Genomic DNA, 109,936 nt, shown 5'->3' with positions numbered 1-109,936 from the left:
GCGGGGTCACGCCCGCTCGGCGGCGTCCTCCCCGTCCTCGGCCAGGTCGTCCTCGTCGAAGACGGCGCTGACGTCGAACCGGCACACGACCAGTTCGGGATCTGCCTGGTCGAACGGAACACTGAGCCATTCACCCGGTTCGGGCAGTTCGTCCGCTGCCGACACCCACAGCGTGGAGTCGCCCTCCTCAAGGCCGAATTCCTTGTGCCGGGAGGCGATTTCGTCCGGTTCGTACTCGCCGAAGAGCACGCCGAGCGCCGCGTGCACGCTCGCACCGACGACCGGTGCGTTCGCGGACCGGCTCTCCTCGTCCGGATCGACATCGGCGATGCGCTGCGCCTGGGCGAGCAGCCGCTGCGGCTCGATCACGGCGTAGTCGCGCCGGATCAGCACACTGAGGGCGTTCGGCTCCTCGGGGCCCGTGTACGGCGGCAGTGAGTCGTCGGCACCCGGGATCTCGAAGGGTGTCACCTCGTCGTAACGGTCGTAGAGCCGCTCGTCGTACGCCTCCGCCGCCGCGGCGAGCGCGTTGAAGGCGTCGAAGACGGCCGTGTCGTCCTCTCCCGTGCGGTTCTCGACCGCCTCGAGGTGGCGGTCCAGTGCGGCTTTGACCGCCTCCGCGGCGGCACGTACCTCGGCAGCGGTGGGCTGCGCAGCATCAGACATAGTGCAGACGCTATCCGTACCGGGCCGCTGCCCGCACAATAGATGCGATGCCGGAATACGAATTTGTCGACGTGTACGTGCCGCGCGGGGTCTCCCGCAACGAAGCGACCCGTCTGCTGACCGACCATGCCGAGTACGGACACTGGGAGTTGGACCGACTGACGCTGCACCGGGACGGGAGCCGCCGCGTGCGGTTGCGCCGGCGCATCATCCGCCAGGTGCGCGCCACCTGGTGAACCGGCGGCCGGGCTCACAGGACGAGCCCGGCCGAAGGACGAGGAGAAGCGAAGAAGGAGCGGGCCCGTTCTGTGCGGGACCCGCTCCTTCCCTGTGACCACCGAAGCGGAACCGATCAGGCCGCGGCCCGGGAGCGACGGTAGAGAAGCGCACCGGCGAGCAGCAGCCCGACGCCGGCCGGCGCGAGCACGTCGACCGCGTCGACGCCGGTCACGGCGAGCTGGGTACCGGGGATGTTCCGCTCGCCCCCCTGACTCTTCGGGGGCTCCGGAGTCTGCGGAGTGCCGGGCTCGCCCGGGGTCTCCGGCTGCTCGGGATTCCCCGGGTGCCCGGGCGTCGAAACGTTCGCGCATTCGTTGCCGAGCGACGGGTTGAGAAGTCCACCGATCGTGACGCTGTTCCCGCACGCGTTGACGGGGACGTCGATCGGCACCTGGACGTTGTTGCCGGAGCCCACGCCGGGAGAGTTGCTCGTTTTACCGCCGGCGTGACTGCCCGCCCCGGAGTGCCCGTCGGACACATTGGCGCATTTGTTTCCCATGGAGGGATTCAGAAGTCCGACGACGTCCACGGTGTTTCCGCAGAGGTTCACCGGAGCGTGCACCGGAGCCTGAACCGAATTCCCGGACAGTACGCCCGGCGAATTCGACGCGCCGCCCTCGGCTCCCGAGTCCGCGTGCGCATAACCTCCGCCGAGCGCGAGTACGCCACCCGCGGCTGCCACGGAGATCAGACCTTTGCGCGTGACCTGTCGCATGTGTTGATGCCCTGCCTTCCAGCTTTCAGGAATGCCCCGGTGTATGCCCGGGGTGGAAGACCGGGCGGCTCCGGAGTGCATGGCACGCACTCCGGAGCCGCCCGGAAGTAACCCGGACCCTCGCGGGTCGAGTCAGAACGTCACACGTTGGCGCACTTGTTGCCGAAGGCGGGGTTCAGCAGAGCGATCACGTTGACCGTGTTGCCGCACACGTTCACCGGCACGTGGATGGGCGCCTGGACGACGTTGCCCGAGAGCACGCCGGGGGACTTGACGGCAGCACCATGGGCGCCGGAGTCAGCCATGGCCACACCCGCACCCGCGAGCACCAGACCGCCAGTGGCAGCCGCAGCAGCGACGACCTTCTTGATCATTATTCCTCCTTGTTGGCAAATACGGCCCCAGCCGCGGACCGCATCACCTGTAACGAGGAGGGAGCACGGTGGCTACTGACTGAAACCCCCATTCACTCTTTCCAGTCAACCGTGCACACGCTGACGATTAGTGGGAGCGTCCTTCAATCGGCCCGGTCCCCGGCATTCAGCACTGGTCGAGGAATCGGTCGAGCACGCGGACCCCGAACTTCAGACCGTCGACGGGAACCCGCTCGTCGACCCCGTGGAACATGCCCGCGAAGTCCAGCTCCGGCGGCAGCTTCAGCGGCGCGAAGCCGAAGCAGCGGATACCGAGATCGTCGAAGGACTTGGCGTCGGTGCCGCCCGAGAGCATGTAGGGCACGGCGCGCGCGATCGGGTCCTCGGCCCTGAGCGCCACCTGCATGGCGTCCACCAGGGCGCCGTCGAAGCTGGTCTCCAGGGCCTTGTCGCCGTGGACGTCCTCGCGCTTGACCCGCGGGCCGAGCAGCCGGTCGAGATCGGCCAGGAACTCGTCCTCGTAGCCGGGCAGGAAGCGCCCGTCCACGTGCGCGGTCGCCTGGCCGGGGATGACGTTCACCTTGTAGCCCGCGCCGAGCATGGTCGGGGCGGCGGAGTTGCGCAGCGTGGCGCCGACCATCTTCGCGATGCCGCCGAGCTTGGCGAGTGTGGCGTCCATGTCCTCGGGGTCGAGCGGGGTGCCCAGCGCGTCGGACAGCTCGTCGAGGAAGGACCGCACGGTCTTGGTGACCCTGACCGGCCACTGGTGGCGGCCCAGCCGGCCGACGGCCTCGCACAGCTCGGTGATGGCGTTGTCGTTGTTCGTCATCGAGCCGTGGCCGGCCGTGCCCTCGACCGTCAGGCGCATCCAGTGCATGCCCTTCTGGGCTGTCTCCACCAGATACAGCCGCAGGTTCTCGTTGACGGTGAACGAGAAGCCGCCGACCTCGCCGATCGCCTCGGTGACGCCCTCGAAAAGGTCCGGATGGTTGTCGACCAGATGGCGCGCGCCGTAGGTACCGCCCGCCTCCTCGTCCGCGAGGAAGGCGAGCACGACGTCCCGCGGCGGCTTGCGGCCGCTGCGCAGCCGGTCACGAACGACCGCCAGCGTCATCGCGTCCATGTCCTTCATGTCCACCGCGCCTCGGCCCCAGACGCAGCCGTCCGCGATCTCGCCGGAGAAGGGGTGGTGGGTCCAGTCGTCGGCGTTCGCCGGTACCACGTCGGTGTGGCCGTGGATGAGCAGCGCCGGGCGGGACGGGTCCTCGCCCTCGATCCGGGCGACGGTGGACGCCCTGCCCTTGTGCGACTCGATGATCTGCGGCTCCAGGCCCACCTCGGCGAGCTTCTCGGCGACGTACTCGGCGGCGGCGCGTTCGCCGGGGCCGGAGTGGTCGCCGTAGTTGCTGGTGTCGATCCGGATCAGCTCACGACAGAGGTCGACAACCTCGTCCTCGCCCGAGACGCTCCGGGCCGTGTTCGACTCGCTCACGCTGATTCCTCCCACTGTCGCTGCTGGTGGTCCACCTTCATCCTCCCGCCATCGTGCCTCGTTGCCCAAGGGCGGCCCTCGGCCGTCACAGCCCGTTCACGGCCCTCGGGGGTGTGATCGGGGGGTGCCGAATGTTTGCTATGGTTTTCCACGTCGGAACGGCCCAGGGCCGCGAGACAGACACCTTGTCCGGGTGGCGGAATGGCAGACGCGCTAGCTTGAGGTGCTAGTGCCCTTTATCGGGCGTGGGGGTTCAAGTCCCCCCTCGGACACCAAACAAGATCCCCACGGCTTCCGTGGGGATCTTTGTGTTTCCCGACTCTTCGTACCGAGGGTGGCACTGATGGGAATCGTTCTGGTGGCGGGCGCCATCGTCTCCGAGGTGATCGGCACTCTGGCGCTGCGGGCCTCGCACGGGCTGAGCCGGCTCGGTCCGAGCGTGCTGGTCGTCGTCGGCTACGCCACGGCGTTCGTCCTGCTCGCGCAGGCGCTCAAGACCCTGAACGTGGGCCCGGTGTACGCGGTCTGGTCAGGGGTGGGCACCGTGGGGGCGTTCATCGGCGGGGTACTGCTCTTCGACGAGCCGATGAAGCCCGCGACGGTGATCGGCGTCGCCCTGGTGATCATCGGGGTGGCCGTGATGTACCTCGGCGGCGGGATGGAGCACTGAGCTGCGGCGGGGCTCGTCGTGGAGCCGGGACATGAGCAGGCGCCGCAGGACGGCACCGGAGGCACCACTCCCCCAGCGCGACGGCATCGACCCCGTTCGGCTGAGGCTGCCCGCGGACCCGGACGGCGAGTGGGCGACGGTCCGTGATCATCTGCTGGCGCGCTACGGCAACGCGATCGGCGCCGAGCAGGTGGACGCGATGGTCCGCGACGGGCGCTTCGTCACCGCCGACGGCCCGGTCACCGCGGACGAGCCGTTCTCGGAGGGCCGTCATGTCTGGTTCCACCGGGACTTCCCGCCGGAGGAGCGGGTGCCCTTCGAGATCGGGATCGTGCACCGCGACGATCACCTCGTGGTGGCCGACAAGCCGCACTTCCTCGCCACGATGCCGCGCGGGAGCCACGTCACGGAGACGGCACTGGCCCGGTTGCGGCGCGATCTCGAGCTGCCGCGACTGCAGCCTGCCCACCGCCTCGACCGGCTGACGGCCGGCCTGGTGCTGTTCGTCGTACGGCCCGGCGATCGGGGCGCCTACCAGACGATGTTCAGAGACCGGCGGGTGCACAAGGAGTACGAGGCCCTGGCCTGCCACGATCCGGGCGTCCGGCTGCCGCGGACGGTGCGCAGCCGGATCGTGAAGGAACGCGGGGTGCTCGCCGCCCGGGAGGAGCCGGGCGAGCCGAACAGCGAGAGCCGCATCGAGCTGGTCGAGGAGCGCGAGGGGCTCGGCCGGTACCGGCTGCTGCCGCGTACCGGCCGGACCCATCAGCTGCGTGTGCACATGAACGCGCTGGGGCTGCCGATCCTGGACGACCCGTTGTATCCGGTGGTGCTCCCGGAGGGGCCGGAGGACTTCTCGCGGCCGCTGCAACTGCTGGCGCGGACGCTGGAGTTCATCGACCCCGTCACCCGGGAGCCGCGGCGGTTCGAGAGCGGGCTGGAGCTCGCTCAGTGGCCGCGGTCGATCCACTCCTGAAGGTGCGGAGCCTCGGCGGCGATCGTCGTCGACTCGCCGTGGCCGGTGCGCACGACCGTTTCGGGCGGCAGGACGAGCAACCGTTCCCGGATCGATCCGATGATCGTCGGGAAGTGCGAGAACGACCGGCCGGTGGCGCCGGGGCCGCCCTGGAAGAGGGTGTCTCCGGTGAACACGGTGGTGAGGGAGGGAGCGTGGAGGCAGACGGCACCCGGGGCGTGCCCCGGTGTGTGCAGCACGGTCAGTTCGGTGCCGGCGACGGTGAGCGTCTGTGCGTCGGTGAGTTCGCCGTCGGGTGCGCGTTCGGGATGCGTCTGCTTCCACAGCGGCAGGTCGTCGGGGTGCAGCAGGATCGGTGCACCGGTGGCGGCGGCGAGGGCCGGGGCGGCATCGATGTGGTCGTTGTGCGCGTGGGTGCAGACGATGGCGCGCAGTGCCCGGCTGGCCAGGGCTGCCTCGATCGCGGCGGCGTCGTGGGCGGCGTCGATGACGATCGCCTCGTGGTCGTCGCCGACGATCCAGACGTTGTTGTCGACGTCCCAAGTGCCGCCGTCGAGGGAGAACGTGCCGGAGGTGACCAGGTGGTCGATGCGGACGGCCATCAGAAGACCACCACCGAACGGAGCACGTCGCCCTCGTGCATGCGGGCGAAGGCCTTCTCGACGTCACCGAGTCCGATGGTCTCGGTGACGAACGCGCCGAGGTCGATGCGGCCCTGTTGGTGCAGCCCGATGAGCATCGGGAAGTCGCGGGACGGCAGGCAGTCGCCGTACCAGGACGACTTGAGTGCGCCGCCGCGGCCGAAGACGTCCAGCAGGGGCAGTTCGAGCTTCATGTCGGGGGTGGGCACGCCGACGAGCACGACCGTGCCGGCCAGGTCGCGGGCGTAGAAGGCCTGTGCGTACGTCTCCGGACGGCCGACGGCCTCGATGACGACGTCCGCGCCGAAGCCGCCGGTGAGCTCGCGGATGGCCTCGACCGGGTCGGTGGAGCGGGAGTTGACGGTGTGGGTGGCGCCCATCTTCCGCGCCGTGGCCAGCTTGCGGTCGTCGATGTCGACGGCGATGATCGTCGCCGCGCCGGCCAGCCGTGCGCCGACGACGGCTGCGTCGCCGACTCCGCCGCAGCCGATGACGGCGACGCTGTCGCCGCGGCCGACCGCCCCGGTGTTGACGGCGGCGCCGATGCCGGCCATGACTCCGCAGCCGAGCAGGCCGGCGACGGCCGGGGAGACGGCCGGGTCGACCTTGGTGCACTGGCCCGCGGCGACGAGCGTCTTCTCGGCGAAGGCACCGATACCGAGGGCCGGTGCGAGCTCCGTGCCGTCGGTCAGGGTCATCTTCTGGCTCGCGTTGTGGGTGTCGAAGCAGTACCAGGGCCTGCCGCGCAGACAGGCCCGACAACTGCCGCACACCGCACGCCAGTTGAGGATCACGAAGTCGCCGGGCGCGACGTCGGTGACGCCGTCGCCGACCGATTCGACGACACCGGCGGCCTCGTGGCCGAGCAGGAAGGGGAACTCGTCGTTGATCCCGCCCTGCTTGTAGTGCAGATCGGTGTGGCAGACCCCGCAGGCCTGCACCTTCACCACGGCCTCTCCAGGCCCCGGGTCGGGGATCACGATCGTCTCGACCCGTACCGGCTCGTTCTTCCCGGGTGCGATCACACCGTGCACCTGCTGCGGCATTCCGGAACCTGCCCTTCGTCGATGTGGCGTCATTCCACTATGACTGTCACGGCGGCGCGCCGCGATGGCTCGATCGGCATGCCGCGCGCCGTTCTCGGCGGGTGGTTTCGGTCAGATGGCCCGCATACGGCAACTGGGGGCGAACGGGGCGGGTCCTCTCGGGTGCAGGAGGGTTCCACGCACGAAGAGCTGTACGGGGGGAGAGAACCTTGACCGAGATCATCGAGCGCATCGCGGACGGGACCGGGGCGGCACGGGGGCGGTGCCCGGGGCCCGACGGCGGACTGACGCCGTACACCGACCCGTTGACCGTTCCGCCGGTGCTGCGGCCCGAGGTGGCCGATGTGCGGCACGAGATCGAGATCGCGCTGCGTCCCACCTGGGTGCGGATGCACTCGCAGTTGCCGCCGACGCTGATGTGGGGCTACGACGGCCGGGTACCGGGCCCGACCATCGAGGTGCGGCGCGGGCAGCGGATCCGGATCGCCTGGACCAACCGTGTGCCGCGGGGCAGCGAGTACCCGGTGACCGCGGTGGAGGTCGGTCCGGTGCCGGCCGGGCAGCCGCTGCCGCACAACCGGCCGGGACGCGAGGGAGTGAAGCCCGACGAGAACGTGGCCGCGCTGCCCGCCTGGTCGGTCACGCATCTGCACGGTGCGCAGACCGGCGGCGGCAACGACGGCTGGGCGGACAACGCGGTCGCCTTCGGCGACGCGCAGCTGTCGGAGTATCCGAACGACCACCATGCCGTGCAGTGGTGGTACCACGACCACGCCATGAACATCACGCGGTGGAACGTGTACGCCGGTCTGGTGGGCACCTATCTCGTCCGCGACGACGAGGAGGACGCGCTGGGTCTTCCGTCCGGGAAGCGGGAGCTCCCGCTGATCCTCGCCGACCGCAATCTCGACACCGACGAGGACGGACGCCTCAACGGCAGGCTGCTGCACAAGACGTCCGTGCTGATTCCGAGTCACCCGGAGACGGGCAAGCCTGTGTCGCTGCCGTTCCTGGGACCGTATTCCACGGTGAACGGCACGATCTGGCCGCACCTGGACGTGGACGACGCCTGGTACCGCTTCCGGCTGGTGAATGCGTCCAACGCACGGATCTACAACCTCGTGCTCGTCGACGAGGACGACAATCCGGTGCCCGGTGCGGTGCGGCAGATCGGCAGCGACGGCGGGCTGCTGCCGCGGCCGGTGCCGGTGGATTTCGAGGAACCGCTGACCGTGGCCCCGGCCGAGCGCTTCGACCTGCTCATCGACTTCCGCGCGCTGGCGGGGCGGCGGGTGCGGCTGGTGAACAAGGGGCGCAACACCCCGGCGGGTGTGCCGGACCTCGCGGACAGCGTGCCGTATCCGCAGGTGATGGAGTTCCGGGTGCGCGAGACGTGCGAGCCGGACCCGTTCGTGCTGCCCGAGGTGCTGTCGGGTTCGTTCCGGCGCTACGACCACGATCTGGTCGACCACGGTCACCGGCTGATCGTGCTGACACCGCCGCAGACGGTGGGCGGCGGCGGTCATCCGGAGATCTGGGAGATGGCGGAGCTGAAGGACGTCGATGTCTCCCTGCCCGCGGAGGGCGTGATCCAGGTACAGGGTGCGGACGGCAAGCTGCGGACCTACCGGCGCACATCGCGGACGTTCAACGACGGGCTCGGCTTCACCATCGGCGAAGGCGCGTACGAGCAGTGGTCGTTCCTCAACCTGGGCGCGCCCGTCCACCCGATGCACATCCATCTCGCGGACTTCCAGGTGATGAGCCGCGAGGCGTACCGGGTCGAGGGCTTCGATCCCGAACTCGGCGGGACGCGGACTCCGGTCGTCCTCGACCCGGAGCGCACGATCCCGGTGCCGCCGAACGAGCGGGGCTGGAAGGACGTATTCCGGGTGACCGCGGCGGAGCTGGTGAAGGTGATGGGCCGGTTCGACGGGGCACACGGCCGGTTCATGTACCACTGCCATCTGCTCGAGCACGAGGACATGGGGATGATGCGGCCGTTCGTGGTGATGCCGCCGGAGGCGCTGAAGTTCGACCACGGCGGCGGCCACGGCGGGCACCACGGCTGATACGGCGGAGACCGGGATACGGCAGGGCCCCCGCGGGACGAGTCCCGCGGGGGCCCTGCCGTGTGCGTACGACGGCCGGGAGGTCAGGCGTCCTGACGCTCGTCCGAGATGCTCTTGACCCGTCCGCGGACCAGGTACCAGCCGCCGACCAGCGCGGCCGCGATCAGCGGCAGGCAGTTGACGGTGGTGCGGCTGATGCCGCCGTCCATCCACATGAGGACGAGGACGGACGCCAGGAAGAGGATGGTGATGATCTGCGTGTACGGCGCCCAGGGAAGCTGGTAGCCGGGGCGGGTGACCCGGCCGTCCTGGGAGCGGTGCCAGAAGAGCAGCGAGCAGACCATGATCATCGACCAGGTGCCGATGATGCCGATGGAGGCGAAGTTCAGCACCAGCTCGAACGCCTCGCCGGGCATGACGTAGTTGAGCACGACGCCGAGGACACCGAACGCGGCGGTGAGGAGGATGCCGCCGTAGGGCACGCCGCCCCGGTTCATCACGCCGGTGAACTTGGGCGCGGAGCCGGACATCGACATGGAGCGCAGGATGCGGCCGGTGGAGTAGAGGCCGGAGTTCAGGCTGGACAGGGCGGCGGTGAGGACGACGAGGTTCATCACGCCGGCCGCGCCGGGGATGCCGAGCTTGTCGAAGACGGTGACGAACGGGCTCTGGTCGCCGGAGTAGGCGGTGTACGGCAGCAGCAGCGCGAGCAGCACGACCGAACCGACGTAGAAGAGGCCGACCCGCCACATGATCGAGTTGATCGCCTTCGGCATGATCTTCTCGGGGTTCTCGGTCTCGCCGGCGGCGACGCCGCACAGCTCGACGGAGGCGTAGGCGAAGACGACGCCCTGGATCAGCAGCAGCATCGGCATCACACCACTCGGGAAGATGCCGCCGTTGTCCCCGATGGTCGCGAGACCCGGAGTGTGGCCGCCGATGTCGTGCGAGGTCACGATGAGGAAGATGCCGATGAGCATGAAGACGACCAGCGCGGCGACCTTGATGATCGCGAACCAGAACTCCATCTCACCGAAGTACTTCACCGAGATGAGGTTGGCGGTGAGGACCACGGCGAGGGCGATCAGTGCCAGCACCCACTGCGGGATGTCACTGAACATGGCCCAGAAGTGCGCGTAGGTGGCTGCCGCGGTGATGTCGGCGATGGCGGTCGTCGACCAGTTGAGGAAGTACAGCCAGCCCGCCGTGTAGGCACCCTTCTCGCCCATGAACTCACGCGCGTAGGAGACGAAGGCGCCGGAGGAGGGGCGGTAGAGGACCAGCTCACCGAGCGCGCGGACGACGAAGAAGGCGAAGACGCCGCAGACCGCGTAGGCGATGAAGAGGGAGGGGCCCGCGTTGGCCATGCGGCCACCGGCTCCGAGGAAGAGTCCCGTACCGATGGCGCCGCCGATGGCGATCATGTTGATGTGCCGCGACTTGAGGTCCTTGCGGTACCCGGCGTCTCCGGCGTCGACGTGGGAGGCGCCGGTCGCTGCGGCGACAGGCGTATCGGCCGCAGCCATGGTGCGGTCACTCATAGAGATGTTCGCCTTCGTGAGGGGGTGTGCGGTACCCGGCCGTACTGCCGGTGGCGTTGTCGGCCGCGTGGGGGGGGTGATCACCGCGGCTCAGCCTCGGGGCGCGTCGGCCCAAAGGTCATAGTCGGGGTGCCCCTGGGATTTTGGCAGTGGCCAACCTCACTCAGATACAGATCTGAGGTATTTCAGAGGTTTCGACAAGGTGAAGCAAGGATGGCAGGCGCCTCAGGGGGCGAGGACGTCCAGCTCTTCGAGGGCGCCGGCAGCGATCTCCCTCGTAAGTTGCTCGGCACGGGCGGCGTCGCCTTCGCGAACGGCTTCGGCGAGCTGCACATGCAGTGTCACGGCCGCCGGATCGGGGTCGTCGAACATCACGTGGTGGTGGGTCCGGCCGGCCAGGACCTCGGCGACGACATCGCCGAGCCGGGCGAACATCTCGTTGCCGGAGGCGTTGAGAACGACGCGATGGAAGGCGATGTCGTGCTTGAGGTAGCCCTCCAGCTGGTGGCCGCGCGAGGTGGCGACCATGCCGAGCGCTTCCTCGGTGAGGGCGGCGCACTGCTCGGGGGTGGCGTTCACCGCGGCGAGCGAGGCCGCGACCGGTTCGATCGCGGATCGCAGCACGGTCAGCGAGCGCAGCTGGCGGGGACGGTCGGAACCGGCGAGGCGCCAGCGGATGACGCGGGGGTCGTAGACGTTCCACTCCTCGGCGGGGCGCACGGTCACACCGACTCGGCGCCGTGATTCCACGAGGTGCATGGACTCCAGGACCCTGACCACTTCACGGACGACGGTGCGCGACACGTCGAAACGCTGGGCGACCTCGTCGGTACGCAGCACACTCCCCTGCAGATACTCGCCCGCGGTGATCGCAAGACCGAGGGTGTCGAGCACATGCGTGTGGAGCCCTCGGCCTTCTGTGGTCATGGGCAAAGCCTACGGGGCGTGGATCACCTCACCCGGCAGGGAACAAAAGTATGACGTTTATGTCTCGCACTCTTGAATACGTCATACCTAATGGGTTTCAGTAGCGCGACGGACCGATGTCGGATGTCGACGAAGACAGCGAGGCACGTAATGAGCACCCCCCACGTCGTTGTGGTGATGGGCGTGGCAGGGACCGGCAAGACCACGATCGGCCCCCTGCTCGCCGACACACTGGGCGTCCCGTACGCCGAGGGCGACGACTTCCACCCCCCGGCCAACATCGCCAAGATGTCGGCAGGCACTCCGCTGGACGACGAGGACCGCTCCCCCTGGCTGGATGCCATCGGCGAGTGGGCCCACCAGCGGGCGGGCCTCGGCGGGGTGGTGTCCAGCTCGGCGCTCAAGCGCGTGTACCGCGACAGGCTGCGGGCAGCCGCGCCCGGAGCCGTCTTCCTGCACCTCACCGGTGACCGTGCGCTCATCGAGCGGCGGATGTCGGAGCGCACGGGCCACTTCATGCCCACCGCGCTGCTCGACTCGCAGTTCGCCACGCTCCAGCCGCTGGGGGACGACGAGGCAGGCGTCGCCGTCGATGTGTCCGGATCCCCCGAGGAGATCACCGAACGGGCCGTCGCCGCACTGCGCCGGCTCGAAGGCTGACCCGGTCCCTCTCTCCCCTCCCCCTGACAAGGAATCACCGTGACCAGTTTCAGCGTCGAGACGCTGGCAGCGGACGTCGTCGAGCCGATCACCTCGGCGGGCGACGCCCAGCTGGGCATCGCCGTCCTCGCCGGCATCGCCGTCATCGTCCTGCTCATCACCCGGTTCAAGATGCACGCGTTCCTGGCCCTGACCATCGGGTCGCTCGCGCTCGGCGCGTTCGCCGGTGCACCGCTCGACAAGGCCATCGTCTCGTTCACCACCGGTCTCGGCACCACCGTCGCGGGCGTGGGTGTGCTCATCGCGCTCGGCGCGATCCTCGGCAAGCTGCTCGCCGACTCCGGCGGCGCCGACCAGATCGTCGACACGATCCTCGCCAAGGCGGGCGGGCGCGCGATGCCGTGGGCGATGGTGCTGATCGCCTCGATCATCGGTCTTCCGCTGTTCTTCGAGGTCGGCATCGTCCTGCTGATCCCCGTAGTGCTGATGGTCGCCAAGCGCGGCAACTACTCGCTGATGCGGATCGGCATCCCGGCGCTGGCCGGTCTGTCCGTGATGCACGGGCTCATCCCGCCGCACCCCGGACCGCTGGTCGCGATCGACGCCATCGGCGCCAACCTGGGTGTCACCCTCGCCCTCGGCCTGGTCGTCGCGATACCGACGGTGATCATCGCAGGGCCGGTGTTCTCGAAGTACGCCGCGCGCTGGGTGGACATCCCCGCGCCCGAGAAGATGATCCCTCAGCGCGCCTCCGACGACCTGGAGAAGCGCCCGAGCTTCGCGGCCACCGTCGCCACCGTCATGCTGCCCGTCGTCCTGATGATGGCGAAGGCCCTCGTCGACATCGTCGTGGACAACCCCGAGCACGGCGTCCAGCGGGTCGCGGACGTCATCGGCTCGCCGCTGATCGCCCTGCTCGCCGCAGTGATCGTCGGCATGTTCACGCTCGGCCGCGCCGCCGGATTCACCAAGGAACGTCTCTCCTCGACCGTCGAGAAGTCGCTCGTCCCCATCGCGGGAATCCTGCTGATCGTCGGTGCGGGCGGCGGCTTCAAGCAGACGCTGATCGACATCGGTGTCGGCCAGATGATCCTGGACCTCTCCGAGAACTGGGCCATCCCGACGCTGCTGCTCGCCTGGCTGATCGCGGTGGCGATCCGGCTCGCGACCGGCTCCGCGACCGTCGCCACCATTTCTGCGGCCGGTCTCGTCGCACCCCTCGCCGCCGACATGTCGACCTCGCACGCGGCACTGCTGGTACTCGCGATCGGTGCGGGTTCGCTGTTCTTCAGCCACGTGAACGACGCCGGCTTCTGGCTGGTGAAGGAGTACTTCGGCATGACCGTCGGACAGACGATCAAGACCTGGTCGGTGATGGAGACCATCATCTCGGTCGTCGGCATCGCCATGGTGCTGCTGTTGTCACTCGTCCTCTAGCCACTTCGGATGGTGGTCCCTCGACCACCGGCGCTCGACCGACCCGGTACGCATACCCCTGCGTGCCTCCGGGTCGGCGAGCGCCATTCCGATATGGCCGACGATCACGATGCCGACCGCCAGCGACAGCCAGTCGTGCACGAACGTCGCGCTCGTGCGCCACACCAGCGGGGCAAGGTCGGTGAACCACATCAGCAGTCCTGTGCCGAGCATCACGAGCACGGCGCCGGCGATCCAGGCGGCGTAGATCTTCTGTCCCGCGTTGAACTTCCCCGCCGGTCGGGACGAGAGCCGACGGTCCCGGCGGCGTACGGCACGCAGCCACTCCCGGTCGTGCGGGGCGAAGCGGTTGAGCCTGCGCAGGTCCGCGCGGAAGGCACGGGAGAAGAGGCCGAGCAGGAACGGTGCGGGGAGCAGGAGCCCCGACCACTGGTGGACGGTGACCACCAGGTAGCGGCGGCCGACCAGTTCGGCGATCTGGGGGACGTACAGGGCCGCGGCCGTCACGATGCACAGCAGCATCAGCGCGGCGGTGGTGCGGTGCACCCAGCGCTCGGCGCGGCTGAACCTCCGTACACGCGGGGGCTTCTCAGACGGTGGGCGCGTCGTCGCGGCCGTTGGACCGGCCGACCCAGGCGTCGACGTCATAGCCTCGCTCCTCCCAGTACCCGGGGTCGACCTCGGAGGTCAGGGAGATCCCGGAGAGCCACTTGGCCGACTTGTAGAAGTACATCGGTGCGACATAGAGGCGGACCGGGCCGCCGTGGGAGTGACTGACGGGCTTGTCCTGCATCCGCAGGGCGACCAGCACATCGTCGCGTCGGGCCTGGGAGAGGGTCAGGCTCTCGCTGTATGTGCCGTCGAAGCAGGTGAAGCGGATGGCCCGGGCCTCGGGCCGGACACCCGCCGCGTCCAGCAGCCGTGACAGCGTCACCCCCTCGAAGGGGGTGACGGGCACACGCCACCCGGTCACGCACTGCACATCACGCACGATCCGGGTCTGGGGCATGGCACGCAGATCGGCGAGGGTGTACGTGGCCGGCCGCTCGACCAGTCCGTCGACGGTGAGGCGGTAGTTCTGCGCGTTCCTGCGCGGGACGGACGTGGCCACCGAGTAGTAGCGGAAGCCACCGCCATTGGGCAGCAGCCCGGTGAGCCCGGTCGGGTCCTTGTCCGCCGCCGATCCCAGGAACGACTCGAGCCCGCGCTGCAGATAGGGCGCGGCGGCGACCCCGGCGGCGCCGGCACCGAGCATCCCGAGCACCAGACGCCGCCCGACGGGCGTGCCCTGCGCGTCCCCGGCGTCCCGTTCGTCTCTGGTCACGCTTCGATTCGAGCACTTGCGGCGGGCGGAATCCAGGGGGATCGGCATCACGTCAGACTTCCGTCACACTCCGCGCCGGGCGGGAACGCCGTGTGCCGGAACACGGGATGTCGGCACCCCGGGTGCCAGAATGCGGGGCCATGGACAACCGTGAACCCCTGAAGCCGTATCTGCTGGCCTATCCCGGCCCGTTGCGCGACCGACTGGTGACCGCTGTGCTGTCCGGCGAGAAGGTGTCGACGACGGGGCTGCTCGCCGAGTACGAGGTGGAGCAGGAGGAACTGCCGCCGGTCGGCGAACGCTCGGCACTGATCGACTCGGCCGGCCGCGAGGTCGCGGTGCTGGAGCTGACCGAGGTACGGGTGCTCCCGCTCGGCGAGGTCGATCTGCAGCACGCACGGGACGAGGGCGAGGGCCATACGACAGTGGCGGAGTGGCGGGCTGCGCACGAACGCTTCTGGCACGGGGCGGAGGTGCGGGAGGCGCTCGGCGACCCGGGGTTCGTGGTGGACGACGCGACCATGGTCGTGGCGGAACGGTTCCGCGTCGTGGAGCGGCTGTAGGGCTCTGCCCCTGTCAGCGGCATCCGCCCCGGTGCTCGGACGGGGGTCGGTGCTTGGATGGGGGTCATGAACCCTGCGGACGAGATCCTCGACATCGTCGACGAACACGACCAGGTCGTCGGCCGCGCCCCCCGCGCGGAGGCGTACGCCCGCGGTCTGCGGCACCGCTGCGTATTCGTGCTCGTCCGGGACGGTGAGGGTCGCGTCTTCGTGCACCGGCGCACCGCGACCAAGCTGGTGTTCCCCTCCCTGCACGACATGTTCGTCGGCGGCGTCGTCGGCGCGGGCGAGAGCTACGACGACGCGGCACTGCGCGAGGCCGAGGAAGAGCTGGGGGTGAGCGGACTGCCGCAGCCCGTACCGGTGTTCGCGTTCCTCTACGAGGGCTCCGGCAGCCCCGCCCGAACCTGGTGGTCCCATGTCTACGAGGTGCGTTGCACGCTGCCGGTCCGCCCGCAGGTGGAGGAGGTCGCCTGGCACGGCTTCCTCACCGATGCCGAACTGGACACCCGTCTGCGTGAGTGGGAGTGGGTGCCGGACGGTCTCGACGCGTACGAGCGGCTCAAGGCGCACCGCCCGGGCTGACGGGTGCGGCCGGGGCCGCCGGCAACGGCGCAGGTAGGGTGCCCAGCGTGAGCGAATTCGTGCAGAGTCTGCGAATGTGGCTCGCCCCCCGGCGGATCCGTGACGAGGGCGAGACCCCCGACTACCGGTTCTCGCTCGCCAACGAGCGGACCTTCCTGGCGTGGATCCGTACGGCGCTCGCGCTGATCGGCGGCGGGTTCGCCGTCGACCAGTTCCTGCCGGATCTGCGCTGGGGCGTACGGGCCGGTCTCGCGATCGCATTGATCGCGACGGGCGCCGCGTGCGCCGTGCGAGCCGTGAACCACTGGGTGCGGTGCGAGCGGGCGATGCGCCGGGGCGAGGACCTTCCGGTTTCGCGTTTCCCGGCGCTGCTGGCACTCGTGGTGGCGGTCGTGTCCGTCGCGATGGTGGTGGTGGTCGTCACGTGGGACGGCTGACGCCGACGCCCGACCGGGACCCCGGGCTGCAGCCGGAACGCACCCGGCTGGCCTGGCGGCGGACCACGCTAACCTGGGTCGTGGTGGCGATACTCGCGGCGCGGCAGGTCGTCGGCGGGCGGATCACCTGGGCGGCAGCGCCGGCGATGGGGCTGAGCGTGCTCGCGCTGCTGGGGTTCCTCACCGTCGCCAACCGGCGTATCCGCGCGATGGGTTCCCCCCGTCCGGCTCCTCTTCCGCTGCGGGGCGCGCTGGCCGCCGTGGCGTGCACGCTGGCGCTGGCCGCGTTCGCCGTCGCGATCGTGGTGTGAGGCGGACCGGTTTCAGCGGGCGCGGCGGCCGGCGCGCAGCGCGAGGGCGAGATTTCGCTGGTCCCGCCCGGCGAAGCCCCGTTCGCGGGCCATGAGACGGACGATTTCCTCGCGCACCTCGCGGCTGCGGCCCGCGGCCACGAGTGCCGTGGCCATGGTCAGCGCGTGCGCCAGGTCCTTGTGCGGGACGGGCCTTGCCGCCTCCTCGTCGAACCACTGCGAGAACGTGAACGACGGCGCCACCTTGGGCTGGTGGTCACCGAGCACCGAGTACAGCCGGCGGTCCAGCGACACGTTGACCACGTTGCGGGCGGGCAGTGTCGTCACCCAGGTGTTGTCCGGATCCTGCTGCCAGCGCCAGTGGTTGGGGCTGGTCCTGCCTCGCGAGGTGACGCCGATGTAGCGCAGTCCGCGCCGGATGACGGGCCACGGTTCGCGGCTCTCCTCGGCCCAGGCCGCGAGGTGGCTGTGGATCGTCCCGAAGGTGCGGCCCGACGAGACGATGTCGACAAGGGCGACGGGCCGGTCGCGTCGGGCCAGGGCGTACGGTTCGAGTCCGGCCGCCGCGAGGTGGTCGCGGAGGCGGGACCGCTCGGCCTGCCCCCACCGGTGGTGGCCCAGGCACGAGACGGGCAGCCGGATGAGCCGGCCCTCCCAGGGAGCGTGTTCCAGTGCGCCGGTGAGCAGGTCGTACATGGAGTCGAGCGAGCGGCCGACGAAGCAGAGATCGCCGCCTTCGGCACGGGCGAGCACCTTCGCCGTGCAGGCGGTGAGTTCGCTCATGAACCAGGTACTGGGACGGACGTCGTCGGTGCCCTCCGCCCGCGTACCGAGGTTGTCGGCGCGGCCTGTCTCGTATGCGGAGAGCCTCCAGCGGTGCCGCTGGGGCGGGGTGGGCCGGGGGCGTCGCGTCATGGCGTCCAGTGCAGCAGCAACATGCCCGGTCAGTCACCGGGATTTCGGAGCGGCGCGGCCCGGTGCGCGGACTCGCGGCGTACGGGCCACTAACCTGGAATGCGCCATATCGGCACATTCCCCGCAAAAGGTGATCACCATGACCATTGCCCACCAGGAACACCCCGCGCACGCGCACACCCACGGCCCGACCTGCGGACACACCCGGATCACGCATGGCGATCATGTCGACTACGCGCACGACGGACATCTCCACCGCGAACACTCCGGGCACTGGGACGAGTGCGAGCCGGGCGAGCACATCTCGCACAGCGGGCACGCCCATGAGCACGGCCCCGAATGCGGCCACCCCGCCGTGGCGCACGGCGACCACGTCGACTACGTGCACGACGGCCACCGCCACGCGCAGCACGACAGGCACTGGGACGACCACTGACGCATCCCGGCCGATCGTCCCGGCCGACCCGCCGTCCCCACCGGCACGGACAACTGGCAGGCTCGGAGCGCCACTTCGACCTTCCGGACCGACCAGGGGAGCCGCGTTGCCCGCCACCGAGCCGTACACCGTCCAGCTTGCGCCAGGGGTCCACGCCTATGTCCAGCCCGACGGCGGCTGGTGTCTGAACAACGCCGGGTTCGTCAGCGACGGGGACGCGACCCTGCTCGTGGACACCACCGCGACCGAGCGGCGGGCGCTGGCGCTGCGCGAGGCACTACTCGCGACCGGGGCGCCGCTGCCCCGCACCGTCGTCAACACCCACCACCACGGCGACCACACCTACGGAAACGCGGTGTTCCAGCCCGAGGCCGTGGTGATCGGGCACGAGGCGTGCCGGTCCGAGGTGCTGGCGGCGGGACGCCAGTTGCACCTGATCTGGCCGCAGACCGACTTCGGCGACATCCGGATCACGGCGCCGGCCGTGACGTACCGCGACCGGATGACGGTGCACATCGGTGACACCGAGGTGCGGCTCGTGCATCCGGGCGGTGTCGCCCACACCTCGGGCGACACCGTGGTGCATCTGCCTGCCCAGAAGGTCGTCTTCACCGGCGACCTGGTCTTCCAGGGCGGCACGCCGTTCATCCCCATGGGGTCGCTGAGCGGCTCCCTGCGGGCACTCGAGGTGCTGCGTTCGCTCGGCGCGGAGACCGTCGTCCCGGGCCATGGGCCGATCACGGATCCGTCGGCGTACGACGCGACCGAACGCTATCTGCGGTTCGTGGCCGCCGTGGCGGAGGAGGGGCACGGCAAGGGCCTCAGCCCCCTGGAGGCGGCACGCGGGGCCGATCTCGGCGCCTTCGCGGAGCTGCGGGAGAGCGAGCGTCTGGTGGCGAATCTGCACCGGGCGTATGCGGAGCTGGACGGGCGGCCGGAGGGCTCGCCGCTCGATCCGGTGCTCGTGTTCGGGGACATGGCCGCGATGAACGGCGGCGTTCCGGTGGCCTGCCACGCCTGACCTCGCGGACCCCCGGCACCCCCTCCGACCTGGGCAAACGATGCCCGGCGCCCGCGCGGACGCGGGGCGCCGGGCATCGTCGGCGGTGTGATCCACGCATCGGTTCCGTGAGCGCACTGGACGACATACCGACTGGTCGGTCATCATGAACGCGTTCCCCAGGACTCCAGGATCAGTACCGCCCCCGGAGGTGCGCACCATGAGCTCAGTCCCTCCCCCGCAGCCATCGGCGCGGGAGGTCCCATCACAGGGCCTCGACCCCGATCAGCTGCGCGGGTACCTCGACCGCGAGCACCCGGGGCTGGTGAGCGGACCGCTCAGCGCACGGCTGATCCAGGGCGGCCGCTCCAACCTCACCTACGCGGTGACGGACGGCACCAGCCGCTGGGTCGTCCGCCGGCCGCCGCTCGGCCATGTGCTGGCGACCGCCCACGACATGAAGCGTGAGCACCGGGTGATCAGCGCCCTCGCCCCGACCACGGTGCCGGTGCCCCGGCCGGTGGTTCTGTGCGAGGACGAGTCGGTCATCGGATCGCCGTTCTATGTCATGGAGTTCGTGGACGGCACCCCGTACCGCACTGCCGAACAGCTCGCGCCGCTCGGCCCGGAGCGCACCCGCGCCGCGGTGCTGGCGCTCGTCGACACCCTGGTCGACCTGCACGCCGTCGACCCCGAGTCGGTCGGCCTCGGTGACTTCGGCCGGCCCGAGGGCTTCCTCGACCGGCAGCTGCGCCGCTGGGGCAAGCAGCTGGACGCCTCCCGCAACCGCGAACTGGCGGGCATCGACGAGCTGCACGCCGCGCTCGGCCGCGAACTGCCCGCCTCGCCCGCCGCCACCGTCATCCACGGCGACTACCGCCTCGACAATGTGCTGATCGGCGCCGATGACCGGATCAACGCCGTACTGGACTGGGAGATGTCCACCCTCGGCGACCCGCTCACCGACCTCGGGCTGCTGGTGATGTACAGCCAGAAGCTGGAGCTGCCCGGCTCCCCCATCAGCACCACCGCCGGGGCCCCCGGCCACCCGGACGCGGCCGAGCTGATCGCGCGGTACGCGGAGCGCTCCGGACGGGACACCTCCGCGATCTCCTGGTACACGGCGTTCGCCTGGTTCAAGCTCGCCGTGATCCTCGAGGGCATCCACTACCGCTACACCCTCGGACAGACCGTCGGCGCGGGCTTCGACCGCATCGGCGATCTCGTCCCCGTCTTCATCGAGCACGGTCTCACCACCCTCCAGGAAGGCTGAGCACCCCATGGACTTCGCATTCGACGCCCGTACCGAGGAACTGCGCGCCAAGCTGCTCGCCTTCATGGACGAGCACGTCTACCCCGCCGAGAAGATCGAGCACGAGCAGCGCGCGCAGCTCGCCTCGCCGTGGGACACCCCGGCGGTCATCGAGGAGTTGAAGGCCGAGGCCCGCAGGCAGGGCCTGTGGAACCTCTTCCTCCCCGACTCCGAGTACGGCGCCGGTCTGACGAACCTGCAGTACGCCCCGCTCGCCGAGATCACCGGCCGGAGCCCGCACCTGGCCCCCACCGCTCTGAACTGCGCGGCCCCGGACACGGGGAACATGGAGGTGCTGACGCAGTTCGGCAACGACGAGCAGAAGAAGCAGTGGCTGGAGCCGCTGCTGGCAGGCGAGATCCGTTCGGCGTTCGCCATGACGGAGCCGGAGGTCGCCTCCTCGGACGCGACGAACATCCAGACCCGGATCGACCGCGACGGTGACGACTACGTCATCAACGGCCGCAAGTGGTACATCTCCGGTGCGATGAACCCCAAGTGCGAGATCTTCATCGTGATGGGCAAGACCGACCCCGACGGCGACGACATCCGCCGCCAACAGTCGATGATCCTCGTCCCGCGCGACACCCCGGGCGTCGAGGTCCGCCGCGCCATGCAGGTCTACGGCTACGAGGACCACTCCCACGGCGGCCACGCCGAGGTGGTGTTCACCGACGCCCGCGTGCCGGCCGCGAACCTGATCGGCGAGGAGGGCAGCGGCTTCGCCATCGCCCAGGCGCGCCTGGGCCCGGGCCGCATCCACCACTGCATGCGCCTGATCGGCATGGCCGAGCGCGCGATCGAGCTGATGTGCCGCAGGGCGGTGTCCCGCGAGGCGTTCGGCAAGGCGATCGCCCAGCAGGGCGTCGTGCAGAACTGGATCGCGGACGCGCGGGTCACCGTGGAGCAGCTGCGGCTGCTGGTGCTGAAGACCGCGTGGCTGATGGACACGGTCGGCAACCGGGGCGCGCACACCGAGATCCAGGCCATCAAGATCGCGACCCCGCGTGCGGTCGTGGAGATCCTCGACAAGGCGGTCCAGGTCCACGGCGCGGGCGGCGTGAGCCAGGACTTCCCGCTGGCGGAACTGTGGGCGGGGGCACGGACGCTGAAGCTGGCGGACGGGCCGGACGAGGTGCACCAGAGGTCGCTGGCGCGGCGGGAGCTGAAGAAGTACCTCTGACGGGGGCGGCGGGGTGTTTCCCCACCCCGCCCTTCCCAAAACCGCGGCAGGCCGCGGGCCTGGCACCGCGCTTCGCGCGGTGCCAGGGCAATGCCGGACGGGCTGGGTTTCGCCGAGCGAAACCGGCCCGTCCGGCATGTGGCGTGTGCGTCAGGGCCGGAGGTGCTCGAGGGTGAATTCGGGCAGGGCGTAGGGGCCGGCCTGGGGCGCCGCCGGATCGGCCGGGAGATCGGCTCCGGCAATGTCCTCGGCGTGGACTTCGGCGTCGTCGACAGGGGTGCAGCCCCATATCGCCGGGTCGGGAAGTTCCCAGAAGCGGCGGGAGTTGGCGGAGACGGCGTACACCGCTTCGCGCCGAAGCGCCTTTCGCACCACGGACCCGATGTTTCCCGCCGCGCCTGTCAGCGTCGCCCCACCCGGACCCACCGCGCCTCCCCCGAGCGACAACCCCCGCATCCTCGCCGCCGGAGATCCACCGATCAACGCATTTCGGGGGCGGAGCGCGCGGCCTACGGGCGCAGTGCTCGCAGCAGCAGGTCCGCCAAATGGTCGGCCACCTGCTGCTTCGTCATCGGTCCGTCCGGGCGGTACCACGTCGACAGGTGGTGGACCGAGCCGAAGTGGTAGTCCACGACCAGGTCCGCGGGGGTGGCGGTGGAGAACACGCCGTTCTTCTGGCCCTCCTCCACCAGCGCCCGGAAGCGCTCGTGGTAGCGGCGCCGTTCCGCGCGGACCTGCTTGTGCTTCTCGGGGCTCAGATGGTGCATCGAGCGGAAGAAGATCGCCGCGTCGTCGAGGTTGTCGATCGTGGTCACCACGACGTCGGCCGCCGCGCCGCGCAGGCGGTCGGCCACCGGCTCGTCGGCGTCCGCGTAAGCGTCGAGGCGCTCCTGCTGCAGCCGCAGCATGCGGGAGTAGACCTCTTGGAGCAGGTCCTCCTTGGAGCCGAAGTAGTGGTACAGCGCGCCCTTGGTGACTCCGGCCGCCTCCACGATCTCCTGGACCGATGTGCGGTCGTAACCGCGCTCGGCGAACAGCCGGGTGGCGGCGGCCAGCAGCCTCTGCGGTACGGGGGTTCCCTCCCCGTCCGTCGTCCCAGCCATTGCGGCCACCCGCCTTTCGTCCTGAAATTGTCTGTTGCTATGCCGGGGAACGCAGTTCCCGTCTGAGGATCTTCCCACTTGTGGTCTTCGGCAGCTCCGGCAGGACCACTACTTCCCTGGGGTATTTGTAGGCGGCCAGCCGCTGCTCACAGTAGGCGGAGAGCTCGCCGGGACCCACCGAGGCGCCGGGGCGGAGGCTGACGTACGCCTTGACCGTCTCTCCGCGGTACGCGTCGGGGACACCGACCACCGCCGCCTCCCGGACGGCCGGATGTGTGTAGAGGACGTCCTCGACCTCACGCGGCCACACCTTGAACCCGGAGGCGTTGATCATGTCCTTCTTGCGGTCGACGACATAGAGCCAGCCCTCGGCGTCCATGAAGCCGATGTCGCCGGTGCGCAATTCGCCGTCGGGGAACGTCTCGGCGCTCGCCTCGGGCAGCCGCCAGTAGCCGGGCACGACCTGCGGTCCGCGGACGACGATCTCGCCCTGCTCGCCGAGGGGCACGTCGTCGCCCTTTTCGTCGATGATGCGCACGATCGTGTCGGGGCCGGGGACTCCGACGGAGAGGGTCCCGGAGGCCGGGTCGACGGGCGCCTCCTTCTCCGGGGGCACGGAGGCGCAGGGCGCGGTGCACTCGGTGAGGCCGTAGCCGTTGCGGATGTACGGTCCGAAGCCGGTCCGGAACTTCTCCACGAGCGCGGGCGGCACAGGTGCTCCGCCCGACGAGATCACGTCGAAGGAGTCGAAGTGCTCGCGGGTCGCCGTCGGATGCGCGGCGAGGGCCATGAACGCGGTCGAGGGCCCGACGGTGTAGGAGGGCCGGTGCTCGGCGAAGGCGTCCAGCACGACGCCCGCCTCGAAGCGGTAGGCGAGGGCGAGGGTGCCCGCGTTGGCGATGCAGGCGGCCAGCTGGCAGACCATCCCCGTGATGTGGAACAGCGGTGCGAGCGCGAAATAGCATGCGCCCTCGGGGACGGGGTGACCGGTGCGCTGGCGTTCGGCGTTGTAGGTGATGCCGCCGTGCAGGTTCATCGCACCCTTGGGGGTGCCGCTGGTGCCGGAGGTGTAGCTGATCAACGCCACGTCGGCGGCGGTGGGTTCGCGGTCACCGGGGGCGGGCAGCCCCCGTCGGGCCACGGCGAGGAGGTCGTCCGTGTCACCAGCCGGCGGGATCCGGTCGAAGCCGAGGACACGCGCGTCGCCCCGGGTCTGCAGATCGAGCTCGCAGGCGGTGACGGCGACACGTATGGGAGACGCCGCGGCGCAGTCGCGCAGATACGCCTCCCAGGCCCGGTCCGAACAGATCAGCGCCGAGACCTCGGCATCGGTGAGGACGTGCGCGACCTCGCCGGACTTGTACATCGGGTTGAGCGGGACGACCGTGGCACCGGCCTTCCACGCGCCGAGCAGGGCGATCACGAAGTGCGGGCTGTTCTGCAGCATGATCGCGACACGGTCGCCGCGCGCGACACCGCGTGCGGCGAGGTGTCCGGCCACGGAGTCGGAGAGCTCGTCGGTCTCGCGGTAGCTCAACCGGCCGTCGAAATAGGCGAGTGCGGTGTGCTCGGGCGCACGGGCGACGGCGGCGCGGAAGGAGTGGACCACGGTCGCGGGCGGACTCACCGGCCCCCGCTGGGCGTCGGTGAGCTGCCCGAGCCAGGGCCGCGCGGCGTACGGAGACATCATCGCCGCACCTCCTCCCACTTCTGCTGGATGTGGTTCATGCCTGCCAGCCACTTGTCGGGCTGCGTGGCGCGCACCGCGTAGTAGTCCGCGACCTCCGCGTGCGGGAGGACGAGGAAGCGGTCGGCCTCCATGGCGTCGAAGAGTGCGTCGGCGACGTCCTCGGGCTCGATCGCGGTGGGCTTGAGGACGATGTCGCCGGCCGATCCGGAGGAGGTGAGCATGTCGGTGCGCACGCCCTGCGGGCAGATGGCATGGACCTTGAGGCCGCGGTGGCGGTAGGTGAGGGAGAGCCACTCGGCATAGGCGAGCGCACCGTGCTTGGTGACGCTGTACGGGGCGGCGCCGATCATGGTGAGCAGTCCGGCGGCGGACACGGTCGACACGAAGCGGCCGCTGCCGCGCTCCAGCCAGTCGGGCAGCAGGGCGCGGCTCGCCCGTACGTGCGCCATGACGTTGACGTCCCAGGCCGAGGCCCAGACGTCCTCGTCGGCGAAGGCGCTGCCGGGGGAACCGAGTCCGGCGTTGGCGCAGTAGATGTCGACGACGCCGCCCAGGGCCTCGCGGGCCTCGTCGACGATCTGCGAGGCGTCGCCGGGCACGGCAGTGGCGCCGATCTCGTCGGCGACGGTCTTGGCCTTGCCGGGGTCGATGTCGTTGACGACGACGCGTGCGCCTTCGGCGGCGAACCGCCGTGCCAGTGCGGCGCCGATTCCGCCGCCCGCGCCCGTGACAACAACCCCTGCGCCCTGCACCGTACTCATCAAGCTCCGCCTTTCCGCACGTCCCGGCTGTGCGGGCAGACTAACCGGTCGGTATGTCCCGGGGGAAGAGGGCGGCACAACGGGCACGCGGGGGTCATTCCCGGGCGGCGTCAGGAGCGCTAGCCTCCGTGGCCATGACAGACAGCGATCACGGAGGTAGCCCGATGAGCCTGTCCAGACGGGGTTTGCTGGCCGCCGGCACAGCGGTGGGGGCGCTGGCCGCCGCGTCGGTGCCCGCGGTCGCGCACACCGGCCACGGCAGGGTGCGCACCGGTTTCGAGCGGCTGGCCGCCGACGGGTACGCCGCCCTGGCCGGCGAGCGGGTCGGGGTGGTCACCAATCCGACCGGCATCACCCGCGACGTACGGCACATCGTCGATGTGATGCATGCCGACGACCGGGTGAACCTGGTCGCGGTCTTCGGCCCGGAGCACGGCTTCCGCGGCACCGCACAGGCCGGCGGCTCGGAGGGCCGCTACGACGATCCGGCGACCGGGCTGCCCGTGTACGACACGTATCTCAAGAGCGGCCAGCCGCTGGCGGACATCTTCACCACGTCGGGCGTGGACACGGTCGTCTTCGACATCCAGGACGCGGGTGCCCGCTTCTACACGTACATCTGGACGCTCTTCGACTGCATGCAGGCCGCCGCGCTCGCCGGCAAGCGGTTCGTCGTACTGGACCGGCCGAACCCGGTGACGGGCCGGGCGGCGCTCGGGCCGGTGCTGGACAAGGCGTTCGCGACCTTCGTCGGGCGCGAGCCGATCTCCCAGGCGCACGGGATGACGGTCGCCGAGCTGGCGCTGCTGTTCAACGGCGAGTTCCTGAGCAGTCCGGTCGAGCTGGAGACCGTGACGATGACGGGCTGGCGCCGCTCGGACTTCTTCGACAGCACCGGTCTGCCGTGGGTGCCGCCGAGCCCCAACATGCCCACCCCGGAGACCGCACTCGTCTACTCGGGCACCTGCCTGTTCGAGGGCACCAACCTCTCGGAGGGCCGTGGCACCACCCGGCCGTTCGAGCTGCTCGGGGCGGAGGGTATCGACCGCGGCTGGGCAGCTGCGGCGAACGCGGAGAACCTGAAGGGCGTCCGCTTCCGGGAGGCGTACTTCGCGCCGACGTTCTCCAAGTTCCAGGGCAAGACGGTCGGCGGCGTCCAGCTCCACGTCCACGACCGGGAGTCGTTCGACCCGGTCCGCACCGGGATCGCCCTGCTGGTGACGGCGAAGCGGAGCTGGAGCGGTTTCGCCTGGCGATCCGACAACTGGATCGACAAGCTCACCGGCTCGACGAGGGTGCGCACACTCATCGACGCGGGCGCGGACACGGACGACGTGGTCGGCGCGTGGCGGGACGACCTGGCCGCGTTCCGGGCGGTGCGGAAGAGGTATCTGCGCTACTGAGCCTTCCGGGGTGGGGCAGGCACCACCCCGGAAGGGGGGCGGGCAGGATGGCCGCCTGCACCGTCGGGCCGCGAGAGTCGGTCCATGGCTCAGTTCAGAGATCACCTGTTACGCAGGATGCTGCTGTTCGTGCTCGCGCTCGCCTCCCTCGCGGTCACGGCGCCGGCACGGGCACAGCAGCACCATGACGACCCGGTCCGCGCGATGGCGCGGGCTGCCGAACCGCTGTCCGATCTGCGGCCGCTGGAGCGGATGGTCGGCTCCGCGACGATCGTCGGTGTGGGCGAGGCGACGCACAACTCGGCGGAGTTCTTCACCGCCAAGCACCGGCTGTTCCGCCACCTCGTCGAGCACAAGGGCTTCACCACCTACGCCCTGGAGGCGCCGTGGAGCACCGGGCTGCGGCTCAACGACTATGTGCTGCACGGCAAGGGCGATCCGCGCACGATCATGCGGGAGGAGTTCCAGGAGTCGTACCTCATCTGGAACACCCGCGAGTACCTGGACCTCGTGCGCTGGATGCGGCAGTACAACCTCCGTCATCCGCACCGCCCCGTCCAGTTCATGGGCAACGACCTCGCGTACGCGGGGCCGCGGCTCTTCGACGAGGTGACCGCCTATGTCGCCGAGCACCATCCGCGGCTGCTGCCCGAGTTCGAACGGCTCTACCGTGCCTCCCGGCCGGTCGGCAGTGTGCACGAGGCCATCAAGAGGTACCTGAACCGGCCGCTGCCCGAGCGGAAAACGATGGCCGAAGACGTACAGCGTGCGCTGGCACTGCTGGAGAGCCTGCGGCCGGGACCGGACCGTGAGCGGCACGCCTGGGTGGTCCAGCACGCCCGCGCCATCGCCCAGACCGGCACCGAGTTCTCGTACGACCTCTACGACCCGGCGCAGGTCGGGGCGGCCATGCGCTACCGGGACGAGGTCATGGCCGCCAACACCGTGTGGTGGCAGCGGCAGACCGGGCACCGGATACTGCTCTCCGCCCACAACGGCCACATCCGTCTCGAGACGAACAACCCCGAGCAGTACCCGAAGGTCCAGGGCACCTTCCTGCGGGAGACCATCGGCGACGACTACGTCAGCGTCGGCTTCGCCTTCGGCCGGGGCTCGTTCAACGCGCTGGACCTGAGCGATCCGGCGGAACCGCTGCGCACCTTCTCGGTGGGCGCGCCCGAGCCCGGCCGCAGCGAGCACACGCTGGAGCGGGTGGCGCAGCATGACTACTACCTGGACATGAGAACCGCTCCGCAGGCCGCCCGGCGATGGCTGGGAGTCACCCGTCCGACGCTGGACATCGGCACCGCCTGGCCCGCCCCTCCCGAACCGCTGCGGCTGGTCACCTCGTACGACGTCCTCATCCACCTGCACCGGGTCACCGCCGCCGAACGCCTCTGATCCCTGACGGGCTATGGCTGTTTCCCCCCTTGCGCAGCATGCTGGGCAGCAGGGGACGCAAGGGGGGAAGGGGCGGGACATGAGCGGGGCAGGGGTGCAGCCGTACCGCGAGATCACCTTCGACGCGGACGGCGATGTGCTGGGGCCGTACGACGCACTCGTGGAACGCGACATCACCGATCTGGTGCTGTTCGCGCACGGGTGGAACAACTCCCCCGGCACGGCGCGGCGGCTGTACGCGTCGTTCTTCGCGCCATTTCCGAAGCTGGTGGCGCAGACGCCTCAGGCACGGCTCGGGTACGGAGGTGTCGTGTGGCCGTCGATGCGGTTCACGGACGAGCCGATCCCCGACGTGGAACCGCCTTCGGCCGCCGCCCGGTTCGCCGGTCCGGGTCTGGACCCGGCGACCCGCGAGGTGCTCACGCAGCTCTTTCCCGGGCACCGTGGCACGGTGGGGCGGCTTGCGCTGTTCCTCGACGAGCAGCCCGAGTCCCGTGCCGCGTTCGCTGAATTCGGCATGCTGGCACGGCAGTTGGCGGACACACCGCCGGGCGGCCTGGAGGCGGGATTCGCCGAGGATCTGCCGCACGACGAGCAGAGCCCGCCCGCCGTGCTCTACGAGGACACGCTCACGCTGTGCCGGCGGCTCGCCACCGCACTGGACGCGGAGTCGGTGCCTGCCGCGGCCGTGTCCGCGTTCCCGGTCGGCGGTGGGCTGCGCCCTGCCTGGCGCGGCGCGAAGGAGCTGCTGCGGCAGACCACGTACTACGCGATGAAGCGGCGCGCCGGGACGGTCGGCGAGCGGGGGCTCGGCCCGTTGCTCGGGCGTCTGGCCCGCTCGGCGCCCGGCGTGCGGGTGCATCTGGTCGGCCACAGTCAGGGCGCGCGCCTGGTGGCGTTCGCGCTGCGCGGCCTGCCGGAGGGCGCGGACAACGTGAAGTCCGTGACGCTGCTCCAGGGCGCGTTCTCGCACTACGCCTTCGCGTGCGGGCTTCCGCACGCCCCGCACAGCGCGGGCGCGCTCGCGGCGCTGCAGGACCGGGTCGACGGGCCGGTCGTCGCCTGCTACTCGCGGCACGACAGCGCGCTCGGCGTCTTCTATCCGCTGGCGGCCGGCCTGGCCGGCGAGTCGGCGGGGGCGGCGGAGGACCGGCGGTGGTGGGCGATGGGCCACGACGGGATACGGGCCGTCGCGGACGCACCCCGGCTGACCCTGGAGGAGGCGCTGCGCGACGGGCTGCCGCACTCGGGGTGCGTGAGCGTGGACGCCGCGCAGGTGGTGCGGCGCGGCGGGCCTCCGGCGGGGGCGCACAGCGACATATGCCACGAGGAGCTGGCCCGGGTGGTGCTGGCAGCGGGCCGCGTGGGCCGGTAGGGGGGACCCCGGTCGCGGTGGCGGATCCTGCGCCGGACGGGCAGAATCCGGACGAATTGACGCACCTCCCTTTTGGATGGAGCCGAATCGGGCACTCCTACGTCCATTCTTCAACGCCGATGTACCAGCGACGGAGGTGTCGACCGATGGCCGGTTTCCGGAGTCTTGCGAGACAGGTGCGCGACGCGCGGTGTGATCTGGCGCTGCGGCGCTATTCCCTGCGCAAGTGCCTGGAGAGGTTCGCGCCCTATGGGCACCGGGCCACTTGGGACCATCTGTGCGCCAGGCACAGCATCGAACCCGAGGACAGGGCCCCTGATCCGGCGCGGCTGGTGGCCGCGCTGGACGAGTTGGAGGACGCACGGGCGGTCTGGCTCGCGTACGAGGAGAACTTCGCGGACCGCCGCAAACGGGAGAAGCACGAGGGGCTGCGGCGGCCCGGACACATCGACGACTGGCACCGCCGGACGTGGGGCGGGAACGGGGTCGCCCGCTGCGAGACCCCGGCCGCTCATCCGTCCGAGCCGTTGGGCGAGGTGCTGCGCCGGCTGATCGGCGCACTGGAGGGCGAAGCGGGGTCTGCGTGCCCGGTGTGCGGGGGAACGCACATCGTGTGGCGGCAGGAACTGGCGCACGAGCCATGGTTCGGCCCTGTGTGCACGGGCTGCGGGATCGTGGTACCGCAACCGGTGCTGACGCCGGAGGCCGTGGCGGAGGCGAAACGCGCGGGCCGCCGGGAACTTGCCTCGGTGGCATGAAACGGTACGGGTCCCGGGCCGGCGGCCCGGGACCCTGCGGGTGTCATGCGGCAGGTGCGCGCGCCCAGGTCTCCTCGGTGAAGCGGTCGTCGTAGGGAAGGGCGAGCAGGCCGACCTTGAAGAGCAGTAGCGGATCGGCTCCTAGTGACCTCAAGCGTGCCGGGGCGTGTTCGAGGATCCACGCCTGGAGTTCGTCGAGGGGCTCGTCGCGCGAGTGGTCGCACCACCACTCGATGACCTGCGGCCGGTCGTCGATGAGCTCGGCGATCCACCAGTCGACGAACAGTTCGAGGCAGGCGTCGGCGTGCCCGCCGAGCGGTTGCGCGGCCCAGCGCGCGAGGTACGGGGTCACCGTTCCCCCCGCGGCCACACATGCCTGAAAGGCGTTGATCACGTCCCAGGGAGCGTGATCCCCGGTGAGCCGGTCCTCCCACCACGCGTCGAGGAAGTCCGCCACGGCATCGGCCTGTTCGGATGGCCAGGCGCGCCAGCCGGAGCGACCCAGGCCGGCCAGGTCCCAGCCGCCGGGTGCGGGAAATCGTCCCGTGGCCAACTGCTCGGCGACCTGCGGAAGGAGTCGGCGCATGACCGCCGGATGGTCGTCGAAGTGGTTGGGCACCTCGCGGGCGAAGTACTGCACCACGTCGTCGGGCATCGCCGCGTCGGGAGTGCGAAGCAACTCCGTCTCCTCGGGTGCGTGGCAATGGCCGCACCCCTGCTCCCCGGCGCTGACCATGCCCGCGAAGACCGTACGTACGCGGTCCACTGCCGCGGTGAGTGCTGGGGAGGCCATAGGAGCCACTCCCTGTCCGGTACTCCGGTCGCGGCTTCCGCCCGCCGAAGATCGCGACGCTACCAGAGCGGAATCCCTTGGCCCACCCGTATTTCCCTGAGCCACAGTTGCCGGGATGAGACCCATGACGGAGGAGCCCTGACATGTCGACGCTGCGCGTCACCGCCGAACTGCTGACCGTGCACGAGCATCCGAACGCCGATGCGCTCGAACTGGCCCAGGTGGGCCTGTATCGCGCCGTCGTCGCCAAGGGTGCCTACCGCACCGGTGACGCCGCGCTCTACATCCCGGAGCAGGCCGTGCTCCCGGCGGACCTGATCGAGGAGCTGGGACTGACCGGCCGGCTCGCGGGCGGCGAGGCGAACAGGGTCAAGGCGGTGCGGCTGCGGGGCGAGTTGTCGCAGGGCATCGTGTGCCGGCCGGGCGCGCTCGCGGACGTGGACCTCGCGCAGGCCGCGGTGGACGGTACGGATTTCGCGGAGCGGCTCGCGATCACCAAGTGGGCGCCCCCGATCCCGCCGCGGATGAACGGGGACATCGAGAGGGCGCCGGATCTGCTGCCGTGGGTGGACATCGAGAACCTGCAGCGGTATCCGGAGATCTTCGAGCCCGGCGAGCCGGTGGTGATCACCGAGAAGCTGCACGGCTCGGCCTGCCTGGCGACGTACCACGTGACGGACGGCGGGCGGTTGCAGGTCTCGTCCAAGGGTTTCGGCGCCAAGGGTCTCGCGATCAAGGAGGACGTCGCCAATCTGTACTGGCGCGCGGTCATCGCCCATGACGTCGCGGCGGTCGCGGAGCGGCTCGCCGGGAAGCTGGGCGCGAGCCGGGTCGGCATATTCGGTGAGGTGTTCGGCGCGGGGGTGCAGGACCTGGGGTACGGAGCGAACGCCCGTGCCGACGACCATCTGGGCTTCGCGGTGTTCGACGTGTCGGCGGAGATCGACGGCCAGGTCCGGTGGCTGGACGCGGCGGAGCTCCTTGCTGGTGAACTGCCGCTGGTGCCACGGCTGTACGAGGGCCCGTTCGACACCGGCACGGTCCTGGAGCTGGCCACCGGCCGGGAGACCGTGTCGGGGCGCGAACTGCATCTGCGCGAGGGCGTCGTGGTCCGGACGGCGGCCGAGCGCTACAGCCCGGTGGTCGGCGGGCGGGCGATCGCCAAGGCGGTCAGCCCGGCGTATCTGACGCGCAAGGGCGGCACGGAGTTCGAGTAGCCGTCGCGGCGGACGTGTTGCGGGGGATTCCGGGGCTCGCGACGACGGGTCCGGTCCGGGAGGGACCGGACCCGTCGTCGTGCCGACCGGGCCCGTCGTCGCGCCCGGTCCGGGAGGGACCGGGCCCGTCGTCGTGCGGTCAGTCCCCGTCCTTCTTCGCCAGGCGCCGTTCGGGCAGCAGACGCGAGCCGGTGAGGCGGTCGCCGAAGGCGTCGTCCGGGTTGGAGAGCACACAGGTCTCCAGGGACAGGCAGCCGCAGCCGATGCAGTCGGTGAGATGGTCACGGAGCCTGCCGAGCTGCTTGATGCGTTCGTCGAGTTCCCCGCGCCAGGCCTCGGAGAGGCGGGCCCAGTCCTCGCGGTCGGGGGTGCGTTCCTCGGGCAGTTCGGCGAGGGCGTCGCGGATGGTGGCGAGGGGGATGCCGACGCGCTGCGCGGCCCGTACGAAGGCGACACGGCGCAGCGCGTCGCGGGTGTAGCGGCGCTGGTTCCCGCTCGTGCGGCGGCTGCTGATGAGGCCCTTGGACTCGTAGAAGTGCAGGGCGGAGACGGCGGCACCGCTCCGCGCGGAGAGCTGTCCGACCGTGAGCTCGTGGATCTTCTCGGGAATCTGTGGCACTCCTCGAAGCCTACTGGCCCTCCGTTGACAGGAACGCCCACCCCCGACCATGCTGAGCAAGCGCTTAGACATGATTCGCATGCTTGAGAGGCAGGGACCAGGGACATGGCAGAGCCGAGGATCTTCACCTCCCCCGAGGAGCTGCGCGCCGGGGTCGGCGAGCAGCTGGGACACAGCGACTGGCTGGAGGTCGACCAGAAGCGGATCGACCTCTTCGCCGATGCCACCGGTGACCACCAGTGGATCCACGTCGACGCCGAGCGCGCGGCGAGCGGCCCGTTCGGCACGACGATCGCCCACGGCTATCTGACGCTGTCCCTGCTGCCCGCCCTGGTGCCCCAGGTGCTGCGGGTCGAGGGCATGAAGATGGGCATCAACTACGGCGCCAACAAGGTGCGTTTCCCCGCTCCCGTGCCGGTGGGCTCCCGGCTGCGGGCCACCGCCGTCCTGCAGAACGTCGAGGAAGCGGGCGGCGGCGTACAGGTGACCGCCCTCGTCACGGTCGAGCGCGAGGGCGGCGACAAGCCGGTGTGCGTGGCGGAGTCGGTCTCCCGCTACTTCTTCTGAGCACCCACCATGCGCAGGACGAGGTCGGCGTAGAACGCGCCGACCTCGTCGGGCGTGCGGCGGCCCTGGGTGTTGAACCAGCGCGCCACATCGATGCAGAGCGACAGCACGGCGACGGTGGTGCCCGGCACGTCGGGCACCTCGAACTCGCCTGCCGCCACGCCCTCGTCGAGGATGCGGCGCACCACGGCATCGGTCTGCCGGCGCAGCTCGATGATCTCGGCACGGTGTGTCTCGCCGAGCGCGTCCAGTTCGTACTGCACGACCCGCGCGGTGGTGTGCCGGCCGGCGTGCCAGCGGACGAAGGACCGTACGGCGTCGGCCAGCCGTTCGGTGGGTGTGCCCTCGCCGTCGTACGCGGCCGTCAGGATCTCCAGGGCCTTGTCGTGGCCGATCCGGCTGATCCGGTGGAGCAGCTCTTCCTTGGTCTTGTAGTGGATGTAGAGCGCGGCCGGACTCATGCCGGCGCGACCCGCGATGTCACGTGTCGTGGTCGCGTGGTAGCCGCGCTCGGCGAATGCCTCGACCGCGGCGACGAGCAGCTTTCTGGCCGCATCCGGGGTGACCTCGTCCCACGGCTTCTCCTCGCCGGGCATCTCCCCGCCGACCGTCTGGTCCGCCGCACTCATCGCTCGCCCCTTCCCTGGCACAGGACGAACACCATACCCCGGCGGTGAGCGAGCGCTTAGATTCTCACAGTTTCTGGAACGGGTCGTGCTCGGCGAGGAGCTTCTCCAGCCGGGCCTGGTCGACCCGGCTGACGATCTGCCCGGCCTCCTGCCGGTCCCTGACCACCTTGGCCAGGGTGAAGGCGGAGGTCGTCAGATAGAGGACCGCGATGGCGAGAAATGCACGCACCCAGCGGTCGGCGTCCATGGTGAAGATTCCGACGGCGACCGCGCCGAGCGCGACGGCGAAGGAGGCGACGGCCTGGCCGTAGTACGCCGCGGTGTTCTGCTGCTTGACCGGTGTCTCACTCATGGGCACAGGTTCGCCGACCGGAGACCCGGGCCACATGGGCGCGGGTACTCATCCCCGTACTCAGAACGCGGAGACCCCCGTGAGCGCCCGGCCGATGATGAGCTTCTGGATCTGGCTGGTGCCCTCGTAGAGCGTCATCACCCGGGCGTCACGCAGCAGCTTGCCGACGGGGTACTCGTCGATGTAGCCGTAACCGCCGAAGACCTGGAGCGCGTTGTTCGCGGCGCGCACGGCGGCCTCCGACGCGAACAACTTCGCCTTGGAGGCGGCCGTGGCGAACTCCTCGCCCCGGTCGACCAGGTCGGCCACCCGCCAGGTGAGCAGCCGGGCGGCGTCCACATCCACCGCGATGTCGCTGATCAGTTCCTGGACGAGCTGGTAGTGGGCGATCGGCCTGCCGAACTGCTCGCGTTCGCCCGCATAGCCGACGGCCGCGTCCAGCGCGGCCTGCGCGATGCCGACACAGCCCGCCGCGACCGACATCCGGCCCTTGGCGAGCGCGGACATGGCGACGGAGAAGCCCTTGCCCTCGGAGCCGAGCATGGCGGAGACGGGGACGCGGACGTCCTCGAGGACCAGTTCGGCGGTGGCCTGGCCGCGCAGGCCGAGCTTGCCGTGGATGGTGCGCCGGGTGAGCCCGGGGGTGTCGGCGGGGACGAGGAAGGCCGAGACACCCTTGTGGCCGGGGGCGTCGTTGGTGCGGGCGAAGAGCAGCACCACGTCGGCCCAGGTGCCGTTGGTGATGAACATCTTCGAGCCGTTGATCACGTAGTCACCGCCGTCACGGACGGCCTTGGTGGCGAGGTTGCCGGCATCCGATCCGGTGCCCGGCTCGGTGAGGCCGAAGCATCCGACGGCATCGCCGGCGGTGAGCCGGGGCAGCCACTGCCGCTTCTGCTCCTCGGTGCCGTACGCGGCGATGGTCTTGGCGACCAGGCCGAGCGAGACGGAGACGATTCCGCGCACCGAGGAGTCGCCGCGGCCCAGTTCCTCGGTGACGAGGCAGTAGGCGAGGTGGTCGCCGCCGGAGCCGCCGTACTCCTCGTCGACGGTGAGCCCGAGGAAGCCCAGGGCGCCCAGCTTCTTCACGATGCCGCGGTCGACGCTCTCGGCGCGGTCCCACTCCACCACGTGCGGGGTGATCTCACGGGCGACGAAGTCCTCGGCGAGCTGCCGGACGGCCGCCTGTTCCTCGGTGAGCTCCAGGTTCATGCGCGGAAACCCCACTTTAACTATCACTGCTAGTTTCTTGGTCGCAGGCCCTACTATGTGCCGCATGGCCCGACCGCGCAAGCCCCTCCTCAGCCGAGACCGGATCGTCGAGACGGCGAGCGCGCTCGTGGACGCGGAAGGGCTGGACGCGGTCTCCACCCGGCGCCTCGCCGCCGAACTGGGCGTGAGCGGACCCTCGCTGTACAACCACTTCCGCAACAAGGACGAGATCCTCGACGCGGTCGCCGACGCGGTCAGCGCCCGGGTCGACCTGTCGATGTTCGACGAGGACGACCCCAGGGACTGGCGTACGGCGCTGCACGACTGGGCCGTCTCCTACCGCGCCGCCCTGACCGCCCACCCCAACACCGTCCCGGTCCTGGCCCGCGGCCCCGGACGCCGTCCGGCGGGCCTGAAGGTCGCCGACGCGGTCTTCGGCGCGATGGTGCGGGCGGGCTGGCCACCGGCCCAGGCCACTCATATCGGCGCGCTGATGCGGTACTTCATCACGGGCTCGGCCCTGGGCTCGTTCGCCCGCGGCTTCGTGGACGACGCCGCGGCATACGACCCCGCCGACTACCCTCACCTGGGCCAGGCCCACCTGCTGGCCGACCGGCAGGAGAAGGTCGACGAGGGGGCGTTCGAGACGGGTCTGCGGGCGCTGCTGGACGGGCTGACGGTGCAGTACGACGCGGGAGTACGAGGGAATTGGGCGGCACAGAGCTCATGACCACCGGGCGTCGGCGTTCTGGGACCGGACCTGGCGGAGGAAGAACGCTTCGGCGACCGCCGAACAGTGAGTGACGCATCCTGGGAGGCATGACCTCCTCCCGGGACCTCGCCGCGTTCGCCGCGCTGATCGCCGACGAGACCCGCGCGTGCTTCGCGCTCGCCCTGCTCGACGGGCGCGCCTGGACCGCCGGGGAGCTCGCCCGGCACGTGGGGGTCGCCGCCTCCACCGCAAGTGAGCACCTCGGCAAGCTGGTCGCGGGCGGAGTGCTGGCCGAGGAGCGGCAGGGGCGCCACCGGTACGTCCGCCTCGCCGACGACCGGGTGGCGCACCTCGTGGAGGAGCTGGCCGCGCATGCGGCTCCCGGCCCCGCTCCCCGGCCCCGCACCCTGCGCGAGTCGAGCGCCGCGCACGCCATGGCACGCGGCCGCACCTGCTACGACCATCTCGCCGGGCGCCTCGGCATCACGATCACACAGGCCATGACCGGGCGGGGACTGCTCACCCAGGACACCGGGTTCGCACTCACCGACAGCGGCGCCCGGTGGTTCGGGGACCTGGGCATCGACCTCGGCGTCACGGGCCGCCGGCCGCTCGTGCGGGGCTGCCTCGACTGGACCGAGCGCAGGCCGCACCTCGCCGGTGTCGCGGGCGCCCGGCTCTGCGGCCATGCCCTGGACGCCGGATGGTGCGTACGCATCGGCTCGGAGCGGGCGGTCAAGGTCACCGTCGAGGGTGAGCAGGCGCTGCGGTCGCTCCTCGGTATCGAGCCGGAGATATTGCGGTGAAGGCCGAAGGGTCCCGCGCGTACGGTCGCCGCATGACCAACCCGAACCGCACCGGCCACACACAATGGGCCGCCCTTGCCGCCGCGGCCGTCACCGTCGTTTTGTGGGCCTCGGCCTTCGTCTCCATCCGCAGCGCGGGCGAGGCCTACTCCCCCGGTGCCCTCGCCCTCGGCCGGCTGCTCGCGGGATCGCTCGCTCTGGGCTGCGTCCTGCTGATACGGCGCGAAGGGCTGCCGCCACGTGGCGCGTGGCCGGGGATCGCGGTCTCCGGCCTGCTGTGGTTCGGCGTGTACATGGTGGTGCTCAACTGGGGTGAGCAGCAGGTCGACGCAGGCACAGCGGCGTTGGTGGTGAACATCGGCCCGATCCTCATCGCACTGCTCGGTGCCCGCCTGTTGGGCGAGGGGCTGCCGCCGCGCCTGGTGGCGGGTATGGCGGTCTCGTTCGCAGGCGCGGTGGTCGTGGGTCTGTCCATGTCCGGCGAGGGCGGATCGTCGACGCTGGGCGTCCTGTTGTGCCTGCTGGCCGCGGTGGGTTACGCGGGCGGCGTGGTGGCCCAGAAGCCCGCGCTGGCGCACGCGAGCGCGCTCCAGGTGACGACGTTCGGCTGCCTCGTGGGGACGGTGGCGTGCCTGCCGTTCACCGGACAGCTGGTGGACGAGGTGTCCCGGGCCCCCGTCTCCGCGACGGTCAACATGGTGTACCTGGGCGTGTTCCCGACGGCCCTGGCCTTCACGACGTGGGCGTACGCCCTGGCGCGTACGACGGCGGGCCGGATGGGCGCGACGACGTACGCGGTCCCGGCGCTGGTGGTCCTGATGTCCTGGCTGGCACTGGACGAGGTGCCCGCACTGCTCACGCTGGCGGGCGGGGCGCTGTGCCTGGCGGGGGTGGCGGTCTCGCGTTCGCGTGCGCGGGTGACGGCACGCGAGGACGCCCCACTGGGCGGGCCGCGGGCGTGACCGCCGGCGGTAGTGCGTCGTGCGTCGGTCCGGTCGACGGGGCCGGGTCCGGCAACGCTTGTCGACGGCTACGGCCAGGACTTGGCGATCACACGGCTCGGAAATGTCGATGAGGAGCGACGAAAATCGGGTACGCGAAGCGGAGCCATCCTGCGACGCTGTGCGCGTGACTGCGACGACCCCCTATGACGCCGACCGTGCCCGATTCTCCCGCCAGGCGCTGGCCCGTCTGGTTCTCTGCGACCACGCGGTGGACGTCGCCGACAGTGCGCGCGGCATGGTGGCCACCGGAAACGACGCTGACGCCGGTGCCGGGGGTCGGGTGAGCCAAGCGGTCCAGCTCGTCGAACTCGCTGAACGCGCGCTGGCCTCGGCCGTGATCTACGAGCGGGAGCGGGGCAGCTCCTGGGCGGAGATCGCGCAGTACCTGGGAGTCGATTCCGCCGAAGCGGAAGAGCGCTTCGCCACGGCCCTCGAGGACTGGAGCACAGCCTTCGATGTGCCGTACCGGCTCGACGAGACAGGCCGCAAGCGCCTACCCCAGCTGCCCACGGCAGCGTACGACCCTGCATGGGCGTGCTCGCGGCTCGACCTGTGGGCACAACTCCAGCGCCTTGGCATCGACGACAAGCACGCCGTGAGCTCCGGTCTGGTCACGGCAACGGGAGAAGAGTCCTCCCCGAGCACCCCGTAGCCCCGACGCCCCGGTCCGCTGTCAGCGAACCGCCCGGGTGTTCGGCGTTCGCGGTGCTTGGGTGGCGGGATGGAGATCTTGGTTCTGGGCGGAACAGCATGGGTGGGCCGGGAGCTGTCGAAGCAGGCGGTCGCGCGGGGCCATCGGGTGACGTGCCTCGCGCGAGGCGAGAGCGGAGGGGTCGCGGACGGGGCGACGCTGGTGGCCGCCGACCGGCGCGACCCTTCGGCGTACGAACCGCTGCGCGACCGCGAATGGGATGCGGTCGTCGAGGTGTCCTGGCAGCCGGGCTTCGTGCGTGGGGCGCTCGACGCACTGGGCAGCAGGGCCAGGCACTGGACCTACGTGTCCTCCGTGAGCGCCTACGCGTCCCATGCCACTGCCGACGCGGACGAGTCGACGCCGCTTCTTGCGCCGACCGACCGGAGCGAGGTCGACCGGGAATTGTACGGCGAGGCGAAGGCCGCCTGCGAGCAGGCGTCGACGGCAGTCGTGGGCGACCGCCTCCTCGTCGCACGCGCCGGTCTCATCGGGGGTCCGGGTGATCACTCCGGACGCACCGGCTACTGGGTGGCCCGTGCCGCGCGTGATCCGCACGGGCCGATGCTGGTGCCCGACGCGCCGGCCATGCCGACACAGGCAGTCGACGTGCGGGACCTCACCGCCTGGCTGCTCGACGCCGCCGAGAAGGGGACCACCGGCACGTACGACGCCGTCGGACCGGTCGTTCCGCTCGGCGAGTGGATCGAGCTGTGCCGTTCCCTCGGCGGGCACACCGGTCCGGTGGTCCCCGCCGACTCGGCGTGGCTGCTCGCGAACGGCGTGGCCGAGTACATGGGGCCCGAGTCGCTGCCGATGTGGCTGGTCGAGCCGGGCTGGGAAGGCATGTCTGCCCGGAACGGGTCCGCGGCGCGCGCCGCGGGGCTCACTCACCGGCCCCGGGCGGAGCTGGTCGCCGACACGCTGCGCTGGGAGCGTGAGCAGGGTCTGGACCGCCCACGGCGTGGCGGCCTCAGTGCCCGGCGGGAGCGCGAACTGCTGGACGCTCTCGGCTGACGCCGTCGTCCACCGCCGGCATGGTGTGAGCCGCTGGAGGCTCTCGGCTGACGGCCGCCGCCCACCGGCACGGCGCCGCGCCCGAGGGTGCCGCGCCATGCCGTGCGATCCGGCCGGCCGCGGCACACGACGGCGGCGGTCCCGGCCGCGTCAGGCGTCCGGGACCGCCGGGACGTCACTCGGCGTGTGCCTCCGCGGGGACCGGAGCCGGTGCGGCAGCGGCCTTCGCGGCCCGGGACGCAAGGATCTTGATCGAGATCAGCGCGATGACGGCCAGGCCGATGATGTACGCGGAAACGGCCATCGACGTGCCCGTGGCCTCCAGCAGCAGGACCATCATGAACGGCGCCAGCCCGCCGCCGAACACCGCGGCGATCTGGTACCCGAGCGAGGCTCCCGTGTAGCGCATCTCGGCGGTGAACAACTCGGCGAAGAGCGCGGCCTGGGGCCCGTACATGATGCTCAGGAAGCAGCTGGTGACGAACGTGCCGACCGCCAGCCACACCAGTGACGCCGTGTCGATGAGCAGGAACATCGGGATCGCCCACACCAGAAGGCCGATCGCGCCCGCCGCGTAGATCCGCAGCCGCCCGATGCGGTCGGACAGGGCCGCGGCGGCCGGTATCAGCACCAGCTGGGTGAGGCTGATGCAGAGCGAGACGGCGAGCACCGCGCTGCGCTTCATGTCGAGTTCGCGGGTCGCGTAATCCAGCACGCCGGTGATGATGATGTAGAACGTCGCGGTGTTGACCGCGAACGAGCCGCCGGCGAGGAAGACGGTGCCGAGGTGGTTGCGCAGGATCGTGCGCAACGGCGACCGCGCGGCGCTGTCGCCCTTCTCCTGTTCGGCCAGGGCGCGTTCGGCCTCACGGAACTCGGGTGTCTCCTCGACCTTGGTGTGGATGTACCAGGCGAGGCCGAGGACGAGGAAGCCGACGAAGAACGGGACGCGCCAGCCCCAGGAGGCGAACGTCGACTCGCTGGTGACCGATCCGGCGACGAGGAACACCGTGTTGGCGGTGACCACGCCGATGGGGACGCCAAGCTGGACGAGGCTGCCGTACAGACCGCGCTTGCCCTCGGGGGCGTACTCGGTCGCCATCAGCATCGCACCGCCCCACTGGGCGCCGACGGCGATGCCCTGGAGGATGCGGAGCAGGACGAGCAGGACGGGGGCGGCGATGCCGATCGTCTCGTACGTGGGGAGCAGGCCGATACCGGCGGTCGCAACGCCCATGAGGGTCAGCGCGAGGACGAGCATCGGCTTGCGGCCGCGCTTGTCGCCGAGGTGACCGGCGATGACGCCGCCGACGGGCCGGGCGAGGAAGCCGACGGCGAAGGTCGCGAAGGCGGCGAGGACGCCGGCGGACGAGCTGCCCGCGGGGAAGTAGAGATCACCGAGGACGAGGGCGGCGGCGATTCCGAAGACGAAGTAGTCGTACCACTCGACGGCGGAGGCGAGCGCGGCGGCGGTCGCGACGCGACGGCGCCGTGGGTCGGTGGACGTGGGGTCGGACGACGTGGTGCCCGGGCTGTCCGGGTGCTGAGCAGCGGTGTCCATGAGGGTGCACACTCCGATGGGTGCGGGGGACGGAGTCCGGGGGGGGTGGCACTGGGGAGTTTCCGGGACCGTACCGACCGGTGGGTATGGGGTCAACGGGTTGAACGCGGGAACTTTCCAGCAGCCCCACTGCCCCGAGGAATCGGCTCTGAGCAGCACGGACACCCCGGCCGCAGGAGGCGGCCGGGGTATCGGGAGAGACCCGCTAGAAGACGATCAGCGCCCGGCCGCCCTTGCCCGCGAGCATGTTGTCGAAGGCCCCCTGGATACCGTCGAGCGCGATCCGCTCGGTGACGAGCGCGCTCATGTCCAGCCGGCCCGCGCGGATGTGCTCGGCCAGGACGGGGAGGTCCGAGGCCGGATCGGAGTTGCCGTAGACGCAGCCCGAGAGCGTGCGGCCCCAGTGGAAGATCTCCAGCGCGTTGAACGTGACCTGCTGGTCCTTGCCGCCGATGCCGACCACCGTGGTGCGGCCTCCGCGCCGGGTGGAGTCCCAGGCCGTACGGATCGTGACCGCGCGGCCCACGCACTCGATCGCCACGTCCGCGCCCCGCCCGCCCGTCAGCCGGCGGATCTCCTTCGCCGTGGTGTCGGAGGCGACGACGTACTCCGTCGCACCCGCGCCCCGGGCAAGGTCCTCCTTCGCCGGTGAGACGTCGACCGCGATGACGGGGCCCGCTCCGGCGATGCGGGCGGCCTGGAGGGCGGCCAGGCCCACCCCGCCGACCCCGAGGACCACGACCGACTCGCCCTCGCGCACACGGGCGGAGTGGTGGACGGCGCCGTAGCCGGTGAGGACGGCACAGCCGAGCAGCGCCGCGTCCGCCAGGGAGACGCCTTCGGGGGCGGGCAGTACGCAGTTCGCGGGGACCACGGTCTCCTCCGCGAACGCGGCGACATTCAGGCCGGGATGGAGTTCGGTGCCGTCTGCGGCAACGGCGTGGACGCGGCCGACGCCGGTCAGCGCTTCGGCGCACAGCCACACCTCGCCGATCGCGCAGGCGTGGCAGCTTCCGCAGGAGGGGGCCCAGTTGAGGACGACGCCGTCGCCCGGCGCGACATGGGTGACGCCTTCGCCGACGGACACGACGGTGCCCGCGCCCTCATGGCCGAGGACGGCGGGGGCGGGCACCCGCATGGTGCCGTTGGACAAGGACAGGTCGGAGTGGCACACCCCGGCGGCGGCGAGCCGGACGCGGACCTGTCCCGGTCCGGGGTCGGGCAGGGAGATCTCGGTGATCTCCAGGGGGGCGCCGACGGCGGGCAGTACGGCTGCACGGACCACGATGGTTCTTCTCCCGGCTCAGAACTGGAGGGACTTGGTCTGGAGGTACTCGGCGAGGCCGTGCGGACCGAGCTCGCGCCCGACGCCCGACTGCTTGTAGCCGCCGAACGGGGCCTGCGGGTTGAAGCGGCCGCCGTTGATGTCGACCTGGCCGGTGTCCATGCGGCGGGCGAAGGCGACGGCCTCCTCCTCGTCGCCCGCCCACACCGCGCCCGCCAGACCGTAGACGGTGCCGTTGGCGATGGCGAGGGCGTCGTCCTCGTCCTCGTACCGCAGGAGGGAGACGACGGGGCCGAAGATCTCCTCCTGCGCGATGGTCATGGCCGGGGTGACGTCGGCGAAGACCGTCGGGCTGACGTAGTAGCCGGTTGCCAGCGGGGCTTCGGGGCCGCCGGCCACGAGGCGGGCGCCTTCGGCGATGCCCGTTTCTATGTAGCCGCGGACGCGCTGCTGCTGCTTGGCGTTGACGAGCGGGCCGACCCGGTCGCCGGGGACGTATTTGGCGACGGCGGCAGCGGCGAGCTCGACGGCCTCGTCGTACCGGTCCGTGTGGACGAGCATCCGGGTCCACGCGCTGCAGGTCTGGCCGGAGTTGGACATGACGTTGGCGATGCCGACGTTCACGGCTTTGGCGAGGTCGGCGCTCGGCAGGATGACGTTGGCGGACTTGCCGCCGAGTTCGAGGGCGACGCGCTTGATCGCGGCGCCCGCGGTAGCGCCGATCTGCTTGCCGACGGCGGTGGAGCCGGTGAAGGACACCAGGTCGACGTCCTCGTGGGCGGCGAGCGCCTGGCCCGCGACCGGGCCGAGGCCGGTGACCAGGTTGAACACTCCAGCGGGGATGCCCGCGTCGTGCACGGCCTCGGCGAAGAGCCGGGCGGTGAGCGGGGTGTCCTCGGCGGGCTTGAGCACCACGGTGCAGCCGGCCGCGAGGGCGGGCGCGACCTTGGCGACGATCTGGTGCAGCGGGTAGTTCCAGGGGGTGATCGCGCCGACGACGCCGACGGGTTCCATGAGGACGGTGGAGTTCCCGATCCTCTCCTCGAAGGAGTACGAGGCGGCGATCTCGGCGTAGGAGCCCGCAACCAGCAGGGGCAGCCCGGCGTGCACGCTCTGCGCGAGTGCGGGCGGGGCGCCGAGCTCGGCGGTGACGGTCTCCGCGATCCGGTCCTGGCGGCGGGCGAGCTCGTCGCGCAGGGACGTGAGCAGTGCGGCGCGCTCGGCGGGCGGGGTGGCCGCCCAGGCCGGCAGCGCGGCGCGCGCGGCTCGCACGGCGGTGTCCACGTCCTCGGCGCTGCCCGCCGGGACATGGGCGATGACCTGCTCGTCCGCCGGGTTCACCACCGCGATCATGTCCGGTGCTGCGGCCGGCCGCCACTGGCCGCCGATGTACATGCCGTCGTGGGCCTTCATCGCACTCCTCCACGCTCGTTCACGTCTCGCGGGTAGCTTCCCGGACCCAAACTAGCGCTGTTAGTTTTCGGGCGCCAGAGCCGTCCGGGCGCGAGGAAGGCTACGTGGACGCGCCGGGGGTCATACGTCCGGGCCGCGGGCCGCGGGGCCCGGCAGCGCGATGGCGGTGCGGGCGTAACGGCCCGGCGGGACGCCGACGAGCCGCTTGAAGTGGCGGTTCAGATGCGGCTGGTCGTAGAAGCCGGCGGCTGCCGCGACCTCGGCGGGCGGAGTGCCGTCGAGCAGGAGCCGCCGGGCCCTCTCCACGCGGCGGGCCGTCAGGTACTGGTGCGGGGCGATGCCGAAGGCCGCGCTGAACGCGCGGACGAGATGGGTGGGGTGGGCGTGCAGCACCCCGGCGGCCTCGTCCAGGCCCAGCCCTTGGACGAGCCGGTCGTCGAGGAGGTCCCGCAGGTCACCGGCGAGCCCCTGGTGGGGCGGCGGGCCCGCGTCCGCCGCACGGGGGCGGAGGTGGCCGCGCAGCCGTTCGCCGATCAGGGCGAGCCGGCTCTCCGCCTCCAGCTCGTCGCCGGGCCGCGCGAGCACGGTGTGCAGCCGGCCGACGCGCCGGCGCAGCAGGGGGTCGGCCAGGTCGGGGGCGTCCACCGCCGGGCCGATCAGGCTCTCGTCCAGCTGGTCCAGGGCCAGGTAGAGGACGCGTTTGCGGAAACCGTGCGGAGTGGCGGGCGAGCCGTTGTGCGGCACCTGCGGCGGGAGCAGCGTCACCGTGTCGCGCGGGATGCCGTGCTCGTGGCGGTTCAGGTCGTACCGCACGGCGCCGTCGTCGACGATCAGCAGGGTCCAGACGTCATGGACGTGCATGGGGTACGCGTGCTCGGTGAAACGGGCGTGGAAGACCTCGACCACTCCCGGGAGCCGGGGGCGCCACGCCGAGACCTCCTGCGGTGCGCGCATGCAAGGACTGTACAAGACCGTGTCCAAGGGCCGTCGGCACGATGGGACGCATGACGACCGGACAGACCCCCATGCGTTTCGCCACGAAGATCGCCGTCCTGCTGCGTGAGGACCTGGAGCCCTGGCAGCGGCTCAACGTGACCGCGTTCCTGGTCAGCGGCCTGGGAGCGGAGTTCCCCGAGTTGGTCGGTGAGCCGTACGCGGACGCCGACGGGACCTCGTACCTGCCCATGTTCCGCCAGCCCGTCCTGGTCTTCGAGGGCACCAAGGAGGTGCTGACCGCCGCGCACGGCCGCGCCCTGTCGCGCTCGCTGCCGAGGGGTGTGTTCACCTCCGACCTCTTCGCCACCGGCAACGACCTCGACAATCGCGCGGCGGTAAGGGCGGTGCGGCGGGACCAGCTGGACCTGGTGGGTCTCGCGGTCCACGGACCGCGCAACGCGGTCGACAAGGTCCTGAAGGGCGCGCGGATGCACCCCTGAGCAGCCGTACGTTCCGCGCCCTCCGAGCCCCGGTACGTTCCGCGCTCCCGGTCCCCGGCAGGCGCGGGGCGCGCCGTCTACACGTCCAGGCCCGGGAGGTCCATGGGCGCCGGGCAGATCCTTCGGCCGAGGTGGTCGAAGACATAGAGGTGCGCGAGGTCGACCAGCAGCGGCACCTGCGCACCCGTCCGCAGCTGCACGTCCGGGCCGGTGCGTACGACCAGATCGCTCGGCCCGACCGCGGGCCGGTCCATGTCGGGTTCCGGCGCGTCGAGCACCGCCACCGGTCCCGCGACCTGTGCGACGGCTCGGTCCTTGAGCCGGGCCAGCACGCCGGGGCCGTTGTTCCGGCGCCGCCTGGCGGGCGTCTTCGGGCGCGGCGACTCCAGGTCGGCGACGACGGCGGGCCGCGAGCCGATGTTGAGGTGCACCAGGGCCTCGTGCCCCTGGTACTCCATGTGCTCGACGATCCCGGTCAGCGCCACCTCGCCGGAACGCAGTTGGCTGCGCGGCGCGATACGGGCGGCCTCCGAGCGGAGCCCCACGATGATCTGCCGGCCCTGCTGGATGCGGAGCAACTGGTGGTCGGGGCTGAGGGGTTCGGGCAGCGGCAGCCGCTGCCTGCCCAGATCGATCGACATCCGGCCGTCCAGCGGCGCGTGGACGACGGCCTCCAGCAGATTGATACGGGGCGTTCCGATGAATGCGGCGACGAAGACGTTCGCGGGCAGCGCGTAGGTCTCCCGCGGAGTGCTCACCTGCTGCAGGACGCCGCCGCGCATGACCGCGACCCGGTCGCCGAGCGACATCGCCTCGGCCTGGTCGTGCGTGACGTAGACGGTCGTGACGCCCAACTCGTAGGTGAGACGGGCGATTTCCGCGCGCAGGTGGTTGCGCAGTTTGGCATCCAGGTTGGACAGCGGCTCGTCCATCAGAAAGACGGACGGACGGCGGGAGATCGCCCGGCCCATGGCCACGCGCTGGCGCTCGCCGCCGGACAACTGGGCGGGGAACCGGTCGAGGACGTCCTCGATGCCGAGCATGCGCGCGGTGGCCTCCACCCGAGGGTTGCGGTCGGCGCGCGGGTTCTCCAGCTTCAGCGGGAAGCCGATGTTCTCCCGGTTCGTCATGCTCGGGTAGAGCGCGAAGTTCTGGAAGACCATGGCCATGTCGCGGTCGCGGGGCGGAATGTCGTTCGCGTACGCGCCGTCCAGCAGCAGTTCGCCCTCGGTGATGTCCTCCAGGCCCGCGATCATCCGCAGCACGGTCGACTTGCCGCAGCCGGACGGCCCCAACAGGACCAGGAACTCCCCCGGTTCGACGGAGAGGGAGAAGCGGTCGACGGCGGCGGAGCCCCGTCCGTATCTCTTGCTGACGTTGTGCAGAGCAATGGCGCGAGTCATAGGGGTCCCGCCCGGTGAGGAGGAGAGGCAGCTGCGACGCCAGAAGCTAATGCACTATGTCCGATCAGGGAACGACTTGCGCGAAGGTTGGGGTGGATGTGGTGACGTAGGAGTCGCCGTGCCCGCAGCGGTGGCCGGATTCCGCCCCGCCGGGCGGCGTCCGGCAACGGGCAGGGCAGGGCGGGCAGTCCGTACGGCGCCCCCTGCCGAGAGCACCAGCAGCGCGCCGAGCATCACGAACGGCGCCGCCACACCCGCGATCCCCGCGATCAGGCCCGCGCCCGCGGGTGCGGCGACCTGACCGAGGCGGTTGCCGGTCAGCCTCAGCGCGAGCGCGGTCGACCGCGCCTGCGCGGGCGCGGCCTGCACCACGGTCGTCATGGACAGCGGCTGGCCGACGCCGAGGCAGAAGCCCAGCACGACCAGCATCGCGGCGAGCGCCCACAGCGGCACGGGCAGGGCGATACCCCCGCACAGCAGGCCGCCGAGGAGACAGGTGACGGTGAGCAGGGACGTACGCCCCACGAGCCGGATCATCGGTGTCATCACCAGCCGACAGGCGATCGTCGCGGCGGCGCGCAGGCTGAGCAGGACACCGACGACGGCGGGCGCGATCCCGCGGTGTTCGCCGATCACGGGCAGATACGCGGTGAGGATGTCGGTCGCGGAGAGCACGGCGAGGCTGATGAAGATGCCCGCGGGCACGCCGCGGGTGCGCAGGATGCCGCGGACCGGGACCGTGCTGCGACCGCCGTGGGGCGCGGCCGGGGCCCGGTGCTCTATGCGCCACAGCGAGGTGAGGGACGCGGCGGCCAGGGCCGCGGAGACGAGCAGCGCCAGCCCGCTCGTACGGGCGACCGCGCCGTCGCCGATCACGGCACCCGCGGCAACAGGGCCGACGAGCTGGCCGAGCGAGGCGCCGATGGTGAAGTGCCCGAAATTGCGGTCCTGTTCGGCCGGTGCGGACTGCCGGGCGACGATCGACTGTGCGCCGATGACGAAACAGAGGTGGCCGAGCCCCATGACCCCGCTCCAGGCGGCGATGGCCACGAGGGAGTCCGCGGTGCCGCTGAGGGCGCAGCCGCCGGCGATGAGGACGACACCGGCGGGCAGCAGCGGTGCGCACCGGCCCCGGTCCGTCCTGCGCCCCAGCGGTACTGCGGCGAACAGGGGGAGCAGCGCGTAGACGCCGGCGATGACGCCGATGGCGCGCTCGTCCGCGCCCAGGGACAGGGCGCGGTAGGAGACGGCGGGCCGCGCCATCGACACCGCGCCCTGCGCGAAGGCGAACGCGATGACGAGGCGCAGCAGCCAGCCCCGGGACACGGTCATGTCAGATGATCCCGAAGAGGATTCCCGCGCCGAGGACGACCAGGGAGGTGAGCGCGGCCCACTTGACCGTGAACTTCGTGTGGTCGCCGAACTCGACCTTGGCCATACCGACGAGCACGTACACGGCGGGGACCAGCGGGCTGGACATGTGCAGGGCCTGGCCGACGAGGGAGGCGCGGGCGATCTCCAGCGGGGACACGCCGTGCGCGGCACCGGCCTCGGCGAGGACGGGCAGGACGCCGAAGTAGAAGCCGTCGTTCGACATGAAGTAGGTGAGCGGCAGGCTCAGCATGCCGGTGACGATCGCCATGTGCGGGCCCATGCCCTCGGGGATGGCGCCGACGAGCCAGTCGGCCATGTGCTCGACCATGCCGGTGCCGGTGAGGACGCCGGTGAAGACGGCGGCGGCGAAGACCATGCCGGAGACGTTGAGGACGTTGTCCGCGTGGGCGGCGATGCGTGCCTTCTGGTCCGTCATCCTGGGGAAGTTGACGGTGAGCGCGAGAGCGGCGCCGAGCAGGAAGAGCACGGGGATGGGCAGCAGCTCCATGATCATGGAGGCCAGCAGCACGAGGGTGAGACCGGCGTTGAACCAGTAGAGCCTGGGGCGCAGGGTGGCCCGGTTCGGGTCGAGTCCCTGGAGGACCGCGTCGCTCCCGTCCCCGGCGCCGCCTGCTGCGGGCGCGCTGTCGGACCCGGAGCCGGCGGGGGTCTGCACAGCGTCGCCGCCGCCCGTCTTCACCAGCACGGTCTCGGTCTGCGGCTCCAGCACCTCGTCGAGCGAGAGGTAGCCGAGACGCTTGCGCTCGCGGCGGCCGAGGACGTAGGCGAGCACGAGGACGAAGAGCAGTCCGACACCGAGTGCGGGAATCATCGGGACGAAGATGTCGCCGGCGTCCAGCTTGAGGGCGGTCGCCGCGCGGGCGGTCGGGCCGCCCCAGGGCAGGGTGTTCATCACGCCGTTCGCGGTGGCGGCGACACCCGTCATGACGACCAGGCTCATCCCCAGGCGCTTGTAGAGCGGGTACATCGCCGAGACCGTGATCATGAAGGTCGTGGAACCGTCGCCGTCGAGCGAGACGATCGCGGCGAGGACGGCCGTACCGACCACGATGCGCAGCGGATCCGCCTTGCAGAAGCGCAGGATGCCCCGCACGATCGGGTCGAACAGACCGACGTCGATCATCACGCCGAAGTAGACGATCGCGAACATCAGCATCGCCGCCGTGGGGGCGAGGTTGCCGACGCCTTCGAGGACGTAGTCCCCGAGGTGTGCGCCCTTCCCGACGATCACGCAGAAGAGGGCGGGGATGAGGACCAGCGCCGCTATCGGCGACATCTTCTTCATCATGATCAGGACCAGGAAGGTCGCGATCATGGCGAAGCCGAGGATTGTCAGCATGGAGGACACCTAACGTTCACCCTTGAACTCCACCGGGGGGCGGCGGTACCGGATGACGCTAGGTGTCTTGAAATGCCGTTAACAAGGTGTTGACACGTGAGCAATACGAGCAAAAGCCCTGGTCATCGAAGTGGCGCTGTCACGGGTGCCACCTCGACGGGGAATCCGTTGAGCACGGCGGTGCCCGAGAGAGGGTCCAGCCGGGAGCCGTCGAGCAGCTGATTGACGTTGACGCCCGGGCGGGCGGAGGCGACCGAGAGCCGGGTACCGGGACGGTCGTGGCCCCAGCCGTGCGGCAGGCTCACCACACCCCTGCGGACGTCGTCCGTGATCTCGACGGGCGCTTCCACGCGGCCGCCGTCGGCCGTGATCGCGACCGGATCGCCGTCCGCGAGACCGAGCCGGGCCGCGTCCTCCGGGTGCACATGGAGGGTGCAGCGGTTGGAACCGCCGTTCAGCGCGGGCACGTTGTGCAGCCAGCTGTTGTTGGAGCGCAGATGACGACGGCCGACGAGGACGAGTCCTTCGGGCCGTGCGCCGAGGGCGCTGCGCAGTCGCGGCAGATCGGCGGCGATCGCATCCGGCAGCAGCTCGATCCGGCCGCTGCGGGTCCGGAGGATCTGCGGTATGCGCGACTGGAGCGGGCCGAGGTCCACACCGTGGGGATTTTCGAGCAGCTTGTCGAGGGTGAGGTCGTACGGGCCGAGGCGCAGCATCATGTCGAGCCTGCGCTCGGGCCCGGTCGCGCCCGTGAGCGCGGCGGCGATCTCGCCCGCGTCCTGGCCGTGGACGGGCGAGTGCGGGTCGGCCACCGCCTTGGCGAGGGACCCTTGGATCACCATGTCGTCCACGGCGGACGGATCGGCGCCGTGCATCCCCGACACGGCGAGGATCAGCCGGGCATGGATCTCGCACTCGTCCATCAGGCCGTCGTCCAGCGGTACGGCTGCCGGCGTGTAGCGGGCCTGGTTGTGGACGGCGAGCGCGTTGAACGCGAAGTCGAAGTGCGCGCTGCGGGACGGCGGCGGCGGGGGCAGGACGACGTCGGCGTGGCGCGAGGTCTCGTTGAGATACGGGTCGATGCTGACCATCAGGTCGAGGCCGGCCAGTACCCGGTCGAGCCGGTCCCCGTCGGGGGCGGAGAGCACGGGGTTGGCGGCGATGGAGATCACGGCACGGATCCGGCCCTCGCCGGGTGTCTCGATCTCCTCGGCGAGCGCGGCGATCGGCAGTTCGCCCTTGGCCTCGGGGTGCCCGGCGACACGGCTGGCCCACCGCCCGAGGCTGAAGCCCTTGCCGGGTCCGGCCGGGCGGGGGGCCTTGTCGGTGGCGGCGAAGGGGAAGAGGGCACCGCCGGGCCGGTCGAGATTGCCGGTGAGGATGTTGAGGACGTCGACGAGCCAGCTGGCGAGCGTGCCGTGCTCGACGGTGCAGCTGCCGATGCGTCCGTAGACGGCGGCGGTCGGGGCGGCGGCGAGCTCGCGGGCGATCGTACGGATCTCGTCGGCGTCCATGTCGCAGTCCGCCGCCACGGCTTCAGGGGTGAAGTCCGCCATCGCCGTCTCGATGGCGTCGAGCTGCTCGACATGTTCGGCGAGCGCACCGAGGTCGGTCAGCTTCTCCTCGAACAGCACATGGGTGAGGGCCGCGAGCAGCAGCGCGTCGGTGCCCGGACGGATCGCCACATGCCGGTCGGCGAGCCGCGCGGTGCGGGTGCGGCGCGGGTCGACGACGGTGAGGGTGCCGCCGCGTCGGCGCAGCGCCTTGAGTTTGCCGGGGAAGTCGGGCGCGGTGCACAGGCTGCCGTTGGATTCCAGCGGGTTCGCGCCGAGGAGCAGCAGATGGTCGGTGCGGTCGAGGTCCGGTACGGGGATCGCGATCGCACTGCCGTAGAGCAGTCCGCTGGAGACGTGCTTGGGCATCTGGTCGAGGGTCGAGGCGGAGAAGATGCTGCGGGTGCGCAGGGTGGAGAGCAGCACGGGCGGGTAGAGGCCGCCGGCCATGGTGTGCACGTTCGGATTGCCGAGGACGACGCCCACCGCGTTGGAGCCGTGTTCCTCGATCAGCGGCCGGATGCGTGCGGCGACGAAGTCGAACGCCTCGTCCCAGGTGGCTTCCCGCAGTTCGCCGTTCTCCCGGATCAGCGGGGCGCGCAGCCGGTCGGGGTCGGCGTCGAGCTCACCGAAAGAGGCACCCTTGGGGCAGATGAAGCCTTCGCTGAAGACGTCGTCACGGTCGCCCCGTGCGCGGGTGACACGGGTGCCCTCGATGGTGAGGCTGAGTCCGCAGGTGGCCTCGCAGAGGGGACAGATCCGCAGTGCGGTGCGCTCACCTCGGGCGGCGGGCGGCGGAGTCGTCGTCGTACGAGCGTCGGATGCGGTGCGGGACACGGGTCCTCCCCGGGACGGGTGGCAGCGGTGACAGGCCGTCCAACCGAGCATACCGACCGGTATGCATGCGCGGGAAGGGCTTTCGCGACCGGACTCCGAGGGCACCACGTACCGCAGGGCTCAGGGCCGGACATCCCCGGACACGGCGGCGGGGGCGTCCAGGACCTCGGCCAGGTAGGCCCTCAGCAGCCGTCGCGTCTCCGCGACGATCCCCTGATCACCCGCCTCCCCGACCCGGAAGGCGAGTTGCAGCAGCGCGTCCGCCGCCTCGACCGCGACCAGGACCGCCCGGCGCAGCTCCGCGTCCGGCGTGCGCCCCAGGTGTTCGGCGAACACTCCGGCCAGCCGGTCCGCGACCGCGTCGTTGGCGCCGGAGGGAGGCGTACCCAGCGGGACCTGCGAGCCGAAGTCGATCAGCGCGAAGCCGGGGACCGCGCGTTTCATCGCCAGGTACTCGTCGAGCATCACATCGACGGCCCCCCGCCAGTCCCCGGTCGGCAACGAGGCGAGCCGACCGCCGATCCGCTCGGTGTAGCGGTCGAGATTGCGGTGTCCCAGCGCGTCCACCATCGCGCGCTTGTTGCCGAAGAAGCGGTAGACGGACCCGATCGGCACCCCCGCACGCACCGCCACCAGGCGCGTGGACAGCTCCTCGTAGCCGCATTCGTCGAGGAGTTCGGCGCAGGCGTCGAGGATCCGGGCGAGCCGGTCGGCGCTGCGCTGCTGCACGGGCGTACGGCGCAGAGGAGGCTGGGACACGCGCTCCATCATGCCGTTCCGTTGCCGTTGACGTGCCGGTCCTGCAATCCTACGGTTGTCCATAGGAATGAGAACGGGTTTCCCTCGGCACCAGGAGCGGGCAATGAGCGGCATCGAGCAGGCGCGGAAGATTGCGGAGGGACTGACAGACGGGTCCTTCCTCCCCGGCTTCGGCAACGAGCACAGCTCGGAGGCCGTGGCCGGTGCCCTTCCGCACGGGCGGAACTCCCCGCAGCGCGCCCCGCTCGGCCTCTACGCGGAACAGCTCAGCGGCGCCGCCTTCACCGAGCCGCGTGCCCACAACCGCCGCTCGTGGCTCTACCGCATCCGCCCCTCGGCCGCGCACCCCGCGTACACCCGCGTCGACAACGGCGGCATCCGCACCGCACCCTTCACCGAGACCGTCCCCGACCCGAACCGCCTGCGGTGGAATCCGCTGCCGGCGCCGGCGCCCGGCACCGACTGGCTGGCCGGTCTGTGGACGCTCGGCGGCAACGGCGACGTGACGCAGCGCACGGGCATGGCCGTGCACCTGTACCACGCCAACGCCTCCATGACCGACCGGGTGTTCGGCAACGCGGACGGCGAGCTGCTGATCGTGCCGGAGCTCGGCGGGCTGCTGCTGGTCACCGAACTCGGCCTGCTGCCGGTACGCCCCGGCGAGGTCGCGCTCATCCCGCGGGGCGTCCGCTTCCGCGTGGAACTCCTCGACGACGATGCCCGCGGTTACGTGTGCGAGAACTACGGGCAGCCCTTCCAGCTCCCCGACCTCGGCCCGATCGGCGCCAACGGCCTGGCGCACCCCCGGGACTTCCTGGCCCCGGTCGCCGCGTACGAGGACGTCGAGCGTCCCGTGGAAGTGGTCAACAAGTTCTGCGGCAACCTGTGGTCCGCGACGTACGACCACTCCCCGCTCGACGTCGTCGCCTGGCACGGCAACCATGTGCCGTACGTCTACGATCTGCGGCGTTTCAATGTGATCGGGACCATCTCGTACGACCACCCGGATCCGTCGATCTTCACCGTTCTGACGTCGCCGTCCGACACCCCCGGCCTTGCCGGTGTGGACTTCGTGGTCTTCGCGCCGCGCTGGCTGGTCGGCGAGGACACCTTCCGCCCGCCGTACTTCCACCGCAACGTGATGAGCGAGTACATGGGCCTGATCGAGGGCGCCTACGACGCCAAGGCCGAGGGCTTCGTGCCGGGCGGCGGCTCGCTGCACAACATGATGTCGGCGCACGGCCCGGACCGGGAGACGTTCGACCGGGCCAGCTCGGTCGAACTGAAGCCGCAGAAGGTCGACAACGGTCTGGCCTTCATGTTCGAGACCCGCTGGCCGGTGACCGCGACGGAGCAGGCGGCGAGCGCCGACCACCTGCAGAAGGGGTACGACGACGTGTGGCAGGGTCTTGAGCGCCACTTCAGGCCCTAGAAGAAATGCCGTGTACGGAGATGCCGTGACCTCCTTCGCCCCGGACTCGCTCGTCCTGAACCGCAAGCTGCCGCTGTGGTACCAGGTCTCGCAGTCGCTGCGCGCCTCGATACTGGGCCGTGCGCCCGAGGCGTCGCTGCGCCTGCCGACCGAGGAGCAGCTCGCCCAGCACTACGGGGTGAGCGTGCTGACCATGCGCCAGGCGCTCAAGGAGCTGGAGGAGGAGGGCCTCATCAGCCGGCACCGGCGGCGGGGCACCTTCATCGAGCCGGGGGCGCGGCGCAGTGCGCCCCGGCGACTGCTGGGCTCGATCGACGCGATCGTGGCCCAGCAGTCCGGCGAGCGCACCACGGTGCTCGGCCACGGCCCTCAGCCCGTGCCCGGTGACCTCGCGGAGTACTTCCCCGACGTGGACGAGATCGTGATGTACCGACGTCTGCGCTGCGACGGCGACAGCGGCGAACCCACCAACTGGGCGGAGAACGCACTGCGTCCGGACGTCGCGGCTCGCCTGCGCATCGCGGATCTCGAGCGGTGGCCGATGACGAAGGTGCTGCGGGACGTGCTCGGCATCAGGATCAGCCGCATCACCGACACGGTGGAGGCGCGGCTCGCTGACCCGCCGACGGCGGAGCTGCTGCGCGTGCCGCTGCTGAGCCCGATCCTGCACTACACGGGCGTGACGTACGACGAGGAGGGCCGGGTCGTCGATGTCGCCCGCATCCGTTACCGCGGGGACAGGTTCTCCTTCTCGGTGACCGTGGATGCCGCGGACTGAGCGGGCCCCCCGGTGCCGCGACTGCAGCGACCGCCCGTCGAGGAGCGGTGTCCGGTGCGTGCGACCGCAGGGCAGCCGGCGGTCCTTTGCAGCTGAGTCACCGGCGGTCCTTTGCAGCGCAGTCACCAGGGCTTTTGTCCAACGGGCATGGGGTGACTCGCGGCGAAGCCGGGGGGTGTGCGTGCCGGTCGCCGCGACAGGGCGAAGCTCGCCGGGAGGGGCACTAGCATGCGGACGGTGACTGCTCTCACCGAGGACGTGCCGCTGCTCGACGACCTCATGCCCTGGTCCGTGGCGCCGATTCGGCTGGGCCGGGGATGGGTCATGGCGCCGGACGCCGCCTCCCTGCGCGCCCGTTGGGACGCGCTCACGGGGGCCCGGGGCGCGGACCGCGACGAGCTGTTCCGGTCCACCCGGGCGCGGACGCCGCGCACCGCGGTCGCCCAGCTGCCGGGGCAGCGGAGCGGGACCGGGCGGATCGCACGCGAGGACGGCCGCTGCCCGGATCCGATACGGGTGCTGCACGGCCCGTTCGACGAGCAGTGGCTGATTCCGGACCACCGGCTGATCGACGCGGCGAGGCCTGAGTTGTGGCGGGTGCTGGACGAGCGTCAGCTGTTCGTCGTCGAGCAGGGGCACTCCCCCGGACGCCGTCCGGGCTCACCGCCGTCCACGGCGGACGGGCCGGCGCTCGTGGTCACCGCGCTGCTGCCGGACGGGCATTCGCCTACGGGGCGGCAGGGCCGGATCCGGCCTCTGTACCGCCGGCCGGGGGGCCGGGAGCCGAATGTCGCACCCGGTCTCCTCGACGCGCTCGGCCGACGGTACGGACACCCGGTGAGTGCGCGGGAGCTGGTCTGCTGGGCGACGGCCGCGGCCGTGTCCACGTCTGCCGGGGCCGCGGTGCCGCTGCCCGCCGACGCCGATGTCTGGACGGCGGGCGTCGACGTGGGCCGACGGGCCGTGGAGGTCCAGTTGCGTGGCGCGCACGGCGGGGGGCGGCCGAGACTGCCGGGCGGGCGCCGTCCCTATGTACGTGCGGCGCTTCCGGCGCGACCGGACTCGGTCGCGTACGAGGCGGACGAGGAGGCACTGATCGTCGGTTCCGTCGGTCGTATCTCGCCCGTGCCGCGGGAGGTATGGGAGTTCGCGGCGGGCGGCACCGGGGTGCTGGAGCTGTGGTTCGAGCGGCGCACCGGGGCCGGGGAACCGGGCTCGCTGGAGGCGGTGCGGCCTTCGGCCTGGCCTCAGGAGTGGACCTCCGAACTGCTGGAGCTGATCACGGTGCTGGCGCTGCTCGCCGAACTGCGCACGGAGTGCGGGCGGTTGCGGGAGGGCAACCGGTGGATCGGGGCGGCGGAGCTGAGGTCGGAGGGTGTGCTGCCGCCGCCCGCCTCGGCGCGGCGGCCGGCGTCGGTGCTGGACCACGCGGAGGAAGGGCCGGAGGGACAGTTCGCGCTGCTGTGACGCGGCCCGGCCGCTGCGTGCGCGTCGGCCGGAACCACCCCGTCAAGCGAACGAGTCGATCACCCGCGTCAGCGTCAGCTCGAACACCTCGTCCGGGTCGATCGGTTCCGGGCCCGACGCCAGCATCTCGGCCAGCCGCGGGTACTCGCCCGTCGCCACCCGGCTCATCAGGTAGGCGGCGCGCACCGCCTGTTCCTGCTCCTGCGTCCACGGCAGGCCGCGGCTGCGTTCCGCGATCGCGAACTCGTTGGCGACGGTGGTCATCACCGTGCCGTTGATCATGGCGATCAGCTGCATCTTCGCGCCGTGCGGCGCGTCCAGGCCCTCCAGGGCGCCCAGGCACCATTCGAGGTAGCGCAGGGCGTGGGGACTGAAGCCGTGCACCGTCGACATCACCCGGGGCAGCCAGGGATGGCGGTACATGATGGCCCGCGTCTGGCGGGCCATCGCGAGCATGTCCGCGCGCCAGTCGCCCGTCGGCTCGCCGAGGTCGTACTCGCCGCCGGCCGCGTCGACCATCAGCTCGTACAGATCCTCCTTGCGCGGCACGTAGTTGTAGAGCGACATCGTGCCGCAGCCCAGCTCCGCCGCGACCTTGCGCATGGAGACTGCGTCGATGCCCTCCGCGTCCGCGAGGCGCACGGCCACCGCGGCGATGTCCCCCCGGCTGTACGCCGGTTTCGGGCCGCGGCCCGTGCGCTCGGGACGCGCCCAGATCACTTCCGGTTCGGCCGCTCGGCCTGCCATTCCTCATCACCTCCCCACCATCCTAGTTACGTACAGCGTACGTAGTGGGCTATGGTGGCAGCATGACAACTACGTACGCTGTACTTAGTGAGGGCTTGAGGAAGCGGTTCGGCGAGGTGCACGCCCTGCGCGGGCTCGATCTCGCGGTCACGGAGGGCACCGTCTGCGGCATCCTGGGGCCGAACGGTGCGGGCAAGACCACGGCCGTACGGATCCTCACGACCCTGTGCGCACCGGACGCGGGCAGCGCGCGCGTGGCCGGGCACGATCTGCGGACCGAGCCGGCCGCCGTGCGCCGGAGCATCGGCGTCACCGGCCAGTACACCTCGGTCGACGGCGATCTGACCGGCGCCGAGAATCTGCGACTGTTCGCCCGGCTGCTGCGGGCCCCCCGCTCGCGAGCGGCGGAGCTGCTGGAGCGGTTCGCGCTCACCGACGCCGCGGACCGCCCTGCCCGCACCTACTCGGGCGGCATGCGCCGCCGCCTCGACCTCGCGGCGAGCCTCATCACCCCGCCGAGGGTGCTCTTCCTCGACGAGCCGACCACCGGGCTCGACCCGCACAGCCGAAACGGCATCTGGGAATCCGTGCGGGAGCTGGCCGGTGGGGGGACGACGGTCCTGCTCACCACGCAGTACCTGGAGGAGGCCGACCAACTCGCCGACGACATCGTGCTGATCGACGAAGGCCGCGCCGCCCACAGCGGCACACCCGCCGAACTCAAGGCCCGCCTCGGCAGCTACGCGGAGGTCGTCGTCCTCGACCCGGCAGCACTGCCCGGCGCCGCGGCAGTGCTCGACCAGCTGACCGGATCGCAGCCGGCACTCGACCCGGAGCGGCGGACCGCCGGGGCCGTCACCACCGACCCCACGCTCACCCTCCCCCGGCTCGTGCGCGAACTCGACGCGGCGGGCGTGGCCGTCGTCGATGCCGCACTGCGTCCGCCCACCCTGGACGAGGTGTTCCTGCGGTTGACCGACCGCACCGCCGCGCGAGGCCCGAAGGAGGTCGCCGCATGAGCACGGTCCTCTACGACGGCACCGCCGTCCTCGGCCGGCATCTGACCCGCATCCGCCATGCCCCGGCCATGTGGGTCATGACCCAGACCATGCCGATCGTGTTCCTGCTCTTCTTCGGCTACGTCTTCGGCAGCGCCATGGCCATGCCGGGCGAGGAGTACCGCGCCTTTCTCGTCCCCGGCATGCTCGTGGCAACCGCCGCCAACGGCATCATGACCGGGATGTTCACCGCCGCCCAGGACTCGCACCGGGGGGTCATGGACCGCTTCCGCGCCCTGCCCATGAGCCGCATCGCCGTGCCGCTCGGCCAGGCAGGGGCCGATCTGGTGACCACCGCGACGGGACTGGTTCCTCTCCTGCTCGTCGGCCTGGCGATGGGCTGGCGGGTGGAGGGCGGCGTGCTCGAAGCGGCGGGCGCGTTCGGACTGTTGCTGCTCTTCCGATTCGCCGCGACCTGGGTCGGCATCCTCCTCGGACTCGCCTCGCGCAGCGAGGAGGCGGCGGGTCAGCTGGGCAGCGCGACCTTCATGCTGCCCCTGCTGTCGAACGCATACCTGCCCACGGACGGCCTGCCTTCCTGGCTGCGCACTCTCGCCGAGTGGAATCCGATCTCGGCGGTGACCACGGCCGTACGCGATCTGTTCGGCAACGCCCCGCCTCCGGACGACGCGGCCTGGCCCGTGGCCCACCCCGTCGCGGGCGCGGTGTGCTGGGCCCTGGCCCTGCTGGCGGTGTGCGTCCCGCTCGCGGTGCGGCGGTACGCCCGTTCGTGACGCCGCCCCGAAGAGCCCGGGGGTGACAAAGGTGGCACATACACGATAGGTACGGCTGTCATGAGCCAACAGCCACTGCCTCTGGACGGGATCACGGTCGTCGCGGTCGAGCAGGCCGTCTCCGCGCCGTTCGCCACGCGTCAGCTCGCGGACCTCGGCGCCCGTGTGATCAAGGTCGAGCGGCCCGACGGGGGCGACTTCGCCCGGGACTACGACACCGCCGCCCGAGGGCTCGCCTCGCACTTCGTCTGGTGCAACCGCGGCAAGGAGTCCATCGCCGTCGACCTGAAGGACCCGCGCGGCCTCGACATCGTGCACCGGCTCGTCGCGGACGCCGATGTGTTCGTGCAGAACCTCGCGCAGGGCGCGGCGGCCCGGCTCGGGCTGGACGCGGCCGCGCTGTGCGCCCGTCACCCCCGGCTGATCGCCGTCGACATCTCCGGTTACGGATCCGAGGGGCCGTACGCGCACAAGCGGGCCTACGACATGCTCGTGCAGTGCGAGGCCGGCCTGGTGTCGGTGACGGGGACGGCCGCACAGCCGGTGAAGGCGGGCATTCCGGCGGCCGATGTCGCCGCGGCGATGTACGCCTTCTCGGGTGTGCTGGCCGCTCTGCTGCGGCGCGCCACGACGGGCCTCGGCGGGCCGGTCGAGATCTCCATGCTGGAGTCGCTCGCCGAGTGGATGGGGCATCCGCTGCACCACGGGATGCACGGGGGTGCGGCCCCGGCGCGCACAGGTCTCGCGCACGCCGTCATCGCGCCGTACGACGCCTACGACACCGCCGGCGGCAGCCAGGTGCTGCTGTCGGTGCAGAACGACCGGGAATGGCGACGGCTTGCCGAACAGGTCCTGGGGCGGCCCGAGTTGGCGCACGATCCCGGATTCGCCACCAATACGGCGCGCACCGCGAACCGGGAGCGCACGGACGCGGCGGTGGCCGAGGCGCTGGCGGGGATGACGGCCGAGGAGGCCGTCGGCAGACTGGAGGAAGCGGGCATCGCCTGCGCCCGGTTGAACACGGTGCAGGACGTCGCCGGGCATCCGCAGCTCGCCGCACGGGACCGCTGGCGCGAGATCGACACGCCGGCCGGGCCGCTGCGGGCACTGCTGCCCCCGATCACGCTGCCGGGCGGGGCCCCGGCGCGGATGGGGCCGATTCCCTCACTCGGCGAGCACACCGACGCGCTGCTGCGGGCCCTGGGGATGGGCGAGGAGGCAGCGGCGCTGCGCCGGGACGGCGTGGTCGCCTGAGCGGGATCGTACGGGTGGTGCGTCGTGCGGGTCGGGGTACGGAACGCCGGGGGCTGTCGTCAGTGGCGGCTGCCGAAGAGCGAGCGCCGCAGCCGTCGCAGCGGGGCGAACAACGAGACGCGCGCGCTCTTGCTCCCGCGGCTGCGCGTCCGGTCGCGCGAGGTCAGCTCGCGCATCAGCAAGGTCGCTTCGGCGGATTCGCCCTGCGGAACGACGGGACCGCCCAGCACCGAGAGGTGGCGGTCCAGACGCGAACTGGTCGCGCCGCTCCCGCAGGTGATGGCAGGCACACGCGCCCTGCTGCGAACTGTTATCTGATCCATGTCACTCCCCACCCGTACGAGACACCCGGCCCGGGCAGATTAACCCTATCGCCCCTTCGGGACACCCGTGTATCCCGCCTGCATGATTCACCACACTCGTACGGGGGTTGACCGTTACTCTCCGAATCCGTCTGATTCCAGGGTGAGTTGGGCGGACAACTCGCGCACAGGAGCCCGTCGGTGAATTGATGGCCGATCAACACGGTACGGAGCTCAGTGAGTTGAGCTAGATTGAAATGGTTTTCACCGTGTTGCGACTCTGGTTGCGGACAAGGGGCACGGCATGAGCGGAGTACCGGGAACCGGCCGGATGATTGCGGAGCGCTACCGCCTGATCGTGCCCATCGGCGAGGGCGGCACGGGCGTGGCGTGGCTGGCGCGCGACGAACTGCTGGAGCGTGACGTGGCGGTCAAGGAGGTCCGCGCGCCGGCCGGTCTCGACGCGGCGGCGACGCGCGGGCTGTACGGACGCCTCGAGCGGGCGGCACGGACCGCGGGCCGTGTCTCGCACCGCAATGTGGTCGCCGTCCATGACGTGGCCACCGACGACGGCCGCCCCTGGATCGTGATGGAGCTCGTGCGCGGGCTCGCGCTGTCGGACGTCCTGGAGGCGGAGGGGCCGCTGCCGCCGCGCAGGGCCGCGCACATCGGGGCCGAAACGCTCGCGGCCCTGCGTGCCGCGCACGCGGCGGGCGTGGCCCACCATGATGTGAAACCGGCCAATGTGCTCATCGCCAACGACGGCCGGGTGCTGGTCACCGGCTTCGGAATGACGGCAGCCCTGGGTTCCGCGGGGTCCCGCGCCCCGGAGTCGGCCCCTGCGCACGGGCCGGGCGCGGAGTCGGACCTGTGGTCGCTGGGCGCGCTGCTGTACGCCGCGGTCGAGGGCCACCCGCCCGGCCCCGGCGAGGAGCCGCGGCCGTCGGAGAGTTCGGGTGCGCTCGCCCCGGTGATCGAAGGTCTGCTGCGGCCGGACCCGGCGGACCGGATGCCCGCCTCGGAGGCCGAGCACCGGCTGCGGCTGGCGAGCGGGGGCGGCGGCCCTCGGACTGCGTCACAGGCTTCCCCGTCGCCGGCCGCCGCGCCCGTGGTCGGCGAGGGAGCATCCGGCGGCACGGCCCCGACCACGGCCACGGCCTCCCCCGCCGAACCGCGCCACGCCACGACCGTGCTCACCGTCGGCGTGACACTGCTGCTCTTCGCGGTGGTGGCGCTGGTGTGGGCGGTTCTCGGCGCCTGACATGCGCGAGCCCTGCCCGGTGGGGAACGCCGGGCAGGGCGGACGGGGCCTGATGGGGGGTCAGGCGTGGGTGGTGAAGACGGGCAGATAGCCGCCGGACTGGCCGGCCGCCGTCGGGTGGTAGGACTCGCCGATGTTGAGCCAGTTCACGCTGTGCAGCCAGGCGGAGCCCGAGCAGATCTCGTGCCCCGTGAAGGTGGAGACGACGCTCGCGAAGTCGTAGCCGTGGTCGGCCGCGCGCTTGGCGATCGCCGCGTTGAGGTAGTCGGAGGCACCGTTGATGGCGGAGCGCTCGTTCTCGCTCAGACCGGCGACGCAGCTCCCGTTGAGCTTGTAGAAGCGGGGATAGCCGAGCACGACGACCTGGGCGGCCGGAGCCTTGGCCCGGATCGCCGAGTAGACCGTGTCGAGCTGTCCGGGCAGGGTCGAGTCGACGTACGCCTTGGCCTGGTTGATGCGGTTGATGCAGGTGGACTCGGACTGCAGGACGCATGTGGTCATCACGTCGGCGAACCCGGCGTCGTTGCCGCCGACGGTGAGGGATACGAGGTCGGTCGCGGACCCGAGGGGCCCGAGTTGATTGGCCGTCACATCACCCGTACGAGCGCCCGAGCAAGCGGTGAACGCGAACGACGAGGGTGAATGGGCGGCGGCCCAGAGCTTGGGGAAGGCACGGGTGCTGCGCTTGCAGTTGCCGCTGGCGCTGTCGTAACTGCCCGCTCCCACACCGGAGGAGTAGGAGTCGCCGAGTGCCACGTAGTCGAGTGCCTGGGGGGTGACATCGGCCTGCGCCGTTCCCGCTCCGGTGAGAGCGAGGACGGCGCCGAGGAGGAGTGAGGATGAGAATGCCGCGACTCGGGACAGATTCATGGAACCTCCCTATAGCAGGATCTCTGCCTCAACTGTCGTAGCAGCGGACAGACTTCACCGGAAGTGTCCATGCCAAAGATGTTACTGACGGGTCATCCCCAGGAAAGCGATCAAGGCAAGCGAAACGGACGGTTCCTCATCTGACGCCCTATTCGGTACCAAAAAAGTGAAAACCGGTTTCGGATTCGTATTCTTGCCATACAGTCCTCTTCATCAATACCGTCGTGGATCCACCCGCACCGGTCCATCACGCACAGCGGCTCAGGGGAGGGCACGAGCGTCGCGAAGGACACGGACGGGGGCTGCGGCAGGGGGGTGCCGTGCCGGGGTGGGCGCTCGGGGTTCCGGCGTGAGTTCCGAGCCGTACGCCGCACGGACAGCAATGCCGACTCAACCACCATGCGCGGAGCGTCCTTCCGGCATGCGCGGATGAGTACAACCCCCCTTTCGAACCGGAAACTCGTCCGGGCCACCCGCACGCGGGGCGGCCCACCGGTGGAGAGAGGGAACGAAGGCTCATGAGCTCAGTCCTGCAACCGGCGGCCGTCCCGGAGCACGATCCGGTGAGCGAAGCCGCCCGTGTGTCCGTCGGTTACCGGCCCGTCTCCTCGCATCTGGCGATAGCCCCGCCCGTGAGCGTGGTGATCCCCGCGATGAACGAAGCGGAGAACCTGCCCTACGTCTTCAAGACACTGCCCGCATGGATCCACGAAGTGGTCCTGGTCGACGGCAACTCCACGGACGACACCGTCGCCGTCGCCCGCGAACTGTGGCCGGGGGTCAAGGTCGTCCAGCAACTCGGCAAGGGCAAGGGCGATGCCCTGATCAGCGGATTCGCCGCGTGCACCGGCGACATCATCGTCATGATCGACGCGGACGGCTCGGCGGACGGCCAGGAGATCGTCTCGTACGTCTCCGCCCTCGTCTCAGGAGCCGACTTCGCCAAGGGATCACGCTTCGCCAACGGCGGCGGCACCGACGACATGACAACGGTGCGCCGGCTCGGCAACCGTGTCCTGTGCGCCGTCGTCAACGCCAAGTTCGGCGCCCGCTACACCGACCTCTGCTACGGCTACAACGCGTTCTGGAAGCACTGCCTCGACCGGATCAGCCTCGACTGCACCGGCTTCGAGATCGAGACCCTGATGAACATCCGCGTCGTCAAGGCCGGGCTGCGCGTACAGGAGGTGCCCAGCCACGAGTTCCTGCGCATCCACGGGGTCAGCAACCTCAGAGCCGTACGGGACGGACTGCGGGTGCTCAGAGTGATCCTCAAGGAGACCCGGGTGCGCAGATCGGCCCGCCGCCGACCGCTCCCCGTGCGCATCGCGCCGCGCCCCGGAGAGGCGTCTTGACCCCGCCCCACCGTCACCCTCGCTTCTCGGTGGTGATCTGCGCCTACACCGAGGAGCGCTGGGACGACACGCTCGCCGCTGTCGCATCCGTACGCCACCAGTCCCTGACCGCCCTGGAGACCCTGCTCGTCGTCGACCACAATCCGGCGCTCCTCGAACGGCTCCGCCGACGGTACGACGGCGGCCCCGGGGACGCCGCCGGCGGGGACGTGCGGGTGCTCGCCAATACGGGCCCCCGCGGGCTGTCCGCCGGACGCAACACCGGGATCGCCGCCGCCCGCGGCGAGTTCGTCGCCTTCCTCGACGACGACGCCGTGGCCGAGCCCGACTGGCTGCGGTACTTCGCCAAGGCCTACGACGACCCGCGGGTCATGGCGGTCGGCGGCCGGACCGTGCCCGCGTGGGCGTCGGGCCGCCGTCCCGTCTGGTTCCCCGAGGAGTTCGACTGGGTCGTCGGCTGCACCTACCGTGGCCTGCCGCCCGGCCGGGTCCGGGTCCGCAATGTGCTCGGCGGCAACGCCTCGTTCCGGCGTCGCGCCTTCGACGCGTCGGGCGGCTTCGCCACCGGCATCGGGCGGGACGGCGACCGGCGGCCGCTCGGCTGCGAGGAGACCGAGCTGTGCATCCGCCTCGCGCGCGCCCTGCCGGATGCCGTGCTGCTCATCGACGACCGGGCCGTCATCCACCACAAGGTGCCGCCCGGGCGTGAGCGGTTCGGCTACTTCCGCACCCGCACCTACGCCGAGGGCCTGTCCAAGGCCCTCGTGGCGCGCAGCGTCGGAGCGGGTAGCGGGCTGTCCACCGAACGGCGCTACACCACACGCGTCCTGCCCGCCGGGATCGCGCGCGGGCTGCGCGACTTCCTGCTCGCCCGGCCCGGCGGCGCGGGCCGGGCTGCCGCGATCGTCACGGGCGTGGCAGCGGCGGCGGGCGGCTATGTACGGGGAGCGCTGGCTGCTCGCGGAGGCGGCACACCGTTCTCGTTCGGTCCCATCGGCGCAGGAGGGGACAGCGGATGACCGTACCGATCCTGATGTACCACGCGGTCGGACACCGGCCGGCCCGGGCCGCGTTCGGGCTGTCCGTGTCCCCCGGCGCCTTCGCCGAGCAGATGTCGCTGCTCGGCGAGCGCGGGTTCACCCCGCTGACCACGGCGCAGCTCGCCGGTGCCTGGCGATCCGGCGGGCCGCTGCCGCAGCGGCCCGTGCTGATCACGTTCGACGACGGCTACGAGGGTGTGCACCGGCACGCCCTCCCCGTACTCTCCGCGCACGGTTTCGCCGCCACATTGTTCGTGACCACCGGGTGGCTGCGCGGCCCCGGTGAACTGCCGGGCGCCCCCGACACCATGCTCGACCGGGACCAGGTCCGTGAACTGGCCGCCGCGGGCACGGAGATCGGCGGCCACAGCCACACCCATCCCCAACTCGACCAGCTCACCGACCGACAGCTGCGTGACGAGGCGGTCCGCTGCCGGGACCTCGTCGCCGGTCTCGTCGGTGACGCGCCGGCCTCGTTCGCCTTCCCCTACGGCTACGCGAACCGCCGGGTGCGCCGGGCCGTCCGGGCGGCCGGATACGCACAGTCCCTCGCCGTGGGCAACGCGCTCGCCGCGCGGGAACAGGGCCCGTACGCACTCCGCCGGCTGACGGTGCAGCGCACCACGGGCATCGAGCAGTTCGCCCGGATCGTCGAAGGGCAGGGCATCGCCCGGCACTTCGCCCGGCACCGGGCGCTCACGCGGGGCTACGCGATGGTGCGCCGCGCCCGCAGGGCAGCGGCTGTGGCGGTCCGCTGAGCACCCGAAAGCCGCCGCACCGGGCAAAACACGGTGCGGCGGCCGAGGCCGTGCCGGATCATGGGCGCATGGCTGCCAACCCTCATGACGCACTGCCGGTCCGACTCAACGTCGACGACAGCGACTCGCCGTCGGATGTCGTCGACGCGCTGTTCCTCGGCCGCTTCGCGACGGGCGAGCAGCCGTACTCGCACAGTTCGACGATCGACCGCGTGAAGTCGGGTGCCACACTGCTGCCCGCCGCGGCGTCGGTGCTGCGTTCCGCCCGCGACGACGACCGCAGCGCGACACTCGCCGAGGGCGTGGGCTGGACGCTGCTGATCTCTCGCTGGAACCGCGGCGCGGACGTCACGGTCACCGCCGTCACGTCCGAACTCGCCGAGAAGGTCCTGAAGGAGGCGACCGAGGGCGCGACCGACGAACCCGAGCCCCAGCCGGAGAACGTGACCATGGGCTTCTGGTACGTCTCGCCTAGGCGCGGCCCGCACCGTACGACACGCCAGATCGCGGCCGGTACATGGGACGAGATCCGGCCCAACTACACGGCGCCCGTCGCCGATGCGATGGACCGGCTGATGAAGGTCACTCCCGACGACATCGCGGGCAGGCTGCTGCTCCTGCACGGCCCGCCCGGCACGGGAAAGACCTCGGCCCTTCGCACGCTGGCCCGTTCGTGGCGCGACTGGTGCCAGGTGGACTGCGTGCTCGACCCGGAGCGGCTGTTCAACGACGTCGGCTATCTGATGGACATCGCGATCGGCGAGGACGAAGGCACCTCCAAGGGCCGCTGGCGGCTGCTCCTGCTGGAGGACTGCGACGAACTCATCCGCGGCGAGGCCCGCCACACGGCGGGCCAGGCGCTGTCGCGCCTGCTCAACCTGACGGACGGTCTGCTCGGCCAGGGCCGCAACGTGCTGGTGGGTGTGACGACCAACGAGGACCTGGAACGCCTCCACCCGGCCGTCGTCCGCCCGGGCCGCTGCCTTGCCCGCATCGAGGTGGGCCCGCTGACCCGCGAGGAGTCGGTGACGTGGCTGGGTACGGACGAGAGCGTGGGCCGTGAGGGCGCGACGCTCGCGGAACTGTTCGCCCTGCGTCGCGGCACGACTCCGGCGTCGGTCCCGTCCCAGTCCCCGGGTCCGGACGCGGGCCTGTACCTCTGACGGGGGGCCGGGGAACGGTCACGCGCAGGGGGCGCGCCCCCGCCGCGTCACTCGGTGGCGTACTCCACCGACAGCGCCGTCTCCGCCGCCGCGAGCGCCTGCGCCCGGGAGAGACCGAGCCGCCGCGCCTGCGCCGCGTACGCCGCCGCCGCGGCAGCAGCCCGGCGCGACGCGGCGTCGCCCGCCGCCGCCACGAACGTGCCGTTCCGGCCGCGCGTCTCGATCACTCCGTCGCCCTCCAGGGCGCGATACGCCTTGGCCACGGTGTTCGCCGCGAGGCCCAGTTCCTCTGCGAGGCCTCGGACTGTCGGCAGACGGTGGCCCACCGGCAGCTTGCCCGAGCGGGCCTGCTCGGAGATCTGGGCACGCAGCTGCTCGTAGGGCGCGTCGGGCGCATCGGCATCGATGACGATGTTCAAGGTCATCCGGTGATTCTCTCCCACACCAGGAAATTGGGAGGCACCACGAGCCCGTCCCGCCGTAGCGTGCCTCCCCATGACTGTCATCGTCGTGCGTGACTTCCGCCGTGAGGATGCCGAGGCCGTGGCCACCGTGCGCCGCGCCGTACTCTCCTTCGAGGTCACGACACCTCAAGCCGTCCGATTCGGCGCCGAGCACGCCAACCCCGCGAAGAAGCAACGGATGTTGGTCGCCGAGCGGGACGGGGAGATCGTCGGGACGGCGACGGCCGGCCTCGTCCACGACGCGGCGGAGCCCGGCCAGGCGTACGCCGCGCTGTACGTGCACCCGGACCACCGCCGCATCGGCGTCGGCGGTCTGCTGCTGCGCACCGCGGAGGACCATCTCGCTACGGAAGGCGTACGCGCCGTCTATGTCTGGGCGCTGGACATCCCCGCCACCCGCGCCTTCGCCGAGAGGAGCGGCTACCGGCCGGCCCGTCCCTCGCAGGTGATGCGTCTCGATCTGGAGCACGGCACCCTGCCGGAGGTGCCCGGCCTCCCGCCCGGCGTGGAACTGCGCGCGGCCACGGACTACGCGGCGGACCCCCGCCCACTGTTCGCGGCGGACGCCGAGGCCGTGCTCGACGAGCCGAACGACGTCACCACCGTCCTGGACGACTACGACGACTGGCTCGCCGGCACCTGGAACTCCCCGCTGTTCGACCGCGATCTGTCCACCGTCGTGACACTGGACGGCGAAGTCGCGGCGTTCAGCTTCGCGTACACCGACCGCAGCACCCGCTACCTGTCCGGTGGAACGGGCACACGGCGCGCCCACCGCGGCAAAGGCCTCGCGAAGCTCGCGAAGACGGACTCGCTGCGCCGCGCCCGCGCTGCCGGTTTCACGGACGCGTTCACCAGCAACGACGCGGACAACGGGCCGATGCTCGCGATCAACGAGTGGTTCGGCTACGAGCCCTGCGCGAAGGAGGTCCGCCTTGTCCGCACGTGCGACTGAGATCCGGCTGGTCAAGGCGGGCGCCACCAAGATCCGCTACCCGGCGGAGCTGCTCACGGACGACGGCACCCACCTCGTGGTCCGCGCACCGTGGGCGGCACCCGACGTCCGCGACTTCGGCTTCGTGCGGTTCGAGCCGGGTGATGTGTTCACCGAGCACTACTGGCGCGACCGGTGGTACGCGGTGAAGGAGGTCCGTACCGGCGAGGGCCTGCTCAAGGGCTGGTACTGCGACATCACCCGCCCCGCCGTGATCGGCGCCGGTGAGGTGACGGTCGAGGACCTGGACCTGGATCTGTGGGTGTCGGCGGACGGCAAGGAGATCCTGCGACTGGACGAGGACGAGTTCGCCGCGAGCGGGCTCGCCGAACGCGATCCGCAGGCGGCCGACGCAGCCGTCCGGGCGCTCGACGAGCTCGAACTCCTCGCCCGCCGCGGTGGTTTCACCGATCTGACCGGCTGACCGGCAACACAGTGGTCCGGTCCGGCCCGCCCGCTTCGTACGCGATGGCGTCGCCGTCCTCGTGCCAGTGGACGGCGAACCGCTCACCGGCCCGGTACGCCTCCAGCCCCGCCCTGCAGTAGGCGACCATGTCGTCGGGCAGGGCGGCGAGCGGGTGCCAGGCGAGCTCCGCGCACTTGCCGGGCTCGCGGTTGTACGGCTCGCCCCCTGTGCCGTACTCCGCCTCGAAGAACCAGCCCGTGCGGGGCTGCTCGCCCGGTCCCCGGTGCTGCATCACGAGCGCGACCCGCAGGTCGTCCGGGGTGGGCGTGATCCCGATCTCCTCGGCCGCCTCCCGCAGCATCGCGGTCCGCACGTCCTCCCCGTCCTCGACATGGCCCGAGGGCCCGTTCCACAGGCCGTCGCCGTAGCCGGTGTTCGCCCGGCGGGCCAGAAGGACGTCGTCGCCGCGGCGGAGGATCAGGTGGACGTCGACGACTTCGGTGTGCCGGCGGCGTGGCTCCGTCCGCGCCACCAGGACGTACCGCTCGTCGTGGACCTCCTTGCCCCACAGCAACTGCTCGTCCGACAGCCGCTCGTGGTGGACCCGGTCCGTCAGGGGAGCAAGGGCGGCCATCAGGCGCTCGGCGGGCAGTCCGGTCGTGCCCCAGACTCCCTCCACCAGCACGAGCCGGCCGCCCGGCCTGAGCAGCGAGGCCCAGTGCCGGAGCGCGGCCTCGGGGTCGGGCAGGGTCCAGACGACGTGCCGGGCGAGGACGACGTCGAACCGGCGCTCCCCCACCGGCGGCCGGTCGGCGTGGCCGAGCATGATCTCGGCGCCCGTCCCGGCCAGCTTCGCCCGCGCCCGGTCCACCATCCGTGGCGCCAGGTCCACACCCGTCACCCGGTGCCCCTGCTCGGCCGCGAGGAGGGCGAGGCTGCCCGTGCCGCAGCCGAGGTCGAGCACGTCGGACGGCGCGGGCGGCAGCCACTGTGCCAGTCTCGCGGCCCATGCGCGCCGGACCTCGGGGGTGGTGAGGCCGTGGTCGGGCTCGTCGTCGAAGGTGGCCGCCATGCCGTTCCAGTCGGTCGTCGTCATGGGCCGATCATCGCAGCGACCACTGACAACGGGCCTTTCCCGACGTCCGGTTCAGAGCAGGCGCTTGCGGTAGTGGAAGCGGTCGTACACGCCCTCGATCCGTCGCTCGACCAGCTCGTATCCGTAGCGGGTGTACAGCTTCTGGTTCTCCCACATCTTGGCGTTGGTGAGGAGACGGACCTCGGGCAGTCCCAGCTGCCTGGCGTACGACTCCACGAAGCGGAGGAGGAGGCGGCCCACCCCGGTGCCCCAGGCGTCCGGGTGGACGGCGATCGAATCGAGATAGAGGTGATCGTCCTCCGGGACGAGGACGATCACCCCTTGCACCGGGTCGCCGGTGACGAACACCCTGCCCGCCGCCACGTTCGCCTCGTGATTCGCCTCCATCGGGACGGGCACGACGCCGATCCGTTCGATGTAGTGGTGGTAGGCCGCGTCGGTCACGGCCCGTACGGCGGTCACGTCGGCCGCAGTGGCAGGCCGGATGTCATCGGTCATGCCGACACATTACGGCGACGGACGATCACCTTCTTCAGCAGCGGCCAGGCCAGCAGGAGCGCGATCACCGCGTACACGGCCACCGCGAAGGGGGTGTTGACGAGTCCTGTGACGCTGCCGTCGCTGATCTGGAGTGCGCGGCGCAGCTGTTGTTCGGCGGCCGGGCCGAGGATCACACCGATCACCGCCGGCAGCACCGGAAGTCCGTAGCGCCGCATGCCGAAGCCGATCAGGCCGATGAGCAGCAGGATCACGAGATCCAGTGCTTCGCCGCCGACCGCGTACGCGCCGACCGCGGCGAAGAACAGGATGCCTGCGTAGAGATAGGGGCGCGGGATGCGCAGCAGCTTGGCCCAGACCGGGGCGAGCGGCAGGTTGAGCGCGAGCAGCAGCACCATGCCGACGAAGAGGGAGGCGATCAGGCCCCACACCAGGTCGGGTTCGCGTTCGAAGAGCAGCGGGCCCGGCTGGATGCCGTACTGCTGGAAGGCGGCGAGCATCACGGCGGCGACGGCGGTCGTGGGCAGACCCAGCGTCAGCATCGAGACCAGGGTGCCCGCCGCGGAGGCGGACGCCGCCGACTCGGGGCCTGCGACGCCCTCGATGGCGCCGCGCCCGAACTCGTCCTTGTGCCGGGACAGCCGCTTCTCCGTGACGTACGACAGGAACGTCGGTATCTCCGCGCCGCCGGCCGGGATCGCCCCGAAGGGGAATCCGATGACCGGTCCGCGCAGCCACGCCTTCCAGGTGCGCTTCACATCGGACCTGCCCAGCCACGGCCGGCCCACGGGTATGGCCTCGCCCGCCGAACGGCGCAGATGCGCGGCCACCCACAGGGCCTCGCCGATCGCGAAGAGGCCGACCGCGACGATGACGACGTCGATGCCGTCCGCGAGCTGCAGCGAACCGAAGGTGAGGCGCTGCTGGCCGGTCATCTGGTCGAGCCCCACGAGACCGATGGTGAGACCGATGAGCAGAGAGGCGAGTCCGCGGATGCGGGAGGAGCCGAGGACGGACGTCACGGCGATGAAGGCGAGCACCATGATGGCGAAGTAGTCGGGCGCACCGATGTCCACGGCCAGTTCGGCAACCGTCGGGGCGAGGGCGACGAGCAGGAGCGTGCCGATCATGCCGCCTGCGAAGTGGCCGACCGCGGCGGCGGCGAGCGCCTGTGCGCCGCGGCCCGCTTTCGCCATCGGATTGCCTTCGAGCGCGGCGACGACGGCTGCGCTCTCGCCAGGGGTGTTGAGCAGGATGGACGTGGTGGAACCGCCGAACATCGCGCCGTAGTAGATGCCGGCGAACATGATGAACGCGCCGGTCGGATCCAGGCCGTACGTCACGGGCAGCAGCAGTGCCACCGCCATCGCCGGGCCGATGCCCGGCAGTACGCCGATCGCGGTCCCGAGCAGTACACCGATCGCGGCCCACAGCAGGTTCATCGGAGTCAGCGCGGTACCGAAGCCGTCGAGGAGGGAGTGGAGAGAGTCCATCGTTACAGCACTCCCATCAGCGGGCCGCCCGGCAGGGGCACGCCGAGCAGATTGTTGAAGACGACGTAGGTGACGAGTGCGAGAGCCGCGGCGATCAGCGGATCGCGGTCGTGGTGCCGGCTGCCGAGGGCGAAGGCGGAGCCCCAGAAGAGCAGCGCGCCGGCGATCGGGAAGCCGAGAGGGCCGATGAGTACGGCGAAGGCGAGGAAGACGCCGCCGAGGAGCAGGACCGTGCGCCAGTCGCTCGGCTCGCTCAGGTCGATGTCCTCGCCGCCCTCGGCCTCGCCCCGGCCGCCGCGGAGGACGTCGATCGCGAGGAGGACGGCAACGACCAGGAGACCGATGCCGACCACGACGGGGACGGTCTTCGGGCCGACGGGGCCGCGCTGGGCGATCTCGACATCCATCGTCAGCGCGTCGGTGAGGACGAGGACGCCGATGACGAGGAGCAGCACGCTGACGCCGAGTTCGGAGTGCTCGCGCAGCCACGAGCGGCGGACCTGAGGGGTGGGGTCGGTCGTCGGGGCGCTCACAGTCCCAGCTCCTTCAGCACCGCGTCGACGCTCCTGTCCTGTTCGGCGAGGAAGCCGCCGAACTTGTCGCCGGTCAGGAACGCGTCGTCCCAGCCGTTCTTCTTCATGGAGTCCCGCCACTGCGGCGACTCGTGGAGCTCGGTGACGAGGCCGATGAGCTTGTCCCGTTCGGCGCCGCTCAGTCCTGGCGGGGCGACAATGCCGCGCCAGTTGGTGAACTCGGTGTCCAGCCCGGCCTCGCGGAGGGTGGGCGCGTCGAGACCGGGGACCCGCTGCGGCCCGGTGACGGCGAGCAGCCGCAGTTCGCCGGACTTGATCTGGTCGAGGTACTCGCCGACGCCGGAGACACCGAAGGCCACCTTGTTGCCGAGGATCGAGGCGAGAAGTTCGCCGCCGCCGTCGAAGGGGACGTAGTTGACGGACTTCGGGGCGATCCCCGCGGCCTGGGCCATCAGCATGGGGGCGAGATGGTCGGGCCCCCCGGGCGACGATCCGCCGCCGACGGGAAGCTTGCCGGGGTTCTTCTTCCAGGCCTCCAGCAGCTGGCCGATCGTCTTGTACGGCGAGTCCTTGGCGACGACCACGATGTCCTGCTCCTCCGTGAGCCGGGCTATCGGAGTGGTGTCGGCGAGGGTGCTGGGCGTCTTGTTGGTGTGGACTGCTCCGACGACGCCGAGGCCCATCGACATCGCGAGCTTGCCGTTGCCGTGCTCACCGACGAGGCGCGTGAGGCCGACGGTGCCGCCCGCTCCGGGAAGGTTGAAGACCTCGATGCCGTGGGTGAGCTCGGCGTCCTCCGCGTTCTTGGCGGCGGTGCGGGCGGTGATGTCGTAGCCGCCGCCGGGGGTGTTGGGGACCATGAAGCGCAGGCCGGGGATCTGCGTACCGGTGTCCGCGCCGGTGCCCGCGGTGAGCAGCGGGGGCGCGACGAGCACCAGCAGGGCAGCCCCGAGCAGGGCGATGGGGGTGCGCAATCGCACGGTGACGCCTCTCGTGGTGGGAGCTGTGAAGTGGCCCACATGTTGCCTGCGCGTTAAGAAGCTGTCTCTCTTCCGGAATCAACGGACGTTGTGGTCCTTGTGGTCGCGGCCTAGCGTGGCGGCGTGACGAACGTGCTGGTGGTGGACGACGACTTCATGGTCGCCAAGCTGCACAGCCGCTATGTGTCCGCGACGGAGGGCTTCACGGTCGTCGGCGTGGCCCACAGCGGCGCGGAGGCGCTGCGCGCCGCCGAGCGGCTGCGGCCGGATCTTGTGCTGCTCGACGTCTACCTGCCGGACATGGACGGGATCACCGTCCTGCGCGAGCTGCGGGCGGCGGAGGCCGCGGACCCGGGCCGGTCGAGCGCGGACGCGCTGTTCATCACGGCGGCCCGAGATGCGGCGATCGTCCGGTCCGCGCTGCGCGCGGGCGCGCTGCACTATCTGATCAAGCCGTTCAACCAGGCGGCGCTGCAGGAACAACTGAGACATGTGGCATCGCTGCGGTCCCGGCTGGAGCACCTGGACGAGGCACGTCAGGAGGACGTGGACCGGATCTTCGGCACCCGTCCGCCGGGCTCGCGGGAGCTCCCGAAGGGCCTCGCCCCGCACACGGCGGAGCTGGTGGAGCGCATCCTGCGGGAACACCCCGGCGACCTGTCGGCCTCGGAGTGCGCGGAGGCGGGCGCCCTCTCCCGCGTGAGCGCGCGCCGCTACCTGGAGTACTTCGCGGAAACGGGCCGCGCACAGGTGACCCTGCGCTACGGGGGCACGGGCCGCCCGGAACGCCGTTACCGCAGCGTGGGCCGGGGCCCGACCGGCGGATCAGGGCCGAACAGGCCCTGAGGGATGTCAGGGGCCTTCCGGGGGCGGCGGGGGCTGGTGGAGGCCGAACGGGGAGCCCTGGTCGTCGTGGCAGAGCTGGAACCGGCCGAAGCGGGCGACCGTCTCGTCGTCCCCGCCCAGGTCGACCTCGTCGACCGTGCCGCCCAGTTCACGTACCCGTGCGACGGCCGCCTGGATGTCGTCGACGCGGAAGAAGACGTAGGGACTCGCTCCCGGGTCACCGCCGTGCAGCCCGCCGGGGACACCGGTGGTGCGGATCGCGTAGCCGCCGCCCTCCGTCGTACCGGCCTCGAAGGCCCAGTCGAACAGTCCGCTGTAGAAGGCGCGTGCCTGCTCGGAGTCGGCCACGCCGATTTCGAAGAAGGAGATCTCCCCGGCCATCGCTCGCTCCCGGCCTAGGTCATGAGGGACAGTGCCGGTCCCACGTTACGACCGAGGCCCGGGCCACGCACCCGGCGGCGGGGGCGGGCAAGGCACTGGCGGCCGCAGCTGCAGGAAACGGCCGCGGCTATCCTGCGCGCATGCTGATCACGAACACGGACACCGACGCGCAACTGGCCGTGACAGCGGCGCAGGCGGGAGCAGCCGTGGTGCGCGACATGTACGGGGCATCGATGGCGCGGTTCGAGAAGTCCGCCGGTGACTTCGCGACGGCTGCAGACCTCGCGGCGGAGAAGGCCATCCTCGACGTCCTCCGTACGGCTCGCCCCGATGATGCCGTGACGGGCGAGGAGAGCGGGCACACCGACGCGGACGGCGCAGAGCGCAGTTGGTTGGTCGATCCCTTGTGCGGCACGCTGAACTACGCCGTGCACAACATGCTGGTGGCGGTGAACGTCGCGCTGCGGGTGGGCTCGGGCCTCACGGCGGCGGCAACAGCCGACCCGTTCACCGGCGAGGTGTTCTGGACCGACGGCGAAAGCGCCCGCCTTCGGAGCGGCGGTGTGGACGAGGAGCTGGCACCGTCACCCGATTCCCGGCTGGTGGACCTCAATCTCGACCCGCCGTTCCCCAACTCACCGGACTTCCGGGCGGCCCACCTCCTCACCGCCCCCGGGTTCGCCGAACACTTCCGGCCCCGCGTCGTCTCCACCACCCTGGCGGTGGCCTGGGTGGCCGCCGGCCGGAGAGCGGCCTACGTCACCGACGGCCACCTGCGGGACAGCGTGCATTTCGCCGCCGGGATCGCCTTGTGCAAAGCCGCCGGCTGCGTGGCGACCGGCATCCACGGCCAGCCACTGCACTCCGGCGCGGGCGGACTGGTCGTGGCGGCCGACGAGCAGACGCACGCCGTGCTGCTGGAACTGATCGGACACCAGGTCCGGGCCGACCGGTAGTCGACCTCACGGGCGGCCGCCCCGGGATCGTGGACCGGTTGTCCGGTTGCACCGGACACCGTGTCCACGATCCGGCCGCGTGCCTCGATTGCCCGAGTTGCGCAAAACCGGCGTCGCTTCACTCCGCGGAGTCCGGTGGCGGCTTCGACACGGTGGGGGCAGCGTTGAGGCGTTGAGGCGTTGAGGCGTTGAGGCGTTGAGGCGTTGAGGCCGAGGGTGCCCTGGCCATGGGGCTGCCGCTCCTTTGTCGTGCGGCTTGGGAGGGGCGTGGCCCTTCCTGCGTCCGATGCTTCCGCTGTCGCCCTGGGCGCGGTGGCAGCGGGTAGCGGATGGGGCAGGTGCAGAGGTTGGATGCAGGCATGCCGAAGAGCGACGACTACGCGAGAACCAGCGCCGGACTGACGATGTTCGGGTGCCTGGCAGGGCTGGCCGTTGCTCTCCTCTTTCCGGTGTTGGCATTCCTCACGGTCTACTTTTTCGGGCTCCCCACCCCGTAGGCGCTGCTCGCCGGAGAGCAGCCCAACGCCGCTCCGCCGCCCTGTTGCTATTCGCGTGCGTGACCCCCGAGCTGCGCGGCGGACGGTGTGTGACATGCCGCTGGTGGCGTAATGGGGGTAGAGGCCGTCCGACGGGATGACGCTGTGTTGCGTCGGATGAACGGGCGTAGCCCGGGGATGCACACGTCACGCGAGTGGTCTTTGAGCGGATCCGGCGAAAGGAACCAGACATGGGCGAGGATTCTGCAGGGCTGGCCGGACTGCTCGCTGCGGCAGAGGCCGGGATGCCTGTCGAGTCGGTCGAGGCGGTCGCCTTCGCGCTGGCGAGGAGCCTGCACGCCCGATCCGTGTCCTTCCTGATCACTGACTTCACCGGCAACGCCGTCGTACGTCTGGGCAATACCGACGCCGGCGAGGAACGGGAGCACATCGAGTTGCCCGGCACCATCTACGAACAGGTACTGCGCGACCAGAGGGTGTCCGTCCGCCGAGCCCCGGATTCCGAGGGGCAGGTCCGTATCGTGGCCCCAGTGACCAACCGCGGGGATGCCATCGGGCTTCTTGAAGTCCTCCTCCCTCAAGCCCCCGAACCCGCAACCGTGCAGACGGTCGCCGAAGCGGCCCATGCTCTGGCCTACATCCTCATCGCCAACCGCCGCTTCACCGACCTGTACCAGTGGGGCCGCCGCACCCTCCCGGTGAACCTTGCCGCCGAGATCCAGAACACTCTCCTCCCCGACAGCCTCACCTGCGAAGCACCGCAGTTCACGGTCTCCGGCGAGCTGATCCCGGCCGAAACGATCGCCGGCGACACCTTCGATCACTCCCTCGACCGACACACCCTTCATGTGTCGATCACCGACGCCATGGGCCACAACGTCCGTGCCGCTCTCATGGCCACCCTGCTTGTCGGCGCTCTGCGCAGTGCCCGGCGCAGTGGAGCCGACCTTGCCGAACAGGCCCGGCAGGCCCATCAGGCCCTGCTCGACCACGGCGTCCTCGGCCCATTGGTCACCGGCCAGCTCTTGCGCATCGACCTGCAGACGGGGAGCGCCGATTTCGTCAACGCCGGCCACCCCTGGCCCTGGCGCCTGCGCGAGGGACGCCTCGATCACATCACTCCCGAGATCGATCCGCCCTTCGGCGCCCCCCTGCCGCACCCGCACCGCGTCCAGTCCCTCCAGTTGCAACCAGGTGACCGTCTCATCCTGGTCACCGATGGCATGCTCGAGCGCAACGCCGCCGCCGAAGACCTTCCCGCCCTGATCAAGGGCACCCGCGATCTGCATCCTCGCGAGACCGTTCACGCGCTCACCCAGGCCGTCCTGCAGGCCCAGCAAGGTGTCCTGCATGACGACGCCACCGTGGTCTGCCTGGACTGGCGAGGCATCCAGGACGAGGCGCATGCCTCCTACGCGGCCCCTTCCGCGGTCCCCAAGTTGATGTAAGCCCTGGCCAACGGCGTCAAGGCTCGCGCCGGACAGGATCCGCGCCAGGGATGGTCATGACTGAGCGTGACGACAAAGCGAAGTCGACAACGAAGACCCGTTTGAGCGGGGGAAGATGGACTGGGCGTTCCTCCGCTGGATCCTTCTCGCCGGATTCCTGCTGGTGGTGATCGCCTTGCGTTCACCACATGGGCGTTCGGCCATCGCAGGACCTGACCGGGCGACCTCGCGGACCTCAATGACCGCCTGACCGCCCCTGCCGATGGTTCGCATCGAGGGGCCCGTGGGGAGCCACGCAGGGAGCCGAACAGGGAGCCGAACAGGGAGCCGAACAGGGCGCCACCGCGGCCGACCCGAGACGGATCTCCCTGGACGACCACGGGCGTGGACCTTCGCGAACCAGGTGGTCGGAGGCACGTGACCACCCCCCTTCCTCAGCCCCCTCTTAGTGCCACCTTAAACGGAGCATAAGGATCGTCATCCCCCGCTCCCAGCAGGCGATTTCGCTGCGTTCAGGGGCTAGCTTGCTGATCGCCGGGCCGGTTCGGGCAGTCGGCGCCGTAGTCCTACGGGGGGCCGCGCCGCCCGCTCGTGCCGGTCCCGTCCCCCCGCCGCCGTTTCGAAGGAGAACGTCACCATGACCGCTCGTCGCAAGGCCGCCACGGTCGCCGCACTCGGTCTCGCCCCGATCGCGCTGGCCTCGCTGGCCACCGCGCCGGCGGCCGCCCACGGTTCCATGACGGATCCGGTCAGCCGGGTGTCCGCCTGTTTCGCCGAGGGGCCGGAGAGTCCGAAGTCGGCGGCGTGCAAGGCGGCGGTCGCGGCGAGCGGCACTCAGGCGTTCTACGACTGGAACGAGGTCAACATCGCCAACGCCGCGGGCAACCACAAGCAGCTCATCCCGGACGGGAAGCTGTGCAGTGCCGGTCGCGACAAGTACAAGGGACTCGACCTGCCCCGTGCCGACTGGCCGTCCTCGCCGCTCGCCTCCGGCAACCACACCTTCCGCTACAAGGCGACCGCTCCGCACAAGGGTTCCTTCGAGCTGTATCTGACCAAGGACGGCTACGACCCGACGCAGCCGCTGAAGTGGTCGGACCTGGAGACGAAGCCGTTCGCGAAGGTCACGAACCCGAAGCTGGAGAACGGTGCGTACGTCTTCGACGGCGTCGTGCCCGCCAAGTCCGGCCGGCACCTGGTCTACTCGATCTGGCAGCGTTCGGACTCCCCCGAGGCCTTCTACACCTGCTCGGACGTGGTGTTCGGCAAGGACAACGGCGGTGGCGCCGCCCCCACCGCGTCCGCCCCCTCCGAGCAGGAGATCGAGGACGGCACGGACAAGTCGACGGTGGACCACGGCGGCCACGGCGGTGACGACCACGCCGAGGGGTCGCCCGCGGAGAAGCCCGACGCGACGCCGTCGGAGGCACCCGCGGACAACGCGGAGGACGGCGGCAACGCTCCCGAGGCGAAGGACGCCGCCGCGCCGTCCGCGGCCGCCCCGGAGACCTCCGGCGAGAACCTGGCCGAGACGGGCGGCAACAGCAACACGCCGTACCTCGCGATCGGCGGGGCGGCCGCTCTCGCGGTGGGTGCCGCGGCGCTGTTCGGTCTGGGCCGCCGCCGGCCCGCGGCGGCGGGTGGCCGGCACAGCCGCTGAATCGGCGCAGCCGCTGAATGAGGTCATGGGCTGCCGTCCGCTCGCAGGAGCGGACGGCAGCCCGTTTGCGTGTGCGTCGCGTCAGTCGAAGACGGACGCGCAGGTGGTGGGCCGGGCGTGGGCCGGGTCGAGCGCGTTCGCCACCTCGTGGAAGGCGATCAGGTCGAACAGGCCGATCGCGACGTGCTCGGAGAAGTCGATGGGGCACAGGTCCTGGAGCAGCACGTTGCGGACGTTCGGTCCGCTCAGGAACTGCGACCGGTAGGGCGTGACCACTTGGTCGTAGCGGGTGGCGATGACGGTGTAGCGGACGCCCGGGACCGTGTCGCCGCCCTCGTTGAGCTTGGTCAGGAACGCCGATCCGGCGACCTGGTCGGCGAGGCCGGGGGTGTGCTCGCTGATCAGATCGGCCGCGCCGGGGAAGAACGGCAGCAGCTTGGTGAACCCGTTCAGGGTGGTGCCGTGGTTGTCGGGCGCGATGCCGACGAGGGCGTTCACCTTCGCGGCGCCGCCCAGGAACTTGAGGTAGTGGCGGGGCATCATGCCGCCCTGGGAGTGGCCGACGATGTCGGCTTTTGCGGCGCCGGTCGTGGCGAGGACCTTGTCGACATAGGCGTCGAGCTGTCCGGCCGACTTGTCGATGGGGCCGAGGCCGTGGAAGAAGGGCACGTTCGGGAGCTGGCCGTAGTCGAGGGAGAAGACGCAGTAGCCGCGCTTCACCAGATACGGGGCGAGAGCGAGCCAGTTGTCGACGGAGTTCCCGAGGGTTCCGTGGACGAGGACGACAGGGCGGGGATGGGCGGCGGAGGGCTTGCAGTTGTCGTTGTTCCAGCCACTGCTGGGGGCGGCGGCGGCCGAATCGGCGACAGCGGTGGCGGCGGGGGTGAGGGCGACGGCAGCCGCCAGCAGCAAGGCTGACAGATACCTGAGCGCACGTTTCCAAGGCAGCATCGATCGTTCTCCTTGCGGCTCAAGGGAGTTGCGATGGCTGGATTTGCTGTGCTCACGTCAAATTACGGGCGAGTAACCACGAGGGGAAGTTACGCGTCGGTAAAGACTGACTTTTCTTCAACAGCGAGGCGGGCGGTGTCGAGAGGAACCCCTACGCCGCGAGCGACCCCGGCACGACCGCCCGCGGACCGAAGCGTGCCCGCGCCCGGTCCGCCACCGCCTCGATGCGGCGCGCCCGCTCGTCGGCCGGGTCGAACGTCAGCTGCCGGGCGGCCCGTTCGGCCGGCGTCAGCCCCTCGGCGCGCAGCGACAGCGCGCGCACCCGCGCCCGCTGCAGTCCGAGCGACTCGTGCAGCGCGTATGCGGTGGCGGTGAGTGCCGCCGAGTGGGCGGTCGGCTCACGCAGGACCCGGGTCCGGGTGGTCGTGGACCGGTCCGCGTAGCGCACGGTGAGGGCGAGGGAGCGGCACACCTGGCGCTCGCCGCGCATCCGCACACCCAGTTCCTCGGTGAGCGAGAGCAGCGCCCTGCGATGCTGCGTCGGATCCAACTCATCGATCGGGAAGGCGCGTTCGGCGGCCATCGACCGCGAGAGGGCGTTCGGGACGACCGCCGTACGGTCGATTCCGCGCGCCCGCTCCCACACCTCGCGCCCGGCCCGCGCGCCGAGGATCCGCTGCACGACGGCGAGCGGTGCGGCGGCGACGCGGCCGGCGGAGTCGAGACCGTAGGCGCACAGGGTGCGGGCAGTCGCCGTCCCCACACCGTCGAGCGCACCGACCGGCTTGTCCGCGAGGAAGGCCGCCGCTTCGTCCTCCGCCACGACCAGGGTCGTCCCGGGCACGGCCTCCCGCGCCGCCATCCGGGCGAGCTGCGGACCGGGGCCCGCTCCGATCGCGCAGTCCACCCCGCAGTGCGCGAGCAGACGCACCCGCAACAGGGAGGCGAGTGCGGCCGTGTCCCGGCCGAAGTACCGTTCGGCGCCCCGGACGTCGATGAGCGCGGCATCGGGCGGCAGCGCCTGGACGACGGGGCTGATGTCCTCGGCCACCCTGATCAGGGCGGGCAGGGCAGCCCCGGCCCCTTCGAGCGCCGGAGGCGGCAGAAAGCGTACGTGGAGGATCATCCGGCGCTCCCGGGGCTCTGGTGCCACAGCTTCCTCCCGGTGGCGGCCTTCTCGCCGGGCGGCTGGAGGTCCGCCCACGGGTTCAGCTGATATCCGGTGGGCAGTTCGATGCGGCGGCCGCTGTCGGCCCCGGCCTCCTCCGGCTGCGGAGCGGGGGCGGCCAGCCGGGCCGCGACCGCGTCGAGGCCGCCGGTGCGGCGCAGTTCGACCAGTTCGGCCAGGTTCCAGGCGGCCGCACCGACCACACTGAGGCTGCGCGGGCCGCGCCGCTGCACCACTCCGCGCACCAGCAGCAGCCAGGAGTGGAAGACGGTGTGGGCGCAGGCGGCGTGACTGTCGTCGAAGAAGGCGAGGTCGACCAGGCCGGTGCCGTCGTCGAGCGTGGTGAAGATGACTCGTTTGCCGGACCGGATCGGCGGTGTCTGGGTGGCTGCCTTCGCCCCCGCGACGAGCACGGTCTGCCCGTGCGGGGCAGCGCGCAGCCGCTGAGCGGAAAGCACGCCGAGCTCGTCCAGGAAAGCATGGTGATCACCCATCAGATGGCGGGACGCATCCATGCCGAGCACGCCGAGTTCGGCGCTGAGCCGCTCGGCGTCGCCCAGGTCCGGCAGCCCGAGCGGTGCCGCCTTCTCCCCCCTGGCCAGCGGGAGCTGACCGCCGTACGACGCCGCTCCGCGCCGTGTGCGGTGGAGTTCGGCGAGGTGCAGCAGCAGATCGCGACGGTTGGAGCCGAAGGCGTCGAGGGCGCCGACCTGGGCGAGCCGTTCGGCCACCGGCCGGGCGGGGCGGGCCCGTTGCCAGAAGTCCAGCAGCGAGGAGTAGGGCTGCCCGGCCTCGATGCGTGCCGTCTCGGCCTCGCTGATGCCGTGGACGTCCGCGAGGGCGAGCCGCAGGCCCCATCGAGCAGGCACCGCATCAGACACCAGTTCGATTCGGTGAGCGGCCGCCGACCGGTTCACATCCAGCGGCAGCACGGGCACCCCACGCCGCCGCGCGTCCGCAAGCAGCAGCCGCTTCGGATACATCCCGGGGTCGTGGGTGAGCAGCCCGGCGTAGAAGGCGGCCGGATGGTGCGCCTTGAGCCAGGCCGACTGGTAGGTGGGCACGGCGAACGCGACCGCGTGCGCCTTGCAGAAGCCGTACGAGCCGAACGCCTCGACGATCTCCCAGGTGCGGGCGATCACTTCGGGCTCGTACCCCTTCGCCCCGGCGCGCTGCGCGAACCATGCCTTGATCCTGCCCTGCGACTCGGGATCGGAGAGCCCGCGCCGCACGCGGTCGGCCTCGTCCCGGCCGCAGCCGGTCATGATGTTCACGATCTCGATGATCTGCTCATGGAAGACAACCACCCCGTAGGTGTCCCTCAGCGGCTCCTCCAGATCGGGATGCGGATAACGGACGGGCGCCCGGCCGTGGCGGGCCTCGATGAACGGGCGCACCATGTCGGCCGCGACCGGCCCCGGCCGGAACAGCGAGATGTCGACGACCAGATCGTGGAAGGACTCCGGCTGCAGCCGCCCGACCAGATCGCGCTGGCCCGGCGACTCGATCTGGAAACAGCCCAGCGTCTCGGTGGACCTGATGAGCCGGTAGGTGGCCGGGTCGCCCGGCGGCACGGAGTCGATGTCCACCTCGTCCCCCGTGGCCCGGCGCACCTCGGCGACCGCGTGTGCCATCGCCGACTGCATCCGCACTCCGAGGACGTCGAGCTTGAGCAGTCCGAGCTCCTCCACGTCGTCCTTGTCGAACTGCGACATGGGGAAGGGGGTGGCCGCCTCGCCCGGCGAGCTGCCGGGAATCTCGCCGCTGGTGGGCATCACGGGAGTACGCGTCAGCAGTGAGGCGTCGGAGAGGAGCACGCCGCAGGGGTGCATGGCGACCCCGCGCGGCAGCGCGTCCAGCGCCTCGACCAGCCCCCACAGCCGTCCGCGCTTCTTCAACTCCTCGGCAGTGGAGCGCAGTTCGGGCAGTTCATCGAGAGCGGCGCGGGCGTCACGGGCCCGGATGTGCGGAAAGGACTTGGCGATCTCGTCGATCTCGGCCGGGTCCATGGACAGGGCGGCGCCCACGTCCCGTACGGCATGGCGCACCCGGTAGGTCTCGGGCATGGCGACGGCCGCGACGCGCTCCCCGCCGAAGCGGTCGATGATCCTCCGGTAGACCTCGAGGCGGCGGGCGGACTCGACGTCGATGTCGATGTCGGGCAGCACCCGTCGGCGCTTGGACAGGAAGCGCTCCATCAGCAGGCCCTGCTCGACGGGATCGGCGTGCGCGATGCCGAGGAGGTGGTTGACGAGCGATCCGGCACCGGAGCCGCGGGCGGCGACCCGGATGCCCATCTCCCGTACGTCGTCGACCACTTGGGCGACCGTCAGGAAGTAGGAGGCGAAACCGTGGTGGGCGATGATGTCCAGCTCGTGGTGCATCCGCTCCCAGTACTCCCGCCGGCCGTCGTATCCGCGCAGCACCATGCCCGCGGCCGCGCGGGAGGCGAGCACCCGCTGTGCGGTGCGGTACTCCGCACCGACGAGGCCGGGCTCCGGGAAGTGGACGCTGCCCATCCCCAGATCGCCCTCCGGGTCCACCAGGGCGGCCGCGGCCGTCTCCTCGGTCATGGCGAGCAGCCGGTGCGCGGTGTCGCGCCGGAAGCCGGCGGCCTCGGCGACCCGCTCGGCGATGTGGGCCATCGCGCCCCGGTCCTTGAGCCAGCGTTCGCCGCTGTCGAGCCCTTTGCGCGGGTCCACGGGCACGAGCCGGCGGGCCGAGTCGAGAACGTCGGCGACCGGGCCCTGACCGGGGTCGGCATACCGGACGGCGTTGGTCAGTACCGCCCGTACGCCGTGTTCGGCTGCGAGGCCGAGCGTGCGGGCGGCATGACGCAGCGAGCCGGGGCCGGTGCCGCTCCGGCCGTGGTGCACGACCTCCAGGCACAGCCGGTCGCCGTATCTCTCCCGCCAGGGGGCGAGCAGCTCGGCGGCGCGGTCGGGCCGGCCGGCGGCGAGTGCCCGGCCGACCTCGGAGGAGGGGCCGAGGAGCACGCTCAGGTCGTCGCCGTGGTTGTCCGGCCACGGCAGCAGCGGGCTGTTCCGATCGACCGCGTGGGCGGCTGTGATCATCCGGCACAACTCCGCCCAGCCCTGACGGGAACGGGCGAGGAAGATCGTCCGGGGCGCGGATTCGTCGATGAACGCCCCGCCGCGCACCGGCGTACGCCGCCGCTCGGCGGGCCCCTCCCTGCGCTCGCGCTCCCCCACCGCGAGGTCGACACCGAACAGGGGCCGCACCCCCGCGTCCCCGCATGCCCGGGCGAAGCGGACGGCTCCCGCGAGGGTGTCGCGGTCCGTCAGGGCAAGGGCATCCATGCCCCGCTCCGCGGCGCGCTCGGCAAGCCGCTCCGGGTGGGAGGCTCCGTACCTCGTGGAGAACCCGGAAACGGTGTGCAGATGCGTGAAGTAGGGCACCCGCACCTCCTGGATCAGTCCGTCTCACCTCCCCCGTCTCCACCATAGACCAATTTTCGAACACTCGTACGATACATCTCGGAGGGGTACCGCCCTGGCGACGACACCCCGCCGGCACCCTTGACCCTCCGCCATTCGGCCCCGCCCCACCTGCATGAACGCCGAGATCCGCCGAGCGTGGGCCCCATGGCACAGACATACGGCGGCCCACCGCCCGACGGCCCGCGCAGCAGCTTCCTCGGGGAGCTCAGGGACGCGGTGAGCGTGCGGGCCGCCGTCCTTGTCATCGGGGTGCTGGCGCTCCAGCTCGCCTTCATCACGTCGTACATCGGCGCCTTCCACAAACCCGCGCCGCACAGGATCCCGCTGGCCGTCTCCTCGGTCTCCTCCCAGGACCTCGACCAGTGGGTGTACCAGCTCAACCGGCTGCCCGGAGACCCCCTCGACCCACGGCTGGTACCCGACGAGGGGACCGGGCTGGCCCAGATCCGGAACCGCGAGGTGGACGGAACGCTGGTCATCGACCCGCTCGGGACCACCGACCGGCTACTCGTCGCCGGAGGCGGCGGAGCCTCGCTCGCGCAGGCCCTCGCTCGGGCCGTCACCCAGGTCGAGAAAGCACAGGGCCGCACCGTGCGGGTGGTCGACGTGGTCCCGGGCGCCCCGGGCGACGCCCGGGGACTCACCTCGTTCTATCTGGTGGTCGGCTGGTGCGTGGGCGGATATCTGTGCGCGGCGATCCTGGCCATCAGCGCGGGCGCCCGGCCCGCGAACACGGCACGCGCCCTGATCCGGCTCGCGGTGCTGCTGCTGTACTCGATCGTGGCGGGACTGCTGGGCACGGTGATCGCGGGCCCGGTCCTGGACGCACTGCCGGGCAGTCTCTGGGCCCTGTGGGGCCTCGGCACCATGCTCGTCTTCGCGGTCGGCGCGCTCACGCTCGCGCTGCAGGGGCTGGCCGGGGTCGTCGGCGTCGGCCTGGCGATCCTGCTGGTGGTCGTCCTGGGCAACCCGAGCGCGGGCGGCGCCTATCCGTATCCGCTGCTGCCACCGTTCTGGCGGACCATCGGCCCGGCGCTGCCGCCGGGGGCGGGCACGTTCGCCGCACGCTCGATCGCCTACTTCAAGGGCAACGGGATGGCGGGCCCGATGTGGGTGCTGTCGGCGTGGGCGGTGGGTGGGGCGGCGGTGACACTGGCGTGCGCGGCGAGGGGGCGGCGGGTGGGTGCGACGCCGGACTGAGGGCGAGCAGGTCCGCTGCGCGGGCGTTTCCCCTTCCCCGCCCTTTCCCGAAACCGGGGCGAGCCCCGGGCGGCCCCGTACCGCCTTCGGCGGTGTCCTCAAACGCCGGACGGGCTGGAAAATCCGGCCCTGCCTGCGATTGAGGCGCGGGCGCCCGGGGGCGAAGTAACCGAAACACCGCGCGGAGCAGTCCCGGGCCGGGCGGAGCACGGTTACGGGTCCGGGGCCGGCCCCGGTTACGGGCCCGGGGGCGGAGCCCCGAAACACCACGCGGAGCGGTGCCGGCCCGGGCGGAGCACGGTTACGGGCCCGGGCAGAGCCCGGTTTCGGGAAAGGGCAGGAAAGGGGAAAGGCCCCCGCCGCGGACATCGCGGCAGGGGCCTCCCCTCGGGAAGAAATGCTCCGGCGTCAGCCGATCTCCGCGCCGAACGTGGACAGCGCCTCCGTCACCGGCTGGAAGAACGTCTCGCCGCCCGAGGTGCAGTCGCCGCTGCCACCCGAGGTCAGACCGATCGCGGTGTCGCCCGAGAAGAGCGAGCCGCCGCTGTCGCCGGGCTCGGCGCAGACGTTGGTCTGGATGAGGCCCTCGACTATGTCACCGTTGCCGTAGTTCACGGTTGCGTCGAGGCCGGTGACCTCGCCGTCGTGGACCTGGGTGGTGGAACCGCTGCGCTGGACCTGCATACCGACGGTCGCGTCGCCCGCCTTCGCGATGGCCTGCGCGCTGCCGTCGTAGAGGTTCACCTCGCTCGGGTGCGCGGTGTCACCGTTGTACTTCACCAGCGCGAAGTCGTTGCCCGGGAACTGCGAGTCGACCATCGTGCCGACGGCCGCACCGCCCGCAGAGTCGGACCACTCGCTGCCGGACTGGCCGCAGTGTCCGGCCGTGATGAAGTGCGGCTCGCCGTCCTTGACGACGTTGAAGCCGAGGGAGCAGCGTCCGCCGCCGGAGTGGATCGCGTCGCCGCCGGAGACGAACGGCTTGAACTCGCCCGCGGTCTTCTTGAGCTCGGCCTTGGCACCGAGGCCCTTGACGACCGACTGCAGCTTGGTCAGCTCGGCGCCCTTGACCGTACGGTCGGCGGTGACGACCAGCTTGTTGGTGACCGGGTCGGTCGCCCAGGAGGTGCCGGGAATGCTCGCCCGGTCGGTCAGGGTCTGCCGGGCGCCCGTCAGTTCGGCGAGGGTGTTCTCGACGATCCGGGCCTTGCCGCCCGCCTCGCGCACGGTCTGCGCGGCGTCCTCGGACACGACGTTGACCACGAGGGCCTTGGTGTCGGCGTCGTAGTAGGCCCCGGCCTCGTCGGCGCCGAGGTCGGCCTTGAGCGAGATGGCGAGGGTGCCGGCGGCCGGTGCCGTCAGCGTCTTGATGGTGAACTGCTCGGTGTTGTCACTGGCGTTCGCACTCTGGAACGTGACGCCCGCAGCAACCAGGGCGACGATCGCGCCGCCCGCCACTGCCGCTTTTCTCTTGGGTATGCGCCGGTGCTTCAAAACATGACCTCCTGTGGGGGCCGCGCCCGGACAGGTGGGGCGCCCGGGACACGGAGGATCGGCGGCCCACTATTCCGACGCGTCGCACTCGCACACAAGCCCGACCGTTGGACGGGCACACGACAACACGGTTGCGTTCACAGAGCCTTCACAGGAACGGGTGTTCGTTGTCCGCGCACGGCTGCGGCACGAGGCACAAGGGCGAGCCCCCGCCCGGAGGTCCGGGCGGGGGCTCGCGCGTCTGTCACGGGCAGGAGTGCCTGCGCCCGCGTCAGTAGATGCTGACTCCGTAGGCGCTGAGCGCTTCGGTGACCGGCTGGAAGAACGTCGTGCCGCCGGAGGAGCAGTTGCCGCTGCCGCCGGAGGTCAGGCCGATGGCCCGGCTGCCGGAGTAGAGCGGGCCGCCGCTGTCGCCCGGTTCGGCGCAGACGTTGGTGCGGATCATGCCGTAGACGATGTCGCCCCCGCCGTAGTTGACGGTGGCGTTGAGGCCCGTGACGCTGCCGCTGTGGGTGCCCGTCGTGGAGCCGCGGCGCGTGACGGACATGCCGACGGTGGCGTTGGCCGCACTGGTGATGTCGACGCTGCCGACGGTGCCCGGGTGGGCCAGCGAGGTGTTGGAGTAGCGCACGATCCCGTAGTCGTTGCCCGGGAAGCTGGATCCGGCCGTGGGGCCGATGGTGGTGGTACGCGCGGAGTTGGTGTACCAGGTTCCCGCGCCGTCGGTGCAGTGACCGGCGGTCAGCAGGTAATAGGTGCTGCCGCTGCGGACGTTGAAGCCGAGCGAGCAGCGCCAGCTGGTGGCGTAGATGGCGTCTCCGCCGGAGATGAGTTTGGAGAAGGTACCGGGGGTGCGCTCGATGCGCAGGGCTCCGGCGTTGTCTCCGGCCTCACGCCTGATCTCGGCGATCTCGGCCCGGGAGACGGTGCTGTCGGCCGTGACGACAAGGGTGTTGGTCGCCTTGTCGACGTGCCATGCGGTGCCGGCGACATCCGCTTCGAGCACGGCGTCACCGGCGGCGGTGAGCTGGTTGGCGCTGAAGGTCCGGGCCTCGTCGGCGTTGGCGGTGGCGGTGGGGACGGCCAGTGCCACGGCCGCGATCAGGCCGGTGGACATGGCGAGCAGACGGGTGCGTCTGCCGGAGGCGGTGCGGGGGATGGTGCGCTTGATCCTCACTTTTCGTTCCTCCCGAAGGGAAAGGGGGCCCGTTCGTGGGGTCGGGGCCCGGTGAGGCGCAGCCATGGAGCAAGGTGACCGCCCGGACGTTCGCTTTTCGGACAGACCGTGCTCCTGACAAGCGCTGATCGGGAGTATTGGCGGCGTCAACCAAGCGCACAAGGGCGTGTTTCGGCCGTCCGGCACATGCACGCCGAACAGCCCCAGGGGCTCGATCGCCTCCGGGGCGGGGCCTGCTGACGTGTGTTCGGTCGCCCGTTAGGACGTGCCGGGCGCCGACGAGGTTCCGTTCGTCCGCATCGACCCCGCGCGCAGCATCACCGGCCGCCGTTTGCCGTGTGCGACCCGGGGCTCCGGTAGCGGCGTGTGGTCGGCGGCGAGCCGGGTCCGGACGGCGAACGGGCTCCGGTCGACGGTGGGACCGTCCTCGGCGCTCGCGCCGAGGACCGCCTCGTCCCTGTCCTCCGCCCCCTCGCCGGGACGGCCGGAATTCGCCCTTCCGTCACCCGGCCACCACCCAGATCGGATGTGCTCCGTGCTCTGTGCTCATGCGGTCACCCCGTCCACGCCGGCTCGGCAAGCCCCAGGTGCGAGCGGAGCGTCCGCCCGGAGTACCGCGTACGGAACACGCCGCGCTCCTGGAGGAGCGGCACGACCCCGTCGACGAATTCGTCGAGCCCGCCGGGCGTGAGATGGGGTACGAGGATGAAGCCGTCGGCCGCGTCCTCGGACACGAACTCCTCCATCGCGGCAGCCACGCTCCTCGGTGTGCCGATGAACGACTGACGGCTCGTCGTCTCGATGACCGTCTGCCGGATCGACAGGCCCTTCGCCTCGGACAGGGCACGCCACTTGGCCGCTTTCTCGAACGGGTCGGCATGGCGGACGCGTCCCTGGGCGAGAGTGGATGCGGGGTCCGGATCGAAGTCGGGCAGCGGCCCGTCCGGATCGTACGAGGACAGATCGCGTCCCCAGACCAGTTCCAGGGCGAGGATCGCGTTCTGCGGGGAGACCTGCTGCCGGCGGATCTCGATCGCGCGCTCCTGCGCCTCGGCGTCGGTGTCCCCGAGGACGAAGGTCACCCCGGGCATCAGCTTGAGGTCCTCGGGGCGGCGGCCGTAGCGGGCGAGGCGCTTCTTGACGTCGGCGTAGAACGCCTGCCCTGCCTCCAGGGTGCCGTGCCGGGTGAAGATGACATCGGCGGCGGATGCGGCGAACTCCCTGCCCTCGTCGGAGTCGCCGGCCTGGATGACGACGGGGTGGCCCTGCGGTGAGCGGGGCACGGTGAACTCGCCCTCGATGCCGAAGTGGCGGCCGAGGTGGGCGAAGGGACGCGGCTCGCCGTCCGGCGTCCAGGAGTCCCACAGTTCGCGTGCCGTGGTGACGAACTCGGCGGCCCGTGTGTAGCGGTCGGCCCGGTCGAGGTAGCCGCCGCGCCGGAAGTTCTCGCCGGTGAACGCATCGGACGAGGTGACCACGTTCCAGGCGGCGCGTCCGCCGCTGAGATGGTCCAGCGAGGCGAGTCGGCGGGCCAGTTCGTAGGGCTCGTTGAAGGTGGCGTTGACGGTGGCGGCAAGGCCGAGGTGCTCGGTGACGGCGGCGAGCGCGTTCAGGACGGTGAGCGACTCGGGCCGGCCGACGACGTCGAGGTCGTGGATGAGGCCCTTGTGCTCGCGCAGCCGCAGTCCCTCGGCGAGGAAGAAGAAGTCGAACAGGCCGCGTTCGGCGGTGCGCGCGAGATGCTCGAACGACGAGAAGTCGATCTGGCTCTTCGAGCGGTCGTCGGCCCAGACGGTGGTGTTGTTGACGCCGGGGAAGTGGGCGGCGAGATGGATCTGCTTGGTGCGCTGCGCGGTCATGAGGCTCCCTGGGCCGGGGCGTAGCGGTTGACGGGGCGGGCGAGGCCCAGGTGGTCGCGCAGGGTCGTGCCCGGGTAGAAGGTGCGGAACAGTCCGCGGTGCTGCAGCAGTGCGACGGTGCCGTCGACGATCCGCTCCAGATCGCGCTCGGGAGCGACGGGCACGAGACGGAACCCGTCGGCGGCGCCGGCCTCGTGCCAGTGGGCGACCAGGTCGGCGAGTTCCACCGGCCCACCGCCGAAGTGCGATCCGGGTCGCAGAACGGGGGCTGTTCCCGGTGCGGGTGCGGCCTCGGCACCACCGAGGTCGACGACGAGGGAGACGAACACCCGCAGGCCGTCCGGGTCGCGGTCCGCGGCCGCGGCCCTGCGGCGGATGTCGTCGCGGATCCCGGCGGCGTGCTCGGGGGTCGTGGCTCGTACGAGGGCGACGTCGGCGTGCCGGGCGGCCGCGTTCCGGCCGGGTTCCTCCGTGGCGTCGACGACGGTGACGGGGTGGCCCTGCGGCGGCCGGGGCACGATCGACGGACCGCGGACGCTGAACGTGCCGCCCTGGAAGTCGACATGGTGCAGCTTGTCGCGATCGATGAATCGTCCTGTCGCCGTGTCGCGTATCTCGGCGTCGTCCTCCCAGCTGTCCCACAGCCGGTGTGCCACTTCGACGACGTCGCCGGCCTCGTGCCAGGCATCGTCCGGCGGCAGCGCCGGGCGGCGGCCGAACAGCCGGGCCTCGGCCTCACTCGTGGCCACATCGACGTGCCAGCCGGCCCGGCCGCGGCTCACCCAGTCGAGGGTGGCCACGGCGGCCTGCACGTGGAACGGCTCGGTGTGGGTGGTGGTGACGGTCGGCACGAGGCCGATGCTCCGGGTCGGCGGAGCAAGTCGGGCGAGTACGGCGAGCGCGTCGAGGCCGGGTCGGGCGAAGGAGTCGCCGAGGGTGACGAAGTCGAGGTTGCCCTGTTCGGCGAGTCGGGCACGGGCGAGGAAGCGGGCCGGGTCGGTGTGCGGGGCCGTGGGGTGCGGCGGTCCGCCGATCTCGGCGGCGAGGTGCAGGGGGCGGTCTGCGGGCATGACGCGGGCCTTTCCGAGGGGGCGGTGGTGGTCAGTTCTCGGGCCTGGGCAGACCCGGCGGGTTGATCTCCGACTTCTCGACCGCCTCGCTCGTCAGCCCCCAGCGTTCCAGCACCTTCGCGTACGAGCCGTCCTCGATGATCCGGGATGCGGTTCTGGTCGGGCCCGACGTTGATGCCTGCGCCCTTGTTCCCGCGGGGCTTGACGACGTCGTCGACGGGGTCGCCGGTGCCGCAGGCGGTGAGCAGGCCGAGGGCGAGGACGGCGGCGGTGGCGGTGGCGAGGGGCCGGGTGATCACGGTGTGCTCCTTCAGCGGGCTGCGCATCGGCATCAGAGGACCTTGGAGAGGAAGGCGCGGGTGCGCTCCTGGCGGGGGTTGTCGAGCACCTCGGCGGGTGGGCCGGTCTCGACGATCCGGCCGTCGTCCATGAAGACGACGGTGTCGGCGACCTCGCGGGCGAAGCCGATCTCATGGGTGACGACGATCATGGTGGTGCCCTGCCGGGCCAGGTCCTTGATGACGTCGAGGACTTCGCCGACGAGCTCGGGGTCGAGTGCGGAGGTGGGCTCGTCGAAGAGCAGCAGCTTCGGTTCGAGGGCGAGGGCGCGGGCGATGGCGACCCGCTGCTGCTGACCGCCCGACAGCTGCCGTGGATAGCTGTCGGCCTTGTCGGCGAGCCCGACCCGCGCGAGCAGTTTCCCGGCCGCTTCGACGGCCTGCTTGCGGGGGCGGCCGAGCGCGGAGACGGGCGCTTCCGTGATGTTCTCCAGCACCGTCAGATGCGGGAAGAGGTGGAAGTTCTGGAAGACGAAGCCGATGCTGGTGCGTTGCTTGAGGACGTCCCGTTCGCGCAGCTCGTAGAGCTTGTCGCCGGAGCGGCGGTAGCCGACGAGGGTGCCGTCGACGCTGATCCAGCCGCTGTCGACCTTCTCCAGGTGGTTGATGGTGCGCAGCAGCGTCGACTTCCCGGACCCCGAGGGGCCGAGCACGACGGTCACCTCGCCCGTACGGACCTCGAGGTCGATGCCGCGGAGCACCTGGAACGCTCCGAAGCTCTTGTGGACGGACCTGACTTCGACCATGGCGCTCATCGCGCGGCCCCCTTGGCGTAGTGACGTTCGACGTAGTGCTGGAGGACGGAGAGCGCGGCGGTCAGGAGGACGTACCAGACCGTGGCGACCATGAGCAGGGGCACGACCCTGCCGTTGCGTCCGTAGACGACCTGGACCTGGTAGAAGAGCTCGCCGATCGCCATGACGGAGACGATCGAGGTGCCCTTGAACAGGGAGACGATCTCGTTGGCTGCGTTCGGCAGGATCGAGCGCATCGCCTGGGGCAGCACGATCCGGCGCAGTTGCCGCAGCCGCGGGATGCCGAGCGCGGCCGCCGCCTCCAGCTGCCCGCCGTCCACGGCGAGCAGTCCGCCGCGCACGATCTCGGCGGCGTACCCGGCCTGGTGCAGGGCGAGCCCGATGACGGCGGCGCTCATCGCTCCGACGAGGCCCATCGTCTCGAACGAGAGGAAGCCGGGTCCGAAGGGGATGCCGATCTGGAGCCGCTCGTAGAGGTAGGCGAGGTTGAACCAGAACAGCAGTTGCACGATCAGCGGGATGGAGCGGAACACCCAGATGTAGGAGAGCGCCGCCCACGACAGGAAGCGGCTCGGCGACAGCCGCATGAAGGCCAGCACGACGCCGAGGGCGAAGCCCGACACCGTGCCGTAGAAGGTGAGTTGGAGGGTGACCCAGACGGCGCGGACGATCGTCTCGGCGGTGAAGAAGCGGACGAAGACGTCCCATTCCCAGGCCGGGTTGGTGATCAGGCCGTGCAGGAACTGGACGCCGACCACGGCCGTTGCGGCCACGGCCACCCAGCGCCAGGGATGGCGTATGGGGACGACCGTCAGCGCACCGGGGTCGGCGGGCACGGTTGTGGCGCGTGCCACGGCGGGCGGATCGCTGGTCAGCGACATGGTGTTCCTCAAGAGGTCCGAGGGCGGGGATCGGGTGGGGGTGCGGGTGCCGTTCAGGCGGTCTGCCGCGGGGCACAGGACAGCTCGCGGAGCAGCGTCAGCGCGCCGCGCGCGGTGGCGTCGTTCTGCCGGAACGCGGGCCCGCCCGTACGCGGCCGGGTGAACGCCCCGCCCGTGCGGGCGGTGGTGTGCGGGCCGAGCGCGAAGCGTCGGGGGTGCGGTCGGCCGCGTTCGAGCACCCGGCCGTCGGAGGGATCCACGACGAGCAGCCCGGCGGGCGTGGCATCGGTGCCCTCGTCGTACAGCGCTCTGAGGAGCGGGCTGCGGGTGTGTTCGGGACGGGGCTCGGGCAGCCGTGCCTCGACCAGCGCGCGTGCCTCGGTCCACTCCCCCGGCACGCTCGCGCTGTTCGCCCGGAAGGCTCCGCGTTCGTCGTCGGTCTCCACGGTGATGTCCGCGCCGATGAAGCGGACGATTCCGGCGCGGGACAGGGCGAGGAGCCGGTGCAGCCGGGGTCCGGGCGGGCCGGAGGCGAGATAGCTGAAGAAGCCGTGCCAGGTGCTGCCGCCCGCACCGGTGTCCCCGAGCGCGGTCAACTGGCCGTAGACGGACAGCAGTCCGAGGAACACGGCGAGGTCCTCGCTGTGTGCGGGGTCGTGCCGTCGCCGGAGGTCGGCGGTGATGTGGGCGCGCAGCCCTTCCTGAAGGGCGTCGGCAGTTGCGTAGCGCTGTCCGTCGAGGGGCCGGTCGAGGGCGTCGAGGTCGAGCCGGTCGGCGGGGTCGGGCACCGCGGCGGCGACCAGGGCTTCCAGTTCGGCGCTGCCCGGCTCGGCGGCGGCGTACTTCTCCTCGAAGTCGCTCCACCCGACGGTCGTGGCTTCGGGCCGCACGGTGAACAGCCGGTGGTAGTGGGCGTACCGCAGCTCTTTGTCGATCAATGGCCACACATCGCGCCGGAAGTCGACAGCGCCACTCGTGCTGTCGCCTTGTCGCTTCAGCAGTTCACCGACCTGCCGTGGCCCGAAGAAGCGGGGCAGCGGGGGCCGTTCGCCGTCGAGTCCGTAGCCGATCTTCGCGTGGTACGGGACCCCGCGCCGCGATCCGACGTACAGGACGGGCTCCCGGCCGGACGGCACATAGGTGCCGTCCTTCTCGTACCGCCCGCCGCGGCCCTCGGTGAGCAGCACCATCAGATCGATGAAGGCGAGTCCGAAGCCGCGGACGATGACCGACTCGCCCGCCGGCACCGGGGACAGATCGCTGTCGACGGTGAAGTCCGGCGGCAGATGCACCAGTCCGTGTCGCTGCGCGAAGCCGGCGAGTCGCCGCTGTTCGTCGTCGGGGTCGGCGTCGAGGTGGCCGAGGGTGAGCACCACGGCATCGGCGATCAGCGGCCGTGCGCGGCCTTCGAGCCGGACCCGCTGGCGTCCTTCCCCCGGCCCGCCGATGCTCACGGCCCGGTTGCGGTGCTCGTGCACGGTCACGTTCGGCGGGAGCGCGGCGACGGCCTGCTCGTACACCCAGCGCAGGTACGCGCCCTGCTGCCGGCGGCTGGGGAACGTACGGCCGTCGATCCCGGCCCATTCGGCAAGGGTGGGGCCCTGCCGTACCGGGCCGGCGAGGGGGACGGTGTCGTCGGTGAACATGGTGACGTCCTCGGCCATGGAGTTCATCCACAGCAGCGGGGACTGCTCCTCGCGCCAGATCCTGCCGCCGCCCGGCGGGTAGGGGTCGACGAGGTGGATGTCCAGCGGCTGGTCCCCGTACAGCTCCGGGACGTTGGCGGCGAGCCGTTCCAGTACACCGGTCCCTCGCGGGCCGGCGCCGACCACGACGATGGACGGTCTCATCGCACACCGTCCGCACCGCGGGCGTAGTAGCGCTCCACATAGTGCTGGCCGATGCTCAGCAGGGAAGTGACGACGACGTACCAGATGGTGGCGATGAGCAGCAGCGGCACGACCTGGTAGGTGCGGTGGTAGACGAGCTGCACCGAGTAGAGCAGGTCCTGTACGGCGATGACGCTGACGATGGAGGTGCCCTTGAGGGTGCCGATCAGCATGTTCCCGGCGGGCGGCACGATGGCGCGCATGGCCTGCGGCAGCACGATGCGGCGCAGCCTGCGCCACCGCCCGAGGCCCAGGGACTCGGCCGCCTCGATCTGTCCGCGTTCGACGGAGAGGATGCCGCCGCGTACGACCTCGGCGGCGTAGGCGCCCTCGTGGAGGGTGAGACCGATGATCGCGATGGTGACGGGGCCGAGCAGATCACCGGTCTTCACACCGAGGATCTGCGGGTAGAGGGCGCCGATGTTGAACCAGAACAGCAGCTGCACAAGGATCGGCGTGGAGCGCAGCAGCCAGATGTAGCCCCAGCTGACCTTGGAGAGCACGGGATTGGCGGACAGTCGCATCACGGCGAGCAGCGTGCCGAGCGCGAAGCCCAGGACCATCACGACGGCGGTCAGCCAGAGCGTGAGCGCAAGACCGCGCAGGACGGCGGCCGAGGTGAAGTACGCGCCGACGACCTCCCATTGGAAGGCGTCGTTGCGCACCACGGAGCTGAGGGCGCCGGCGAGCAGCAGCAGGACGGCAACGGCCGCCGTCCACTGGCCTGTTCGGCGTACGGGCACGATGCGGGGCTCCGCCGGACCGGCCCGGGACGGAGCCGCCGGGGAGTGGGGAAGGGTGTCTGAGGGCACGGCCATGCGAAGGCTCCGTGGATGCAGAGATCGAACACGGGATGTGCCTTCACCGGACACAGATGCGGGCCGCGCCCCTCAGCAGCGGTCCTGACGTGAGGCTAAGCGTTCGGCCCGCGTCGTTGTCAAGCCCGTCCGCACTGTGAGCCGCCTGTCCCACGGCAGTTGACGCGGAAACGGATGCCTGTTCCACTTGGGCCATGCATTCGCAGCAGTGGCTGGTCACGCGCTCCCACATCGACTTCGGTCGCGTGTGGTCCTCTTCCTGTTGAGCCGACCCCCGCTGCTTCTTCCCGCCCGCGCTCTGTAGCGCCGGTCGGCGCGCCATGCGCTGCCCGTCCCCCCGTGCCTTCACACCGCCTGCCGTAACGCGGTCCCCTCGCCGCACCCTCCTTCCCTTCCGCCTGCTCGACGAAGGGCACGCATGACCGCCACCCCGAGCCGTGGTTCCGCGCTGTCCGTGCACCGGACCACGGTCGACGATCCTCTCGCCCGTCCGCTCCTGGACGAGCTGGCCCGCGAATACCTCGGGCGCTACGGCTCCGCCGCCGATCTTGAGCGCTACCCCTGCGCGGAGTTCGCCCCGCCGGGCGGCGCGTTCCTGCTCCTGCTGGAACACGGCCGGCCGGTCGCCGGGGGCGCCTTTCGCCGCTACGACGCGACGACAGCCGAGCTCAAGAGGATCTGGACCCATTCCGCCCACCGCCGCCGCGGGCTCGCCCTGCGGGTGCTGCGGGTGCTCGAACGGGAGGCCGCCGCCCGCGGCTACTCCCGCATCCATCTGACCACCGGCCCCCGCCAGCCCGAGGCCAAGGGCCTCTATCTGGCCGCCGGATACCGCCCGCTCTTCGATCTGTCCGCAGATCCGGAGTCGATCGGCCCGCTGCCGTTCGAGAAGCATCTGGAGACCCTCCCGTCATGAGCCGGAAAGCCCATACCGCCGCGTTCGCTCTGATCACCGCACTCACCCTCACGCTCACCGCATGCGGTTCGGGCGACCCGGCGGCCACGGGCGACAAGGCCGCGCCTGCCGCCGGGCAGGGCCGCGGGGAGATCCCCACCGCCGATGTGGTGTCCCGGGTGACGAAGGACGCCGCCGCCGTGAAGCTGCTGCCGGCGGACGTACGCGAGCGGGGCACCCTCAAGGTCGCCACCTCCGTGGGCAATCCGCCCGGCGCCACCTATCTGGAGGACGGCAGGACTGTCGCCGGCCAGGACATCGACTTCGCCGAGGCGGTGGCGCGCGTCCTCGGGCTGAAGCTGCACCGGGAGGTGGCGAGCTTCGAGGCGATCCTGCCCGCACTGGGCAGCGGCAAGTACGACTTCGGCACCGGCAACTTCGGCGTGACCGACGAACGGCGCAGGACCATCGACTTCGTCACGTACATCAACGACGGCCAGGGCTTCGCCTCGCTGGAGAGCAGCAGGCTGACGAAGGTGTCGTCGTACGAGGACCTGTGCGGTCTGCGCGTCGCGACCGGGGCAGGGACGACGTTCGAGGCGTCCCTGGAGAAGAACAAGGGGGTCTGCGCGGCCGCGGGTGACAAGCCCTACGAGGTCCAGACGTACGCGGAGAGCGGCGCCCTGTGGATCTCGCTCCATCAGGGACGCAGCGATGTGGTGATGAGCACCATCAACGGGCTGCGCTACGCGGTGACACAGCAGCCCGGGACGAAGTTCCTCAACGAGTTCAAGCGGCTCGACGTCGGCTTCGCCTTCAAGAAGGGCACACCGCTGGCTCCGGCGTTCCGGGCAGCGGTGAACAGGCTCATGAAGGACGGGACCTACGACCGGATCCTCAAGAAGTGGGGAACGGCCGAGTCCGCGATCGAGACGTCGCGGATCTCGCCGCCGGAGATCACCTGACCCGACGCCCCGTCAGGCGCCCTGTCAGCAGCCGTCGCACGGGCAGCAGCAGTCACAGCCGTCGCAGCCGTCGCAGTCCCGGCAGCAGCCCTCGCGCTTCTTCCGGGACCAGGGCCCCTCGTACTCCTTGGCGCAGCAGATCTGACAGGTGCAGAAGAGCCCGACGAAGACTGCGCAGCCTGCCCAGAAGCCCCGGCGCTTGGGCGCCGGCGGCGGCCCTCCGAACTGGGGCGGCAGACCGCCGGGCCCGCCGGGACCGCCCGGCGGGCCGCCGCCGTAGGGGTTGCCCGAGCCGTACGGATTCCCGGAACCGTACGGGCCCGACGCACCGAACTGTCCGCCACCGGAGCCGTACGGACTCCCCTGTGGCGGCTGCTGACCGGGCTGCCCCTGGTGCGCGCAGGTCGTCGTGCCGAAGGTGCGGTTCACCGAGGTGCGCAGCTCGTGCGCGAGCAGCACATGAACGAGCCGGTCGTCCACGAAACGGGCGTCCCGCAGCGCGAGCCGGATCCCGTGCACCGCGTCGTCGGCGAGGCGACGCGCCTCGGCGAGCGACGTGCCGGTCGCGGTGAGCGGGTTCCAGGCACCCGACGCGGCGTCAGCGTCCTTGTCCTCCACGGCATCCAGCAGATGCGCGAGTCGCCCGAAGAGCCTGCCGGCCTCGGCGAGGGGTGCCGTGTTCTCGGGACGTCCCGCGAGTACGGCGGTGTGGGCGAACGCGGCCGCGGTCGCGGTCTCGGTCGGCTCGGTGACGGTCAGCAGCGGTGTGCCGGGCCCGGCCAGCGCCTCGATCCCGGTCTGCCGGTCGACCGCGTCGAGCAGGACGGCCGTGTCGAAGCCGAGGACCGCACCCGAGCGGGCTCCTGCCCTGTCCCATCCGGCGGCGACCCAGCGTGCCGCGGCGGCCACGGGCCTGCGGGCCAACACGCCGTCCCCGTCGGCGACGTGGTCGCGCACCTTCGCCGAGGCGAGCACGAGCGACACCGCGGCGGCGAGTTTCGCGCCCTCGCCACGGGCGACGGGCGCGGTCCGCATGGCGCGCAGCGGGCAGGGACCGGCGGTGCGCCGCTGCGCGGGGGTGCGCTCGGTCTGAGCCTCCGTCAGCACCGAGACGATCAGGCCGTCGTAGTTCGTCACGATGCGCGCGAACTGTCCGTGGTCGGCGCGAAGTGCCAGGCACAGGCCGCAGAGATGCGCCATCCACTCGGACTTCAGTGCGTCGCCGAGCCGGTGCGAACACGGCCTGACTATTCCGAACACGACGGCCCCCCGGGAGTCGTTCGACAGGTCCGGGGCATCGTACCGACGAGCGGCCCGTTCACCCGTACGTCCCCCACATCACCCATCTGGTCCGACTTTTGTATTTTGATCCCTCCATGCCCCGCACACAGGAAGATCCCTGACGAATCGCCACATCTTCTGCACCAGTACCGTCACGAATCCTCTGCGCGGCGGCTATCCACTTGGCGCGCGATCCGCATTATGGACGACCATAGGGGCGGGGAACGACAGAGACCGCAGTGGGACCACTGCAGCAGCGGAAGGAGGCGTCCATGGGTTCGGTACGCAAGGCGAGCGCCTGGCTGGGACTCGTCGAGGACAACGACGGGCGTTACTACGACGACGAGTACGCCGAGGGTGCGGAGACCGGTGACGCATGGGTCACCGACCCCCGGGTGCGCGTGGCCTCCGAGTCCGCCCGGGCGGAGGGCCGCCGGATCGCGACGGTCTCCCCGGACGGCTTCCGCGACGCCCGCGGCATCGGCGAGCTGTTCCGCGCCGGCGTCCCCGTCATCGTGAACCTCACCTCGATGGAGCCCGGCGACGCCAAGCGCGTCGTGGACTTCGCCGCGGGTTTGGCGTTCGGGCTGCGCGGGTCGATCGAGCGGGTCGCGACGCGGGTGTTCCTGCTGACCCCCGCCGACACCGAGATCGTCAGCGGGGATCCTTCCAACCATGCGCAGGACGGTTTCTTCAACCAGAGCTGAGCAAGGGGGCACTCCCCCAGACTTCGTCCGGGGGCACCCCACCCAGCGGCAGCTGGGGCAGTTCGCCGGCCGCCACCGGTCCTACCGGAACGCGTCGAGGCCGGTGAGCGCCTTGCCCAGCACCAGCTGGTGCATCTCGACGGTGCCCTCGTAGGTGAGCACCGACTCGAGATTGGTCGCGTGCCGCATCACGGGGTACTCGAGCGAGATCCCGTTCGCGCCGAGAATCGTGCGTGACGTGCGGCAGATCTCGATCGCCTCGCGCACGTTGTTGAGCTTTCCGAAGCTGACCTGCTCCGGCCGCAGCTTCCCCGCATCCATCCGCATGCCGAGGTGGTGGGCGAGCAGGATTCCCTTGTGCAGCTCGACGGCCATGTCGGCGAGCTTCGCCTGGGTGAGCTGGAAGCCGCCGATCGGCCGGCCGAACTGCTCGCGCGTCTTCGCATAGTCCACCGCCGCCTCGAAGCTCGCGCGCGCGGCGCCCATCGAGCCCCACACGATTCCGTAGCGGGCGTGGCTGAGACAGCTGAGCGGGCCGCGCAGTCCGGTGACCTCCGGCAGCACCGCGTCGGCGGGCAGCCGTACCTCGTCCATGACCAGTTCGCTGGTCACACTCGCGCGCAGCGACCACTTGTGCCTGATCTCCGGCGCGGAGAATCCGGGGCTGTCGGTGGGGACCACGAAGCCTCGGATGCCGTCGTCGGTCCCGGCCCAGACGACGGCGACACCGGCGACCGAACCATTGGTGATCCACATCTTGCGGCCGGTGAGGATCCAGTCGGAGCCGTCGCGCTTGGCGAAGGTCCGCATCCCTGCCGGGTCGGAGCCGTGGTCGGGCTCGGTGAGTCCGAAGCAGCCGATGATCTCGCCGGCGGCCATGCCGGGCAGCCAGCGCTGCTTCTGCTCATCGGAGCCGAAGCGGTGGATCGCGTACATGGCGAGCGAGCCCTGGACGGAGACCAGGGAGCGGATGCCCGAGTCGGCGGCCTCCAGTTCGAGGCAGGCCAGGCCGTACTGGACGGCGGTGGCGCCGGCGCAGCCGTAGCCGTCGAGCGACATGCCGAGGGCACCGAGCGAGCCGAGCTCGCGAGCCAGCTCACGGATGTCCGGGAGCTCTCCACGCTCGTACCACTCGGCGATGTGCGGCAGGACGCGGTCCGTGGCCCAGGTGCGCACGGTGCTGCGGATGGCGAGGTCCTCGGCGCCGAGCAGATCGTCGATACCCAGCGGGTCGCCTGGATCGAAGGGCGGGAGCTTCGAGGGTGCGGACATGCGGTGGCCTCCGGCGGCTCTCACACAGCGCGGTGCTGCGGAACACTGATGACGGGCACTGGGAAACTAGCAGCGCTAGTTACGACGCTCGACGTTACGGCTCAGTGTGCCGTGCGTCCAGACCCGGCCGCTCCGGCGGGCCGACCGGACCTAAGCCCCACGACGGGCCGGGACGACGACCGGCGCGACAGCGGCGGGCTCCGCCTCACGGCCCCCCGGGACCACAGCGTCGCGCTCCGCCTCACGGCCCCCGGGGACCACTGCTTCCGCCCGCCCGGAGCCGCGGCCCTCGGGCTCCCGGGTCGCCGGGATCGATGCCTCGCACTCCCCGTCCGCCGAGCACTCCATCACCCGCGGCAGCCGCAGCGCGGCGAGCGCGCCGAGCAGCAGCAGCCCGGCACTGACCAGCAGCGTCACATGAAGGCCGTTGACGAAGGAGTGGCGTGCGGTGGTGCGGAGCAGATCACCCGCGACACCGCCGAGCCGGTCCGCCTCCTGGTACGCCTCGCCCAGCGAGTGGGAGGCGGCGGAGCTCGCGGATGCCGGGACGCCGGTGATCGAGGCGACGGAGGGGCCGTAGGCCGCGTTCATCACGCTGCCGAGCAGAGCGATGCCCATCCCGGCGCCCAGCTGGTACGAGGTCTCGCCGATAGCGGCGGCTCCCCCGGCCTGCTCGGCCGGCGCCTCGCTCAGCATCGACTCGTACGCCGCGAAGAGTGTGGTCTGCAGTCCGAACCCGAGCAGCACGAAGCCGGCGGTGAGCAGCAGGGGCCGGTCGTGCTGCCCCATCAGTACGAGCAGAAGGACGGCGGCGGCGGTGAGGACGAAGCCCCAGCCGACCATCCGGCGCGGTCCGATGCGGCGCAGGGTGTACGAGCCGGTGGCACCCGCGGCCATGGCGGCGAAGGTGAGCGGCAGCAGCCGCAGGCCGGTCTCCAGCGGGCTGAGTCCGAGAACCAGCTGGAGGTACTGGACGGCGATCAGCTCCAGGCCGACCAGCGCCAGCATGGCGAGGACGATGCAGCCGACAGAGGTGGAGAACGCCGGCCGGGCGAACATGCGCATGTCGATGAGCGGATGCGTGCGCCGCCGCTGCCGTCGGACGAACACCATGAGCAGCACGGCGCCGACAAGCAGAGGCGCGGAGGCCATGACGTCGAGCAGTCCGTCCCCGGCGCCCAGCCTCTTGACTCCGAGGACCATGCCGAGCACACCGGCCGCGGCCATGAGCGCGCCGAGCACGTCCCAGGGCCCGTCGTTCCCGCCCCGGGACTCGGGAAGCAGCCAGCGGCCCACGGGGAGTATGAGGGCCATCAGCGGGATGTTGATGAGGAAGACCGATCCCCACCAGAAGTTCTCGACGAGGAAGCCGCCGAGGACCGGGCCGGTGGCGGCACCCACCGCGGCGACCGCGGTCCAGATGCCGATGGCCGTGGCCCGCTCTCGGCGGTCGGGGAAGACGTCCCGCAGGATGGAGAGGGTCGCGGGCATGATCATCGCGCCGCCGACCCCGAGGAGGACGCGGGCACCGATCAGCACTTCGGGGGTGGGCGCGAAGGCGGCAGCGGCCGAGGCCGCGGCGAAGACGCCGTAGCCGATCAGCAGCAGTCTGCGGCGCCCCACGCGGTCGCCGAGCGTGCCGAACATGATCAGCAGCGACGCGCAGATGAGGGGGTACGCGTCCACGATCCACAGCAGTTCGATGCCGCTGGGGCGCAGATCCTCCGTGACCGCGGGGACGGCGACGTGCAGGACGGTCGCATCGAGTGCGACCAGCAGCAGGCTGACGCACAGGACGACCAGGACGACCCAGCGGTTGGCACCGCCGCCGGCGGCGCGCAGGCGTGCCGCGGCCGTGGTCGTCACCGACATCTGTGAACCTCCCAGTGAGCCTCGCGCTCGGTGGACCGGCCGGGGACGGTACTGCGTGGGGGAGTCCCGCGGGGCAGCCCGGCATCGACGGGCGAGTGAGTCGCCAGCGTACGCGAGTTCGCGCGTGCTGCGCGTGGTCGATCTCTCACCTCCGTGCGCGGCACAGTGTGGCGTACGCCACTCGGCCGAGCCCAATTATGGATCTTGAAAGGCCATGAACGGCGCGGAAATTCCGCACGGGCACTCGGTGAACCATTTCCGACTTGCCGAGTTAATCAGTCCGGGAGGACCGTCCGATAAATAGGGAACACGGTCACCAGGTTTTCCTGACGGGCCGTGAATAGAACTGGATCTGAGACAAACTCCACATCACATAGGCATCACGAATGGAGTGGATCGCGCGGACCACACACTCACTCGCTGTAACGTCGATTGGGTGCGTACCGACATCTTTGCCCGGCTGGACCGGGAGCCGGAACCGCCGAAGATAGAGATCCCGCGGATGAGCCGCACACGTCTCGCCCTCTTCGGCGGGACGTCCGCGTTCTATGTGGCCATCGTCGTCGCCGTTCTGGCGTCGACATCGCTCGTCGCCCTCGACTGGAAGCTCATGCTCTTCCGGCCGTACGAGCAGTGGCCCGAACAACACGCGTTTCTCGACTACTTCGTGGTGCTCGGCCAGCGCGGCCCCACGGCCGTCATGGTCGCGGCGTGGCTGGGCTGGCGCTCCTGGCGTCAGCACACCCTCAGGCCCCTCCTGGCGCTCGGCGCGGCTCTGCTGCTGCTGAACGCCACCGTGGGCGCGGTCAAGATCGGACTCGGCCGACTCGGCCCCCACTACGCGACGGAGATCGGCTCGGCCGAACTCTTCGCGGGCGGCGATATATTCCCTTCCGGACATACCGCCAATGCAGTGGTGACCTGGGGCATTCTCGCCTATCTCGCCACCACTCCAAGAGCCCGGCGCTACCTGTCGGCCCTATCGGCCGTGGTCTCGCTCGGCGTGGGACTGACCACCGTGTACCTCGGTACGCACTGGCTGAGCGACGTCCTGCTCGGCTGGGCCGCCGGACTCCTGATCCTGCTGGGCCTGCCCTGGTGCGAGCCCGTCATCGGCCGCGCCGAGGCCTGGATCCTGGCGCTCCGGGACCAGTGGCGCTCCCGCCGGACGCTGTACCCGTCCCGTCCCGTCGCGGCGGGCGGTCCGAGGCAGGCGGTGTTCCCGCAGCGCGCGCCCGCCCCGCAGACCGACGAACCGGCACGTGAGACGGTCGCCATGGTCGGTGGCACCCGGCCGGCGCCGACCACGGGAACGAGGACGGCGGCGCACTCGCAGCAGCGTTCGCACGCGGTGCGCTCCGAGCGCTCGCCGATCACCCCGTCGGGCAGCAGGCGGCCGCCGCACTCGCGGCCGGTCACGGGCGGCTGACGGCAGGCACGGACAGAAGGGAGGGCCCCGGCGCAGGTGCGCCGGGGCCCTCCCTTCTGTCCGTGTCCCGTTAAGCGCTGTCCGTGTCCCGTTCAGCCCTTCCAGCAGCGGGTCACGACACCGTCGGCCACCTCGAAGTTGAGCCGGCCGGCCAGGAACTCCATGGTGATGATCGAGCCGGGCGCCAGCGCTCTGACCGTCGTCCAGCCACGCTGCCGGGCCAGTTCCTCGGCGGCGGGAGCGCCGAGGCCGACGTAGGAGTCAGGGGCGTCGTCAGGCTGTGCGGGAGGGGTCGGTATGGGTGCCATGCACTCCACCGTAGGCGGCAGCGGACGGTGACGGAAGCGGGGCCACGATCTTCCGCAGCAGCCCCACGTACCCCACCGGTCACGCTTCTGTCACAGGCTCTCGACACCCTCTCAACGGACCCCCGGCTCGAACTCGTTCACCCGAACGGGCAGTAGGGAGTCACTCGCCTGCAATTCGGCAGTCTTTGACGATCATGCTGAATTCCTGTTCCGGAATTGACCGGCACGGCCGACAGGGCGAATTGACGGTTCGCGCGGAATTCACGGCTTCCCTACACAATCGCCATCACCCACTGACAGCCGGATCAGTGGCCCCGGCGGGCAGAGCGCGGGACAGACGGTCCCGGATCACCCGGATGCGATCGGTCAGCTCCTGCGGTTCGACCACCTCGAAGTCCACGCCCATCAGCATCACGTGAATCACCAGCACATCCAGGTTGGCGGCCCCTGTGCGCAGCAGACAGTGCGATGCGTCGATGGCCTCCAGCACACCGTCGGAGGGGCCGATCGTCTGCGCCGCCTGCTCGGCGGACGTATGCAGTCTGACCACGGCCCTGGCTGCGTACGCCTGCGTCGACACCCCCTTCGACACGTACGCGGCAAGGTCCTCCGCGGGCGGTGTGCGGGGAGCGAACCGGGGTCCGTGCGGCGGCTTCGGGGTGATCCGGTCCGCACGGAAGGTGCGCCAGCCTCCCCTGTCGACGTCCCAGGCGACGAGGTACCAGCGGCGCTCGGTACACACGAGGCGGTGCGGCTCGACCGTGCGGCGGGACGCGGCGCCGCCGTGGTCGCGGTACTCGAACCGCAGCCGTTCGCTGTCGCGGCAGGCGTTCGCCAGCTCGGTGAGGACGCTCGCGTCCACGGTCGAGCCCTGCCGGCCTCGCAACATCGGCACGGTGAAGGCGTTCAGCGCACCGACCCGGCGGCGCAGTCTTCCCGGCAGCACCTGTTCCAGCTTGGCGAGGGCGCGCACCGACGTCTCCCCGATGCCCTCGATGCCCTGGCCGGCCGCCGTACGCAGGCCGACGGCGACGGCCACCGCCTCGTCGTCGTCGAGCAGCAGCGGCGGCAGCTCGGCGCCCGCGCCGAGCTGATAGCCGCCGCCGGTGCCCGGACTCGCGTTGACGGGGTAGCCCAGCTCCCGCAGCCGGTCCACGTCACGGCGCACGGTGCGCGCGGTGACGCCCAGCCGTTCGGCCAGATCGGCTCCCGACCATTCGCGGTGGGCCTGCAACAGCGAGAGCAGGCGCAGCAGTCTTGCCGAGGTCTCCAACATGGTCACGAGTCTGGCAGCCCTTGCGGACAACCCCGGTCCGCAAGGGTGGCCGTACGGACCCGGTACGCAGGGGCCCGTCGGCTACTTCCGCCGGCGGATCGCGTCCGCGGCCGCGTAACGGACCGCGTACAGCCCGTCGTAGAGCGCGCTGCGGCCACGGTGCAGCGCCTCGCGCACCGCTCCGCGCGAGCGGCTGTTGCCGCCGCGGGCCACGAGTTCGGCGAACAGCGCCTCGTGGCGTGCGGCGATACGGGCCGGATCGAAGCGTGCGGAGGCGGCGAGCGCGGCCTGCCCGGTGCGCCGGCGCAGATCGTCGTCCTGGATCAGCTCCAGCAGTGCGCCGGCGACGGCATCCACGTTGCCGACCGGCACCAGCCGGCCGTCGACGCCGTCCTCGATGATCTCGCGCGGTCCGTGCGGGCAGTCGGTCGAGACGACCGGCAGGCCGCAGCGCATCGCCTCCACGATGGTCATGCCGAAGGACTCCCGGGTCGAGGTGACGGCCGCGAGCGAGCCCTTGACCCACTCGGGCTCCAGCGGGTTCACGGTCCCCATCAGGAAGACGTGCTCACTCATGCCCCTCTCCTCGACGAGGGCGGAGAGAGCCTTCTTCTCGTTACCGGTCGCATCCCCGCTGCCGTAGATCCGCAGCCGCCAGTCGGGGCGGGACGCGACCACCTTGGCGAAGGCCTCGACCAGCACGTCGTAGCGTTTGACGCGCGTCAGCCGGCCGGCCGCCACCACCACCTTCGCGGTCGAGTCGGCGGGCGCGACCTGTGGCGCGGGCACGCTGTTGGGCACGGCTTCGATGAGCACACCGGGGAGCGCAAGCTGCCGATAGGCGGTCGCATCCGCCTCGGTGACCGTCGTGAGCGCGTCGAGCAGCGCGTAGCGGTGCCCGATCTCACGGCGCAGCCGGTAGCCGTGGCTGTCCAGCGTCAGATGCTCCTGGGCGACCCTGACGACGCCCCGCCGGGCCTGGCGGGCGATGTGGACATTGAGCCCGGGACGGGTACCGACGACCACATCGGCGTCCAGGGACGCCAGATGGGCAGCGATCCGCTGATCGGTGAGCCGGCTGTACTGCTTGTGCCGGCCGTCGCCACGCGGGAAGACCTTCGCGGGCTGCGCGGCGAGCGGATCCTCACCGTCGTACCCCGGGCTCTTCTTGCGCAGGTCGACAAGGTGCTTCATCATCACCCCGGCCGGTGCGCCCATGGTCGGCTCGTCCCGATGGCGGAAGACGGAGACGATCTCGACGTCATGACGCTCGGCGAGCGTCTGCGCCAGATTGAACGTGGTCCGGATCGTGCCGCCGATGCCATACGCGTTGTGGAGCAGAAATGAAATACGCATGCGTCGCCGCATCCCCCTGGTCATGCTTCGCCCCCCGGTCAGGGGGTGTCCCGAGTAGGACTTTACTGCCCCGTCAGGGCTGATAAGGGATTTGAGGCACCGTGAAGCAGTTCCGGGTCATGTCACTGCTCTGGGTGTCCCGGCCACGGCCGTCCCGCCGGCGTGCGACGGACGATCAGGTTCGGCGCTCCGCGGGCGACCCAGCCGGCCGCTTTCGGTGAACCACATCGCGGCGGCCCACCCCTCCAACTGCCACTGTGACAACGCCCGTCCGGCCACGGCCCGCCTGAAATTCGCGCACGGCCGGGTGGCCGGTGTCATCGTAGTTGCGGCTCGCACCCGTGACCCACAGGGTGTTGCGGCAGGCCGTTGCGTCCTTGAAGTCACGGGGACACCGCGGAGGAACCATCAGCTCGCCGTCTTCCCCTCGTTGACCGGCGAGGGGAACGTACGCGTCGGCGCCGAGCAACGACGCCGTCGACGTCGCCGAGCTGCGCCTGCCCGCGGCGCCCAGAACCGGACCGGTGCTCGTGCACGAACTGCGGTGCGGGGCGGTCGTGTTCAGCGGAGAACCGAAGAGTTCGGCTCCGGTGCCGTGCGCACCGCATCCCGGCCGGCAGGCGGTCCGGAAACGGGCAGCTGACCGACGCGCGCGCTGCGTGCGGCGCCTGCCGGGCACGGGCATGCACCCCGCCCGCTTCGATTCGGTACGGCCCGGCGCGTGACTCCTGCCCCTTATCACCCGTTGACCCTTCATGAGCCGGGACCCGCCCGGCGTACGTGATCAAGTCCGAGGAGCCACCCGTGCCGCGCATGCTCGACGTCAGCGAGGACGTACGCGCCGAGATCGGCGACGAAGAAGCCGACCGGCTGCTCACCGGTCACAACGCACCGGGCAGCTACGACTGCACCTCCTGCCGCACCCCGGGCGACTCCGAGCAGGAACGCACCAGCACGGTGCTGTTCGTCGGCGAGGAGACCGCCGTACTCGCCTTCGCCCACGCCACCTGCATTCCCTCGCAGGTCGTCCAGGTCGCCGAGGACCAGCTCCAGGGTGCCGTTCGTTCCATCACCGGGGAGGAGCAGCGGATCCCGGGTGCAGCTCCCGAGCAGGCCGTGCTGGGGGTCACCAGTGGCCTGATCCTGATCAACGGTGAGCTGCACCCGGCGCTCGTCGTGGAGCCCACCGCGCCGATCGCACGCCCCGGCACCACGGGCAACGGCGGCGACGACTTCCTGCCGCTCCTGATCGAGCAGGGCTTCCTGCCTGTGTCCGATGTGAACCAGGTGCCGCCGCAGCTGCACGGCTGGTCGGTGCTGGTCGCGATGGGACAGCTCCACGCCGTGCTCCAGCCGGGCACGGGCGGAGGCAGCCCGGTGGCCTGGTGGCAGGCACATCAGCCGCTCCAGGTCACGGAAGGCTGGCGGGCTGCGGCGAACAAGTCGCACAGGGTTCTGGTGTTCGCGGCGCCGGTGGGCTCCATCGGTCAGCAGCCGCGGGAGGACCTGCTGCGTGACGCGCTGGAGAAGGCGGCCGTCAACGGCCGTCTGGTGGCCGCCTCGATGCCGCTCGCCGGCACCTGAGTCAGGTCGGTCGGACGGGCCCGATCCGGCCCGTCCGACCTGCCCCTGCCAGGAGCCTCATCGGGCCTCTCCGGGACGCGCCGCAACAGCCGGGCGGCGTCGCTGCCCGGCTGTGGGGTCCGGCGGGCACCGACGCGGACGTGCGCCGGACGGGCAGACGCCCCCGGCGTACGTCCGCGTGTCCGTTCCGACGACGCGCGCCCGTTCGTGTCCCCGCAGGTTCCGGCCGGTTCCGGCGAGTACCGGCCGGTTCCCGGGCAAGGGCTTTCTCCCTCGGAAGAATGCAGCTCGGCGCAGCCCGCATCCGCAGGACTGCCGCATCGTTGCAGGTACGTGCACTCATACGACCCGAGCCGCCAGCCGTACCAGAGCCAGATCCCCGCGATGCGCCCCGCGCATGACAGATCGGCGGGCCACTCGCCCACTCCGATCTACGACGCGCTGTACTCGGAGTACCTGAGGGCCTTCAAGACCCTGCCCGGCGACCGCACCGGCGAGGAGGATCTCGGATTCAGGGCCTTCGGGTCGACGGGACTGCACAGCAGCCGGGGCGCGCACGGCGGCGGTTACGGCACCCACGGGGTGCACACGGGGAACTGGCAGCCGTACCACGTCCACCGGCCGCACGGCGCGCACCAGCCCGCGGCGCTGCCTCCGGCCCCGCGTCGCGGGTCCTGATCCCGGGGGACACGGCACGGCGGGGAGAAGCAAAAGCACGGGCGCGGGGGGGGGGGGGGGGGGGGGGGGGGGGGGGCGTTCGGGTTTTGCTTGTTTTTTTTGTGTTTTTTTCTTCCACACGAAAAGAG

General features: G+C 70.9%; 106 protein-coding genes, 1 tRNA gene and 2 pseudogenes. 51 read left to right on the top strand and 58 right to left on the bottom strand.

The window, feature by feature from the left end:
- Window positions 1-6: 6 nt before the first annotated feature.
- Window positions 7-666 carry a hypothetical protein gene (locus tag AC067Z_RS09815; protein WP_478788959.1) on the bottom strand — a complete coding sequence of 220 codons (660 nt, stop codon included), beginning with the start codon at window positions 664-666 and terminating at the stop codon, window positions 7-9.
- Between the two features lie 47 nt (window positions 667-713).
- Here AC067Z_RS09815 and AC067Z_RS09810 point away from each other — a divergent pair, with 47 nt between their 5' ends.
- A complete protein-coding gene (locus AC067Z_RS09810) occupies window positions 714-902 on the top strand; it encodes a DUF5703 family protein (protein ID WP_478788958.1) in 189 nt (62 codons plus the stop codon).
- 116 nt (window positions 903-1,018) lie between these two features.
- On the opposite strand, the gene AC067Z_RS09805 is transcribed toward AC067Z_RS09810, so the two are convergent.
- The 3 genes from AC067Z_RS09805 to AC067Z_RS09795 all read right to left on the bottom strand — a co-directional run bounded on the left by AC067Z_RS09805 (window position 1,019) and on the right by AC067Z_RS09795 (window position 3,526).
- On the bottom strand, window positions 1,019-1,660 hold the full coding sequence (locus AC067Z_RS09805) for a chaplin (protein ID WP_478788957.1): 642 nt from the start codon (window positions 1,658-1,660) through the stop codon (window positions 1,019-1,021).
- 140 nt (window positions 1,661-1,800) lie between these two features.
- Window positions 1,801-2,034, bottom strand: a complete 234-nt coding sequence (locus AC067Z_RS09800) for a chaplin (RefSeq protein WP_478788956.1) — start codon at window positions 2,032-2,034, stop codon at window positions 1,801-1,803.
- A 166-nt stretch (window positions 2,035-2,200) separates the two neighbouring features.
- Window positions 2,201-3,526, bottom strand: a complete 1,326-nt coding sequence (locus AC067Z_RS09795; RefSeq protein WP_478788955.1) for a M20/M25/M40 family metallo-hydrolase — start codon at window positions 3,524-3,526, stop codon at window positions 2,201-2,203.
- Between the two features lie 187 nt (window positions 3,527-3,713).
- Here AC067Z_RS09795 and AC067Z_RS09790 point away from each other — a divergent pair.
- From AC067Z_RS09790 to AC067Z_RS09780, 3 genes are all read left to right on the top strand, one after another.
- Window positions 3,714-3,801 (top strand) — tRNA-Leu (locus tag AC067Z_RS09790).
- Between the two features lie 68 nt (window positions 3,802-3,869).
- Window positions 3,870-4,196 (top strand): DMT family transporter, encoded by a 327-nt coding sequence (locus AC067Z_RS09785; RefSeq protein ID WP_478788954.1) that lies wholly within the window; start codon window positions 3,870-3,872, stop codon window positions 4,194-4,196.
- A gap of 31 nt (window positions 4,197-4,227) precedes the next feature.
- On the top strand, window positions 4,228-5,172 hold the full coding sequence (locus tag AC067Z_RS09780) for an RluA family pseudouridine synthase (protein ID WP_478788953.1): 945 nt from the start codon (window positions 4,228-4,230) through the stop codon (window positions 5,170-5,172).
- Here the strand turns inward: AC067Z_RS09780 and AC067Z_RS09775 are convergent.
- On the bottom strand, window positions 5,145-5,774 hold the full coding sequence (locus AC067Z_RS09775; RefSeq protein WP_478788952.1) for an MBL fold metallo-hydrolase: 630 nt from the start codon (window positions 5,772-5,774) through the stop codon (window positions 5,145-5,147). The genes AC067Z_RS09780 and AC067Z_RS09775 overlap by 28 nt on opposite strands.
- Window positions 5,774-6,859, bottom strand: coding sequence for an S-(hydroxymethyl)mycothiol dehydrogenase (locus tag AC067Z_RS09770; RefSeq protein ID WP_478788951.1), 1,086 nt, complete (start codon window positions 6,857-6,859; stop codon window positions 5,774-5,776). The genes AC067Z_RS09775 and AC067Z_RS09770 overlap by 1 nt, the downstream gene beginning before the upstream one ends.
- Before the next feature lie 209 nt (window positions 6,860-7,068).
- Here AC067Z_RS09770 and phsA point away from each other — a divergent pair, with 209 nt between their 5' ends.
- Window positions 7,069-8,931: an O-aminophenol oxidase PhsA gene (gene phsA, locus AC067Z_RS09765; protein WP_478788950.1), complete on the top strand. Its 1,863-nt coding sequence runs from the start codon at window positions 7,069-7,071 to the stop codon at window positions 8,929-8,931.
- An 83-nt stretch (window positions 8,932-9,014) separates the two neighbouring features.
- On the opposite strand, the gene AC067Z_RS09760 is transcribed toward phsA, so the two are convergent.
- Both AC067Z_RS09760 and AC067Z_RS09755 read right to left on the bottom strand, forming a co-directional pair.
- On the bottom strand, window positions 9,015-10,472 hold the full coding sequence (locus tag AC067Z_RS09760; protein ID WP_478788949.1) for an amino acid permease: 1,458 nt from the start codon (window positions 10,470-10,472) through the stop codon (window positions 9,015-9,017).
- Between the two features lie 225 nt (window positions 10,473-10,697).
- Window positions 10,698-11,399 (bottom strand): FadR/GntR family transcriptional regulator, encoded by a 702-nt coding sequence (locus AC067Z_RS09755; protein WP_478788948.1) that lies wholly within the window; start codon window positions 11,397-11,399, stop codon window positions 10,698-10,700.
- Window positions 11,400-11,549: 150 nt separating this feature from the next.
- On the opposite strand from AC067Z_RS09755, the gene AC067Z_RS09750 reads away from it, so the two are divergent.
- Both AC067Z_RS09750 and AC067Z_RS09745 read left to right on the top strand, forming a co-directional pair.
- Window positions 11,550-12,059 (top strand): gluconokinase, encoded by a 510-nt coding sequence (locus AC067Z_RS09750; protein ID WP_478788947.1) that lies wholly within the window; start codon window positions 11,550-11,552, stop codon window positions 12,057-12,059.
- 39 nt (window positions 12,060-12,098) lie between these two features.
- The gene (locus tag AC067Z_RS09745) at window positions 12,099-13,496 is read left to right on the top strand and encodes a GntT/GntP/DsdX family permease (protein WP_478788946.1); all 1,398 of its coding nucleotides are present in this window, start codon (window positions 12,099-12,101) and stop codon (window positions 13,494-13,496) included.
- On the opposite strand, the gene AC067Z_RS09740 is transcribed toward AC067Z_RS09745, so the two are convergent.
- Window positions 13,482-14,144, bottom strand: a complete 663-nt coding sequence (locus AC067Z_RS09740; RefSeq protein WP_478788945.1) for a cytochrome b/b6 domain-containing protein — start codon at window positions 14,142-14,144, stop codon at window positions 13,482-13,484. The genes AC067Z_RS09745 and AC067Z_RS09740 overlap by 15 nt on opposite strands.
- On the bottom strand, window positions 14,086-14,751 hold the full coding sequence (locus AC067Z_RS09735; protein ID WP_478789136.1) for a molybdopterin-dependent oxidoreductase: 666 nt from the start codon (window positions 14,749-14,751) through the stop codon (window positions 14,086-14,088). The genes AC067Z_RS09740 and AC067Z_RS09735 overlap by 59 nt, the downstream gene beginning before the upstream one ends.
- Before the next feature lie 209 nt (window positions 14,752-14,960).
- On the opposite strand from AC067Z_RS09735, the gene AC067Z_RS09730 reads away from it, so the two are divergent.
- The 4 genes from AC067Z_RS09730 (at window position 14,961) to AC067Z_RS09715 (ending at window position 16,716) form a co-directional block, all read left to right on the top strand.
- Window positions 14,961-15,383, top strand: coding sequence for an ASCH domain-containing protein (locus AC067Z_RS09730; protein ID WP_478788944.1), 423 nt, complete (start codon window positions 14,961-14,963; stop codon window positions 15,381-15,383).
- 66 nt (window positions 15,384-15,449) lie between these two features.
- The gene (locus AC067Z_RS09725) at window positions 15,450-15,968 is read left to right on the top strand and encodes an NUDIX hydrolase (RefSeq protein ID WP_478788943.1); all 519 of its coding nucleotides are present in this window, start codon (window positions 15,450-15,452) and stop codon (window positions 15,966-15,968) included.
- A gap of 74 nt (window positions 15,969-16,042) precedes the next feature.
- A complete protein-coding gene (locus AC067Z_RS09720) occupies window positions 16,043-16,405 on the top strand; it encodes a YidH family protein (protein WP_478789135.1) in 363 nt (120 codons plus the stop codon).
- Window positions 16,402-16,716 carry a DUF202 domain-containing protein gene (locus AC067Z_RS09715; RefSeq protein WP_478789134.1) on the top strand — a complete coding sequence of 105 codons (315 nt, stop codon included), beginning with the start codon at window positions 16,402-16,404 and terminating at the stop codon, window positions 16,714-16,716. Before AC067Z_RS09720 ends, AC067Z_RS09715 begins: the two co-directional genes overlap by 4 nt.
- A gap of 12 nt (window positions 16,717-16,728) precedes the next feature.
- On the opposite strand, the gene AC067Z_RS09710 is transcribed toward AC067Z_RS09715, so the two are convergent.
- On the bottom strand, window positions 16,729-17,631 hold the full coding sequence (locus AC067Z_RS09710; protein WP_478788942.1) for a hypothetical protein: 903 nt from the start codon (window positions 17,629-17,631) through the stop codon (window positions 16,729-16,731).
- Window positions 17,632-17,770: 139 nt separating this feature from the next.
- On the opposite strand from AC067Z_RS09710, the gene AC067Z_RS09705 reads away from it, so the two are divergent.
- From AC067Z_RS09705 to AC067Z_RS09690, 4 genes are all read left to right on the top strand, one after another.
- A complete protein-coding gene (locus AC067Z_RS09705; RefSeq protein ID WP_478788941.1) occupies window positions 17,771-18,067 on the top strand; it encodes a hypothetical protein in 297 nt (98 codons plus the stop codon).
- A gap of 106 nt (window positions 18,068-18,173) precedes the next feature.
- On the top strand, window positions 18,174-19,088 hold the full coding sequence (locus tag AC067Z_RS09700) for an MBL fold metallo-hydrolase (protein ID WP_478788940.1): 915 nt from the start codon (window positions 18,174-18,176) through the stop codon (window positions 19,086-19,088).
- Window positions 19,089-19,287: 199 nt separating this feature from the next.
- Window positions 19,288-20,340 (top strand): phosphotransferase family protein, encoded by a 1,053-nt coding sequence (locus tag AC067Z_RS09695; RefSeq protein ID WP_478788939.1) that lies wholly within the window; start codon window positions 19,288-19,290, stop codon window positions 20,338-20,340.
- A gap of 7 nt (window positions 20,341-20,347) precedes the next feature.
- Window positions 20,348-21,562 (top strand): acyl-CoA dehydrogenase family protein, encoded by a 1,215-nt coding sequence (locus AC067Z_RS09690; protein ID WP_478788938.1) that lies wholly within the window; start codon window positions 20,348-20,350, stop codon window positions 21,560-21,562.
- 150 nt (window positions 21,563-21,712) lie between these two features.
- Here AC067Z_RS09690 and AC067Z_RS09685 read toward each other — a convergent pair whose 3' ends face one another.
- The 4 genes from AC067Z_RS09685 to AC067Z_RS09670 form a co-directional block, all read right to left on the bottom strand.
- Window positions 21,713-21,937 carry a hypothetical protein gene (locus AC067Z_RS09685; RefSeq protein ID WP_478788937.1) on the bottom strand — a complete coding sequence of 75 codons (225 nt, stop codon included), beginning with the start codon at window positions 21,935-21,937 and terminating at the stop codon, window positions 21,713-21,715.
- Window positions 21,938-22,071: 134 nt separating this feature from the next.
- A complete protein-coding gene (locus AC067Z_RS09680; protein WP_478788936.1) occupies window positions 22,072-22,665 on the bottom strand; it encodes a TetR/AcrR family transcriptional regulator in 594 nt (197 codons plus the stop codon).
- Between the two features lie 37 nt (window positions 22,666-22,702).
- Window positions 22,703-24,355, bottom strand: a complete 1,653-nt coding sequence (locus AC067Z_RS09675; RefSeq protein ID WP_478788935.1) for an AMP-binding protein — start codon at window positions 24,353-24,355, stop codon at window positions 22,703-22,705.
- Complete coding sequence (locus AC067Z_RS09670) at window positions 24,352-25,116, bottom strand: SDR family oxidoreductase (RefSeq protein WP_478788934.1); 765 nt, start codon at window positions 25,114-25,116, stop codon at window positions 24,352-24,354. The genes AC067Z_RS09675 and AC067Z_RS09670 overlap by 4 nt, the downstream gene beginning before the upstream one ends.
- A 164-nt stretch (window positions 25,117-25,280) precedes the next feature.
- On the opposite strand from AC067Z_RS09670, the gene AC067Z_RS09665 reads away from it, so the two are divergent.
- From AC067Z_RS09665 to AC067Z_RS09650, 4 genes are all read left to right on the top strand, one after another.
- Window positions 25,281-26,519: an exo-beta-N-acetylmuramidase NamZ family protein gene (locus AC067Z_RS09665; RefSeq protein ID WP_478788933.1), complete on the top strand. Its 1,239-nt coding sequence runs from the start codon at window positions 25,281-25,283 to the stop codon at window positions 26,517-26,519.
- Between the two features lie 84 nt (window positions 26,520-26,603).
- Complete coding sequence (locus AC067Z_RS09660; RefSeq protein WP_478788932.1) at window positions 26,604-27,920, top strand: erythromycin esterase family protein; 1,317 nt, start codon at window positions 26,604-26,606, stop codon at window positions 27,918-27,920.
- Window positions 27,921-27,999: 79 nt separating this feature from the next.
- The gene (locus AC067Z_RS09655) at window positions 28,000-29,295 is read left to right on the top strand and encodes a serine-threonine protein kinase (RefSeq protein ID WP_478788931.1); all 1,296 of its coding nucleotides are present in this window, start codon (window positions 28,000-28,002) and stop codon (window positions 29,293-29,295) included.
- A 146-nt stretch (window positions 29,296-29,441) separates the two neighbouring features.
- A complete protein-coding gene (locus AC067Z_RS09650) occupies window positions 29,442-30,053 on the top strand; it encodes a hypothetical protein (protein ID WP_478788930.1) in 612 nt (203 codons plus the stop codon).
- A gap of 43 nt (window positions 30,054-30,096) precedes the next feature.
- Here the strand turns inward: AC067Z_RS09650 and AC067Z_RS09645 are convergent, their stop codons facing one another.
- Complete coding sequence (locus tag AC067Z_RS09645) at window positions 30,097-30,846, bottom strand: hypothetical protein (RefSeq protein ID WP_478788929.1); 750 nt, start codon at window positions 30,844-30,846, stop codon at window positions 30,097-30,099.
- 143 nt (window positions 30,847-30,989) lie between these two features.
- On the opposite strand from AC067Z_RS09645, the gene AC067Z_RS09640 reads away from it, so the two are divergent.
- The gene (locus AC067Z_RS09640) at window positions 30,990-32,063 is read left to right on the top strand and encodes an RNA ligase (ATP) (protein WP_478788928.1); all 1,074 of its coding nucleotides are present in this window, start codon (window positions 30,990-30,992) and stop codon (window positions 32,061-32,063) included.
- Between the two features lie 139 nt (window positions 32,064-32,202).
- On the opposite strand, the gene soxR is transcribed toward AC067Z_RS09640, so the two are convergent.
- Window positions 32,203-32,682, bottom strand: coding sequence for a redox-sensitive transcriptional activator SoxR (soxR, locus tag AC067Z_RS09635; protein ID WP_478788927.1), 480 nt, complete (start codon window positions 32,680-32,682; stop codon window positions 32,203-32,205).
- Between the two features lie 105 nt (window positions 32,683-32,787).
- Between soxR and AC067Z_RS09630 the strand changes: the two genes are divergently transcribed.
- A complete protein-coding gene (locus AC067Z_RS09630) occupies window positions 32,788-33,249 on the top strand; it encodes a MaoC family dehydratase (protein WP_478788926.1) in 462 nt (153 codons plus the stop codon).
- On the opposite strand, the gene AC067Z_RS09625 is transcribed toward AC067Z_RS09630, so the two are convergent.
- From AC067Z_RS09625 to AC067Z_RS09615, 3 genes are all read right to left on the bottom strand, one after another.
- Window positions 33,237-33,878, bottom strand: coding sequence for a TetR/AcrR family transcriptional regulator (locus tag AC067Z_RS09625; protein WP_478788925.1), 642 nt, complete (start codon window positions 33,876-33,878; stop codon window positions 33,237-33,239). The genes AC067Z_RS09630 and AC067Z_RS09625 overlap by 13 nt on opposite strands.
- 64 nt (window positions 33,879-33,942) lie before the next feature.
- Window positions 33,943-34,230 (bottom strand): YiaA/YiaB family inner membrane protein, encoded by a 288-nt coding sequence (locus AC067Z_RS09620; RefSeq protein WP_478788924.1) that lies wholly within the window; start codon window positions 34,228-34,230, stop codon window positions 33,943-33,945.
- A gap of 60 nt (window positions 34,231-34,290) precedes the next feature.
- Window positions 34,291-35,442, bottom strand: a complete 1,152-nt coding sequence (locus tag AC067Z_RS09615; protein ID WP_478788923.1) for an acyl-CoA dehydrogenase family protein — start codon at window positions 35,440-35,442, stop codon at window positions 34,291-34,293.
- Between the two features lie 64 nt (window positions 35,443-35,506).
- On the opposite strand from AC067Z_RS09615, the gene AC067Z_RS09610 reads away from it, so the two are divergent.
- The 5 genes from AC067Z_RS09610 to AC067Z_RS09590 all read left to right on the top strand — a co-directional run bounded on the left by AC067Z_RS09610 (window position 35,507) and on the right by AC067Z_RS09590 (window position 39,672).
- Window positions 35,507-36,172 (top strand): TetR/AcrR family transcriptional regulator, encoded by a 666-nt coding sequence (locus tag AC067Z_RS09610; RefSeq protein WP_478788922.1) that lies wholly within the window; start codon window positions 35,507-35,509, stop codon window positions 36,170-36,172.
- An 89-nt stretch (window positions 36,173-36,261) separates the two neighbouring features.
- Window positions 36,262-36,960, top strand: a complete 699-nt coding sequence (locus AC067Z_RS09605; RefSeq protein ID WP_478788921.1) for an ArsR/SmtB family transcription factor — start codon at window positions 36,262-36,264, stop codon at window positions 36,958-36,960.
- A gap of 32 nt (window positions 36,961-36,992) precedes the next feature.
- Window positions 36,993-37,922 carry a DMT family transporter gene (locus tag AC067Z_RS09600; RefSeq protein ID WP_478788920.1) on the top strand — a complete coding sequence of 310 codons (930 nt, stop codon included), beginning with the start codon at window positions 36,993-36,995 and terminating at the stop codon, window positions 37,920-37,922.
- Between the two features lie 166 nt (window positions 37,923-38,088).
- On the top strand, window positions 38,089-38,616 hold the full coding sequence (locus tag AC067Z_RS09595; RefSeq protein WP_478788919.1) for a hypothetical protein: 528 nt from the start codon (window positions 38,089-38,091) through the stop codon (window positions 38,614-38,616).
- Between the two features lie 69 nt (window positions 38,617-38,685).
- A complete protein-coding gene (locus AC067Z_RS09590) occupies window positions 38,686-39,672 on the top strand; it encodes an NAD-dependent epimerase/dehydratase family protein (RefSeq protein ID WP_478788918.1) in 987 nt (328 codons plus the stop codon).
- Window positions 39,673-39,847: 175 nt separating this feature from the next.
- Here AC067Z_RS09590 and AC067Z_RS09585 read toward each other — a convergent pair whose 3' ends face one another.
- The 4 genes from AC067Z_RS09585 to AC067Z_RS09570 all read right to left on the bottom strand — a co-directional run bounded on the left by AC067Z_RS09585 (window position 39,848) and on the right by AC067Z_RS09570 (window position 44,885).
- Entirely contained in the window at window positions 39,848-41,233 is a 1,386-nt protein-coding gene (locus AC067Z_RS09585; protein ID WP_478788917.1) for an MFS transporter, read from the bottom strand.
- Between the two features lie 205 nt (window positions 41,234-41,438).
- Window positions 41,439-42,518: a zinc-binding dehydrogenase gene (locus tag AC067Z_RS09580; protein WP_478788916.1), complete on the bottom strand. Its 1,080-nt coding sequence runs from the start codon at window positions 42,516-42,518 to the stop codon at window positions 41,439-41,441.
- Window positions 42,519-42,536: 18 nt separating this feature from the next.
- Window positions 42,537-43,931 (bottom strand): aldehyde dehydrogenase family protein, encoded by a 1,395-nt coding sequence (locus tag AC067Z_RS09575; protein WP_478788915.1) that lies wholly within the window; start codon window positions 43,929-43,931, stop codon window positions 42,537-42,539.
- A 120-nt stretch (window positions 43,932-44,051) separates the two neighbouring features.
- A complete protein-coding gene (locus tag AC067Z_RS09570) occupies window positions 44,052-44,885 on the bottom strand; it encodes a helix-turn-helix transcriptional regulator (protein ID WP_478788914.1) in 834 nt (277 codons plus the stop codon).
- A gap of 50 nt (window positions 44,886-44,935) precedes the next feature.
- Here AC067Z_RS09570 and AC067Z_RS09565 point away from each other — a divergent pair, with 50 nt between their 5' ends.
- A complete protein-coding gene (locus tag AC067Z_RS09565; protein ID WP_478788913.1) occupies window positions 44,936-45,367 on the top strand; it encodes a DUF2000 family protein in 432 nt (143 codons plus the stop codon).
- A gap of 77 nt (window positions 45,368-45,444) precedes the next feature.
- Here AC067Z_RS09565 and AC067Z_RS09560 read toward each other — a convergent pair whose 3' ends face one another.
- From AC067Z_RS09560 to AC067Z_RS09540, 5 genes are all read right to left on the bottom strand, one after another.
- On the bottom strand, window positions 45,445-46,770 hold the full coding sequence (locus AC067Z_RS09560) for an ABC transporter ATP-binding protein (protein ID WP_478788912.1): 1,326 nt from the start codon (window positions 46,768-46,770) through the stop codon (window positions 45,445-45,447).
- A gap of 54 nt (window positions 46,771-46,824) precedes the next feature.
- The gene (locus tag AC067Z_RS09555) at window positions 46,825-48,102 is read right to left on the bottom strand and encodes an MFS transporter (protein WP_478788911.1); all 1,278 of its coding nucleotides are present in this window, start codon (window positions 48,100-48,102) and stop codon (window positions 46,825-46,827) included.
- 1 nt (window position 48,103) lies between these two features.
- Complete coding sequence (locus AC067Z_RS09550; protein ID WP_478788910.1) at window positions 48,104-49,504, bottom strand: CitMHS family transporter; 1,401 nt, start codon at window positions 49,502-49,504, stop codon at window positions 48,104-48,106.
- 122 nt (window positions 49,505-49,626) lie between these two features.
- Window positions 49,627-51,894 (bottom strand): molybdopterin oxidoreductase family protein, encoded by a 2,268-nt coding sequence (locus tag AC067Z_RS09545; RefSeq protein WP_478788909.1) that lies wholly within the window; start codon window positions 51,892-51,894, stop codon window positions 49,627-49,629.
- Window positions 51,895-52,014: 120 nt separating this feature from the next.
- Entirely contained in the window at window positions 52,015-52,662 is a 648-nt protein-coding gene (locus AC067Z_RS09540) for a TetR/AcrR family transcriptional regulator (RefSeq protein ID WP_478789133.1), read from the bottom strand.
- Between the two features lie 94 nt (window positions 52,663-52,756).
- On the opposite strand from AC067Z_RS09540, the gene hmgA reads away from it, so the two are divergent.
- The 3 genes from hmgA (at window position 52,757) to AC067Z_RS09525 (ending at window position 56,330) form a co-directional block, all read left to right on the top strand.
- On the top strand, window positions 52,757-54,085 hold the full coding sequence (gene hmgA / locus AC067Z_RS09535; protein WP_478788908.1) for a homogentisate 1,2-dioxygenase: 1,329 nt from the start codon (window positions 52,757-52,759) through the stop codon (window positions 54,083-54,085).
- A gap of 25 nt (window positions 54,086-54,110) precedes the next feature.
- Window positions 54,111-54,863, top strand: coding sequence for a GntR family transcriptional regulator (locus AC067Z_RS09530; RefSeq protein ID WP_478788907.1), 753 nt, complete (start codon window positions 54,111-54,113; stop codon window positions 54,861-54,863).
- A gap of 228 nt (window positions 54,864-55,091) precedes the next feature.
- Entirely contained in the window at window positions 55,092-56,330 is a 1,239-nt protein-coding gene (locus tag AC067Z_RS09525; protein ID WP_478788906.1) for a type ISP restriction/modification enzyme, read from the top strand.
- Between the two features lie 42 nt (window positions 56,331-56,372).
- Here the strand turns inward: AC067Z_RS09525 and AC067Z_RS09520 are convergent, their stop codons facing one another.
- Entirely contained in the window at window positions 56,373-57,077 is a 705-nt protein-coding gene (locus AC067Z_RS09520; RefSeq protein ID WP_478788905.1) for a TetR/AcrR family transcriptional regulator, read from the bottom strand.
- 62 nt (window positions 57,078-57,139) lie between these two features.
- On the opposite strand from AC067Z_RS09520, the gene AC067Z_RS09515 reads away from it, so the two are divergent.
- The 3 genes from AC067Z_RS09515 to AC067Z_RS09505 are packed head-to-tail and all read left to right on the top strand — an operon-like array spanning window position 57,140 to window position 60,123.
- Window positions 57,140-58,096: an ATP-binding cassette domain-containing protein gene (locus AC067Z_RS09515; RefSeq protein WP_478788904.1), complete on the top strand. Its 957-nt coding sequence runs from the start codon at window positions 57,140-57,142 to the stop codon at window positions 58,094-58,096.
- Window positions 58,093-58,869, top strand: a complete 777-nt coding sequence (locus AC067Z_RS09510; protein ID WP_478788903.1) for an ABC transporter permease — start codon at window positions 58,093-58,095, stop codon at window positions 58,867-58,869. Before AC067Z_RS09515 ends, AC067Z_RS09510 begins: the two co-directional genes overlap by 4 nt.
- 60 nt (window positions 58,870-58,929) lie before the next feature.
- Window positions 58,930-60,123: a CaiB/BaiF CoA transferase family protein gene (locus tag AC067Z_RS09505; RefSeq protein ID WP_478788902.1), complete on the top strand. Its 1,194-nt coding sequence runs from the start codon at window positions 58,930-58,932 to the stop codon at window positions 60,121-60,123.
- Between the two features lie 59 nt (window positions 60,124-60,182).
- On the opposite strand, the gene AC067Z_RS09500 is transcribed toward AC067Z_RS09505, so the two are convergent.
- The gene (locus AC067Z_RS09500) at window positions 60,183-60,446 is read right to left on the bottom strand and encodes a hypothetical protein (RefSeq protein ID WP_478788901.1); all 264 of its coding nucleotides are present in this window, start codon (window positions 60,444-60,446) and stop codon (window positions 60,183-60,185) included.
- A 283-nt stretch (window positions 60,447-60,729) separates the two neighbouring features.
- Between AC067Z_RS09500 and AC067Z_RS09495 the strand changes: the two genes are divergently transcribed.
- Window positions 60,730-61,686 carry a serine/threonine-protein kinase gene (locus AC067Z_RS09495; protein WP_478788900.1) on the top strand — a complete coding sequence of 319 codons (957 nt, stop codon included), beginning with the start codon at window positions 60,730-60,732 and terminating at the stop codon, window positions 61,684-61,686.
- Between the two features lie 60 nt (window positions 61,687-61,746).
- On the opposite strand, the gene AC067Z_RS09490 is transcribed toward AC067Z_RS09495, so the two are convergent.
- Window positions 61,747-62,556, bottom strand: coding sequence for an SGNH/GDSL hydrolase family protein (locus AC067Z_RS09490; RefSeq protein WP_478788899.1), 810 nt, complete (start codon window positions 62,554-62,556; stop codon window positions 61,747-61,749).
- Between the two features lie 518 nt (window positions 62,557-63,074).
- Between AC067Z_RS09490 and AC067Z_RS09485 the strand changes: the two genes are divergently transcribed.
- The 4 genes from AC067Z_RS09485 to AC067Z_RS09470 all read left to right on the top strand — a co-directional run bounded on the left by AC067Z_RS09485 (window position 63,075) and on the right by AC067Z_RS09470 (window position 66,872).
- Window positions 63,075-63,911 (top strand): glycosyltransferase family 2 protein, encoded by an 837-nt coding sequence (locus AC067Z_RS09485; protein ID WP_478788898.1) that lies wholly within the window; start codon window positions 63,075-63,077, stop codon window positions 63,909-63,911.
- Entirely contained in the window at window positions 63,908-64,930 is a 1,023-nt protein-coding gene (locus tag AC067Z_RS09480; RefSeq protein WP_478788897.1) for a glycosyltransferase family 2 protein, read from the top strand. The genes AC067Z_RS09485 and AC067Z_RS09480 overlap by 4 nt, the downstream gene beginning before the upstream one ends.
- On the top strand, window positions 64,927-65,709 hold the full coding sequence (locus AC067Z_RS09475; RefSeq protein WP_478788896.1) for a polysaccharide deacetylase family protein: 783 nt from the start codon (window positions 64,927-64,929) through the stop codon (window positions 65,707-65,709). Before AC067Z_RS09480 ends, AC067Z_RS09475 begins: the two co-directional genes overlap by 4 nt.
- Before the next feature lie 68 nt (window positions 65,710-65,777).
- Window positions 65,778-66,872 (top strand): DUF5925 domain-containing protein, encoded by a 1,095-nt coding sequence (locus AC067Z_RS09470; RefSeq protein ID WP_478788895.1) that lies wholly within the window; start codon window positions 65,778-65,780, stop codon window positions 66,870-66,872.
- Window positions 66,873-66,919: 47 nt separating this feature from the next.
- On the opposite strand, the gene AC067Z_RS09465 is transcribed toward AC067Z_RS09470, so the two are convergent.
- Entirely contained in the window at window positions 66,920-67,297 is a 378-nt protein-coding gene (locus AC067Z_RS09465; protein WP_478788894.1) for a GntR family transcriptional regulator, read from the bottom strand.
- Window positions 67,298-67,367: 70 nt separating this feature from the next.
- On the opposite strand from AC067Z_RS09465, the gene AC067Z_RS09460 reads away from it, so the two are divergent.
- Both AC067Z_RS09460 and AC067Z_RS09455 read left to right on the top strand, forming a co-directional pair.
- Window positions 67,368-68,291: a GNAT family N-acetyltransferase gene (locus tag AC067Z_RS09460; protein WP_478788893.1), complete on the top strand. Its 924-nt coding sequence runs from the start codon at window positions 67,368-67,370 to the stop codon at window positions 68,289-68,291.
- Window positions 68,272-68,754 (top strand): ribonuclease FAU-1 family protein, encoded by a 483-nt coding sequence (locus AC067Z_RS09455; protein WP_478788892.1) that lies wholly within the window; start codon window positions 68,272-68,274, stop codon window positions 68,752-68,754. The genes AC067Z_RS09460 and AC067Z_RS09455 overlap by 20 nt, the downstream gene beginning before the upstream one ends.
- Here the strand turns inward: AC067Z_RS09455 and AC067Z_RS09450 are convergent.
- From AC067Z_RS09450 to AC067Z_RS09430, 5 genes are read right to left on the bottom strand one after another with little or no spacing between them, the layout of a single operon-like run.
- Window positions 68,735-69,832 (bottom strand): methyltransferase domain-containing protein, encoded by a 1,098-nt coding sequence (locus AC067Z_RS09450; RefSeq protein ID WP_478788891.1) that lies wholly within the window; start codon window positions 69,830-69,832, stop codon window positions 68,735-68,737. The two genes, AC067Z_RS09455 and AC067Z_RS09450, sit on opposite strands and share 20 nt — an antisense overlap.
- A 51-nt stretch (window positions 69,833-69,883) precedes the next feature.
- Window positions 69,884-70,330, bottom strand: a complete 447-nt coding sequence (locus AC067Z_RS09445) for a GNAT family N-acetyltransferase (protein WP_478788890.1) — start codon at window positions 70,328-70,330, stop codon at window positions 69,884-69,886.
- Entirely contained in the window at window positions 70,327-71,823 is a 1,497-nt protein-coding gene (locus AC067Z_RS09440) for a tripartite tricarboxylate transporter permease (RefSeq protein WP_478788889.1), read from the bottom strand. The genes AC067Z_RS09445 and AC067Z_RS09440 overlap by 4 nt, the downstream gene beginning before the upstream one ends.
- 2 nt (window positions 71,824-71,825) lie before the next feature.
- On the bottom strand, window positions 71,826-72,356 hold the full coding sequence (locus tag AC067Z_RS09435) for a tripartite tricarboxylate transporter TctB family protein (protein ID WP_478788888.1): 531 nt from the start codon (window positions 72,354-72,356) through the stop codon (window positions 71,826-71,828).
- Window positions 72,353-73,336 carry a Bug family tripartite tricarboxylate transporter substrate binding protein gene (locus AC067Z_RS09430; RefSeq protein WP_478788887.1) on the bottom strand — a complete coding sequence of 328 codons (984 nt, stop codon included), beginning with the start codon at window positions 73,334-73,336 and terminating at the stop codon, window positions 72,353-72,355. Before AC067Z_RS09430 ends, AC067Z_RS09435 begins: the two co-directional genes overlap by 4 nt.
- A 123-nt stretch (window positions 73,337-73,459) precedes the next feature.
- Between AC067Z_RS09430 and AC067Z_RS09425 the strand changes: the two genes are divergently transcribed.
- Window positions 73,460-74,182 (top strand): response regulator, encoded by a 723-nt coding sequence (locus AC067Z_RS09425; protein ID WP_478788886.1) that lies wholly within the window; start codon window positions 73,460-73,462, stop codon window positions 74,180-74,182.
- A 6-nt stretch (window positions 74,183-74,188) separates the two neighbouring features.
- Here the strand turns inward: AC067Z_RS09425 and AC067Z_RS09420 are convergent, their stop codons facing one another.
- Window positions 74,189-74,563, bottom strand: coding sequence for a VOC family protein (locus AC067Z_RS09420; protein WP_478788885.1), 375 nt, complete (start codon window positions 74,561-74,563; stop codon window positions 74,189-74,191).
- Between the two features lie 140 nt (window positions 74,564-74,703).
- Here AC067Z_RS09420 and AC067Z_RS09415 point away from each other — a divergent pair, with 140 nt between their 5' ends.
- From AC067Z_RS09415 to AC067Z_RS09405, 3 genes are all read left to right on the top strand, one after another.
- Window positions 74,704-75,519 carry an inositol monophosphatase family protein gene (locus AC067Z_RS09415; protein ID WP_478788884.1) on the top strand — a complete coding sequence of 272 codons (816 nt, stop codon included), beginning with the start codon at window positions 74,704-74,706 and terminating at the stop codon, window positions 75,517-75,519.
- A gap of 727 nt (window positions 75,520-76,246) precedes the next feature.
- Complete coding sequence (locus AC067Z_RS09410) at window positions 76,247-77,464, top strand: PP2C family protein-serine/threonine phosphatase (RefSeq protein ID WP_478788883.1); 1,218 nt, start codon at window positions 76,247-76,249, stop codon at window positions 77,462-77,464.
- 637 nt (window positions 77,465-78,101) lie between these two features.
- Window positions 78,102-79,124, top strand: a complete 1,023-nt coding sequence (locus AC067Z_RS09405; RefSeq protein ID WP_478788882.1) for a lytic polysaccharide monooxygenase auxiliary activity family 9 protein — start codon at window positions 78,102-78,104, stop codon at window positions 79,122-79,124.
- An 81-nt stretch (window positions 79,125-79,205) separates the two neighbouring features.
- On the opposite strand, the gene AC067Z_RS09400 is transcribed toward AC067Z_RS09405, so the two are convergent.
- The 3 genes from AC067Z_RS09400 to AC067Z_RS09390 all read right to left on the bottom strand — a co-directional run bounded on the left by AC067Z_RS09400 (window position 79,206) and on the right by AC067Z_RS09390 (window position 84,662).
- On the bottom strand, window positions 79,206-80,075 hold the full coding sequence (locus tag AC067Z_RS09400) for an esterase/lipase family protein (RefSeq protein ID WP_478788881.1): 870 nt from the start codon (window positions 80,073-80,075) through the stop codon (window positions 79,206-79,208).
- 151 nt (window positions 80,076-80,226) lie between these two features.
- Window positions 80,227-81,201 carry a DNA polymerase Y family protein gene (locus AC067Z_RS09395; RefSeq protein WP_478788880.1) on the bottom strand — a complete coding sequence of 325 codons (975 nt, stop codon included), beginning with the start codon at window positions 81,199-81,201 and terminating at the stop codon, window positions 80,227-80,229.
- On the bottom strand, window positions 81,198-84,662 hold the full coding sequence (locus AC067Z_RS09390; RefSeq protein WP_478788879.1) for a DNA polymerase III subunit alpha: 3,465 nt from the start codon (window positions 84,660-84,662) through the stop codon (window positions 81,198-81,200). Before AC067Z_RS09390 ends, AC067Z_RS09395 begins: the two co-directional genes overlap by 4 nt.
- Window positions 84,663-84,848: 186 nt before the next feature.
- On the opposite strand from AC067Z_RS09390, the gene AC067Z_RS09385 reads away from it, so the two are divergent.
- On the top strand, window positions 84,849-85,904 hold the full coding sequence (locus AC067Z_RS09385; RefSeq protein WP_478788878.1) for a DUF3533 domain-containing protein: 1,056 nt from the start codon (window positions 84,849-84,851) through the stop codon (window positions 85,902-85,904).
- A gap of 408 nt (window positions 85,905-86,312) precedes the next feature.
- Here AC067Z_RS09385 and AC067Z_RS09380 read toward each other — a convergent pair whose 3' ends face one another.
- The 9 genes and pseudogenes from AC067Z_RS09380 to AC067Z_RS09340 form a co-directional block, all read right to left on the bottom strand.
- Entirely contained in the window at window positions 86,313-87,398 is a 1,086-nt protein-coding gene (locus AC067Z_RS09380; protein WP_478788877.1) for a S1 family peptidase, read from the bottom strand.
- Between the two features lie 271 nt (window positions 87,399-87,669).
- Window positions 87,670-88,575 (bottom strand): S1 family peptidase, encoded by a 906-nt coding sequence (locus AC067Z_RS09375; protein ID WP_478788876.1) that lies wholly within the window; start codon window positions 88,573-88,575, stop codon window positions 87,670-87,672.
- Window positions 88,576-89,129: 554 nt separating this feature from the next.
- Complete coding sequence (locus tag AC067Z_RS09370) at window positions 89,130-90,434, bottom strand: NtaA/DmoA family FMN-dependent monooxygenase (RefSeq protein ID WP_478788875.1); 1,305 nt, start codon at window positions 90,432-90,434, stop codon at window positions 89,130-89,132.
- On the bottom strand, window positions 90,431-91,504 hold the full coding sequence (locus AC067Z_RS09365) for an LLM class flavin-dependent oxidoreductase (protein WP_478788874.1): 1,074 nt from the start codon (window positions 91,502-91,504) through the stop codon (window positions 90,431-90,433). Before AC067Z_RS09365 ends, AC067Z_RS09370 begins: the two co-directional genes overlap by 4 nt.
- A gap of 31 nt (window positions 91,505-91,535) precedes the next feature.
- Window positions 91,536-91,646: pseudogene (locus tag AC067Z_RS09360) on the bottom strand (ABC transporter substrate-binding protein); the annotation flags it as partial.
- Between the two features lie 189 nt (window positions 91,647-91,835).
- Window positions 91,836-92,588, bottom strand: coding sequence for an amino acid ABC transporter ATP-binding protein (locus AC067Z_RS09355; RefSeq protein WP_478789132.1), 753 nt, complete (start codon window positions 92,586-92,588; stop codon window positions 91,836-91,838).
- Between the two features lie 5 nt (window positions 92,589-92,593).
- Window positions 92,594-93,478, bottom strand: a complete 885-nt coding sequence (locus AC067Z_RS09350) for an amino acid ABC transporter permease (protein WP_478788873.1) — start codon at window positions 93,476-93,478, stop codon at window positions 92,594-92,596.
- Window positions 93,479-93,531: 53 nt separating this feature from the next.
- Window positions 93,532-95,328: an FAD/NAD(P)-binding protein gene (locus tag AC067Z_RS09345; RefSeq protein WP_478788872.1), complete on the bottom strand. Its 1,797-nt coding sequence runs from the start codon at window positions 95,326-95,328 to the stop codon at window positions 93,532-93,534.
- Window positions 95,325-96,185, bottom strand: coding sequence for an amino acid ABC transporter permease (locus AC067Z_RS09340; RefSeq protein WP_478788871.1), 861 nt, complete (start codon window positions 96,183-96,185; stop codon window positions 95,325-95,327). The genes AC067Z_RS09345 and AC067Z_RS09340 overlap by 4 nt, the downstream gene beginning before the upstream one ends.
- 418 nt (window positions 96,186-96,603) lie before the next feature.
- Between AC067Z_RS09340 and AC067Z_RS09335 the strand changes: the two genes are divergently transcribed.
- Window positions 96,604-97,101: a GNAT family N-acetyltransferase gene (locus tag AC067Z_RS09335; RefSeq protein ID WP_478788870.1), complete on the top strand. Its 498-nt coding sequence runs from the start codon at window positions 96,604-96,606 to the stop codon at window positions 97,099-97,101.
- Complete coding sequence (locus AC067Z_RS09330; protein ID WP_478788869.1) at window positions 97,098-98,045, top strand: ABC transporter substrate-binding protein; 948 nt, start codon at window positions 97,098-97,100, stop codon at window positions 98,043-98,045. Before AC067Z_RS09335 ends, AC067Z_RS09330 begins: the two co-directional genes overlap by 4 nt.
- A 24-nt stretch (window positions 98,046-98,069) precedes the next feature.
- On the opposite strand, the gene AC067Z_RS09325 is transcribed toward AC067Z_RS09330, so the two are convergent.
- Window positions 98,070-99,305 (bottom strand): DUF5685 family protein, encoded by a 1,236-nt coding sequence (locus tag AC067Z_RS09325; RefSeq protein ID WP_478788868.1) that lies wholly within the window; start codon window positions 99,303-99,305, stop codon window positions 98,070-98,072.
- 293 nt (window positions 99,306-99,598) lie between these two features.
- Between AC067Z_RS09325 and AC067Z_RS09320 the strand changes: the two genes are divergently transcribed.
- Complete coding sequence (locus AC067Z_RS09320; RefSeq protein ID WP_478788867.1) at window positions 99,599-100,033, top strand: cell division protein SepF; 435 nt, start codon at window positions 99,599-99,601, stop codon at window positions 100,031-100,033.
- 81 nt (window positions 100,034-100,114) lie between these two features.
- Here AC067Z_RS09320 and AC067Z_RS09315 read toward each other — a convergent pair whose 3' ends face one another.
- Window positions 100,115-101,305: an acyl-CoA dehydrogenase family protein gene (locus AC067Z_RS09315; RefSeq protein ID WP_478788866.1), complete on the bottom strand. Its 1,191-nt coding sequence runs from the start codon at window positions 101,303-101,305 to the stop codon at window positions 100,115-100,117.
- A 150-nt stretch (window positions 101,306-101,455) separates the two neighbouring features.
- Window positions 101,456-103,177, bottom strand: coding sequence for an MFS transporter (locus tag AC067Z_RS09310; protein WP_478788865.1), 1,722 nt, complete (start codon window positions 103,175-103,177; stop codon window positions 101,456-101,458).
- A 436-nt stretch (window positions 103,178-103,613) separates the two neighbouring features.
- On the opposite strand from AC067Z_RS09310, the gene AC067Z_RS09305 reads away from it, so the two are divergent.
- The gene (locus AC067Z_RS09305) at window positions 103,614-104,606 is read left to right on the top strand and encodes a phosphatase PAP2 family protein (protein ID WP_478788864.1); all 993 of its coding nucleotides are present in this window, start codon (window positions 103,614-103,616) and stop codon (window positions 104,604-104,606) included.
- A gap of 92 nt (window positions 104,607-104,698) precedes the next feature.
- Here AC067Z_RS09305 and AC067Z_RS09300 read toward each other — a convergent pair whose 3' ends face one another.
- The 4 genes and pseudogenes from AC067Z_RS09300 to AC067Z_RS09285 form a co-directional block, all read right to left on the bottom strand.
- Window positions 104,699-104,914 carry an I78 family peptidase inhibitor gene (locus AC067Z_RS09300; RefSeq protein ID WP_478788863.1) on the bottom strand — a complete coding sequence of 72 codons (216 nt, stop codon included), beginning with the start codon at window positions 104,912-104,914 and terminating at the stop codon, window positions 104,699-104,701.
- A 286-nt stretch (window positions 104,915-105,200) separates the two neighbouring features.
- Window positions 105,201-106,190: a helix-turn-helix transcriptional regulator gene (locus AC067Z_RS09295; RefSeq protein WP_478788862.1), complete on the bottom strand. Its 990-nt coding sequence runs from the start codon at window positions 106,188-106,190 to the stop codon at window positions 105,201-105,203.
- A gap of 81 nt (window positions 106,191-106,271) precedes the next feature.
- Complete coding sequence (locus AC067Z_RS09290; protein WP_478788861.1) at window positions 106,272-107,546, bottom strand: glycosyltransferase family 4 protein; 1,275 nt, start codon at window positions 107,544-107,546, stop codon at window positions 106,272-106,274.
- Between the two features lie 73 nt (window positions 107,547-107,619).
- Window positions 107,620-107,931, bottom strand: a pseudogene (locus AC067Z_RS09285) (ABC transporter substrate-binding protein); the annotation flags it as partial.
- Window positions 107,932-108,350: 419 nt separating this feature from the next.
- On the opposite strand from AC067Z_RS09285, the gene AC067Z_RS09280 reads away from it, so the two are divergent.
- Entirely contained in the window at window positions 108,351-109,130 is a 780-nt protein-coding gene (locus AC067Z_RS09280) for a hypothetical protein (RefSeq protein WP_478788860.1), read from the top strand.
- Between the two features lie 333 nt (window positions 109,131-109,463).
- Window positions 109,464-109,808 (top strand): hypothetical protein, encoded by a 345-nt coding sequence (locus AC067Z_RS09275; RefSeq protein WP_478788859.1) that lies wholly within the window; start codon window positions 109,464-109,466, stop codon window positions 109,806-109,808.
- The last annotated feature ends 128 nt before the right edge of the window (window positions 109,809-109,936 follow it).

The organism is Streptomyces sp. NPDC043812 (genome assembly GCF_056436245.1).
This window is presented reverse-complemented; position numbering and strand designations above follow the sequence as displayed.

What these genes read in the sequence shown, in the direction of transcription:
- AC067Z_RS09815 (WP_478788959.1), bottom strand. Translation starts at nt 666, where the DNA reads ATGTCTGATGCTGCGCAGCCCACCGCTGCCGAGGTACGTGCCGCCGCG.
- AC067Z_RS09810 (WP_478788958.1), top strand. Translation starts at nt 714, where the DNA reads ATGCCGGAATACGAATTTGTCGACGTGTACGTGCCGCGCGGGGTCTCC.
- AC067Z_RS09805 (WP_478788957.1), bottom strand. Translation starts at nt 1,660, where the DNA reads ATGCGACAGGTCACGCGCAAAGGTCTGATCTCCGTGGCAGCCGCGGGT.
- AC067Z_RS09800 (WP_478788956.1), bottom strand. Translation starts at nt 2,034, where the DNA reads ATGATCAAGAAGGTCGTCGCTGCTGCGGCTGCCACTGGCGGTCTGGTG.
- AC067Z_RS09785 (WP_478788954.1), top strand. Translation starts at nt 3,870, where the DNA reads ATGGGAATCGTTCTGGTGGCGGGCGCCATCGTCTCCGAGGTGATCGGC.
- AC067Z_RS09780 (WP_478788953.1), top strand. Translation starts at nt 4,228, where the DNA reads ATGAGCAGGCGCCGCAGGACGGCACCGGAGGCACCACTCCCCCAGCGC.
- AC067Z_RS09775 (WP_478788952.1), bottom strand. Translation starts at nt 5,774, where the DNA reads ATGGCCGTCCGCATCGACCACCTGGTCACCTCCGGCACGTTCTCCCTC.
- AC067Z_RS09770 (WP_478788951.1), bottom strand. Translation starts at nt 6,859, where the DNA reads ATGCCGCAGCAGGTGCACGGTGTGATCGCACCCGGGAAGAACGAGCCG.
- AC067Z_RS09760 (WP_478788949.1), bottom strand. Translation starts at nt 10,472, where the DNA reads ATGAGTGACCGCACCATGGCTGCGGCCGATACGCCTGTCGCCGCAGCG.
- AC067Z_RS09755 (WP_478788948.1), bottom strand. Translation starts at nt 11,399, where the DNA reads ATGACCACAGAAGGCCGAGGGCTCCACACGCATGTGCTCGACACCCTC.
- AC067Z_RS09750 (WP_478788947.1), top strand. Translation starts at nt 11,550, where the DNA reads ATGAGCACCCCCCACGTCGTTGTGGTGATGGGCGTGGCAGGGACCGGC.
- AC067Z_RS09740 (WP_478788945.1), bottom strand. Translation starts at nt 14,144, where the DNA reads ATGACGTCGACGCCTGGGTCGGCCGGTCCAACGGCCGCGACGACGCGC.
- AC067Z_RS09735 (WP_478789136.1), bottom strand. Translation starts at nt 14,751, where the DNA reads ATGCTCGGTGCCGGCGCCGCCGGGGTCGCCGCCGCGCCCTATCTGCAG.
- AC067Z_RS09730 (WP_478788944.1), top strand. Translation starts at nt 14,961, where the DNA reads ATGGACAACCGTGAACCCCTGAAGCCGTATCTGCTGGCCTATCCCGGC.
- AC067Z_RS09725 (WP_478788943.1), top strand. Translation starts at nt 15,450, where the DNA reads ATGAACCCTGCGGACGAGATCCTCGACATCGTCGACGAACACGACCAG.
- AC067Z_RS09720 (WP_478789135.1), top strand. Translation starts at nt 16,043, where the DNA reads ATGTGGCTCGCCCCCCGGCGGATCCGTGACGAGGGCGAGACCCCCGAC.
- AC067Z_RS09710 (WP_478788942.1), bottom strand. Translation starts at nt 17,631, where the DNA reads ATGACGCGACGCCCCCGGCCCACCCCGCCCCAGCGGCACCGCTGGAGG.
- AC067Z_RS09705 (WP_478788941.1), top strand. Translation starts at nt 17,771, where the DNA reads ATGACCATTGCCCACCAGGAACACCCCGCGCACGCGCACACCCACGGC.
- AC067Z_RS09695 (WP_478788939.1), top strand. Translation starts at nt 19,288, where the DNA reads ATGAGCTCAGTCCCTCCCCCGCAGCCATCGGCGCGGGAGGTCCCATCA.
- AC067Z_RS09690 (WP_478788938.1), top strand. Translation starts at nt 20,348, where the DNA reads ATGGACTTCGCATTCGACGCCCGTACCGAGGAACTGCGCGCCAAGCTG.
- AC067Z_RS09680 (WP_478788936.1), bottom strand. Translation starts at nt 22,665, where the DNA reads ATGGCTGGGACGACGGACGGGGAGGGAACCCCCGTACCGCAGAGGCTG.
- AC067Z_RS09675 (WP_478788935.1), bottom strand. Translation starts at nt 24,355, where the DNA reads ATGATGTCTCCGTACGCCGCGCGGCCCTGGCTCGGGCAGCTCACCGAC.
- AC067Z_RS09670 (WP_478788934.1), bottom strand. Translation starts at nt 25,116, where the DNA reads ATGAGTACGGTGCAGGGCGCAGGGGTTGTTGTCACGGGCGCGGGCGGC.
- AC067Z_RS09665 (WP_478788933.1), top strand. Translation starts at nt 25,281, where the DNA reads ATGAGCCTGTCCAGACGGGGTTTGCTGGCCGCCGGCACAGCGGTGGGG.
- AC067Z_RS09660 (WP_478788932.1), top strand. Translation starts at nt 26,604, where the DNA reads ATGGCTCAGTTCAGAGATCACCTGTTACGCAGGATGCTGCTGTTCGTG.
- AC067Z_RS09655 (WP_478788931.1), top strand. Translation starts at nt 28,000, where the DNA reads ATGAGCGGGGCAGGGGTGCAGCCGTACCGCGAGATCACCTTCGACGCG.
- AC067Z_RS09650 (WP_478788930.1), top strand. Translation starts at nt 29,442, where the DNA reads ATGGCCGGTTTCCGGAGTCTTGCGAGACAGGTGCGCGACGCGCGGTGT.
- AC067Z_RS09645 (WP_478788929.1), bottom strand. Translation starts at nt 30,846, where the DNA reads ATGGCCTCCCCAGCACTCACCGCGGCAGTGGACCGCGTACGTACGGTC.
- AC067Z_RS09640 (WP_478788928.1), top strand. Translation starts at nt 30,990, where the DNA reads ATGTCGACGCTGCGCGTCACCGCCGAACTGCTGACCGTGCACGAGCAT.
- AC067Z_RS09630 (WP_478788926.1), top strand. Translation starts at nt 32,788, where the DNA reads ATGGCAGAGCCGAGGATCTTCACCTCCCCCGAGGAGCTGCGCGCCGGG.
- AC067Z_RS09625 (WP_478788925.1), bottom strand. Translation starts at nt 33,878, where the DNA reads ATGAGTGCGGCGGACCAGACGGTCGGCGGGGAGATGCCCGGCGAGGAG.
- AC067Z_RS09620 (WP_478788924.1), bottom strand. Translation starts at nt 34,230, where the DNA reads ATGAGTGAGACACCGGTCAAGCAGCAGAACACCGCGGCGTACTACGGC.
- AC067Z_RS09615 (WP_478788923.1), bottom strand. Translation starts at nt 35,442, where the DNA reads ATGAACCTGGAGCTCACCGAGGAACAGGCGGCCGTCCGGCAGCTCGCC.
- AC067Z_RS09610 (WP_478788922.1), top strand. Translation starts at nt 35,507, where the DNA reads ATGGCCCGACCGCGCAAGCCCCTCCTCAGCCGAGACCGGATCGTCGAG.
- AC067Z_RS09605 (WP_478788921.1), top strand. Translation starts at nt 36,262, where the DNA reads ATGACCTCCTCCCGGGACCTCGCCGCGTTCGCCGCGCTGATCGCCGAC.
- AC067Z_RS09600 (WP_478788920.1), top strand. Translation starts at nt 36,993, where the DNA reads ATGACCAACCCGAACCGCACCGGCCACACACAATGGGCCGCCCTTGCC.
- AC067Z_RS09590 (WP_478788918.1), top strand. Translation starts at nt 38,686, where the DNA reads ATGGAGATCTTGGTTCTGGGCGGAACAGCATGGGTGGGCCGGGAGCTG.
- AC067Z_RS09585 (WP_478788917.1), bottom strand. Translation starts at nt 41,233, where the DNA reads ATGGACACCGCTGCTCAGCACCCGGACAGCCCGGGCACCACGTCGTCC.
- AC067Z_RS09575 (WP_478788915.1), bottom strand. Translation starts at nt 43,931, where the DNA reads ATGAAGGCCCACGACGGCATGTACATCGGCGGCCAGTGGCGGCCGGCC.
- AC067Z_RS09570 (WP_478788914.1), bottom strand. Translation starts at nt 44,885, where the DNA reads ATGCGCGCACCGCAGGAGGTCTCGGCGTGGCGCCCCCGGCTCCCGGGA.
- AC067Z_RS09565 (WP_478788913.1), top strand. Translation starts at nt 44,936, where the DNA reads ATGACGACCGGACAGACCCCCATGCGTTTCGCCACGAAGATCGCCGTC.
- AC067Z_RS09560 (WP_478788912.1), bottom strand. Translation starts at nt 46,770, where the DNA reads ATGACTCGCGCCATTGCTCTGCACAACGTCAGCAAGAGATACGGACGG.
- AC067Z_RS09555 (WP_478788911.1), bottom strand. Translation starts at nt 48,102, where the DNA reads ATGACCGTGTCCCGGGGCTGGCTGCTGCGCCTCGTCATCGCGTTCGCC.
- AC067Z_RS09550 (WP_478788910.1), bottom strand. Translation starts at nt 49,504, where the DNA reads ATGCTGACAATCCTCGGCTTCGCCATGATCGCGACCTTCCTGGTCCTG.
- AC067Z_RS09540 (WP_478789133.1), bottom strand. Translation starts at nt 52,662, where the DNA reads ATGGAGCGCGTGTCCCAGCCTCCTCTGCGCCGTACGCCCGTGCAGCAG.
- hmgA (WP_478788908.1), top strand. Translation starts at nt 52,757, where the DNA reads ATGAGCGGCATCGAGCAGGCGCGGAAGATTGCGGAGGGACTGACAGAC.
- AC067Z_RS09525 (WP_478788906.1), top strand. Translation starts at nt 55,092, where the DNA reads ATGCGGACGGTGACTGCTCTCACCGAGGACGTGCCGCTGCTCGACGAC.
- AC067Z_RS09520 (WP_478788905.1), bottom strand. Translation starts at nt 57,077, where the DNA reads ATGGCAGGCCGAGCGGCCGAACCGGAAGTGATCTGGGCGCGTCCCGAG.
- AC067Z_RS09515 (WP_478788904.1), top strand. Translation starts at nt 57,140, where the DNA reads ATGACAACTACGTACGCTGTACTTAGTGAGGGCTTGAGGAAGCGGTTC.
- AC067Z_RS09510 (WP_478788903.1), top strand. Translation starts at nt 58,093, where the DNA reads ATGAGCACGGTCCTCTACGACGGCACCGCCGTCCTCGGCCGGCATCTG.
- AC067Z_RS09505 (WP_478788902.1), top strand. Translation starts at nt 58,930, where the DNA reads ATGAGCCAACAGCCACTGCCTCTGGACGGGATCACGGTCGTCGCGGTC.
- AC067Z_RS09500 (WP_478788901.1), bottom strand. Translation starts at nt 60,446, where the DNA reads ATGGATCAGATAACAGTTCGCAGCAGGGCGCGTGTGCCTGCCATCACC.
- AC067Z_RS09495 (WP_478788900.1), top strand. Translation starts at nt 60,730, where the DNA reads ATGAGCGGAGTACCGGGAACCGGCCGGATGATTGCGGAGCGCTACCGC.
- AC067Z_RS09490 (WP_478788899.1), bottom strand. Translation starts at nt 62,556, where the DNA reads ATGAATCTGTCCCGAGTCGCGGCATTCTCATCCTCACTCCTCCTCGGC.
- AC067Z_RS09485 (WP_478788898.1), top strand. Translation starts at nt 63,075, where the DNA reads ATGAGCTCAGTCCTGCAACCGGCGGCCGTCCCGGAGCACGATCCGGTG.
- AC067Z_RS09475 (WP_478788896.1), top strand. Translation starts at nt 64,927, where the DNA reads ATGACCGTACCGATCCTGATGTACCACGCGGTCGGACACCGGCCGGCC.
- AC067Z_RS09470 (WP_478788895.1), top strand. Translation starts at nt 65,778, where the DNA reads ATGGCTGCCAACCCTCATGACGCACTGCCGGTCCGACTCAACGTCGAC.
- AC067Z_RS09465 (WP_478788894.1), bottom strand. Translation starts at nt 67,297, where the DNA reads ATGACCTTGAACATCGTCATCGATGCCGATGCGCCCGACGCGCCCTAC.
- AC067Z_RS09460 (WP_478788893.1), top strand. Translation starts at nt 67,368, where the DNA reads ATGACTGTCATCGTCGTGCGTGACTTCCGCCGTGAGGATGCCGAGGCC.
- AC067Z_RS09450 (WP_478788891.1), bottom strand. Translation starts at nt 69,832, where the DNA reads ATGACGACGACCGACTGGAACGGCATGGCGGCCACCTTCGACGACGAG.
- AC067Z_RS09445 (WP_478788890.1), bottom strand. Translation starts at nt 70,330, where the DNA reads ATGACCGATGACATCCGGCCTGCCACTGCGGCCGACGTGACCGCCGTA.
- AC067Z_RS09440 (WP_478788889.1), bottom strand. Translation starts at nt 71,823, where the DNA reads ATGGACTCTCTCCACTCCCTCCTCGACGGCTTCGGTACCGCGCTGACT.
- AC067Z_RS09420 (WP_478788885.1), bottom strand. Translation starts at nt 74,563, where the DNA reads ATGGCCGGGGAGATCTCCTTCTTCGAAATCGGCGTGGCCGACTCCGAG.
- AC067Z_RS09415 (WP_478788884.1), top strand. Translation starts at nt 74,704, where the DNA reads ATGCTGATCACGAACACGGACACCGACGCGCAACTGGCCGTGACAGCG.
- AC067Z_RS09410 (WP_478788883.1), top strand. Translation starts at nt 76,247, where the DNA reads ATGGGCGAGGATTCTGCAGGGCTGGCCGGACTGCTCGCTGCGGCAGAG.
- AC067Z_RS09405 (WP_478788882.1), top strand. Translation starts at nt 78,102, where the DNA reads ATGACCGCTCGTCGCAAGGCCGCCACGGTCGCCGCACTCGGTCTCGCC.
- AC067Z_RS09400 (WP_478788881.1), bottom strand. Translation starts at nt 80,075, where the DNA reads ATGCTGCCTTGGAAACGTGCGCTCAGGTATCTGTCAGCCTTGCTGCTG.
- AC067Z_RS09395 (WP_478788880.1), bottom strand. Translation starts at nt 81,201, where the DNA reads ATGATCCTCCACGTACGCTTTCTGCCGCCTCCGGCGCTCGAAGGGGCC.
- AC067Z_RS09385 (WP_478788878.1), top strand. Translation starts at nt 84,849, where the DNA reads ATGGCACAGACATACGGCGGCCCACCGCCCGACGGCCCGCGCAGCAGC.
- AC067Z_RS09370 (WP_478788875.1), bottom strand. Translation starts at nt 90,434, where the DNA reads ATGACCGCGCAGCGCACCAAGCAGATCCATCTCGCCGCCCACTTCCCC.
- AC067Z_RS09365 (WP_478788874.1), bottom strand. Translation starts at nt 91,504, where the DNA reads ATGCCCGCAGACCGCCCCCTGCACCTCGCCGCCGAGATCGGCGGACCG.
- AC067Z_RS09355 (WP_478789132.1), bottom strand. Translation starts at nt 92,588, where the DNA reads ATGGTCGAAGTCAGGTCCGTCCACAAGAGCTTCGGAGCGTTCCAGGTG.
- AC067Z_RS09350 (WP_478788873.1), bottom strand. Translation starts at nt 93,478, where the DNA reads ATGTCGCTGACCAGCGATCCGCCCGCCGTGGCACGCGCCACAACCGTG.
- AC067Z_RS09345 (WP_478788872.1), bottom strand. Translation starts at nt 95,328, where the DNA reads ATGAGACCGTCCATCGTCGTGGTCGGCGCCGGCCCGCGAGGGACCGGT.
- AC067Z_RS09340 (WP_478788871.1), bottom strand. Translation starts at nt 96,185, where the DNA reads ATGGCCGTGCCCTCAGACACCCTTCCCCACTCCCCGGCGGCTCCGTCC.
- AC067Z_RS09335 (WP_478788870.1), top strand. Translation starts at nt 96,604, where the DNA reads ATGACCGCCACCCCGAGCCGTGGTTCCGCGCTGTCCGTGCACCGGACC.
- AC067Z_RS09330 (WP_478788869.1), top strand. Translation starts at nt 97,098, where the DNA reads ATGAGCCGGAAAGCCCATACCGCCGCGTTCGCTCTGATCACCGCACTC.
- AC067Z_RS09320 (WP_478788867.1), top strand. Translation starts at nt 99,599, where the DNA reads ATGGGTTCGGTACGCAAGGCGAGCGCCTGGCTGGGACTCGTCGAGGAC.
- AC067Z_RS09315 (WP_478788866.1), bottom strand. Translation starts at nt 101,305, where the DNA reads ATGTCCGCACCCTCGAAGCTCCCGCCCTTCGATCCAGGCGACCCGCTG.
- AC067Z_RS09310 (WP_478788865.1), bottom strand. Translation starts at nt 103,177, where the DNA reads ATGTCGGTGACGACCACGGCCGCGGCACGCCTGCGCGCCGCCGGCGGC.
- AC067Z_RS09300 (WP_478788863.1), bottom strand. Translation starts at nt 104,914, where the DNA reads ATGGCACCCATACCGACCCCTCCCGCACAGCCTGACGACGCCCCTGAC.
- AC067Z_RS09295 (WP_478788862.1), bottom strand. Translation starts at nt 106,190, where the DNA reads ATGTTGGAGACCTCGGCAAGACTGCTGCGCCTGCTCTCGCTGTTGCAG.
- AC067Z_RS09290 (WP_478788861.1), bottom strand. Translation starts at nt 107,546, where the DNA reads ATGCGTATTTCATTTCTGCTCCACAACGCGTATGGCATCGGCGGCACG.